The sequence below is a fragment of the Pseudomonas sp. RC3H12 genome (assembly GCF_018596375.1).
In the GTDB taxonomy this organism is placed as follows: Bacteria; Pseudomonadota; Gammaproteobacteria; order Pseudomonadales; family Pseudomonadaceae; genus Aquipseudomonas.
The window spans coordinates 2,041,531-2,152,370 of the sequence record NZ_CP075595.1 but is presented as its reverse complement, the minus strand read 5'-3'; the positions used below and the strand labels follow the sequence as shown (position 1 = coordinate 2,152,370).

The 110,840-nt window shown below is 65.3% G+C and carries 105 protein-coding genes and 4 pseudogenes (1 of these 109 running past the window's edge); 53 read left to right on the top strand and 56 right to left on the bottom strand.

What is annotated here, in order from left to right; genetic code table 11:
- Positions 1 to 108: 108 nt before the first annotated feature.
- The 5 genes from KHO27_RS09940 to fos all read left to right on the top strand — a co-directional run bounded on the left by KHO27_RS09940 (position 109) and on the right by fos (position 2,377).
- Positions 109 to 297: a hypothetical protein gene (locus KHO27_RS09940; RefSeq protein ID WP_111532807.1), complete on the top strand. Its 189-nt coding sequence runs from the start codon at positions 109 to 111 to the stop codon at positions 295 to 297.
- Between the two features lie 216 nt (positions 298 to 513).
- Positions 514 to 729: a hypothetical protein gene (locus KHO27_RS09935; protein ID WP_111532808.1), complete on the top strand. Its 216-nt coding sequence runs from the start codon at positions 514 to 516 to the stop codon at positions 727 to 729.
- Between the two features lie 142 nt (positions 730 to 871).
- Positions 872 to 1,420 (top strand): GNAT family N-acetyltransferase, encoded by a 549-nt coding sequence (locus tag KHO27_RS09930; protein WP_214501707.1) that lies wholly within the window; start codon positions 872 to 874, stop codon positions 1,418 to 1,420.
- A gap of 122 nt (positions 1,421 to 1,542) precedes the next feature.
- Positions 1,543 to 1,890: a hypothetical protein gene (locus KHO27_RS09925; RefSeq protein ID WP_250888436.1), complete on the top strand. Its 348-nt coding sequence runs from the start codon at positions 1,543 to 1,545 to the stop codon at positions 1,888 to 1,890.
- A 76-nt stretch (positions 1,891 to 1,966) separates the two neighbouring features.
- On the top strand, positions 1,967 to 2,377 hold the full coding sequence (gene fos, locus KHO27_RS09920; protein ID WP_111532809.1) for a fosfomycin resistance glutathione transferase: 411 nt from the start codon (positions 1,967 to 1,969) through the stop codon (positions 2,375 to 2,377).
- Here fos and KHO27_RS09915 read toward each other — a convergent pair.
- Positions 2,368 to 2,877, bottom strand: a complete 510-nt coding sequence (locus KHO27_RS09915; protein ID WP_111532810.1) for a GNAT family N-acetyltransferase — start codon at positions 2,875 to 2,877, stop codon at positions 2,368 to 2,370. The two genes, fos and KHO27_RS09915, sit on opposite strands and share 10 nt — an antisense overlap.
- Positions 2,878 to 3,027: 150 nt before the next feature.
- On the opposite strand from KHO27_RS09915, the gene KHO27_RS09910 reads away from it, so the two are divergent.
- Positions 3,028 to 3,528, top strand: a complete 501-nt coding sequence (locus KHO27_RS09910) for a methylated-DNA--[protein]-cysteine S-methyltransferase (RefSeq protein WP_110701461.1) — start codon at positions 3,028 to 3,030, stop codon at positions 3,526 to 3,528.
- 3 nt (positions 3,529 to 3,531) lie between these two features.
- Here the strand turns inward: KHO27_RS09910 and KHO27_RS09905 are convergent, their stop codons facing one another.
- Positions 3,532 to 3,774 carry a hypothetical protein gene (locus KHO27_RS09905; RefSeq protein ID WP_038706186.1) on the bottom strand — a complete coding sequence of 81 codons (243 nt, stop codon included), beginning with the start codon at positions 3,772 to 3,774 and terminating at the stop codon, positions 3,532 to 3,534.
- Entirely contained in the window at positions 3,771 to 4,511 is a 741-nt protein-coding gene (locus KHO27_RS09900; protein WP_214501706.1) for a carbon-nitrogen hydrolase family protein, read from the bottom strand. The genes KHO27_RS09905 and KHO27_RS09900 overlap by 4 nt, the downstream gene beginning before the upstream one ends.
- Positions 4,512 to 4,608: 97 nt before the next feature.
- Here KHO27_RS09900 and KHO27_RS09895 point away from each other — a divergent pair, with 97 nt between their 5' ends.
- Positions 4,609 to 5,118: a DUF2867 domain-containing protein gene (locus KHO27_RS09895; RefSeq protein ID WP_214501705.1), complete on the top strand. Its 510-nt coding sequence runs from the start codon at positions 4,609 to 4,611 to the stop codon at positions 5,116 to 5,118.
- Positions 5,119 to 5,121: 3 nt separating this feature from the next.
- On the opposite strand, the gene KHO27_RS09890 is transcribed toward KHO27_RS09895, so the two are convergent.
- On the bottom strand, positions 5,122 to 5,631 hold the full coding sequence (locus KHO27_RS09890; RefSeq protein WP_214501704.1) for a DUF3016 domain-containing protein: 510 nt from the start codon (positions 5,629 to 5,631) through the stop codon (positions 5,122 to 5,124).
- A gap of 74 nt (positions 5,632 to 5,705) precedes the next feature.
- On the opposite strand from KHO27_RS09890, the gene KHO27_RS09885 reads away from it, so the two are divergent.
- Complete coding sequence (locus tag KHO27_RS09885) at positions 5,706 to 6,401, top strand: metallophosphoesterase (protein WP_111532813.1); 696 nt, start codon at positions 5,706 to 5,708, stop codon at positions 6,399 to 6,401.
- Here KHO27_RS09885 and KHO27_RS09880 read toward each other — a convergent pair.
- Positions 6,379 to 6,999 (bottom strand): LysE family translocator, encoded by a 621-nt coding sequence (locus KHO27_RS09880; protein WP_214501703.1) that lies wholly within the window; start codon positions 6,997 to 6,999, stop codon positions 6,379 to 6,381. The genes KHO27_RS09885 and KHO27_RS09880 overlap by 23 nt on opposite strands.
- Before the next feature lie 92 nt (positions 7,000 to 7,091).
- Positions 7,092 to 7,910: an AraC family transcriptional regulator gene (locus KHO27_RS09875; protein WP_110701256.1), complete on the bottom strand. Its 819-nt coding sequence runs from the start codon at positions 7,908 to 7,910 to the stop codon at positions 7,092 to 7,094.
- A 135-nt stretch (positions 7,911 to 8,045) separates the two neighbouring features.
- On the opposite strand from KHO27_RS09875, the gene KHO27_RS09870 reads away from it, so the two are divergent.
- The 3 genes and pseudogenes from KHO27_RS09870 (at position 8,046) to KHO27_RS26545 (ending at position 9,927) form a co-directional block, all read left to right on the top strand.
- A complete protein-coding gene (locus tag KHO27_RS09870) occupies positions 8,046 to 8,669 on the top strand; it encodes a LysE family translocator (protein ID WP_111532816.1) in 624 nt (207 codons plus the stop codon).
- A 523-nt stretch (positions 8,670 to 9,192) separates the two neighbouring features.
- Positions 9,193 to 9,432, top strand: a pseudogene (locus tag KHO27_RS26550) (methyl-accepting chemotaxis protein); the annotation flags it as partial.
- Positions 9,433 to 9,468: 36 nt separating this feature from the next.
- Positions 9,469 to 9,927: a CZB domain-containing protein gene (locus KHO27_RS26545; RefSeq protein WP_373682093.1), complete on the top strand. Its 459-nt coding sequence runs from the start codon at positions 9,469 to 9,471 to the stop codon at positions 9,925 to 9,927.
- Here the strand turns inward: KHO27_RS26545 and KHO27_RS09860 are convergent.
- The 10 genes from KHO27_RS09860 to KHO27_RS09815 all read right to left on the bottom strand — a co-directional run bounded on the left by KHO27_RS09860 (position 9,915) and on the right by KHO27_RS09815 (position 21,618).
- A complete protein-coding gene (locus KHO27_RS09860; RefSeq protein ID WP_013972552.1) occupies positions 9,915 to 10,190 on the bottom strand; it encodes a peptidylprolyl isomerase in 276 nt (91 codons plus the stop codon). The two genes, KHO27_RS26545 and KHO27_RS09860, sit on opposite strands and share 13 nt — an antisense overlap.
- Positions 10,191 to 10,242: 52 nt before the next feature.
- Positions 10,243 to 12,192: an acetoacetate--CoA ligase gene (locus tag KHO27_RS09855; RefSeq protein WP_214501702.1), complete on the bottom strand. Its 1,950-nt coding sequence runs from the start codon at positions 12,190 to 12,192 to the stop codon at positions 10,243 to 10,245.
- An 89-nt stretch (positions 12,193 to 12,281) separates the two neighbouring features.
- Complete coding sequence (hbdH, locus tag KHO27_RS09850; protein ID WP_111532819.1) at positions 12,282 to 13,052, bottom strand: 3-hydroxybutyrate dehydrogenase; 771 nt, start codon at positions 13,050 to 13,052, stop codon at positions 12,282 to 12,284.
- Positions 13,053 to 13,063: 11 nt separating this feature from the next.
- On the bottom strand, positions 13,064 to 14,455 hold the full coding sequence (locus KHO27_RS09845) for a GntP family permease (protein ID WP_111532820.1): 1,392 nt from the start codon (positions 14,453 to 14,455) through the stop codon (positions 13,064 to 13,066).
- 263 nt (positions 14,456 to 14,718) lie between these two features.
- Positions 14,719 to 16,104 (bottom strand): sigma-54 interaction domain-containing protein, encoded by a 1,386-nt coding sequence (locus KHO27_RS09840; protein ID WP_110701240.1) that lies wholly within the window; start codon positions 16,102 to 16,104, stop codon positions 14,719 to 14,721.
- A gap of 40 nt (positions 16,105 to 16,144) precedes the next feature.
- Positions 16,145 to 17,161: an ABC transporter permease gene (locus KHO27_RS09835; RefSeq protein ID WP_214501701.1), complete on the bottom strand. Its 1,017-nt coding sequence runs from the start codon at positions 17,159 to 17,161 to the stop codon at positions 16,145 to 16,147.
- Positions 17,161 to 18,219: a microcin C ABC transporter permease YejB gene (locus tag KHO27_RS09830; protein WP_111532821.1), complete on the bottom strand. Its 1,059-nt coding sequence runs from the start codon at positions 18,217 to 18,219 to the stop codon at positions 17,161 to 17,163. Before KHO27_RS09830 ends, KHO27_RS09835 begins: the two co-directional genes overlap by 1 nt.
- On the bottom strand, positions 18,216 to 20,018 hold the full coding sequence (locus tag KHO27_RS09825; RefSeq protein WP_214501700.1) for an extracellular solute-binding protein: 1,803 nt from the start codon (positions 20,016 to 20,018) through the stop codon (positions 18,216 to 18,218). Before KHO27_RS09825 ends, KHO27_RS09830 begins: the two co-directional genes overlap by 4 nt.
- A gap of 177 nt (positions 20,019 to 20,195) precedes the next feature.
- Positions 20,196 to 20,477: a peptidylprolyl isomerase gene (locus KHO27_RS09820; protein ID WP_110604628.1), complete on the bottom strand. Its 282-nt coding sequence runs from the start codon at positions 20,475 to 20,477 to the stop codon at positions 20,196 to 20,198.
- 79 nt (positions 20,478 to 20,556) lie between these two features.
- Positions 20,557 to 21,618 carry a 3-deoxy-7-phosphoheptulonate synthase gene (locus KHO27_RS09815; RefSeq protein ID WP_111532822.1) on the bottom strand — a complete coding sequence of 354 codons (1,062 nt, stop codon included), beginning with the start codon at positions 21,616 to 21,618 and terminating at the stop codon, positions 20,557 to 20,559.
- Between the two features lie 699 nt (positions 21,619 to 22,317).
- Between KHO27_RS09815 and mnxG the strand changes: the two genes are divergently transcribed.
- The 3 genes from mnxG to KHO27_RS09800 all read left to right on the top strand — a co-directional run bounded on the left by mnxG (position 22,318) and on the right by KHO27_RS09800 (position 31,633).
- Positions 22,318 to 28,164 carry a manganese-oxidizing multicopper oxidase MnxG gene (gene mnxG / locus KHO27_RS09810; RefSeq protein ID WP_214501699.1) on the top strand — a complete coding sequence of 1,949 codons (5,847 nt, stop codon included), beginning with the start codon at positions 22,318 to 22,320 and terminating at the stop codon, positions 28,162 to 28,164.
- A 138-nt stretch (positions 28,165 to 28,302) separates the two neighbouring features.
- Positions 28,303 to 29,499, top strand: a complete 1,197-nt coding sequence (locus tag KHO27_RS09805) for a DUF3142 domain-containing protein (protein ID WP_214501698.1) — start codon at positions 28,303 to 28,305, stop codon at positions 29,497 to 29,499.
- A complete protein-coding gene (locus KHO27_RS09800) occupies positions 29,486 to 31,633 on the top strand; it encodes a hypothetical protein (protein WP_214501697.1) in 2,148 nt (715 codons plus the stop codon). The genes KHO27_RS09805 and KHO27_RS09800 overlap by 14 nt, the downstream gene beginning before the upstream one ends.
- A gap of 37 nt (positions 31,634 to 31,670) precedes the next feature.
- Here the strand turns inward: KHO27_RS09800 and KHO27_RS09795 are convergent, their stop codons facing one another.
- Genes KHO27_RS09795 through KHO27_RS09770 form a run of 6 tightly spaced genes read right to left on the bottom strand, consistent with a single transcriptional unit; the run spans position 31,671 to position 37,894 of the window.
- Positions 31,671 to 33,212: an ABC transporter substrate-binding protein gene (locus KHO27_RS09795; RefSeq protein WP_102681945.1), complete on the bottom strand. Its 1,542-nt coding sequence runs from the start codon at positions 33,210 to 33,212 to the stop codon at positions 31,671 to 31,673.
- Positions 33,213 to 33,259: 47 nt separating this feature from the next.
- Positions 33,260 to 34,222 (bottom strand): ABC transporter ATP-binding protein, encoded by a 963-nt coding sequence (locus KHO27_RS09790; RefSeq protein WP_214501696.1) that lies wholly within the window; start codon positions 34,220 to 34,222, stop codon positions 33,260 to 33,262.
- The gene (locus KHO27_RS09785) at positions 34,219 to 35,205 is read right to left on the bottom strand and encodes an ABC transporter ATP-binding protein (protein WP_111532827.1); all 987 of its coding nucleotides are present in this window, start codon (positions 35,203 to 35,205) and stop codon (positions 34,219 to 34,221) included. The genes KHO27_RS09790 and KHO27_RS09785 overlap by 4 nt, the downstream gene beginning before the upstream one ends.
- Entirely contained in the window at positions 35,202 to 36,056 is an 855-nt protein-coding gene (locus tag KHO27_RS09780; RefSeq protein WP_102681948.1) for an ABC transporter permease, read from the bottom strand. The genes KHO27_RS09785 and KHO27_RS09780 overlap by 4 nt, the downstream gene beginning before the upstream one ends.
- Complete coding sequence (locus tag KHO27_RS09775) at positions 36,053 to 37,000, bottom strand: ABC transporter permease (protein ID WP_111532829.1); 948 nt, start codon at positions 36,998 to 37,000, stop codon at positions 36,053 to 36,055. The genes KHO27_RS09780 and KHO27_RS09775 overlap by 4 nt, the downstream gene beginning before the upstream one ends.
- A 3-nt stretch (positions 37,001 to 37,003) precedes the next feature.
- Positions 37,004 to 37,894 carry a proline iminopeptidase-family hydrolase gene (locus tag KHO27_RS09770; RefSeq protein ID WP_023631947.1) on the bottom strand — a complete coding sequence of 297 codons (891 nt, stop codon included), beginning with the start codon at positions 37,892 to 37,894 and terminating at the stop codon, positions 37,004 to 37,006.
- A 171-nt stretch (positions 37,895 to 38,065) separates the two neighbouring features.
- Here KHO27_RS09770 and KHO27_RS09765 point away from each other — a divergent pair, with 171 nt between their 5' ends.
- The 4 genes from KHO27_RS09765 to KHO27_RS09750 all read left to right on the top strand — a co-directional run bounded on the left by KHO27_RS09765 (position 38,066) and on the right by KHO27_RS09750 (position 41,090).
- Positions 38,066 to 38,827 (top strand): LuxR family transcriptional regulator, encoded by a 762-nt coding sequence (locus KHO27_RS09765; protein ID WP_102681950.1) that lies wholly within the window; start codon positions 38,066 to 38,068, stop codon positions 38,825 to 38,827.
- Positions 38,828 to 38,926: 99 nt separating this feature from the next.
- Positions 38,927 to 39,826 (top strand): proline iminopeptidase-family hydrolase, encoded by a 900-nt coding sequence (locus KHO27_RS09760; protein ID WP_214501695.1) that lies wholly within the window; start codon positions 38,927 to 38,929, stop codon positions 39,824 to 39,826.
- Positions 39,827 to 40,003: 177 nt separating this feature from the next.
- Positions 40,004 to 40,426: a PA0061/PA0062 family lipoprotein gene (locus tag KHO27_RS09755; protein WP_111532831.1), complete on the top strand. Its 423-nt coding sequence runs from the start codon at positions 40,004 to 40,006 to the stop codon at positions 40,424 to 40,426.
- Positions 40,427 to 40,478: 52 nt separating this feature from the next.
- Complete coding sequence (locus KHO27_RS09750; protein WP_214501694.1) at positions 40,479 to 41,090, top strand: dTMP kinase; 612 nt, start codon at positions 40,479 to 40,481, stop codon at positions 41,088 to 41,090.
- On the opposite strand, the gene KHO27_RS09745 is transcribed toward KHO27_RS09750, so the two are convergent.
- A complete protein-coding gene (locus KHO27_RS09745) occupies positions 41,087 to 41,653 on the bottom strand; it encodes a GNAT family N-acetyltransferase (protein ID WP_046855560.1) in 567 nt (188 codons plus the stop codon). The genes KHO27_RS09750 and KHO27_RS09745 overlap by 4 nt on opposite strands.
- A gap of 156 nt (positions 41,654 to 41,809) precedes the next feature.
- Here KHO27_RS09745 and KHO27_RS09740 point away from each other — a divergent pair, with 156 nt between their 5' ends.
- On the top strand, positions 41,810 to 42,664 hold the full coding sequence (locus KHO27_RS09740) for a helix-turn-helix transcriptional regulator (protein WP_214501693.1): 855 nt from the start codon (positions 41,810 to 41,812) through the stop codon (positions 42,662 to 42,664).
- Positions 42,665 to 42,698: 34 nt separating this feature from the next.
- Here KHO27_RS09740 and KHO27_RS09735 read toward each other — a convergent pair whose 3' ends face one another.
- Positions 42,699 to 43,136: a GNAT family N-acetyltransferase gene (locus KHO27_RS09735; protein WP_102681956.1), complete on the bottom strand. Its 438-nt coding sequence runs from the start codon at positions 43,134 to 43,136 to the stop codon at positions 42,699 to 42,701.
- A 137-nt stretch (positions 43,137 to 43,273) separates the two neighbouring features.
- On the opposite strand from KHO27_RS09735, the pseudogene KHO27_RS09730 reads away from it, so the two are divergent.
- Positions 43,274 to 43,536: pseudogene (locus tag KHO27_RS09730) on the top strand (putative quinol monooxygenase).
- A gap of 12 nt (positions 43,537 to 43,548) precedes the next feature.
- Here the strand turns inward: KHO27_RS09730 and KHO27_RS09725 are convergent.
- Positions 43,549 to 44,319 (bottom strand): SDR family NAD(P)-dependent oxidoreductase, encoded by a 771-nt coding sequence (locus KHO27_RS09725; protein WP_214501692.1) that lies wholly within the window; start codon positions 44,317 to 44,319, stop codon positions 43,549 to 43,551.
- Positions 44,320 to 44,431: 112 nt separating this feature from the next.
- Between KHO27_RS09725 and KHO27_RS09720 the strand changes: the two genes are divergently transcribed.
- The 5 genes and pseudogenes from KHO27_RS09720 to KHO27_RS26380 form a co-directional block, all read left to right on the top strand.
- Positions 44,432 to 44,971: a chalcone isomerase family protein gene (locus KHO27_RS09720; RefSeq protein ID WP_214501691.1), complete on the top strand. Its 540-nt coding sequence runs from the start codon at positions 44,432 to 44,434 to the stop codon at positions 44,969 to 44,971.
- A 2-nt stretch (positions 44,972 to 44,973) separates the two neighbouring features.
- A complete protein-coding gene (locus KHO27_RS09715) occupies positions 44,974 to 45,510 on the top strand; it encodes a DUF3833 domain-containing protein (RefSeq protein WP_111532835.1) in 537 nt (178 codons plus the stop codon).
- A complete protein-coding gene (locus KHO27_RS09710; protein ID WP_110704336.1) occupies positions 45,507 to 45,812 on the top strand; it encodes a DUF6482 family protein in 306 nt (101 codons plus the stop codon). Before KHO27_RS09715 ends, KHO27_RS09710 begins: the two co-directional genes overlap by 4 nt.
- A gap of 8 nt (positions 45,813 to 45,820) precedes the next feature.
- On the top strand, positions 45,821 to 47,347 hold the full coding sequence (locus KHO27_RS09705; RefSeq protein ID WP_214501983.1) for a cryptochrome/photolyase family protein: 1,527 nt from the start codon (positions 45,821 to 45,823) through the stop codon (positions 47,345 to 47,347).
- A pseudogene (locus KHO27_RS26380) lies at positions 47,344 to 47,466 on the top strand (DUF2256 domain-containing protein); the annotation flags it as partial. The gene KHO27_RS09705 and the pseudogene KHO27_RS26380, both read left to right, overlap by 4 nt.
- Here KHO27_RS26380 and KHO27_RS09695 read toward each other — a convergent pair.
- The 7 genes from KHO27_RS09695 to KHO27_RS09665 form a co-directional block, all read right to left on the bottom strand.
- Positions 47,464 to 47,952, bottom strand: a complete 489-nt coding sequence (locus KHO27_RS09695; protein WP_214501690.1) for a DUF2878 domain-containing protein — start codon at positions 47,950 to 47,952, stop codon at positions 47,464 to 47,466. The pseudogene KHO27_RS26380 and the gene KHO27_RS09695 sit on opposite strands and share 3 nt — an antisense overlap.
- Positions 47,953 to 47,954: 2 nt before the next feature.
- Positions 47,955 to 49,214 (bottom strand): SAM-dependent methyltransferase, encoded by a 1,260-nt coding sequence (locus KHO27_RS09690; protein ID WP_110704345.1) that lies wholly within the window; start codon positions 49,212 to 49,214, stop codon positions 47,955 to 47,957.
- The gene (locus KHO27_RS09685) at positions 49,189 to 49,998 is read right to left on the bottom strand and encodes a DUF1365 domain-containing protein (RefSeq protein ID WP_214501689.1); all 810 of its coding nucleotides are present in this window, start codon (positions 49,996 to 49,998) and stop codon (positions 49,189 to 49,191) included. The genes KHO27_RS09690 and KHO27_RS09685 overlap by 26 nt, the downstream gene beginning before the upstream one ends.
- Positions 49,995 to 51,242 carry an NAD(P)/FAD-dependent oxidoreductase gene (locus tag KHO27_RS09680; RefSeq protein WP_214501688.1) on the bottom strand — a complete coding sequence of 416 codons (1,248 nt, stop codon included), beginning with the start codon at positions 51,240 to 51,242 and terminating at the stop codon, positions 49,995 to 49,997. The genes KHO27_RS09685 and KHO27_RS09680 overlap by 4 nt, the downstream gene beginning before the upstream one ends.
- Before the next feature lie 6 nt (positions 51,243 to 51,248).
- Positions 51,249 to 52,001 (bottom strand): SDR family NAD(P)-dependent oxidoreductase, encoded by a 753-nt coding sequence (locus KHO27_RS09675; RefSeq protein ID WP_102681966.1) that lies wholly within the window; start codon positions 51,999 to 52,001, stop codon positions 51,249 to 51,251.
- Positions 51,998 to 52,420, bottom strand: coding sequence for a nuclear transport factor 2 family protein (locus KHO27_RS09670; RefSeq protein ID WP_198754162.1), 423 nt, complete (start codon positions 52,418 to 52,420; stop codon positions 51,998 to 52,000). Before KHO27_RS09670 ends, KHO27_RS09675 begins: the two co-directional genes overlap by 4 nt.
- A 104-nt stretch (positions 52,421 to 52,524) precedes the next feature.
- Positions 52,525 to 52,971: a PAS domain-containing protein gene (locus KHO27_RS09665; RefSeq protein ID WP_214501687.1), complete on the bottom strand. Its 447-nt coding sequence runs from the start codon at positions 52,969 to 52,971 to the stop codon at positions 52,525 to 52,527.
- A 147-nt stretch (positions 52,972 to 53,118) separates the two neighbouring features.
- Here KHO27_RS09665 and KHO27_RS09660 point away from each other — a divergent pair, with 147 nt between their 5' ends.
- Together KHO27_RS09660 and KHO27_RS09655 are read left to right on the top strand one after the other, a co-directional pair.
- Positions 53,119 to 54,000: a MerR family transcriptional regulator gene (locus KHO27_RS09660; protein ID WP_214501686.1), complete on the top strand. Its 882-nt coding sequence runs from the start codon at positions 53,119 to 53,121 to the stop codon at positions 53,998 to 54,000.
- Between the two features lie 124 nt (positions 54,001 to 54,124).
- Positions 54,125 to 54,649 (top strand): hypothetical protein, encoded by a 525-nt coding sequence (locus KHO27_RS09655; protein WP_023630687.1) that lies wholly within the window; start codon positions 54,125 to 54,127, stop codon positions 54,647 to 54,649.
- A 61-nt stretch (positions 54,650 to 54,710) separates the two neighbouring features.
- On the opposite strand, the gene KHO27_RS09650 is transcribed toward KHO27_RS09655, so the two are convergent.
- Both KHO27_RS09650 and KHO27_RS09645 read right to left on the bottom strand, forming a co-directional pair.
- Positions 54,711 to 55,250, bottom strand: coding sequence for a type 1 glutamine amidotransferase domain-containing protein (locus tag KHO27_RS09650; protein WP_110704357.1), 540 nt, complete (start codon positions 55,248 to 55,250; stop codon positions 54,711 to 54,713).
- Between the two features lie 86 nt (positions 55,251 to 55,336).
- Positions 55,337 to 57,124 carry a thiamine pyrophosphate-requiring protein gene (locus KHO27_RS09645; protein ID WP_214501685.1) on the bottom strand — a complete coding sequence of 596 codons (1,788 nt, stop codon included), beginning with the start codon at positions 57,122 to 57,124 and terminating at the stop codon, positions 55,337 to 55,339.
- A gap of 145 nt (positions 57,125 to 57,269) precedes the next feature.
- Between KHO27_RS09645 and KHO27_RS09640 the strand changes: the two genes are divergently transcribed.
- Entirely contained in the window at positions 57,270 to 57,794 is a 525-nt protein-coding gene (locus KHO27_RS09640; RefSeq protein WP_214501982.1) for a cupin domain-containing protein, read from the top strand.
- A 17-nt stretch (positions 57,795 to 57,811) separates the two neighbouring features.
- Here the strand turns inward: KHO27_RS09640 and KHO27_RS09635 are convergent, their stop codons facing one another.
- The gene (locus KHO27_RS09635; RefSeq protein WP_214501684.1) at positions 57,812 to 58,912 is read right to left on the bottom strand and encodes a mechanosensitive ion channel family protein; all 1,101 of its coding nucleotides are present in this window, start codon (positions 58,910 to 58,912) and stop codon (positions 57,812 to 57,814) included.
- Positions 58,913 to 59,174: 262 nt separating this feature from the next.
- On the opposite strand from KHO27_RS09635, the gene KHO27_RS09630 reads away from it, so the two are divergent.
- Positions 59,175 to 59,396 carry a hypothetical protein gene (locus tag KHO27_RS09630; protein ID WP_110704363.1) on the top strand — a complete coding sequence of 74 codons (222 nt, stop codon included), beginning with the start codon at positions 59,175 to 59,177 and terminating at the stop codon, positions 59,394 to 59,396.
- A gap of 243 nt (positions 59,397 to 59,639) precedes the next feature.
- Here the strand turns inward: KHO27_RS09630 and KHO27_RS26205 are convergent.
- Positions 59,640 to 59,910, bottom strand: a pseudogene (locus tag KHO27_RS26205) (short chain dehydrogenase); the annotation flags it as partial.
- A gap of 295 nt (positions 59,911 to 60,205) precedes the next feature.
- On the opposite strand from KHO27_RS26205, the gene KHO27_RS09620 reads away from it, so the two are divergent.
- Positions 60,206 to 60,457: a hypothetical protein gene (locus KHO27_RS09620; protein ID WP_102681973.1), complete on the top strand. Its 252-nt coding sequence runs from the start codon at positions 60,206 to 60,208 to the stop codon at positions 60,455 to 60,457.
- Positions 60,458 to 60,551: 94 nt separating this feature from the next.
- Positions 60,552 to 60,932, top strand: coding sequence for a termination factor Rho (locus KHO27_RS09615; protein ID WP_110704365.1), 381 nt, complete (start codon positions 60,552 to 60,554; stop codon positions 60,930 to 60,932).
- 87 nt (positions 60,933 to 61,019) lie between these two features.
- Here KHO27_RS09615 and KHO27_RS09610 read toward each other — a convergent pair whose 3' ends face one another.
- A complete protein-coding gene (locus KHO27_RS09610; protein ID WP_050705559.1) occupies positions 61,020 to 61,238 on the bottom strand; it encodes a hypothetical protein in 219 nt (72 codons plus the stop codon).
- A 298-nt stretch (positions 61,239 to 61,536) separates the two neighbouring features.
- Between KHO27_RS09610 and KHO27_RS09605 the strand changes: the two genes are divergently transcribed.
- Complete coding sequence (locus KHO27_RS09605; protein ID WP_110704367.1) at positions 61,537 to 62,397, top strand: RNA ligase family protein; 861 nt, start codon at positions 61,537 to 61,539, stop codon at positions 62,395 to 62,397.
- A 14-nt stretch (positions 62,398 to 62,411) separates the two neighbouring features.
- The gene (locus KHO27_RS09600) at positions 62,412 to 63,557 is read left to right on the top strand and encodes an AAA family ATPase (RefSeq protein ID WP_214501682.1); all 1,146 of its coding nucleotides are present in this window, start codon (positions 62,412 to 62,414) and stop codon (positions 63,555 to 63,557) included.
- Between the two features lie 15 nt (positions 63,558 to 63,572).
- Here KHO27_RS09600 and KHO27_RS09595 read toward each other — a convergent pair whose 3' ends face one another.
- Positions 63,573 to 64,505 carry a cyclase family protein gene (locus tag KHO27_RS09595; RefSeq protein ID WP_110704371.1) on the bottom strand — a complete coding sequence of 311 codons (933 nt, stop codon included), beginning with the start codon at positions 64,503 to 64,505 and terminating at the stop codon, positions 63,573 to 63,575.
- A 315-nt stretch (positions 64,506 to 64,820) separates the two neighbouring features.
- Between KHO27_RS09595 and KHO27_RS09590 the strand changes: the two genes are divergently transcribed.
- A complete protein-coding gene (locus KHO27_RS09590; protein WP_110703462.1) occupies positions 64,821 to 65,954 on the top strand; it encodes a pyridoxal-phosphate-dependent aminotransferase family protein in 1,134 nt (377 codons plus the stop codon).
- A 54-nt stretch (positions 65,955 to 66,008) separates the two neighbouring features.
- Here KHO27_RS09590 and KHO27_RS26200 read toward each other — a convergent pair whose 3' ends face one another.
- Complete coding sequence (locus tag KHO27_RS26200; protein ID WP_250888435.1) at positions 66,009 to 66,236, bottom strand: response regulator; 228 nt, start codon at positions 66,234 to 66,236, stop codon at positions 66,009 to 66,011.
- 37 nt (positions 66,237 to 66,273) lie between these two features.
- Positions 66,274 to 67,182, bottom strand: a complete 909-nt coding sequence (locus KHO27_RS09580; RefSeq protein WP_214501681.1) for a LysR family transcriptional regulator — start codon at positions 67,180 to 67,182, stop codon at positions 66,274 to 66,276.
- Positions 67,183 to 67,360: 178 nt separating this feature from the next.
- On the opposite strand from KHO27_RS09580, the gene KHO27_RS09575 reads away from it, so the two are divergent.
- From KHO27_RS09575 to KHO27_RS09565, 3 genes are all read left to right on the top strand, one after another.
- A complete protein-coding gene (locus KHO27_RS09575) occupies positions 67,361 to 68,458 on the top strand; it encodes an alkene reductase (protein WP_214501680.1) in 1,098 nt (365 codons plus the stop codon).
- 208 nt (positions 68,459 to 68,666) lie between these two features.
- Entirely contained in the window at positions 68,667 to 69,143 is a 477-nt protein-coding gene (locus KHO27_RS09570) for a VOC family protein (RefSeq protein WP_214501679.1), read from the top strand.
- Positions 69,144 to 69,261: 118 nt separating this feature from the next.
- Positions 69,262 to 69,738 (top strand): Atu1372/SO_1960 family protein, encoded by a 477-nt coding sequence (locus KHO27_RS09565; RefSeq protein WP_214501678.1) that lies wholly within the window; start codon positions 69,262 to 69,264, stop codon positions 69,736 to 69,738.
- Positions 69,739 to 69,802: 64 nt separating this feature from the next.
- On the opposite strand, the gene KHO27_RS09560 is transcribed toward KHO27_RS09565, so the two are convergent.
- The gene (locus tag KHO27_RS09560; RefSeq protein WP_110703451.1) at positions 69,803 to 70,693 is read right to left on the bottom strand and encodes a LysR family transcriptional regulator; all 891 of its coding nucleotides are present in this window, start codon (positions 70,691 to 70,693) and stop codon (positions 69,803 to 69,805) included.
- Positions 70,694 to 70,799: 106 nt separating this feature from the next.
- On the opposite strand from KHO27_RS09560, the gene KHO27_RS09555 reads away from it, so the two are divergent.
- The 6 genes from KHO27_RS09555 (at position 70,800) to KHO27_RS09530 (ending at position 75,704) form a co-directional block, all read left to right on the top strand.
- Positions 70,800 to 71,807: a zinc-binding alcohol dehydrogenase family protein gene (locus KHO27_RS09555; RefSeq protein ID WP_214501677.1), complete on the top strand. Its 1,008-nt coding sequence runs from the start codon at positions 70,800 to 70,802 to the stop codon at positions 71,805 to 71,807.
- A gap of 54 nt (positions 71,808 to 71,861) precedes the next feature.
- On the top strand, positions 71,862 to 73,034 hold the full coding sequence (locus KHO27_RS09550) for an L-dopachrome tautomerase-related protein (protein WP_110703446.1): 1,173 nt from the start codon (positions 71,862 to 71,864) through the stop codon (positions 73,032 to 73,034).
- A gap of 209 nt (positions 73,035 to 73,243) precedes the next feature.
- A complete protein-coding gene (locus KHO27_RS09545) occupies positions 73,244 to 73,570 on the top strand; it encodes a putative quinol monooxygenase (RefSeq protein ID WP_110703443.1) in 327 nt (108 codons plus the stop codon).
- 11 nt (positions 73,571 to 73,581) lie between these two features.
- On the top strand, positions 73,582 to 74,487 hold the full coding sequence (locus KHO27_RS09540) for a glycine betaine ABC transporter substrate-binding protein (protein WP_110703440.1): 906 nt from the start codon (positions 73,582 to 73,584) through the stop codon (positions 74,485 to 74,487).
- A 245-nt stretch (positions 74,488 to 74,732) separates the two neighbouring features.
- Positions 74,733 to 75,296 (top strand): hypothetical protein, encoded by a 564-nt coding sequence (locus tag KHO27_RS09535; protein ID WP_214501675.1) that lies wholly within the window; start codon positions 74,733 to 74,735, stop codon positions 75,294 to 75,296.
- Between the two features lie 24 nt (positions 75,297 to 75,320).
- A complete protein-coding gene (locus tag KHO27_RS09530) occupies positions 75,321 to 75,704 on the top strand; it encodes a hypothetical protein (RefSeq protein ID WP_214501674.1) in 384 nt (127 codons plus the stop codon).
- A gap of 154 nt (positions 75,705 to 75,858) precedes the next feature.
- On the opposite strand, the gene KHO27_RS09525 is transcribed toward KHO27_RS09530, so the two are convergent.
- Positions 75,859 to 76,596 (bottom strand): PA3715 family protein, encoded by a 738-nt coding sequence (locus KHO27_RS09525; RefSeq protein ID WP_214501673.1) that lies wholly within the window; start codon positions 76,594 to 76,596, stop codon positions 75,859 to 75,861.
- A gap of 289 nt (positions 76,597 to 76,885) precedes the next feature.
- Here KHO27_RS09525 and KHO27_RS09520 point away from each other — a divergent pair, with 289 nt between their 5' ends.
- The gene (locus KHO27_RS09520; protein WP_110703433.1) at positions 76,886 to 78,493 is read left to right on the top strand and encodes a methyl-accepting chemotaxis protein; all 1,608 of its coding nucleotides are present in this window, start codon (positions 76,886 to 76,888) and stop codon (positions 78,491 to 78,493) included.
- A gap of 39 nt (positions 78,494 to 78,532) precedes the next feature.
- Here the strand turns inward: KHO27_RS09520 and KHO27_RS09515 are convergent, their stop codons facing one another.
- On the bottom strand, positions 78,533 to 79,864 hold the full coding sequence (locus KHO27_RS09515; protein ID WP_214501672.1) for a serine hydrolase domain-containing protein: 1,332 nt from the start codon (positions 79,862 to 79,864) through the stop codon (positions 78,533 to 78,535).
- A 121-nt stretch (positions 79,865 to 79,985) separates the two neighbouring features.
- Here KHO27_RS09515 and KHO27_RS09510 point away from each other — a divergent pair, with 121 nt between their 5' ends.
- Positions 79,986 to 80,882, top strand: coding sequence for a LysR substrate-binding domain-containing protein (locus tag KHO27_RS09510; RefSeq protein ID WP_111532852.1), 897 nt, complete (start codon positions 79,986 to 79,988; stop codon positions 80,880 to 80,882).
- 81 nt (positions 80,883 to 80,963) lie between these two features.
- On the opposite strand, the gene KHO27_RS09505 is transcribed toward KHO27_RS09510, so the two are convergent.
- The 8 genes from KHO27_RS09505 to KHO27_RS09470 all read right to left on the bottom strand — a co-directional run bounded on the left by KHO27_RS09505 (position 80,964) and on the right by KHO27_RS09470 (position 91,146).
- Complete coding sequence (locus KHO27_RS09505) at positions 80,964 to 83,201, bottom strand: TonB-dependent receptor (RefSeq protein WP_250888433.1); 2,238 nt, start codon at positions 83,199 to 83,201, stop codon at positions 80,964 to 80,966.
- 132 nt (positions 83,202 to 83,333) lie between these two features.
- Positions 83,334 to 84,296, bottom strand: a complete 963-nt coding sequence (locus KHO27_RS09500; RefSeq protein WP_214501671.1) for a siderophore ABC transporter substrate-binding protein — start codon at positions 84,294 to 84,296, stop codon at positions 83,334 to 83,336.
- Positions 84,293 to 85,075 carry an iron ABC transporter ATP-binding protein gene (locus tag KHO27_RS09495; protein ID WP_214501670.1) on the bottom strand — a complete coding sequence of 261 codons (783 nt, stop codon included), beginning with the start codon at positions 85,073 to 85,075 and terminating at the stop codon, positions 84,293 to 84,295. The genes KHO27_RS09500 and KHO27_RS09495 overlap by 4 nt, the downstream gene beginning before the upstream one ends.
- Complete coding sequence (locus KHO27_RS09490) at positions 85,072 to 86,007, bottom strand: iron chelate uptake ABC transporter family permease subunit (RefSeq protein WP_214501980.1); 936 nt, start codon at positions 86,005 to 86,007, stop codon at positions 85,072 to 85,074. Before KHO27_RS09490 ends, KHO27_RS09495 begins: the two co-directional genes overlap by 4 nt.
- Entirely contained in the window at positions 86,007 to 86,951 is a 945-nt protein-coding gene (locus tag KHO27_RS09485; protein WP_110703415.1) for an ABC transporter permease, read from the bottom strand. The genes KHO27_RS09490 and KHO27_RS09485 overlap by 1 nt, the downstream gene beginning before the upstream one ends.
- A complete protein-coding gene (locus KHO27_RS09480; protein WP_214501669.1) occupies positions 86,948 to 88,717 on the bottom strand; it encodes an ABC transporter ATP-binding protein in 1,770 nt (589 codons plus the stop codon). The genes KHO27_RS09485 and KHO27_RS09480 overlap by 4 nt, the downstream gene beginning before the upstream one ends.
- A 2-nt stretch (positions 88,718 to 88,719) precedes the next feature.
- On the bottom strand, positions 88,720 to 90,507 hold the full coding sequence (locus KHO27_RS09475; protein ID WP_110703409.1) for an ABC transporter ATP-binding protein: 1,788 nt from the start codon (positions 90,505 to 90,507) through the stop codon (positions 88,720 to 88,722).
- 120 nt (positions 90,508 to 90,627) lie between these two features.
- Positions 90,628 to 91,146, bottom strand: coding sequence for a sigma-70 family RNA polymerase sigma factor (locus KHO27_RS09470; RefSeq protein WP_110703406.1), 519 nt, complete (start codon positions 91,144 to 91,146; stop codon positions 90,628 to 90,630).
- Between the two features lie 218 nt (positions 91,147 to 91,364).
- Between KHO27_RS09470 and KHO27_RS09465 the strand changes: the two genes are divergently transcribed.
- On the top strand, positions 91,365 to 93,470 hold the full coding sequence (locus KHO27_RS09465; protein WP_214501668.1) for a condensation domain-containing protein: 2,106 nt from the start codon (positions 91,365 to 91,367) through the stop codon (positions 93,468 to 93,470).
- Positions 93,471 to 93,622: 152 nt separating this feature from the next.
- On the opposite strand, the gene basC is transcribed toward KHO27_RS09465, so the two are convergent.
- Together basC and KHO27_RS09455 are read right to left on the bottom strand one after the other, a co-directional pair.
- A complete protein-coding gene (gene basC / locus KHO27_RS09460; protein ID WP_110703400.1) occupies positions 93,623 to 94,942 on the bottom strand; it encodes a putative histamine N-monooxygenase in 1,320 nt (439 codons plus the stop codon).
- Between the two features lie 75 nt (positions 94,943 to 95,017).
- Entirely contained in the window at positions 95,018 to 99,310 is a 4,293-nt protein-coding gene (locus KHO27_RS09455; RefSeq protein WP_250888432.1) for an amino acid adenylation domain-containing protein, read from the bottom strand.
- A 128-nt stretch (positions 99,311 to 99,438) separates the two neighbouring features.
- Between KHO27_RS09455 and KHO27_RS09450 the strand changes: the two genes are divergently transcribed.
- The 7 genes from KHO27_RS09450 (at position 99,439) to KHO27_RS09420 (ending at position 107,758) form a co-directional block, all read left to right on the top strand.
- Positions 99,439 to 100,611, top strand: a complete 1,173-nt coding sequence (locus KHO27_RS09450; protein ID WP_110703394.1) for an isochorismate synthase — start codon at positions 99,439 to 99,441, stop codon at positions 100,609 to 100,611.
- 26 nt (positions 100,612 to 100,637) lie between these two features.
- Positions 100,638 to 102,239 carry a (2,3-dihydroxybenzoyl)adenylate synthase gene (locus tag KHO27_RS09445; protein WP_110703391.1) on the top strand — a complete coding sequence of 534 codons (1,602 nt, stop codon included), beginning with the start codon at positions 100,638 to 100,640 and terminating at the stop codon, positions 102,237 to 102,239.
- Positions 102,240 to 102,256: 17 nt separating this feature from the next.
- Positions 102,257 to 103,123, top strand: a complete 867-nt coding sequence (locus tag KHO27_RS09440; protein WP_214501666.1) for an isochorismatase — start codon at positions 102,257 to 102,259, stop codon at positions 103,121 to 103,123.
- Entirely contained in the window at positions 103,123 to 103,872 is a 750-nt protein-coding gene (dhbA, locus tag KHO27_RS09435) for a 2,3-dihydro-2,3-dihydroxybenzoate dehydrogenase (protein ID WP_214501665.1), read from the top strand. The genes KHO27_RS09440 and dhbA overlap by 1 nt, the downstream gene beginning before the upstream one ends.
- 81 nt (positions 103,873 to 103,953) lie before the next feature.
- Positions 103,954 to 105,249, top strand: coding sequence for a histidine decarboxylase (locus KHO27_RS09430; RefSeq protein WP_214501664.1), 1,296 nt, complete (start codon positions 103,954 to 103,956; stop codon positions 105,247 to 105,249).
- A 438-nt stretch (positions 105,250 to 105,687) separates the two neighbouring features.
- Complete coding sequence (locus tag KHO27_RS09425; protein WP_214501663.1) at positions 105,688 to 106,755, top strand: GNAT family N-acetyltransferase; 1,068 nt, start codon at positions 105,688 to 105,690, stop codon at positions 106,753 to 106,755.
- Positions 106,756 to 106,774: 19 nt separating this feature from the next.
- A complete protein-coding gene (locus tag KHO27_RS09420; RefSeq protein WP_094009906.1) occupies positions 106,775 to 107,758 on the top strand; it encodes a fatty acid desaturase family protein in 984 nt (327 codons plus the stop codon).
- A gap of 100 nt (positions 107,759 to 107,858) precedes the next feature.
- Here KHO27_RS09420 and KHO27_RS09415 read toward each other — a convergent pair whose 3' ends face one another.
- From KHO27_RS09415 to KHO27_RS09405, 3 genes are all read right to left on the bottom strand, one after another.
- Positions 107,859 to 109,199 (bottom strand): LLM class flavin-dependent oxidoreductase, encoded by a 1,341-nt coding sequence (locus KHO27_RS09415; RefSeq protein ID WP_214501662.1) that lies wholly within the window; start codon positions 109,197 to 109,199, stop codon positions 107,859 to 107,861.
- On the bottom strand, positions 109,186 to 110,730 hold the full coding sequence (locus KHO27_RS09410) for an MFS transporter (protein ID WP_110703378.1): 1,545 nt from the start codon (positions 110,728 to 110,730) through the stop codon (positions 109,186 to 109,188). Before KHO27_RS09410 ends, KHO27_RS09415 begins: the two co-directional genes overlap by 14 nt.
- A 70-nt stretch (positions 110,731 to 110,800) precedes the next feature.
- Positions 110,801 to 110,840: the 3' end of a tRNA-dependent cyclodipeptide synthase gene (locus KHO27_RS09405; RefSeq protein ID WP_102682019.1), read on the bottom strand. Its footprint extends 710 nt past the window's final position; 40 of the gene's 750 nt are visible here — the last part of the coding sequence; the start codon falls outside the window, past its right edge; it ends in the stop codon at positions 110,801 to 110,803.

Genomic DNA, 110,840 nt, shown 5'->3' with positions numbered 1-110,840 from the left:
GCCTGGTCGCCCGCTTCGCAAGGCAAGCGTTGAGAACCTCGCCCAGCGGGTGATCGCGATTTCAAGGAGAACATCATCAAGGCTTTGTCGATTTACTGGAGCGCGCTGATGGATCGCGTAAAGGCCATCAGTGAGCGTTTCACGGCCCGGCAACGCTGCATTGTCGGTGGGGCCTTCCTGGTTGCCTGGGGCGTTGGCATTGTCGTGTTCCCTGGCGTCGATCTCGTCTTGCTGTATATCGCTTCCATGCTCATGTTCTTCAGCGCGGTGACCGTACGGATCAACACACGGCGCTGAGAGACCTTGCGTTGCATGGCAGCGGCTTTGCCGACACCCGGCCAAATCCGCTTTTGCAGATCCCTGCTCATAGCTGAATCAGTTCATATTGCCGGATGAGTTCCTGATTTTGGCTGTCGCACTCATTTGCGTGCTCCGCTTGTCCGCCAGCAGTGCCGACTTGCCTGGCGCTTGTAGACTCACCAGTGCTGTACGCAAATCCTACTCATAAGGAGCATGAGTCATGACACTGCCGGCGCGGGCACCTTCATGGTTCGCCTGGACTATTCCGGTGGCAGCGACAAGAACCTGCAGTACGTCAGCATCGATGACAGCTACTCCACCCAGGAGACCTTCAACATTCGCAGCGTTTCGATGAGCAACCTGCGCGGTTTGTTCGCCGCGGGCAAGAGCTCGGCCAACCTGAGCTTCTATGTGTTCGGCAAAGCTTGATCGCGATTGATTGACCTGTCCGGGCTCCGGTCTATTGTGGGCCGGAGTTCCGCGATCATGCGCATGTGCTAGATTCCCATGCCTCGCAGGCATCGCAAGGCGATGTCGGTCCTGCCTGGTAGAAGGGAGTTGCGCCTAACCCATGTTCATCGACACGCCACGTCTTGTCCTGCGCCCCTGGGCGGAGCGGGACATCGAAGCCTTTGCCCTCGTCAACGCCGACCCCGAAGTCAGGCGCTACTACTACCCCGCAATACTGACGCCCGCTGAAACCCGCTCGATGCTTGCCGAGTGCGATCGGCACCTGCAAACGCACGGTTTCGGCTTTGTCGCGGTCGAGCGCAAGGCGGATGGCGCGTTGGTCGGTGGGCTTGGCCTGTCCTCGACCGGGGACGAGATACCGGGCGGCCCGCATGTCGAAATCGGCTGGATCCTCGGGCGCAGCCACTGGCGGCAAGGGTATGCATTCGAAGCGGCCAGTGCGTGCCTGGCCTACGCGTGGTCGACCCTTGGGTTGCGCCAAGTCATCGGCTACACCTCCAGCATCAACACACCGTCCAGGGCATTGATGCAGAGGCTGGGGATGCGTTCGGATCCGCAGGAGGACTTCCTAGACGTGACGGTGCCTGAAGGCAATCCGTTGCGCCCGCACGTGCTCTACCGGATCGACAGGCCCACCCAGGCGATATAGCGAACCGGCATACCGCGCCCGCCACCCTGGGGCTAGGCTTGTAGATCGTAAGCAGACTATTAAAAAGGGTGGTAGCTGTGTGACTCTGTCCAGGGCATCCTGCTGGGGTGGTTGGAGTCTGTATGAATCGCTTGATGATGGCATTGGCCGCCAGCCTGCTGCTGGCCGGTTGCGCGCATGATCCCGATATCCGGGCCGGGCGCGACAACACATTCGGCGTGACCGCGAAAGCGCCGCCGGATTACCTGAACTGCGTCAAGGCCGAGCTTCCCGCAAACGCGACGACCTTTATCGTGCAGAACCAGGACGTCGTCGAGCTGTTTGTCGCCAGCCTTGATCCGAACAAGGCCGACGGTCTGGTTAAGGTCCAGGGCTCCCCAGGGCGGCAACAATACTCCGCCTATCAACGCGATGCCTGGTATGACAAGGGGCGCCTGCTCGATGCCGCGCTGATGTGTTCGAGGGTATGATCGCCGCTTCGCGGGACGCTGCCGTTGGCCTCGCCCCGCGAAACGATCTTGTCCTACTTCACCTCGGACGATTCTCATGTTGAACGGATTCAACCATCTCACCCTGGCCGTCTCCAACCTCGCCGACAGCATCGTGTTCTACCAGCAGGTATTGGGTTTCAGACTCAGTGCACGGTGGGAGCGGGGTGCCTACCTGAGCCTGGGCGAGCTGTGGCTGTGCCTGTCGGTCGATCAGGTAGAGGCGGGCGACCTGCAGCGCACGTACACGCACTACGCGTTTTCCATTTGCCAGGGCGACTTCGCGGCCTTCGCCCAGCGCTTGCGCGAGCACGACGTGCGCTTGTGGAAGCAGGACAGCAGCGAAGGAGACTCGCTGTACTTCCTCGACCCGGATGGCCACCAGCTCGAAGCCCATGTCGGCGATCTGCAATCGCGGCTGGCGGCCTGCCGGGCAAAACCTTATGCGGGCATGGTTTTCTACGACTGACGCAACCGCGCCATGCACAGCGCGTCGACAAACATCCCATCGCGCACACCGTAGTCGCGCAACCGGCCTTCGACCTCGAAGCCGAACTTGCGGTACAGCGCCAGTGCCGGTTCGTTGTCGGCGTAGACGGTGAGCTGGACCCGGCGCAGGTTCATCCAGTTATCGGCAATGTCGAGGATGGCCGTCATCAGCCGTGAGCCGACGCCCTTGCCTTGCCAGGCCTGGGCAACGCCCATCAGCAGTTCGCCCAGGTGCGCCTGGCGGATGCGCGTGCTCTGGTCGAGGCCGATATTGCCGATCACCTGGCCTTGGTGCACCGCCACCAGACGGGTTTGTCGGTCATGGTAGGCGGCCAGGCGCTCGCGCCACACTTCGACGCCCTGGTAGGGCATCTGCAGCACCTGGCGGCACACCGCAGGTTCGTTGTAGAGCGCGGTGATACCGTGCAGGTGCTGCTCGGCAAAGCGTTCGATGATGATGTCGGGCGAGGCGTCGTTCACTGTGTTTCCATCCTTTGAAAAACGAGTGGCGCCTCAGTGTACGAGGTAGCGCTTCGGGCTGGCCAGTGGCGATGGCTGGGCAAGAAAGCGGATGCGTGGCCGCGCCGCGATGGTTACAGTGCAGCGATCGTCATCCTGCCGGAGCCTGCCATGTCTTGTGCCTTCACCCTCATGCAATCGCCTGTCGGCACCCTGACCCTGGTGGCGCGGGGCGAGCGGCTGGCCGCCGTGCTGTGGGAGCACGAGCGGGAGAACCGGGTGCGCCTGGGCGAGCTGCACCGCGACGACCAGCACGGCGTGCTGCGCGAGACCGCCCGCCAGCTGGGCGAGTATTTCGCCGGGCAACGCCAGCGCTTCGAGCTGGACCTGGACTTTGCCGGGACCGCGTTCCAGCGTGAGGTGTGGGCGGCGCTGTTGAGCATTCCCTTTGGTGAGACCCGCAGCTATGGCGAGATCGCCCGGCAAATCGGCAAGCCCGATGCGGTTCGGGCGGTGGGCGCGGCCAACGGCCGCAACCCAATCTCGATCATCGCGCCCTGCCACCGGGTGATCGGAGCCTCGGGCAGCCTCACCGGTTTCGCCGGTGGCCTGCCGGCCAAGCAGTACCTGCTCGCGCTGGAGGGACGCCAGAGCCTGGCGCTGGATTTCTAGGCGTCAGCTGAGCCAGGCACAAAACACCGTTAAGACCAGGGCCAGCACTGTGCCGGCAAACAGGCTGTAGTGGCGGTGGGCACGGCGGGCGTGGGCCTCGACTTCGCGCAGATACTGCCCCGCAGGCGGGGCGTCCGGGCGATGGCGCAGGCCTTCGGCGATATCGGCCAGGCGCCCGCGAATCAGGGTGCCCACCAGGTACCAGACACTGGCATAGCTGGCCAGGATCACTAGCGCATACTTCATGCGCACAGCTCCAGCGGCCCTGCCTGGGCAGTGCCGGTCGCCGTGTCGAGCAGCACCAGGCCTGGCGCTGCATCACCGAGGCAGGCCAGCAGGTTGCCTTCGGCATCCCAGGCTGCGGACTGCCCGGCCCCCACGTACTGGTCTGCGGGGCCGACGCAGTTGCTCATGATCACCGGCATGCGCAGCCGCCGGGCAACCTGCGGGTAGTGCGCAGCCCCTGCGCGGATGCCTTCCTCGGTCTTGACCACGCTGACCAGGTAAAGGTCGGCGCCCTGCGCCTGGGCGTGCGCGGCGTGCTCGAGGAACATCGATTCATAGCAGATGGCCGGCGCCACCTGGTGGCTGCCGGCGGCGAACACCAGCGAGGTGCTGCCGGGCACGAAGTAGTCCAGTTCGTCGTCATGCAGGCGCTGCTTGGCATACACCAGCGGCGCCAGCTTCGGGCGCAGTACCAGCATGCCGATGCGCACGCCGGCCATGATCGGCATCGGCAGGCCGACCGCCGCCGTCACGCCGAAGCGGTCGCACGCCGCTTGCAGCGGTGCCAGTTGCGGCGAGTCGGCGGGCATGGCCAGTTGCCGGGCCAGCGTTGGTTCGTAGCCGGTCAAGGACAGTTCGGGGAACACCAGCAGTTCGGCGCCCAGGGCCGCGGCCTGTTCGATGGCGCGCAGATGGAGCGCGATGTTGGCGGCCACATCGCCTTTGCTCAAAGCCAGCTGTACTGCGCAGATCTTCATGAAGCATCCGTCCTTGGCATGTCGTCGGCTGTCGAGGATACAATCGACGGCCGTTCCCTCCCAGTACCGATGTGTCGATTTCAAGGACGAAAACGCAATGACCCACGCCGCCGCCATACCCGCCGACTCGCTGATCGCCACGCATGCCGCGCAGGCGGGTTTTCGCCATTGTCGGGCAATTGAAATTGCGGACGACGGGCGGCCGGCCATGGCGCACTTCCTGCGCCTGATGACGAGCATGCCCGGCTGGATCGACACATTGATGGTGCTGCGCAACCGCCTGGTCGCGCTGCTCGGCCTCAAGGACCTGGGGCGCCTGACCGCCATCGACCCGGCCCGCGCCCCGGGCAGCTACCAGCCCGGAGAGCGGGTGGGGATTTTCACCCTGGTGGCCAATACCGAGGATGAGGTGCTGCTGGTTGACCGCGACCAGCACCTGGACGTGCACATCGCCCTGATGCGACGCCCGATGGCAGCGGGCCGTTGCGAGGTGCTGGTGAGCACCGTGGTGCGCACGCACAATCGGCTGGGCCGCCTGTACATGCTGCCGGTGGCGCCGTTCCATCGGCTGATCGCGCCCATCGCCCTGCGCCGCCTGGCGGGGTGACACTCAAGAGGGCGGCTGTGCGAAGCGCTGGCGGAACCAGTCGCCAAGCATGGCCTTCTCCGCATACAGCCGGTCGTTGTTGCCCAGGCGGCCGGGGCGGCTGAGGTACATCTTGTCGCTCAGGTGCTCCTGGGCCTTGAGCGCGGGCTGGCCGGGCTGTTGCAGGGTGTAGTCGAGTTCGATGCTGGGCCAGGTGACTTCGCGCATGAAGCGCACATCGTAGGCCTGGCTGTGCCAGGGTTCGAACTGGCCGGCCAGGTCGATGTCGCGGATGTCGATGACCAGTTGCTGGCCAGGCCGCAGGTAGCGCTGGCCGAGTTTCTGCAGGTGCTGGGTGAGGGCTTTCATCACCTGCGGGTCGGCGCCGCGGGTGTAGGCCCGGTTGTCGAGGCTGGCATCGCGGAATTTCTCGGGGTGGTCGAAACGCACCTCGACCTGCGCGGTCGAGGCGCCCTGTGCCATGCTGTCTAGTGCCAGCACCATCAGCAGGCAACTGGCCAGGGTGGTTCGCATGTTGCACCTCCGGGTTCGGGCGGTTTAGCCGCCTATTTTACGCCGGTGCCGGGCAGAAGCAGAGGAATGATGCAATGAGTGCGTTCAGGCGGATCGCCGCCAACAGCCGTGGCCGTGACTTGGCCGTGGGCGATATCCATGGGCATTTCGAGCGCCTGCGTGACTGTCTGGAGGCCGTTGGTTTCGATCCGGTGGTCGATCGGCTGTTCAGCGTCGGCGACCTGGTCGACCGCGGGCCGGGCAGCGCACAGGCGCTGCAATGGCTGGCCGAGCCCTGGTTCCATGCGGTGCAGGGCAACCATGAGTCGCTGGCGGTCAACCACCTGCGCGGTGGCCGGGTCGACCTGGACATGTACCGGGCTGCCGGCGGCGGATGGTTCCTCGATTTGCCAAAGGCCGAGCAGGTGCGTTTCGTCGAGGTGTTCGAACGCCTGCCGATCGCCTTGCAGGTCGACACGTCGGGCGGACCGGTCGGCTTGCTGCATGCCGACAGCCCATTCGACGACTGGCCCCAGCTGTGTGCGAGCCTGCTGGCCGGGGATGACCTGCAGGTGCGCGAGGTGTGCCAGTGGTCGCGCCGGCGCCTCAAGGAGGGCGACAGCCGCCCGGTCAAGGGCCTGCGCGCCTTGCTGGTCGGCCATACACCGGTGCTGGAGATCAAGGTGCTGGGCAACGTCTGGCACCTGGACACCGGCGGCTGGAGCCGCGGTCACTTCAGCCTGCTCGAACTGGACGGCCTTGAGCCGCTCAGCGCCAGGCCAGGTGCGTGAGAACAGCGCCGGCCAGCAGGATCAACATCAAGCCCGAGGCACGCTCGAGCCAGGGCAGTGCGCGGGCGAAGCGGCGCAGCACCCGCGGGTTGCCGATGGCCACGGCAACCACCAGATCCCAGGCCAGGACGATGCCGAACATCCAGATGCCATAGCCCAGCTTGGCCCAGGTGCCGCTGTTGGCGATCATGCTCGCGAGGCTTGCATAGAACAGTGCGTTCTTCGGGTTGAGGATGCCCGAGGCGAAGCCCATGCCCAAACTGTTCAGCCAGCCACGGGCAGACGATGCCGCGCCAGGTTCGCCGTGCGTCAGGGTGGCTTGCCCGGCATGGCGCAGGAACAGTTGGCCGAGATAGAGCAGGTAGCCACAGCCCGCCAGTTGCAGGGTTACGAACAGGGGGCTGCCATCGCGCAAAAAGGACACCCCGGTAAACGCCGCACAGATGAACACGCCGCTGGCCAGGGCGATCCCGGCACAGGCGCCACTGGCGAGCCGCCAGCCGGCGTTGGCCGAGGTGCGGGCGACCAGGAAAAAGTCCGGGCCGGGGGAGAGCAGGGCGAGGAAGTGGGCGGTGGCGACGAGCATGAACAATTGCATGGGGCGGGCTTCCTGGTGGAGGTAGCCGCAGTCTGTTGCTGGTGATGGGTGGAGTATTGAAGATTATTGCAGGGGGCCGCTGTGCGGTGATGTCAGTGCTTCAGTGCCGCCCGGTAGGCCCCGGGTGTCACCCCGACATGCGCCTTGAACACCCGCTGGAAGTGGCTCTGATCGGCAAAACCCAGGTTATAGGCCACCTCCGCCAGCGCCTGCCCCTGGCGCAACAGACTCCGGGCCTTGTTCACCCGCGCGTTGAGCAGGCAGGCGTGAGGGGTCATGCCGGTAGCGACGCTGAACGCCCGTATTAATTGGTAGCGCCCCATGTCGGCCTGGCGCGCCAGGCGCTCCAGGCTCAGTTCGGCCAGGTCCTGCTCCTGGGCGTGGTCCAACAGTTCGCGCAGTGTCGACGGTGGCAAGGGTGGCGCCGGCAGCAAGGCTGGGTGCATGGAGAAATCATGTTCGCCGATGAAGGCTACCAACGCCGCCTCTTTCTCGAAGGTTGCCGCCGGTGAGAACAGCAACCTGTTCAGCGCGCAGAACTGCTGGTACAGCGCTTGCGAGCGAGTGACCCGGGCCACGGCACCGGGCTCGCCTGCGGCAACGCCGGATTCGAGGCGTAGCTTACGCAGCCACTCGGCATCCAGGTGCAGCATCTGGTAGCTCCAGGCCTGTCCCGGTTGCGGGTTGCAGGCATGCACCCGCTGCGCCGGCACGAACACCAGGGTACCCGGCGTCAAGCGCTCCTCACCGCGGGCGGCGCCGGTGAAGCGGCTGCTGCCTGCATCCACTGCGCCGATGGAAAAGCTGGGGTGGCTGTGGGCCTTGTAGCAGGCGCGGCTATGGCAGGCGCGCCGGCTCTCGACGTACGGCAAGGCCGGGTCGTACCAGATTTCGCTGCTCGGGCGGGGCATGGCGAGGAACCTGAGGATGGGCGGAAGGCGCCAGTCTAGCGCCTGGCCGCTGTTCCGGCCATTTGCCGCGCCACTGTGCTTGACGGGCCTGCCCGTCAAGCGCGACGCTGCGCCGGTCCCTGCCGGAGAACCTTAATGGACCTGTCAAGCCTGCTGCTGTTCATCCCCGCCTGTTTCGCCCTGAACATGGCGCCGGGCCCCAACAACCTGCTGTCACTGCACAATGCCAGCCGCTACGGCCTGCGTACTGCCTGCGTGGCCGGTGCCGGGCGCCTGCTCGCCTTCAGCGGCATGATCGCCCTGGCCGCGATGGGCCTGGCCGCCGTGCTGCACACCAGCGAGTACCTGTTCCTGGCGATCAAGGTGCTGGGTGCGGGGTATCTGTTCTATATCGCCTGGCAGCTGTGGCGGGCACCGGTCGGCGAGGCGGTGGTGGCCGGCGAGCAGCCTCGCGGCACATGGAAGCTGGCGCGCCAGGAGTTCTGGGTGGCGGCGGGCAATCCCAAGGCCATCCTGATCTTCACCGCCTTCCTGCCGCAGTTCGTCACGGTTGGCAGCGCCACCCCGGTCAGCGAGCAGTTCCTGCGCTTGGGCGTGTTGTTCCTGTTGCTGGAGTGGGCGGCCATCGCCATCTATGCCGGACTTGGTGCCTACCTGCAGCGCTGGTTCGAACGGCCCGGGCCACGGCGCATGTTCAACCGGGTTAGCGCCTCGCTGCTGGGGTGCGCGGGGCTTGGCCTGCTGGCGGCCCGTCGCTGATCCGCTGTTTTCCCTCGCAGCTGAGTATTGCCGCGCTTTGCGCTTGCTGAGACCTTTCCATGTTTCTGCCCGGAGCTTTTTCGCCGGGTGACAAGCGGTGGGTCTATCCCGGGAGCGTGGTGTGAAGTGGTGGAGCAAGGCAGGTCGGCAAGACCCGCAGATCAAGGAGCTGAACGTCGCCCTGGAGCATTCCCGTTCACAGTTGGCGGCGTTGGAGCAGCGCGCCCGCGAGGCGGAATCGAGGGCTGAGGAACTGGCGCGAGAGAACCAGGTGCTCGGGCACCTGGCCGGCAACCTCTCGGCGTTCTCGCATTCCCTGGAAATGACCCAGACCTCGTTCGCCAGCCTCGCCCACAGCATGGAGCAGGAACGGCAGTACGCCATCCGCATCCAGGGTATCGCCAGCAGCAACCAGGCCAGTATCGACGCGATCGCGACCAATCTCGAGCAACTGGCCGATGCCTCCGGCGAAGCGTCGGAGAAGGTCGGCAGGCTCGATCATCAGGCCCAGCAGGTCGGCGGTGTGCTGGAGATCATCCGCGAGGTAGCGGACCAGACCAATTTGCTCGCGTTGAACGCGGCCATCGAGGCGGCGCGGGCGGGAGATGCCGGGCGCGGCTTTGCCGTGGTGGCCGATGAGGTCAGGACCCTGGCCAGGCGCACCGCAGACGCCACTGCCGAGATCGGCACGCTGGTCTCGGCGATTCGTGCCGACAGTGCGCAAAGCCGTGGGCATATCGCCAGCCTGGCCGAGCATTCGTCGTCATACAGCGGTGTTGGCCAGTCCGCGGCCAGTACCATGCGCCAGTTGCTCGACATGTCGACGGTGGCCGAAGGATCGGCATCGGTGTCGGCGCTGCGCAGCTTCTGCGAGCTGGCCAAGCTCGATCACCTGATCTACAAGTTCCGCGTCTACAAGGTGTTGTTCGGGGTCTCGCAGGAGCGCAGCTCGGACTTTACCGACCATACCCACTGCCGCCTGGGCAAGTGGTATCGCGAGGGAGACGGGGCCCTGCACTATGCGCACCTTGCCGGGTACAAGGAGATCGACGCGCCCCATGCCGCTGTGCACCGCTGCGCATTCGACGCCATCGATGCCCATGCCAGCGGCGATACGACAGCGATGCTCAAGGCTGTGGCCGAAATGGAGAGTGCCAGCCTTGCTGTGCAGGAGGGTTTGGAGCGCGTGGTCGCCAGTGGCGAGCAATCGCCTTCGTTGTTGCAGAGACGGCGCGAGAGCGAGGCTCAGTCGCGATAGAAAGTCTGCACAAGGTGATAGCCGAACTTGCTCTTGATCGGTCCGTGGACCACGCGCAGGGGCTTCTTGAAGATCACCTGGTCGATGGCGCCGACCATCTGGCCGGGACGTATTTCACCCAGGTCGCCGCCGCGCTTGCCGGACGGGCAGGTGGAAAATTTCTTCGCCAGCACGTCGAAAGCCTCGCCGTTGGCGATGCGCTGCTTGAGCTTTTCGGCTTCGTCAGCGGTCTTGACCAGGATGTGGCGGGCTTGGGCTTTCATGGGGTTACCTGTGCTTCGGGGTAAAAGGGCGACATTATGCCTGATGTCGCCATCAGCGTAACTCCGGGCGGTCACGGAACTGCTGCAGCGCCTCGGGGTTGGCCAGGGCGTCGGTGTTCTTCACCGGCCGGCCATGCACCACGTCGCGGATCGCCAGCTCCACCAGCTTGCCGCTGAGGGTGCGCGGGATGTCGCTGACCTGGACGATCACCGCCGGCACATGACGCGGCGTGGCGTACTGGCGAATCACCTGGCGGATACGCAGGCTGAGCGCTTCGTCGAGCTGCAGACCGTCGCGCAGGCGCACGAACAGCACCACGCGCACATCGTCATGCCAGTCCTGGCCGATGGCCACGCTTTCCAGTACCTCCCCGACCTTTTCCACCTGGCGGTAGATCTCGGCGGTGCCGATACGCACGCCGCCGGGATTGAGCACGGCGTCGGAGCGGCCATGGATGATCAGCCCGCTGCCAGGCACCTGCTCGGCGTAGTCGCCCTGGCACCAGACCCCTTCGAACTGGCTGAAGTACGCGTCGTGGTAGCGCTGGCCATCAGCGTCGCCCCAGAAACCGAGCGGCATGGAGGGGAAGGGATGCACGCAGACCAGCTCACCTTTCGCGCCGCTGATCGGCTGGCGCTGTCCGTCCCAGACTTCCACCGCCATGCCCAGGGCCTTGCCAGCGATCTCGCCACGGCGCACCGGCAGTAGCGGGTTACCGGCCACGAAGCAGGCGACGATATCGGTGCCACCGGACATCGAGGCCAGGCATACGTCGGCCTTTACCTTGGCGTAGACATAGTCGTAGCTGTGGGGCGACAGCGGCGAGCCGGTGCAAAGGATCAGGCGCAGGCTGCCCAGGCCATGGGATTTCGCAGGCTCCACAGCGGCCTGCTCCAGGGCGGCGAGGTACTTGGGGCTGGTGCCGAAGGCGCGGATGCCTTCTGCGTCGATCAGGTCGAGCAAACGCTCGGGCCCGGGGTGAAACGGCGAGCCGTCATACAGCACCAGGGTGGCGCCGACCGCCAGCCCGCTGGCCAGCCAGTTCCACATCATCCAGCCACAGGTGGTGTAGTAGAACAGCACATCGTCGGCCTTGAGGTCGTTGTGCAGGCCGTGCTCCTTGAGGTGCTGCAACAGTACGCCGCCAGCGCGGTGGACGATGCACTTGGGCACGCCGGTGGTGCCGCTGGAATACAGGATATAGAGCGGATGGTCGAAGGGCAGCGCGGCGAAGGTCGGCGTACCGCCGGGCGTGAAGTAGTCGGCCCACAGGGTCGTCGGCTTGCCGGTGAACTCATCGGCGCGGGTCTGCGGCCGGGTATGCGGCACCACCAGCAACTGCTCGACGCTCGGTAGCTGGGCCACGACCTGGTTGATCTTCTCGACCTGGTCGATGACCTTGCCGGCATATTGATAACCGGCGCAAACCACCAGCAGCCGGGGGGCGATCTGGCCAAAGCGATCGATGATGCCGTGGCTGCCAAAGTCCGGCGAGCAGCTGGACCAGACCGCGCCGAGGCTGGTGGCGGCGAGCATGGCTACCAGGGTTTCCCAGGAGTTGGGCATGACTGCGGCGATACGATCGCCCGGCGCGATCCCGGCCTGGCGAAAAGCCTGTTGCAAGCCGGCGACCTGCGCAGCCAGTTGATTGTGGGTGAGGCTGTGGCGGCTGCCGTCCTCGCGCACGGCCACCATGGCCGGGCGGTCGTCGCGGCGCTGCAGCAGATGTTCGGCGAAATTCAGGGTGGCGCCGCGGAACCAGCGTGCGTCGGCCATGTGTTCGCCTTCCTCGAGGATGCTTGAAGGCGGCGTGTGCCACTGCACATGGAAGTACTCGGCGAGTGTCTGCCAGAACTGCGGGCGCTGCTCGACGCTCCAGCGGTGCAGGGCGGCGTAGTCGTCGAGCTGAAGGTTGAAGCGCCGGTTGACGCGACGACGGAAGGCATCCATCCGGCTGGCTTCGATCTGGGTGGTGGTGGGGCGCCAGAGTACGTCGTTCATGCCGGGAGTCTCGGTCAGGGATGAGCGTCTTATCGCGGTGCGAGCCCGCTCCTGTACAGGAGCGGGTTTGTCTTGTTCCACTCTAGTCTTTACTGGGCGAGCCAGCCGCCATCGACGTTCCAGGCGGCGCCACGGACCTGGCTGCCGGCCTCGCTGCACAGGAACAGTACCAGTTCGCCCAGGTGCCGGGGCGTGACGAAGGCCAGGGAGGGCTGCTTCTCAGCCAGCAGGTCGTGTTGCGCCTGCTGTGCATCGCCATCGCTGGCGGCGCGGTCATCGATCTGTTTCTGCACCAGCGGTGTCAGTACCCACCCCGGGCAGATGGCGTTGCAGGTGACGTTGCTGGTGGCGGTCTCCAGGCCGATCACCTTGGTCAGGCCGACCACGCCATGCTTGGCGGCCACGTAGGCGGCCTTGCCGGTGGAGCCCACCAGGCCGTGCACCGAGGCGATATTGACGATCCGCCCCCAGCCGCGCGCTCGCATGCCTGGCAACACCAGGCGGCTGCCATGGAACACCGCCGAGAGGTTCAGGGCGATGATCTTGTCCCAGGCCTCCACCGGAAACTGCTCGACCGGCGCCACATGCTGGATGCCGGCATTGTTGACGAGGATGTCGACCGTGCCGAACTCGCGCTCGGCCAGGGCGAACATCTGCTCGATTTGCGCCACCTCGGACAAGTCGGCGGGATGATGGGCGACCTTGACCCCGAACCGCCTGATCTCGGCGATGGCCGCGGCCGGGTCGCCGAAACCGTTGAGCAGGATGTTAGCGCCGGCCTCGGCCAGCACCTGGGCTATTCCCAAGCCGATGCCGCTGGTGGAACCGGTGACCAGTGCGGTCTTGCCTTTGAGCGTCATGCCTTTCTCCTTCATACGATGCCGGTGGCGTAGAACGTGGCGATGACCACGAACACGGCCAGGGTCTTGATCAGGGTAATACCGAAAATGTCCTTGTAGGCTTCGCGGTGGGTCAGCCCGGTGACCGCCAGCAAGGTGATCACCGCGCCATTGTGCGGCAGGGTGTCCATGCCGCCGCTGGCCATGGCGGCGACCCGGTGCAGCACCTCCAGCGGGATGTTGGCGGCGTTGGCGGCGGCGATGAAACTGTCGCTCATGGCGGCCAGGGCGATGCTCATGCCGCCGGAGGCGGAGCCGGTGATGCCGGCCAGCAGGGTGACGGTGATGGCTTCGTTGACCAGCGGGTTGGGGATGCCGCGCAGGGCGTCGGCCAGCACCAGGAAGCCAGGCAGCGAAGCGATCACGGCGCCGAAGCCGTATTCCGACGCCGTGTTCATTGCCGCCAGCAGGGCGCCGCTGACCGCGCTCTTGGTGCCTTCGGCCAGGCGCTGGCGAATGGTGCCGAAGGCGCAGATCAGCACCATCAGGATGCCCACCAGCAATGCTGCCTGCACCGCCCAGATCGCCGTCAGCTTGGCCACGTCGCTCTGCACCGGCGCGGCCATGCCCGGCAGTTGCAGGGTGTGGCTGGTGCCGTACCACTGCGGGATCCAGTGGGTGAACAGCAGGTTCATCACGCCTACCAGAAGCAGCGGCGCCAAGGCCAGCCAGGGATTGGGCAGGGCGATGTCGTCGGCGGTCTCCGGTTCGTTGCGCAGGTTGCTGCCATAGCCTTCCCCCTTGCGCTGGGCCTTGTTGCGCTGGCGTTGCAGGTAGAGCATGCCGGTGCAGAACACGAACAATGTGCCGATCAGGCCCAGCCAGGGCGCGGCCCACGCGGTGGTGTTGAAGAAAGTGCTGGGGATGATGTTCTGGATCTGTGGAGTGCCGGGCAGGGCGTCCATGGTGAAGGAGAACGCGCCCAGGGCGATGGTCGCCGGGATCAGCCGCTTGGGGATGTCGCTCTGGCGGAACATCTCGGCGGCGAACGGGTACACCGCGAACACCACCACGAACAGCGACACGCCGCCGTAGGTGAGCAGGGCGCAGACCAACACGATCACCAGCATTGCCTGGCGGGTGCCGAGCAAGCGGATGGCGGCGGCGACGATCGAACGCGAAAAGCCCGACAGCTCGATCAGCTTGCCGAACACCGCGCCGAGCAGGAACACCGGGAAGTAGAGCTTGATGAAGCCGACCATTTTCTCCATGAACACTCCGGTGAAGGCCGGGGCCACGGCGGCGGGGTCGGTGAGCAGCACCGCGCCGAGGGCGGCGATGGGGGCGAAGAGGATCACGCTGTAGCCGCGGTAGGCAGCGAGCATCAGCAGGGCCAGGGCGGCCAGGGCGATGAGCACGGTCATCCTAAGGGGATCTCCAACTGTTGTTTTTATGGTTGGAATGCAGTTAGCGGAAATCGTGCCAAGTTCTTAAGTCATTGAAATTATGGGTTTTTCTTGTTGCCCTGAAATTCAGTGTCTCTGATTTGAGAAAGTGGGACCGCGCCGCGGCCATCGCCGGCAAGCCGGATCCCACAGTTGATCGCGGTATGCCCCTGTGGGACCCGCTTGCCGGCGATCAAGGGCGAAGCCATGGTGGCCATCTCATAAAAGAGATGAACGTCTCATTATTGAGACTCGATTTCCAGCGCCGCCATCTTCTTGTACAGCGTCGACCGTCCCAGGCCCAATGCCTGCGCCGCCTCCGGCACATTTCCGGCGCTGCGCGCCAAGGCATCGACAATCAATCCGCGCTCGAACTGGGCGCACGCCTGGCGGTAATCCAGCGCTGGTGCGGCCAATGCCACCGGGCTCAACGGCCCCAGCGCGTTCGCCAGGTCATGCACGCCCAGTCGCGGCTGGTCCGCCAGCAGGGTCGCCCGCTCCAGTACGTTGCGCAGCTCACGGATATTCCCCGGCCAGGCATGGCGCCCCAACAACGCCTGGGCCTCGGCCTCCAGCTCGTACTGGCTGCCCAGTTCGACGAGGATCGCCTCGCACAGCGCCGGCAGGTCCTCCAGGCGTTCGCGCAGCGGTGGCACCTGCACCGGCAGCACGTTCAGCCGGTAGTACAGGTCGGCGCGGAACGCCCCCCTGGCCATGGCCGCCTGCAGGTCGATGGAGGTGGCGGCGATGATCCGCACGTCGCTGCGCAGCATCTGGTTGCTGCCCACCGGCTCGTATTCCTTCTCCTGCAATACGCGCAGCAGTTTGCTTTGCAGGGTCAGCGGCATGTCGCCGATCTCGTCGAGAAACAGCGTGCCGCCCTCGGCCAGTTGCAGCTTGCCGTTGCGGCCCTTGCGGTCGGCGCCGGTGAAGGCGCCTGGGGCGGTGCCGAAGAACTCGGCCTCGAGCAGTGCCTCGGGGATCGCCGCGCTGTTGATGCTGACGAAGGCTTTGTGCGCGCGGGCCGAGGCGGCATGAATGGCGTGGGCCAGCAGTTCCTTGCCGGTGCCGGTCTCGCCCAGCAACAGCACCGGCGAGTCGCTGCCGGCCCCACGCCGGGCGCGGCGCTTGGCCTCGAGGCAGGCGGGGCTACTGCCGACGAACTGGGCGAAGCTGTAGCGGGCTTGGCGCGCGCGCAGCTGCGAGCGGGTCGAGGCCAGTTCCTGCTGCATGCTGGCGAAGCGCTTGAGCAGCGGCGACAGGCTGCGCAGCTCGTCGAACAGGGCGAAGCCAATGGCGCCGATCAGCGCGCCCTGGTCGTCGTGGATCGGCAGGCGCATCACCACCAGCGGTTCGTTCGGTGTGTCGAGCATGTCCAGCAGGATCGGCTTGCCGTTGCTCACCACCTCACGCATGAGGCTGCCGGGGATCACCGCCTCGCACGGTTTGCCGATGGCGCTGGCGGCGTCCTCCAGGCCGAAGCGGCGGGCATAGCGCTCGTTCATCCAGACGATGCGCGCCTGGCGGTCGACGATCACCGTGCCTTCGCTGGATTGCTCGATGATCTCGAACAGCGAGCGGATGGCCAGTTGGCGGACCTGGGGGTAGTCCTTGAGGTTGTCGTGCATGCATTGGTCCAGCGGTTGGATGTGAGGGCGCTACAGGCGATCACCTGCGAGGATCAAATGCCTCGCGCAGCGCATCGCCGATGAATACCAGCAACGACAGGATCAGCGCCAGGGCAAAGAACGCGGTGAAGCCCAACCATGGCGCCTCCAGGTGCTGCTTGCCCTGGGTCACCAGCTCGCCCAGCGAGGCGCTGCCGGCGGGCATGCCGAAGCCGAGGAAGTCCAGCGCGGTCAGGGTGGTGATCGCCCCGGTAAGCATGAACGGCACGTAGGTCAGGGTCGCGTTGAGGGCGTTGGGCAAGATATGCCGCAGCATCACCTGGGTGTCGGAAAGCCCCAGTGCCCGGGCGGCCTTGACGTATTCCAGGTTGCGCCCACGAAGGAACTCGGCGCGCACCACATCCACCAGGGTCAGCCAGGAGAACAGCGCCATGATCCCCAGCAACCACCAGAAATCCGGCTCGACGAACCCCGACAGGATGATCAGCAGGTACAGCACCGGCAACCCCGACCACACCTCCAGCAGGCGCTGGCCGAGCAGGTCGACCCAGCCGCCGTGGTAACCCTGCAAGGCGCCGGCCGTGACGCCGATCAGCACGCTGAGCAGGGTCAGGGCGAAGGCGAACAGCAGCGAGACCCGCGTGCCGTACAGCACCCGCGCCAGCACGTCGCGGCCTTGGTCGTCGGTGCCCAGCCAATTGCTCGTGCTGGGCGGGCTGGGGGTGGGCACCTGCAGGTCGTAGTTGGGGGTGTCGGCGCTGAACGGGATCGGCGCAAAGAGCATCCAGCCGCCCTGGCCCTCGATCAGCTGGCGCACGTACTGGCTGCGGTAGTCGGGTTGGAACGGCAGTTGCCCGCCGAACTGCTGCTCGGTGTAACGCTTGAGTGCCGGGGTGTACAGCTCGCCCTGGTAGCCGAGCAGCAAGGGCTTGTCATTGGCCACCAGCTCCGCGCCCAGGCTCAGCAGCAACAGCCCGGCGAACAGCCACAGCGAAACCCAGCCGCGGCGGTTGTCACGAAAGCGTCGCAGCCGGCGCCGGGCGATGGGCGAGAACATCAGTGGCCCCTCGCGTCGAAGTCGATGCGCGGGTCGAGCACCGTGTAGCACAGGTCACCCAGCAGGCGGATCAGCAGCCCGGCCAGGGTAAAGATGAACAGGGTGCCGAACACCACCGGGTAGTCCCGCGACACCGCCGCCTCGTAGCTCATGCGCCCCAGGCCATCGAGGGAGAAGATCACCTCGATCAGCAGGGAACCTGCGAAGAACACCGTGATCAGCGCCTGGGGCAGGCCGGCTACCACCAGCAACATGGCGTTGCGCAGCACATGGCCGTACAACACGCGCCGTTCGCTCAGGCCCTTGGCCCGGGCGGTGACCACGTACTGGCGGGCGATCTCGTCGAGGAAGGCGTTCTTGGTCAGCAGCGTCAGGGTGGCGAAGCCGCCGATCACCAGGGCGCCGACCGGCAGCACCAGGTGCCAGAAGTAGTCGGCGACCTTGCCCAGCAGGCTGAGCTGGTCGAAATCGTCGGAGACCAGGCCGCGCACCGGGAACCAGTTAAGCGAGGTGCCGCCGGCGAACAGCACGATCAGCAGCAGGGCGAACAGGAACGAGGGCAGGGCGTAGCCGATCACGATCAGCGCGCTGCTCCAGGCATCGAAGCGGCTGCCATGACGCACCGCCTTGCGGATGCCCAGCGGGATCGACACCAGGTAGGTGATCAGCGTGGCCCAAAAACCCAGCGACAGGGTCACCGGCAGTTTCTGCACGATCAGCTCGGTGACCTTGGCACCGCGGAAGAAGCTCTGGCCGAAGTCCAGCCGCGCATATTGGCCGAGCATCAGCCACAGCCGTTCGGGCGCGGACTTGTCGAAGCCGTACTGACGCTTGATTTCTTCGATCAGCTTGGGATCCAGGCCACGGGTGGCGCGGGATTCGCCCTGCACCGCCTCGACCCGTGCACCAGGCGCGCCACCGCCGATACCTTGCAGGCGCGCCACGGCCTGTTCCACTGGCCCGCCGGGCGCGGCCTGGACGATGGCGAAGTTCACCAGCAGGATCGCCAGCAGGGTGGGAATGATCAGCAGCAGGCGGCGCAGGATGTAGGTGGTCATGGCCCTTTCCCCAGTCGCTCGGCCATCTGTTGGGTGGTCAGCGCCCTTGGGCTGACTTCCCACCAGGTGTCCAGGCCTTCGTCATAGGCCGCCTGCACCTTGGGCAGGCCGAAGCGGTTCCACCACACCGTCGAGCTGCCAGGCGGGTAGTAGTTGGGGATCCAGTAGTAGTTCCATTGCAGCACCCGGTCCAGGGCGCGGGCGTGGCGCAGCATGTCGGCCTGGCTGTTGGCGCGTACCAGGCCGTCGAGCAGGCGGTCCACCGCCGGGTCCTTGAGCACCATCAGGTTGTTCGAGCCGGGGTCGTTGGCCGCTGCGGAACCGAAGTAGTTGTACTGCTCGCTGCCCGGCGACAGGGTCACCGGGTAGCCGGTGACGATCATGTCGTAGTCGCGGGCCATCACGCGGTTGACGTACTGGGCGGCGTCGACGTTGCGAATGTTCAGCTCGACGCCGATCTGCGCCAGGTTGCGCTTCCACGGCAGCAGCAGGCGCTCCAGGCCCGACTGGCCATTGAGGAAGGTGAAGCTCAGCGGCTGGCCCTGGGCGTTGACCAGGCGATCGCCCTGGGGATGCCAGCCGGCGTCCTGCAGCAAGGCCAGGGCCTGCAGCTGCTGCTGGCGGATGATGCCGGAGCCGTCGGTGACCGGCGCTCTGAACACCTGGCTGAACACTTCGTCCGGCACCTGGCCGCGCAACGGCTCGAGCAGCTTGAGCTCCTGGGCGTCGGGCAGGGCGCGGGCGGCCAGCGGTGTGTTGGCGTACAGGCTCTGCTGACGGATGTACAGGTTGCGCATCATCTGCCGGTTGCTCCACTCGAAATCCCAGAGCATGCCCAGGGCCTGGCGCACGTGGCGGTCCTTGAACTGCGGCTGGTCCAGGTTGAACACGAAGCCCTGGGCGATCTGCGGCTTGGCCGGGCCCAGGTGGGCGCGGCGCAGGCGCCCGTCATCCAGCGCCGCGCCGTTGTAGCCGAGGGTATAGGCGGTGGCGGAGTACTCGCGGTTGTAGTCGTAGCCACCGCCCTTGAGTACCTGGCGGGCCACTTCGGTATCGCCGAAGAATTCGACGCCAATGCGGGCGAAGTTGTACAGCCCGCGGGCGACCGGCAGGTCCCGCGCCCACCAGTTTGCATCGCGCTCGAAGGTGATACTGCGGCCGTTGTCGATCCGGCCGATGCGATAGGGGCCGCTACCCACGGGCTTGTCGAAGCCGGCGCCGTTGGCAAAGTCGCGCTGGCGCCAGTCATGCTCGGGCAGCACCGGCAGGCCGGCCAGCTCCAGCGGCAGGGTGCGGCCATGGGGCTGCTTGAAGTCGAAGCGCACCTGGCGCGGGCCTTCGACGGTGACCCCGGCGACATCGGCAAACTGGGTGCGGAACTTGAGGCTGCCCTGGCTCATCAGCAGGTCGTAGCTGAAGCGTACGTCTTCGGCGCGCACCGGCTTGCCGTCGGCGAAGGTGGCGCGCGGGTCGAGGTAGAAGCGCAACCAGGCGTCGTCGGGGCCACGCTCCAGGCGCTGGGCGATCAGGCCGTAGACGGTGTAGGGCTCGTCGAGCGAACGCACGGCCAGCGGCGCGTACAGCCAGCCATCGACCTGGCTGACGCCGATACCTTTGTCGATATAGGGCAGGATATGGTCGAACTGGCCGATCTCGATGGCCGAGCGGCGCAGGCTGCCGCCCTTGGGGGCGTCAGGGTTGACGTAGTCGAAGTGGGGGAAGTTCGCGGGGTAGCGGGGGGCTTCACCGTAGACGGTGAGGGCGTGGGTGGGGGCGGCGTGAGCTGACAAGGACAACATCAGGTACAAGCAACTTGTCAGCACACCGCCAAGTCTGACATGGGAGCGGGTATCGTGGGAGCGGGCTTGCCCCGCGATAGCGTTGCCTGGGCGGACACCATCGCGGGGCAAGCCCGCTCCCACGCAGCTTGCTTCCTGCAGACCTTCTCCTACGGGGAAGACCACGGCAATGCCGGATCAGTCCTGGCGGCTGGTCACTTCCAGCAAGTGGTAGCCGAACTGGGTCTTCACCGGGCCCTGGACGACGTTCAGCGGCGCGCTGAAGACCACGGTATCGAATTCCTTGACCATCTGGCCCGGGCCGAACGAGCCCAGGTCGCCGCCCTGTCGGCTGGATGGGCAGGTGGAGTTGGCTTTGGCGACTTCGGCGAAGTCGGCGCCGCCTTCGATCTGCGCTTTGAGTTCGTTGCACTTGTCTTCGCTGGCAACCAGGATGTGGCGGGCGGTGGCTCGGGCCATGGGTACTGCTCCTTGGGTTCGAAAAGGCAAGCCTAGCGCACTTGTTCGTGCCCTGTCTCGCCAGGCTTGCCGCAGAGACTCACAGGCGCGCGGCGGCGTCGCGTAGCAGCGCCTCGGTCGCGTCCCAGCCCAGGCAGCCGTCGGTGATCGACACGCCGTACTTCAGCGCACCCTTGCCCAGGGCCTGGCAGCCGTCGAACAAATGGCCCTCGAGCATCACCCCGACCAGCGAGCGGTCACCGCCCAGGCGCTGGGCCAGCACGTCCTCGAACACCGCCGGCTGGCGCGCCGGATCCTTGCCGCTGTTGGCGTGGCTGCAGTCGACCATGATGCGTGGCGCCAGACCTGCCTTGGCCAGGCCCTGGCGCGCCAGGGCGACGCTCTGGGCGTCGTAGTTCGGGCCCTTGTGCCCGCCGCGCAGCACCAGGTGGGTGTCGGGGTTGCCCAGGGTCTCGATGATCGCCGGATGCCCCTGCGTGTCCATGCCGAAGTGACGGTGCGGGTGGGCGGCGCTGCGCATGGCGTCGCAGGCGATGCCGATACCACCGTCGGTACCGTTCTTGAAGCCGACCGGCAGCTCCAGGCCACTGACCATCTCGCGGTGAATCTGCGACTCGGTGGTGCGCGCGCCGATGGCGGCCCAGCCCAGCAGGTCGTCGAAGTAGCCGGCGGCCATCGGCTGCAGCAGCTCGGTGGCGATCGGCAGGCCGCGTTCGAGCATGCCCAGCATCAGGCCACGGGACAGAGCAATGCCGGCGTGCATGTCATCGCTGCCATCGAGGTGCGGATCGTAGGCCAGGCCTTTCCAGCCCACGGTGGTGCGCGGTTTTTCCACGTAGGCGCGCATCACCAGCAGCAGCTTGTCGTCGACCTCGCGGCTGAGCGCGGCCAGGCGGTCGGCGTACTCAAGGGCCGAGCGCGGGTCATGGATCGAACAGGGGCCGACCACCACCAGCAGGCGTTCGTCGCGGCCTTCGAGAATGGCGCGGATCGCCTGGCGCTGGGCATGGACTTGCTGGGTGAGTTCGCTGGACAGCGGCATCTGCTGCTTGAGCAGGTGCGGGCTGGGCAGGCGCTGGCTGACGGTGGTGTTGGCAGCGTGCGGCTGGGTCAGGGGCAGGGCGAGATTCGAGGCTTGCATGGCGTTTTTTCCCTGGGCGGACGGCGGGTTCTGGCCCGCGCGGTCGGCCCTATCGAGGTGTTCGACTGATCGTCAAATGGGGTGTCTGTGCGGCATTGCCACCGGAAATCGACCGAACGGAGGCGGCAGGCTGGCCCGAACGGAACTGGCTAAATCGCCATGCATAGGTGCGGTAGTAGGTGGTGTGGTTCATGACGTTGTCCTCAAGGTAATCGGTATGTTTCGTGGGCCCGGAAAAGCAAAACCCCCGGTCGGGGAGCCGACCGGGGGTTTGAGTATTCTCATGTTCGGCGGCCCCTCGAAGGTGGGCGCCGGATGGGTAATCGGCGCCTAGTGGCTAAACCAATACCCAAAATAAAAGCTGGCAACGGCGTTACGACCGGCAACGGCCAGCACGCGGTGCGCGGAGCGACCGGTGTGGTTGGCGTGGTTGCAGGTTTGTTTCGACATGTTGCTCTCCAGTGATTGGGACCGAGCTTACTGCACCTTTGCGTTGGCGTTCAATCACTAAATGCTATCGAGGCGATTGACCCGGCTTCAGCCCTTCAGTCTGCGCTCCCATGCGGCCCCCCAATTAAGGGGGAAAACGCCCAGTTCATCCTTCGCCATCTTGCAAGCATCTGATTAACAACGACTAAATTCATGGCATAAGCCTTGCTCACCTCCTCCGCAGTATCCCTGTGTCCCCGGAGGTGCCCCATGTCGACCCCTCGCAAAGGCCCGGTCCTGTCTACCTTGCTGCTGGCCCTGCTGGGCTGGCAGGTCTCCAGCGAGGCCGCCGTGCAGTGCCAGCGCACGCTAGTGGCCAACGTGGTGGCGCTGGACCAGCCCCTGATGTTCAACCGCCTCGGCGCGCAGAACGCCAACGGCATGATGTTCGCCCTGCGCCAGGACGTGGTGGACGAGCACCACGTGCCCCTGAGCAAGGGCGGCGCTGCGGTGCCGGGCAAGGTCACCCTGCGCCCGGACAAGCGCCCGAGGCCGATCGTGCTGCGGGTGGCGGCGGGTGATTGCCTGACGGTCAACCTGAGCAACCTGCTGGCCTACCAGGCCAACCCCAACAAGCACGGCATTGATCACGACGAGAACGAAGTCGAAGGCGAGGAAGAAGAGGGCGCCGAGGTCGAGAACGAGGGCAACGAGCACTTCGTCGCTGACGAGCAGGTCACCGACCGCCATGTGGGCTTCCAGGTCAACGGCCTGCAGGCGGTCAACAGCATCGGCGACATCGCCGCCAACACCGGGCGCAACGGCAACTTCCTGGTCGCCCCGGGCGGTACCCGCAGCTATACCCTGTACGCGGAGCGCGAAGGCGCTTTCGCTGTCACTAGCCAGGGGGCGACCTTTGGCGGGCAGGGCGGCGGCGGTAATGTCGCCAACGGCCTGTTCGGCCAGGTGGTGGTGGTACCCAAGGCTGGGCGCACCTACCGCAACACCCTGACCGAGGAAGAGATGCGCCTGGCCACCACCGGCCGCACGGCCACCGGCCAGCCGGTGATCGACTACCAGGCACGCTACCCCAACGTCGAGCCGTGGATCGCCGAGGGCAAGGCCGGCAAGCCGATCATTGCCATGGTCGACGGCAACGAGATCCAGAGCAGCGAAACCGACGCCATCGTCATGGGCCCCAACCCTGACGGCAGCTTCCCCGCCAGCACCTATCCGCTGGAAAGCGTCGGCAAACGCAACCCGGCGCTGCCCAATCGCCTGGAAGCCTTCCGCGACTTCGCCTCGCAGTTCGCCGACGAGGTTGCCGCCACCCAGGCCTTCCCCGGCTACTGGGCTGACCCGGTCATGGGCCACGTGCTGGAGCCGACTCGCGACTCGTTCATGATCAACTACGGCTCCGGCGGCATGGGCGCCGAGGTGGTGGCCAATCGTCTCGGCGTGGGGCCGATGCACGACTGCCTGTCGTGTGCCTACGAGGAATTCTTCCTCAGTGCCCACACTGTCGGTGATATCGGCACCCTGGTGGATATCCCGGCCAACGTCGGGCTGGAGAACATCCGCCCGGGCGAAACGCCGCCGGCCAGCGCCACCGGGGTCAAGGCGACCATGGCCCTGTACCCGGCGGAACCGGCCAACGTGCACCACAGCTACATCGGTGACTTCACCAAGTTCCGCAACACCCACAATGGCCACGAGCAGCACATCTTCCACTTGCACGGGCACCAGTGGCTGTTCAACCCCAACGATGACAACTCCGACTATATCGACGCCCAGGGCATCGGCCCGGGCGTAGGCTACACCTACGAAATCGCCAACGGCGGCTCCGGCAACCGCAACCGGGTAGCGGGCGACGCCATCTACCATTGCCATTTCTATCCGCACTTTGCCCAGGGCATGTGGGCCATGTGGCGGGTACATGATGTGTTCGAGCCAGGCACCCGCCTGGCGGTCAGCGGCGAGGGCGAGAACGGCTTCCACACCACGCCGTTCGCCCTGCGCAATGGCAAGCCGGCCCCGGGTGCCCGGGCGCTGCCCGACGGCGAGATCATCGCCGGCACGCCGATCCCGGCCATCGTACCGTTGCCGGGCAAGGCCATGGCGCCGATGCCGGGCAAGGTCACGGTGGTGCCCAAGCTGGCCGAGACCCTGGTCGCCGAACATGACGATGACGGAGAAGAGGAGGGCGGCGATCACTCCGACGAGCCCGCCACGCCGCGTGCGGTTGGCTCCCTCGCGCTGGTCGACCGCAGCGAGACCAATCGCAACGCCGACGGCAGCCTGAAAAACCCCGGCTATCCGTTCTGGATCGGTGGCATGGAAAGCAGCGTCGGCCAGCGTCCGCCGACCCCGCCGCTGGACATGCTCGACCCGGCCCTGGCGCGGCAGCTCAAGGACAGCGGCAAGGCGCTGTGGGCCAACCTCGACCCCAACCAGGTCGACGGTTGGGACGGCGGCCTTGGCCGGCACACCCTCGACGGCGTGTCTGCCGGTGGCGACGCCGTGACCACCACCACCAAGCTGGACTTCTCCAAGGTGGTGCACAAGGCCAAGCCGATCTACCTGCCCGAAGAGGGCACCGAGGTCGAACAGGCGGCCATGCAGTTCCATGCCAAGGCCGAGCACCAAAGCTTCGCCCTGATCCCCGGCAGTGCGCCGGTGGCCAAGGCCTTCCGCACCAACGGCGCCTTGCCGACGGCGGGCGCGCCGTACTATGAGCCGTGCATGGACGATCGTGGCAAGCGCCTGACCCAATCTTCGGGCGTCGGCGAGTTCTTCAGCGGCGAAAACCTAACCGGCATGAGTTTCCGCGGTTCGTCTACCTTCACCGCCGACCGGCCGCGTATGTACAAGGCGGCCAACATCCAGTTCGACGCGGTGTACAACAAGGTCGGCTACCACTTCCCGCAGGCGCGCATCCTCGCCCTGTGGGAAGACGCCTGGCCGGTGATCACCAAGCAGCGCCCCCCAGAGCCCTTGGTGATGCGCATGAACACCTTCGACTGCACCCAGTACGTGCACACCAACCTGATCCCGTCGTTCTACGAGATGGACGACTACCAGGTACGCACCCCGACCGACGTGATCGGCCAGCATATCCACCTGCCCAAATGGGACCTGACCGCCGCCGACGGCTCGGCCAACGGCTGGAACTACGAGGACGGCATCCTCTCGCCCGGCAGCGTGGTCGAGCGCGTGCACGCCATTCGCAGCTTCAACAACTGCACCGAAGGCGATACCCGCGACGGCACCGCCGCCTGCCCGAAAGCCAAGCAGCATCCGTACTTCGGACGCTTCGGCCGGGCCGACTGGCTCGGCGCGCGCACTGCGATGCAACGCTGGTTCGCCGACCCCCTGGTGAACGTGCACAACGTCGACCGTGGCCTGGGCACCATCTTCACCCATGATCACCTCGGCCCATCGACCCACCAACAGCTCGGGCTGTATGCGACCGTGCTGGCCGAGCCCGCAGGCTCTACCTGGTACCACGCCGAAACCGGCGAACAGCTGTACAACCCGGCGACCCGCCAGGATGGCGGCCCGACCTCGTGGCAGGCGGTGATCCAGACCGGCGACCACGACGGCGATGGCAAGAACGACAGCTACCGCGAGTTCTTCCTCGAATACAGCGACTTCCAGCACGCCTATGAAGCCGGCGTGTATGTCGGCGCCGGCCCCAACGGCGTGCCGGACGGCCAGGCCTATCCGGCCACCGCCGACAGCTTCCGCTACGCCATCAACCCGCCCGTGCGGCAAAAGGCCTCGACGCTGCTCGAGTCGGTGGTCGAATCCCGTGGCGGGCTGAGCCCAGGCTGCCCAACCCGGCCGTGCCCGCAGGCGATCTCGGTGGACGACCCAGGCATGTTCGTCGTCAACTATCGCAACGAACCGCTGGCCCTGCGCGTGTTCGACCCGAACAAGGTCGGCCCGGACGGCAAGCGCGGCATGCAGGCTGATGGCCTCGGCGGCGACCTGGCCTACGCCATGCAGAGCCGCACCGACCGCGCCATCCCGGCGATGAACCTGGCGCCCTCGGCGATCACCCAGGCTACCGGCCCCACTGGTGGCACCACGCTGTTCCCGCCGCACGTCAACAAGGGCAGCGAGCCGGGTGACCCGTTCACACCGCTGCTGCGCACCTATTCCGGTGACAACGTGCGCCTGCGCATGCATGCCGGCGGCCATGAAGAGGAACACAACGTCACCCTGCACGGCGTGAAATGGCTGCAGAACGGCTCAGGCTTCGGCAACAGCTCCAACTCGGGGTGGAAGTCGTCGCAGATGGTGGGCATCTCCGAGCAGCTCGGCTTCATGGCACCGGTATCGATGATCTCCAGCTCCGCCGCCACCAACGGCGACTACCTGTACTCGCTGGACGCGGCGCTGGAAGGCTACTGGAACGGCATCTGGGGCATCATGCGCAACTACACCGCGCAACGCGCCGACCTGTTCGCCCTGCCGAACAATCCGCAGCCGGTGGCCATGCGCAACACCGTCAATTTCGACGGCATCTGTCCGAAGACCACGGCCAACGCCAACGGCATCGGTACCCGGCCGACGGTCAAGCGCAGCTACGAGATCGTCGCGGCCCTGGCCAACGACATTCTCGAGAACCGCCACGGGGTCAGCATCAATGACCCGGCTGGTATCGGCCAGCACGTCGGTGGCGCGCTCAAGGCCAATGGTGGCACCCTGGTGTTCAACAGCCGCAAGGTCGATATTCCCATGGCCACCGTCACCGACGAGGAGGACGGCGCGACCTTCACTGTGGGCGGGCACAGTTCGCCTTTGCATGACCCGACCGCAGTGCTCTACGTGCGCAAGGCCGACCTCGACGCGAGCACCGGCAAGCTCAAGGCCGGCGTGCCGGTCGAGCCACTGGTGCTGCGCGCCAACGCGGGTGACTGCATCAGCATCACCCTGGAGAACCGCCTGCCGCTGATGATGCCAGACCTGCCCAGCAGCGCGGTGATGCAGAACGTGGTCAAGCGCGACCGCGCCGGCGGCGAGGGCTCCACGGCGTTCAACAACAACCTGATGCGCCCGTCCAGCCATGTCGGCTTGCATGCGCAGCTGCTGGCCTACGACATCACCAAGTCGGACGGCGTCAACGTCGGCCTCAACCCGGTGCAGACCGTGCCGCCACGCACCGGCAACAGCGGCGCCTACCCGAACCGGGTGTACCAGTACTACGCCGGGCACCTGGAGCGTGAAGGCAAGCCGGTGCTGCAACTGGGCCGCACCGTGGACAACATCAACACCACGGCCATCGAGTTCGGCGGCCTCAACCTGACCCCGGCGGATGTCATCAAGCAGCCGCAGAAAGGCCTGGTGGGCGCCATGAGCGTGTTGCCGCAAAGCGCGACCTGGACCGAGGACACCGCCAGCCGCGCCCAGGCCACGGTGAAGGTCAGCGGCCAGCCCGACTACCGCGACTTCGTCACCGTGTGGCAGCGCTCGCTGAACATGCGCTGGGCCGATGGCCGGCCGGTGGAGGGCATCGCCACCGAGGGCAACGGCGTGCCCGGCGATCCGAAGGACAACGGCAACATGGCGATGAACTACAAGACCGAGCCGCTGTGGCTGCGCTTCGGCCTGGCGCCGGACGCGCCGTTCGGCCATGCCGATGGCTTTGGCTTCGCCGATGTGCCCAATGCCCACATGGCCTACAGCAATGCCCTGGTCGGCGGTGATCCGCAGACCCCGGTGCTCTGGGCCAAGCCCGGCCAGCCGGCGCGCAGCCACGTACTGATGCCCAGCGGTGGCAGCCGCGGCATCACCTACCAGCTCGACGGGCACCTGTGGCCGCTGCACAACTACCAGGCGGAGAAGAGCGATGTGCAGGGCTACCCCATGGGCCTGCCGGGCATCGGCTCGGTGCGCTACGGCTACAACCCGATGGCGATGTATGTGGGCGCGCAGGAAAGCGTGCTGCCGGCGGCGCACTTCAGCTTCATGCTGCCCAGTGCCGGGGGCGCCAACGCCGTGCCGGGGGACTACCTGTTCCGCGACTATGCGGCGTACGGCAATGCCTCGGGGCTGTGGGGGATCCTGCGGGTGACCAACGAGCCACCGCCGGCGGTGGCGCCTGCGCAGTGAAAGGGGCCTGGCGGCCTGACCGGGAAGTGGAGAGGCCGCCAGGTGTCTGCCGACAGGATTGGAGCGTGATAGCGTGCCGGATTGAGGTAATATCGCCCCCTCGCCAACGGCAGCCCAACGCGCCAGACAAAGGATTGCATGCCCGCCAACCTGTCCCTGCTGTTTTTCTGTGTCGTGCTCGCTGCGCTCGCCGGCTGCCGGCCTGAGCCCGCACCGCCCCTCGACCAGCAGCTCTATATCTGGCAACGCCAATGGCAACCCGCCCACGAGCAGGCCCTGGCGGACAGCCGCGCCGACTTTTCGACCTTGCGCGTGCTGGCCTTGCAAGCGCAGCCCAAGGCCGGGTGGGCCAGGGCGCTGGTCGACCTGCCACGGCTCAAGGCCGATGGGCGGCCGGTGATCGCGGTGGTACGCCTGGACGGCCAGCTGCCGGCGCTCGACCTGCAGGAGGCAGGCCCACAGGTGGCGCGCCTGCTGGCGGACTGGCAGGCCGTGGGTGTGCCCCTGGATGGGTTGGAGATCGACCATGACAGTGGCAGCGCTCGCCTTGCAGACTATGGCGAATTTCTCCTGCAGCTGCGCGAACAACTGCCACCGGGCCTGAAGCTGAGCATTACCGCATTGCCCGCCTGGCTCGGCAGCCCGCACCTGCCGGCGCTATTGCAGGCGGTGGATAGCAGTGTGTTGCAGGTGCACGCAGTGAGCGACCCGCGTCGCGGCCTGTTCGATCCGGCACAGGCCAGGCAATGGGCCGAACGCTGGAGTCGCGTCGGCGACAAACCGTTCTACCTGGCCTTGCCAGCCTACGGCGTCGCGTTGCTGCCCGACACCGGCGGCGCGCCCGTTGTGGAAAGCGAAACGCCCTTGAACCGTGGTGGCGAACGCCGCGAACTGCTGGCCGATCCACAGCAATTGGCGGACCTGGGCAGACAACTGCGCAACCAGCCACCTGCGCACCTGGCCGGGCTGATCTGGTTCCGCCTGCCGTTGCCCGGCGACCGCCGCGCCTGGAGCCTGACCACCTTGAGCGCGGTGGCGCGGGGCGATGCGCTCGCCAGCCAATGGCGGGTCGAGCTGTCCGGGCAGGCGGGGCTGCGCGACATCACGCTGGTCAACGTCGGCAATCTCGACCTGCCGATGCCTGCGCGGGTAGAGCTGGACGTCGCCTCCTGTGACGCCGCCGACGGGCTCAACGGCTACCGCTTGCAGCAATCCCCGCGACACCTCACTTTCAACCGCCAGTCCAGCGCGCGTCTCGCCGCTGGCGGCCGGCGCATCCTCGGCTGGGCGCGCTGCCATGGAATCGATAAAGGAGCATGGAATGTCTACCCGTAACTGGCCCCGGCGCCTGCTGTGCCTGTCCCTGAGCGTGCCGGCCGTTCCGGCGCTGGCCTGTGGCCCGGACTTCCCGATGCAGTTGCTCGGCGACCGAGCGCACACCCTGGCCGAGTTGCCGGAGGGCAATTTCGGCTTCGAGGTGAATCGCCTCGGCGAGCAGATCGCAGGCCTCAAGCCCGCCACCGATGCGACCCTGACGCCTTACTGGGACAGTGACGACAACGACCGACCTTACCGTGAGCAGCGCAGCCGTATCGAGGCAAGCGAGCTACCGCAATCGCTGCGCGAGAAGGTCGCGCAACTGCGTGCCCTGCCAGATCCGCAACAAGTGCTGGAGCAGGGCGCCGAACTGCCGGATGAACTGCGTCTGTACATTGCCGGCGCAGTGGCTTTCGACACAGGCGACCACGCCCTGGCGGCGGATTATTTCGCCAAGGTGCTGGCCCTGCCAGCTGAACAACGCAAGCTGCGCAGCACCTGGGCGGCCTACTCGCTGGGGCGGGCCTTGATGGCCCGGAGCTTCGAGGCCAGTGATGATCCGCAACAGACCCCGCAGGCCCTGCAAGCCCAGGCGCGCGAGGCTTTCCACCAGGCCCGCGCGCTCAGCGCCGAAGGCTTCAGCGACCCATTGGAACTGGGGGTTGCCAGCCTTGGCGAGGAGGCCCGCCTGGCCAAGCTCGCTGGCGACTGGAACAGCGCCATCCGCTTGTATGCCAGCCAGAGCCGTCTGGGCTCGGGCAGCGGCTACAGCTCGCTCAGGCAGCTTGCCAACGAACTGGTGAGCCTGCCGGATGAACAGCTGAAGACGCAGTTGGCACAACCGATGCCACGCAAGCTGCTCACCGCCTATCTGCTCAGCCATGTCGGTTGGGACTACGACGGCCAGCCGCCAACCCAGGCCCGGCGCCTGCCCGCGTTGCTGCAGGCCAGTGTCGGCGACCAGCTGGAAGACGCCGACCGCTTGGCTGCGTTGACCTATCAGCAAGGCAACTATGCCGCGACCAGGAGCTATCTGCAGCAGGCTGGCGATACCGGCCTTGCCTGGTGGCTGCGCGCCAAGCTGGCCTTGCGCGACGGTGACAAGGCCCAGGCCGCCGCTGCCTATGCCAAGGCCGCCGCCGCGTTCCCCCGCGAAGAGTCGTGGGGCTCGAGACAGACGCCCGATTGGGACTACGAAAGCGTGAAGCCCGGCTGCCGGGTCGAAGGCGAGGGCGCGATACTGGCACTGGAGCGCGGCGACTACCTGCAGGCCTTCGACTTGCTGTACCGCAGCCAGGACATCTACTGGCAGGATACGGCCAACGTGGCCGACCGCGTGCTGACCCTGGACGAGCTCAAGGGCTATGTCGACGCCCATGTGCCGGCGCCACCAGCGCCCAAGGTGGAAGAGGGCGGCTATGCACCGCGGCCGGCGGCGACGCAGCTGCGTGAGTTGCTGGGCCGCCGCCTACTGCGCGAAGGCCGTTACGATGAGGCGCCCGGTTACTTCGCCACGGCCCAGTTGCAGGCCGACGCCAAGGCCTACGGCCAGCACCGCCAGGAGGCCGTCTCGCGCTGGACGCCCACGGGCCGCGCCGAGGCGCTGTTTGCCGCGGCCACCTTGGCACGCGGCGCCGGCATGGAGATCCTCGGCTACGAAATGGCGCCGGACTATGCCTGGCTGGGCGGCAGCTTCAGCCTGGGCAGTGCCACCCTGCAGCCCGGGCCGTTCATCAGTGCCGGCGAGGTGCAGCGCCAGTTGGCGACCGAGGCCAAGCCAGACCAACGCTACCACTATCGTTATGTCGCCGCCGACCTGGCCAACCAGGCTGCGGACCAGTTGCCGCGCAGCAGCCAGGCCTTCGCCGCGGTGCTGTGCACGGCGGCGGGCTGGGTGCCGGGCACCGAACAGGAAAGCGCGCTGTACAAGCGTTACGTCCAGCAGGGGCCGTTTGTGCAGTGGGCAGAGGATTTCGGCAACCAGTGCGAAGCGCCCCGCTTCGACCAGGCCAACAAACGCTACGTGGCAGAGAAGCTGGATGCCGCGCGGGCGGCATTGCGGCCGTACAAGGCGCAGGTGCTACCGGTGGGGTTGGTGGTATTGGCGGGGGTTGCCTGGATGTGGTTGCGGCGGCGCAGGGCCAAGGTGTGAAACGAAAAGGGGGCGGCCATCAGCCGCCCCCTGACCTTCACTTCTGTGCAGTCTTCACCCCTGCATCCTGCTTCACCGTTTCCTCAAGCGTGAAACGGCCCAACGGGTTCTGCAGGAAATTCTGGATATTGCTGCGCGAAATATTGATGTAAGGGCTGTAGTACAGGTCGATCCAGTGCACGTCCTGCTTGGCCAGCTTCTGCAGGTCCTGGTACATCTGCTTGCGCTTGACCGGGTCGGTTTCCACCCGGGCCGCGGCCACCAGCTCCTTGACCTTGTCGTTGTGGTAGCGGGTCATGTAGTTCTGGTTGGTGTCGTGGCCAAGCACGAAGGTGGTCTTCTGGTCCGGGTCGAGCACGTCGTTGGTCCAGTACATCACCGACAGGTCGTAGTCGCCGTCGACCAGCATCTGCCAGCTCTGGGTCGGGTCTACTTTCTGCAGGTTGGCGGTAATGCCGACATCGGCCAGCTGCTTTTGCACCAGCACGGCAATCTGCTCGTCGGCCTCGTTGCCGGCGTTGACCACGTAGTTGACCTTGAGCCCCTCGGCACCAGCCTTCTTCAGCAGTTCACGGGCCTTGGCCGGGTCGAACGGGCGTTGCGGGTTGTTGGCATTGTGGTACAGCGCGCCTTTTGGAATGTACGAGTAGGCCGCCTCGCCATGGCCGAAGGTCACGGTTTCCACCAGCGCCTTCTTGTCGATCGCCAGGTCGATGGCCTCGCGCACCTCGACCTTGCCCAGCAGGCCTTTCTCATGGTTGATGAGCAGGTGGTCCTCGCGGGTCGACGGGTCGATGTGGATGGTCAGGCTCTTGTCTTTCTGCAGCGCGTCGACGCGGGAGAACGGTACGAAGATCGCCGAGTCCAGCTCGCCGGCCTGGACCTTGAGCATGCGCGTGTTGTCATCGGGGATGGAGATCCATTCCACGCCGTCCAGGCTGACCTTGTCGGCTTCCCAGAAGTAGGGGTTCTTTTCCAGGATCACACGGTCGCCGCGCAGCCATTCCTTGACCTTGAACGCGCCGGAGGTCACCGGTTCCTGGGCATAGGCTTCTTCGCCGATGGCGTCCATGGCCTTTTTCGACAGGATCGACACGTTGGCGGTGGCCAGTTGCGCGAGGAACGGCACCGACTTGTTCTTCAGGGTCACCACCAGGGTGCGGTCATCCGGCGCCTCGGCCTTGTCGATGATCTTGTAGGAGTCGGCCCACAGCGAGCCGGGGTTGTCGCGGATGCGCAGCAGGGAGAACGCCGCATCGCTGGCAGTCAGCGGCGAGCCGTCGGAGAACTTGGCGTCGCGAACCTTGAAGGTGTAGGTCAGGCCGTCGTCGGAGACCTTCCAGCTTTCGGCCAGGCCCGGCAGCAGCTTGGTGCCGCTGTTATCGACACGCACCAGCACGTCGTAGACGTTGGCGAAGACCCAACTGTCGCGGTTCTGCGCGCTCTTGATCGGGTCGAAGGTGGTGCTCTCCTCGCGGCAGCCGATGGTCAGCACGCCGGCGGCCTGGGCCATGCCGCCGGCCAGGGTGCTGGCGGCCAGCACGGCGGCGGTGAGTAACTTCAATGCGGTGGGTTTCATGCTCAAGCTCCGTTTGATGGTCATGTGGGGTGGGTCAGCACGGCAAGTCACGGGTGGACGCAGGCATGGTAGCGGCCACCTTCTGCGTGGCTGGGGGGTATGTCTGCGCCGCACTGGGGCAACGCGTGGCGGCAACGTGGGTGAAAGGCGCAGCCGGACGGCGGCTGCAGTGGGCTCGGCGGCTCGCCGGCCAGCGGGTGCTGCGGCAGGCGCCGGGCCGGGTCGATGTCGGCGATGGACTGTACCAGCGCGGCGGTGTAGGGATGGCGCGGGTCGTCGAAGACCTCGGTCACCGGGCCTTCCTCGACGATCCGCCCCAGGTACATCACCGCCACCCGGTCGCACAGGTGGCGTACCACGCCCAGGTCGTGGGTGATGAACAGCAGGGCCAGGCCCATGCGCTGGCGCAGGTCCAGCAGCAGGTTGATGATCTGCCCCTGGATCGACACGTCGAGCGCGGCAACGCACTCGTCGGCGACGATCAGCCTGGGCTCGACGGCCAGCGCCCGGGCAATGCCGACCCGCTGGCACTGGCCGCCACTGAGCGAGCCGGGCTTGCGCTCGGCGAGTTCCGCGCGCAGGCCGACCAGGCCGAGCAGTTCGGCGACCCGGGCCGGGATCTGTGCGGTGGGCACTCTGCGCTGCACGTGCAGCACCTCGGCGAGGATCTGGCCGATGCGCTGGCGTGGATTGAGCGCGCTGTACGGGTCCTGGAAGATCATCGCGGTCTCGCGGCGCAGGCGCTCGATATCCAGGCGGTTGCCCTGGCGCATGTCGCTGCCGTCGAACAGCACCTGGCCGCTGCTGGCCGGGGTCAGCTGCAGGATGGCCCGGGCCAGGGTGCTCTTGCCGCAGCCCGACTCGCCCACCAGGCCCAGGGCCTGGCCGGCGGCGAGGCTCAGTGAAGCGCCGTTGACGGCGTTGATCTTGCGTGGACGCAGGTTCAACAGGCCGCCGCCCGGGGCGGGGAACTGCACATGCAGGTCGTTGACCTGCAACAGCGTGGTCATGACAGGCCTCCGGCCAGCAGCGGGGTATGGCAGGCCAGACGATGCCCGGGGCCGATCACGCGCAGTTCCGGCAATTGTGCCCGGCAGTCAGGCGTGGCCTGGAGGCAGCGCGGCTCGAATCGGCACCCTGCGGGCAGGGCGTCGAGCAGCGGCGGTTGCCCGGCAATGGTGTTCATCAGCCCTGTGTGCCGCCGCGCCGCGGGGTGGCAGGCCAGCAGGCCGGCGCTGTAGGGGTGGCGCGGCTGGCTCAGCAGGGCCTGCTTGGCGCCGTGTTCACACAGGCGCCCGGCGTACATCACGGCGATACTGTCGCAGGTCTGCGCGACCACGCCGAGGTCGTGGCTGATCAGGATCATCGACAGGCCGCGGCGGTCGCGCAGCTCCAGCAGCAGGCGCAGGATCTGCGCCTGCACGGTGACGTCCAGCGCCGTGGTCGGCTCGTCGGCGATCAGCACCTTCGGATTGCAGCCCAGGGCCACGGCGATCATCGCCCGTTGCCGCATGCCGCCGGAGAACTCGTGGGGATAGCTGTCGACCCGGGTTTTCGGGTCGGGGATGCCGACCTGGCGCAGCACCTCGATGGCCTCGGCCCGTGCCTCGCGACGCGAGGCGCCCTGGTGCAGGCGGATGCCTTCGGCGATCTGCGCGCCGATGCGCATGAGTGGGTCGAGGTGGCTGCTGGGGTTCTGGAAGATCATGCCCAGCTCGCGGCCGCGCATACGGCGCATGCCGGCTTCGTCCAGGCGCAGCAGGTCGTTGCTGGCCAGGCGCACGGCCTGGCCTTCGAGGCGCAGGTTCGGTGACGGCAGCAGGCGCATCAGGGCACGACAGGCCAGGGTCTTGCCCGAACCGCTTTCGCCCACCAGGCCGAGGATCTCGCCCTCGCCGAGGTCGAAGGACAGGCGATCGACCAGGGTGATATCGCGTTGGCCGGCGCGGGCGATGACGCTCAGTTCGCGAACCTGAAGCAGGGCAGGGCTCATGTGCGGTCTCCCAGAAGCTCGGCGACGCCGTCGGCCAGCAGGCTGAAGCCCATGGCCAGGGTCACCACCGCCAGGCCCGGGAAGGTGCAGATCCACCAGGCGCTGGTGATGAAACTCTGCCCCTCGGCCACCATGGTGCCCCACTCCGGGGTGGGCGGCTGCACGCCAAGGCCCAGGTAGCTGACGGCCGCGCCATTGAGCAGCACCAGCACGGCGTCCGACATGCAGAACACCACCGAGCCGAACAGGGCGTTGGGCAGCAGGTGGCCGAACAGCACACGTCGGTGACTGAACCCCAGGCTCCTGGCGGCCAGGGCGAAATCGCCTTGCTTGAGCACCAGGATCTGCGAGCGGATCAACCGCGCATAGGACACCCAGCCGACCAGGGCCATGGCGATGTAGAAGCTGCCCAGACCCGGGCCGAGGATGGCCATGATCGCCAGCATCAGCACCAGGAACGGGAAAGCCAGGACGATATCGACCAGGCGCATGCAGACGTTGTCCAACAACCCGCCGACATAGCCGGAGACCGCGCCGATGCAGGTGCCGAGCAGGAACGGGAAGATCACCCCGATCAGCGCCATCTGCAGGTCGATGCGCGCGCCCCAGATCACTCGCGAGAGGATGTCGCGACCAAAGTTGTCGGTGCCGAACGGGTGGGCCAGGCTGGGCGCGGCCAGGCGCAGGTCGGCATCCTGTGCCAGCGGGTCGAAGGGTGCTATCCACGGCGCGCACAGGGCCAGCAGGCACCAGCCGAGGACGATCGCCAGGCCGCAGTACAGCGTCAGGCGGCCATTGCCCAAGTGCCAGGCCAGGCGCCAGCGCAGCGCCAGTGCGGGGCTCTGGCTCATTGGATGTTCACCCGTGGGTCGAGGGCGGTGGTCACCACGTCGGCGATGAAGTTCACCGCCACCGTGGCGCAGGCCAGTACCATGGCCACGCCCTGGACCACCATATAGTCGCGGGTGAAGATGCCGCGCACCAGCAGCTGGCCGACGCCGGGCAGCGAGAACAGGCTCTCGATCACCACGGTGCCGCTGATCAGCCAGCCGATGTTGACCGCCAGCAGGTTGATGGTGGGCAGCATGGCGTTGGGCAGAACGTGTCGGCGCAGAATCGCGCCTTCGCCCAGGCCGCGGGCGCGTGCGGCAGTGACGTGGTCGGCCTGCAGCTCAAGGAGAATGCTCGCGCGCAGGTTGCGCACCAGCACCGCCGAGAGCGCCAGGGCGATGGTCAGGCACGGCAGCACCAGGTGGTGCAGTTTGTCTGGCCAGGTGCGGCCATAGCCGGACACCGGGAACAGTCCCCAGTGCACGCTGAACAGCAGGATCAGCATCAGCCCCAGCCAGAAGGCCGGCAGGCCGAGCCCGGCGGTGGTGAACAGACGGATCAGGTTGTCGGTCCAGCCGCCCTTGTGGCGGGCGGCGAGGGTGGCCAGCGGCACGGCGATCAGCAACGCCAGCAGCACGCTGCCCAGCACCAGCAACAAGGTGGGCTCGATGCGCCCGGCGATCAGGGGCAGGGCATCGACCTTGTACAGCAATGACTTGCCCAGGTCGCCGTTGAGCAGGTTCTTCAGGAAGTACAGGTACTGCACCCAGATCGGCTCATCGAGGCCGAACTGGGCGCGAATCTTCGCGATCGCGTCCGGCGTGCTGCGCGCGCCGAGCAGCACCCGCGCCGGGTCGCCGGGGATCGAGCGCACCAGCACGAAGGTGATGATGCTGATGCCCAGCAGCACCGGCAGCAACTGCAACGGGCGAACAAGGACGAACCGGTAACGTGCCAGGTTCATCGATCAACCCCGGTTGCGCTGCAGGAAGTCCAGCAACACCGGGAAATAGGCCTGGGGTTCTTCGTAGAACGGCATGTGGCTGCTATTAGGGAACACGTGCAGCTCGGCGCGGCCGTGCAGGGCCAGGTTCATGCGCATGGCGCAGGCGGGGGTCAATTCGTCGTGCTGGCCGGTGGTGATCAGCACCGGCATGCGGAACTCGCCCATCTGCTCGAGGCGGTTCCAGTCCTTGAGGTTGCCGATATAAAGGAACTCGTTGGGACCCTGCATGGTGCTGTACGGGCCCATGTTCCAGTCGCCCAGCGAGCGCTGGATCGGCGCCGGCCACTGCTCGAGGCGGCAGACATGGCGGTAGTTGAGCAGGGTGATGGCCGCCTGGTACTGGGGATGGTCGAGGGTGCCCAGGGCCTCGTGGCGCTGCATCATCGCCACGGTCTCGCTGCCCAGCGCGCCGCGCAGGCGTTCAAGCTCGGTGATCAGGTGCGGGATATCGCCGACGGTGTTCTCGAGAATCAGACTTTTCAGCGACTGCGGGTGATGAATGGCGTACTCGATTGCCAGCCAGCCGCCCCAGGAGTGCCCCAGCATGTGCACGCGACCCAGGTCCAGGGCCTGGCGCACGCGTTCGACCTCGGCCACGTAGCGGGTGATGTTCCACAGGCTGTCGTCATCCGGGCGGTCGGAGGCGCCGGTGCCCAGCTGGTCGAAGGCAACCACGCGGATACCCTTGTCCTTGAGCCAGGCATGGGCGTCGCGCAGGTAGTCGCAGGGCAGCCCCGGCCCGCCATTGAGGCACAGCAGCACCTCGTCCCCTTCGCCAAAGCTGTACACCACGACGTTGTGGCCATCGACCTCTACATCGAACCGCTGGTCAGGTTGCATCTCACGCCACATCGCTACTCTCCTGTTGGCCATGGCTTGGGGCTATAACTAGCGCAGGAGAATTCGTCGCCTACAAGCTAGTGTTTCCTATAGGTTTTGTATGGCAGTCCCGCGCCAAGCCGTGGCATTCTACGTGCCGGACTTCAAGTTGGAAATCCACAAGGAACACAGGGAGTGTCAGGTATGCAGGCCAAGGTGGCTGAACTTAATTCGCGTCTGGCGTCAGGCAGCAGCCTGGATGAACAGATGGACAGCGTCGCCGACCTGGCGGCGCAACTGGGCTTCGACGCCCTGGTGTATGACTACAGCCCGGTACCGCTGGACCACACCGGCGAGCTGATCACCCCGTCCGTGGTCAGGCTGCGCCAGACCCCGAAGGACTGGCAGGACCTGTGGTGCTCCGAAGGCTTCTACCAGATCGACCCGGTGCAGCAGGTGGCCGTGTCCTCCATCGCCCCCTTCGTCTGGTCGTACCTGCCCAAGGGCGAGACCGTCCTGCAGCGCTTGATCGACAGGCGCCATGCCCCGGTGGTCGGCTATTTGCACGATGCGCAACTGACCTGCGGGGTTACCGTACCCATCCACCTGCCGCGCGGCGGCCTGGCGACCCTGACCGGCCTGCGCCCACAGGCCAGCCAGCGCGACCTGGACGACGCCCGGGAACACCTTGCCGATTTCAGCCTGATCGCCCATGCCCTGCAGGAAGCCGCCTATCCCTTGCTGGCCAAGGAATCCGCCACCCGCGCCATCCGCCTGACCCGTCGCGAGGCCGAGTGCCTGCGCTGGGCCGCCGAGGGCCTGACAGCGGGGGAGATCGCCGACAAGCTCAACCGCTCGCTGGCGACGATTTCCCTGCACCTGACCTCGGCCATGCACAAGCTGGGGGCGAAGAACCGCGTCCAGGCGGTCGCCCGGGCGGTGCATTACCGCCTGCTCGACCCGTGAAAGGTGCAAAAAAAACCGAAAACCTAGTGAACTCTCTAGTTATGCCGCGTTGCGCGCAGGGTTATCGTGTGTTCCATGATTCACATGGAGCCGGATGAAATGGAACTCACCCAATCGCGTGAAGGTTTTGCCCCCTTTGGCGACTACCAGACCTGGTACCGCGTCACCGGCGACCTGGCCTGTGGCCGCACCCCGCTGGTCATCCTGCACGGCGGCCCGGGCTGCACCTACGACTACGTCGATGCCTACAAGGATGTCGCCGCTGGTGGCTACCCGGTCATCCACTACGACCAACTGGGCAACGGCCGTTCGACCCACCTGCCGCAGATGCCGCTGTCGTTCTGGACGGTGAAGCTGTTCCTGGATGAGCTCGACAACCTGCTCGAGCACCTGGGCATCAGCGAGCGCTACGCACTGCTGGGCCAGTCCTGGGGCGGCATGCTTGCCAGCGAACACGCGGTGCGTCAGCCCAGGGGCCTGCGCTGCCTGGTGATCGCCAACTCGCCCGCCGACATGCGCACCTGGGTGCGCGAGGCCAACCGCCTGCGCGAGGAACTGCCCGAGGACGTCCAGGAAACCCTGCTGCGCCACGAAGCCGTGGGCGACTACACCGCGGCCGACTACATCGCCGCCACCCAGGTGTTCTACGACCGCCACGTGTGCCGGCTCAAGCCCTGGCCGGAAGAGGTGGCACGCACCTTCGCCCAAGTGGAGGCCGATCCGACCGTGTACCACGCGATGACCGGGCCTAACGAATTTCACATCATCGGCAGCACCAAGGACTGGACCATCGTCGACCGCCTGCCGCGGATCAACGTGCCGAGCCTGCTGATCTCCGGGCGCTACGACGAGGCGACGCCGCTGGTGGTCAAGCCGTACCTGGACCTGATCCCCGGTATCCGCTGGGCGTTGTTCGAGAACTCCAGCCACATGCCGCATGTGGAAGAACGGGTGGCGTGCATGGGCACGGTGGTCAAGTTCCTCGACGAGAGTCTGTAGCCTTCAACGGCCGCCTGCCGGCCGACAGTTTCCCTTCCTCAGGCCTGTCCGGGTTCAACCTGGCGGGCCTGAGTTTTATCTCCTCCCAGGTTACGAGCACCAGCACGTTCCCACGCGGTGATTAACAACCCAACGCCCCAGCGCTATCCTTAACCCAGTTCCCCAAGGAACCTCACCATGCGCCGGCTGCTACTGCTGTTACTGATCACCGTCATCCCAGGCTGCCAAACCCCACTGCCAGCCGCCAACCCACAGATGGCCTGGGTCGACCTGTCGCTGCCATTCCCCAATGACCGCGTCCTGCTGGCCGAACGCCTGGACAAGCAACGCCTGGATGAAGGCCGTTTCTTCCAGGTCAGCCCCGGCAGCCACGAACTGGTCGTGCGCTTCGACTATGAAACGAACGGTGGGGGCGGCATGAGCATGCTGGGTGGCACCACCGTCCGCCAATGCTACCTCACCCTCGAATACGCCCATTTCCAGGCTGGTCAGCGCTATGTGCTGGAAGCCCGCTCCATGGCCCTGACACCCGAGGCGAGGCTGTACAATGCCGCCCGGGAAATCGTCGCAGAGGTCAGTGAGTTCTACTGCCTGATGTGACCGAGCCCGGTTCATTGACTGTTCGTGAAGGAATTCAACCGTTGTGTGAAGCATGAGTCGTTCGCTGTTCATTTCCCTGGATGGCCCCAAGGGCACCGGCAAGACCACGCTCCTGGAAGCCGTCACGCAAGCGCTGAGGGCGGAAAACAGGAAGGTGATCCGCATCAGCGAGAAGAAAAGCGATCCCTACCGGGGCGAAACCATGGTCCTGGTCAACCAGTTCGTCAGGAAACCCTGCCGGGACCTGGAAATGAAGGTTTGTGAGCGCCTTGCGGACAGCCGTGCCTGGATTTCCCGGCACGTGCTGGCCAAGCAGCCGACGGACAGCATCATCCTGATCGATCGCTGGTACCCGTCCGATGCGGCGTTTCGCCGGTTGGTGCCGTTTGCCGAGATCCTGCGGTTGAACATCGAACGCAACGTGCGGGTGCCGGACTTGCATGTGGGCGTTGTCACCGACCCTGAGATTTCGTGGAGGAGGGCAGCGGCGCGGTCACGCGGCTTGAGCAGTACCGTGATGCACGCACTGGAAGAGCATGTCGCGTGCACCCAAGCGTTCGAGCAAGTGGTTGCCGATCAAGGTTGGGTTTTATGTCGTAACGAAGGAACGCTTGAAGAGGCAACGCAGGCGTTGGTATCAGAGATCCGTAGCCTGTTTGATTAACCTGCTCGAAAAGTGCCTTCTTTCGTATGCTCGAGCCACTGCTCATAGGTAATGCGGCTGATGTGTTCTGTCCGGTAGTCCTGGAGGAACGGGTTGTACTTGTTCTCTTCAGTATGGTGATGGCGGAAACCACACTTCGACTGCGCGACAAAGGACTGACTGTTGTTGGCAAAGTAACCACACCACAGCGCTTTGAGCTTCAGGGTTTCGAAGGCGTGTCGCATCACTTCCCGCACAGCTTCGGGAATCAGGCCCTGGCCCCAGTACGGTACTCCGATCCAGTAGGCGATTTCGCCTTCCTGCGCACTGATTTCGAAGTTGCTATCGCCACCGATAAGGATACCGACGCACCCTACCGCACGGCGATTTTCCCTCAACTCGACGGCATAGACCTCAGGGTGATTGAAGACCGTGCGTATGATCTCGGCACTGTTTTCCACACTGGTGTGCTGGGGCCAACCGGCGATGGGACCGACTCGCTGGTCCTTGGCGAATTCGTACAGATCCGCAGCGTCGGTGTCCCGCCAAGGGCGCAGCAGCAGTCGGGTTGTTTCCAGGCTCATCTCATGTCCTCAGTTGGCTGATCAGGTGGGGAACAGGGTAGGGAGGAAGGCAGGTTCGGTACACATCAGTACCTCGGTGATTTCGGTACTTTTCGAAACTAGAAGGCCAATGGGTGATAAGATTCATCCCGTTTCAGGTCCTGGCATCTAGAGGTTATGCAGCATATTCCGCAACTTTTTACTGCTGACGACCCACCGCGCATGGGTGATACCACCCTGGCCGAAGGGCTGGGAGTGCCACTCTCCTTCGGCCACGCCTATCTGACGCTGCTGGTCTGCCTGTCCGGGAGCGCCCGCTTCACGCTCAACTTCAAGGAACATGTGGTCCGGCGCGGTGATGTGCTGCTGCTGGCCGAAGACACCATTGCCTTGCTCAAACGTCGCTCACGCGGATTCAAGGTGTTTTTTTGCCTGATGCCAAAGGGTTTCGCTGCGGAGGTCGCCTACCAACTGCCCAACCCCCTGTTCATCTTCTTGCATGAACATCCACATTGCGTCCCGGACAGTGACGACAGGCCGTTGATAGAAGGATGGCTGGCGCAGATGCGGGATATCGTGAAGTGCTGCCCGACTTACCGGCACGTCATGCTGCGCAACCAACTGCAGAATCTTTTCCTGAAAATTGCCGAGCAGCTTCCAGCTACATACAAAGGCAGCAGGGCGTTCAGCCGCAAGGAAATGCTCAGTTGGCAATTTTGGGACTTGATCGGCAAGCACTGCACCAGGCACCGGGATGTGAAGTTCTATGCCGACGCGCTGAGCATCACGCCGTTCTACCTGTCACAGCTGACCAAAGCGTTTTTCAACGACACCGCCAAAGGCCTGATAGATCGCCAGGTGACCCAGGAAATCAAGGCGCTGCTTTCCTACAGCAATCTGGCGATCGGCCAGATCGCCGACGAGCTGAACTTTGTCGATGCCTCCTACCTGTGCCGCTACTTCAAGCGGCAAACCGGTGTTTCGCTTTCTCGCTATCGCCTCCAAGGGCAGCAGGAAGCGGGGCAGGCTTGAACCGCTTTTCGATAAACAAAGGCGTCTCGGTAGATTAAAGCCTGATGAGCGCCAGCATGTCTTCGCCGTCTGGGGCCATGCCGACCTCTTCGAAGCCAAAGCTGGAATAAAATCTTTTCGCCACGGGATTACCAGGGTTGTAGCAGATTTCAATTTCTTCCAGGCCAGGGGCTCGCTTGATTTCTTGAAGTGCCAGGCCTAGTGCTATCCTGCCGATGGATTTTTGTTGGTGCTTCTTGTCAACCATAAACCGCCAGATGGATATTTTATGGGGTGACGCCTGAACCCACATGAAAAAGCCAACAGGCTCATCGTTGGCGTAAATGGCCCGTACGGAGTATTCAGGGTTGTACGCAGCCTCCACCAGTGACCAGGTATTGCTGGCCACATAGTCTTCTTGCTCGTCTGTGACTTCCAATTCGCAAGCGGCTTCATAGTTGTGCTTTGTTATTGTGGCGAGTGATATTTTCACAAAGGCTCTCTGGATCTCAATGGTTTTGAAGGTACTGAGATACTGCTAACTTCCTGATTAGAGTATTGGAGGTTAACTGGCCGCTACCCTCAAGAACTTGTTTGTAAAAGATTGTCCGGTCCGGATATACCGCTGCCATACGCAAGGCCAAGCCAGGCCAGCCGCCGGCACTTTAAAGAGGCCTGGCGAACCGACCCGGACCGAGGACGGCAACCGAAACTACATGTTGTTCGAGCGCAACAATTAGCCCGGGACGTTTTACATGCGTGAAGCGTTCGACCCTCGACAGGTGCTGGACAGCCACCTGGCCACCGAACACTTTCTTCGTTTTGCCGAGCAGGCTGACGCGTTGTTGGTGGAGCCGTTGCAACTGATCTTCCTTGACCCGCTCCACCGCTGACAAGCCTGCGAGTCACCAGGGAATTGGCCTGCCGTCCCAGGCCCAGAAGGTACCGGTCTGTAACGGTCCATGCCGGCCGACGAGTTCGAGGATGCAACGGGCGGCAAACGCTGGCGAGAACAGTTTGTCGATTGGCACATTGCCCTGGAAGGGGCGCGAGAGCTGGGTGTCGGTGGTCCCGGGGTGCAGGGCAAGGACTGTTGAAGCGGGATTGAGCCGCTTGAGTTCGATGCTGGCCGTGCGCAACAGCTGGTTGAGCGCGGCCTTGCTGGCCCGATAGCTGTACCAGCCGCCAAGGTGGTTGTCGCTGATCGAGCCGACCCGGGCGGACAGCGCGGCGAAGGTGACCGGTTGCTGGCGCAGCAATGGCAGCAGGTGCTTGAGCAGCAGGAGAGGGGCAAAGCAGTTGCTGACGAAGCTGGCCTGCAACCCCGCCATGTCCAGTTGCGCCAGCGACTTTTCGGCGCGTGCCGGAGGCTGGTGGAGCACGCCGAGGGTACTGATGACCAGGTTCAACTGCGCACAGCTGGCCTGGACCTGCACCGCCAGTGCTTGCAACGCCTGTTCATCCCGAGCATCGCAGTCGATGCGCATCAACCTGCGGCCATGGATCAGGGCCAGAGCATCGAGCGGCGTGCTGCAATTTGCCTGGCGCGACACGGCGATTAGCAGGCCCACGTCTTCGCGTGCCAGCAGTTGTTCGCACAGGGCAAGGCCGATGCCTTGGCTGGCGCCGCAGACCAGCACGTTTGCGGGACTGTGGAGGTTGGTGATGAGGCTCATTCGAGGTGCTCCCCAGGCATGAATCGAGCTGCCCTAATTTCTATACAGAACTGGAATTTATCTGTACAAAAATCTAATCTTGTACAGAATTTGTTTTCTGTACAGGTTTATCATGGCCTTCGCTCTACGATTAGCCTGCTTCTGTCTGCTGTTGACCTCGCTCGCCTCGATCGGCGCGGATTGGCGAGCCACGCTGCCGGCGGCTCAACGGCTGGGTGAAGGCGAGTTCACCTGGTTCGGCCTGCGCCTGTACAGCGCCCGCTTGTGGGCAGAAGGCCCGCTGCTGGACTGGGGCCGACCGTTCGCCCTGGAGCTTGCTTACCACCGGTCGTTGTCCCGGGACACCCTGGTCAAGGCCAGCATTGAGGAGATGCGTCGCCTTGGCGCCGGCAGCGTCACGGCGCAACAACTCGACGCCTGGACCGGGGAAATGCAGGCGGCGTTCGTGGATGTGCGTCCCGGTATGCGCATCACGGGGGTGTACCTCCCGCAAGCAGGTTGCCGCTTCTACGTCGATGGCCGACTGCGCCGTGAAGTGGCCGATGCGGCCTTTGCCAAGGCCTTCTTCGCCATCTGGCTGGATCCGCGCGCCCGGGATCCACAACTGCGCCAGCGCCTGCTCGGCCTGGCCGGCAACGATCGAGGACCCTGAACATGTACAAAGCATTGTTGTTGGTAGGGTGCCTGCTGCTGGGCAGCTGTGGCAATGTCGGCGTCGAGCACTATGCCGACGAGCAACCCAAGCTGGACCTGGCGGCCTTCTTTTCGCGTCCGGTGCAGGCTTGGGGCATGTTCCAGAAGCGTTCCGGCGAGGTAGTGAAGCGTTTCCACGTGCGTATCGACAGCCGCCGCGATGGCGAGCGGTTGATCCTCGACGAGCAGTTTCTCTACAGCGACGGTACCCGACAGCGGCGCACCTGGACGCTGGTGCCCGATGGCCCTGGTCGCTGGCGTGGCACCGCCGGCGACGTGATCGGCGAGGCCCGTGGCGAAGTGGCTGGCAATGCGCTGCGCTGGCGTTACCAGCTGGACCTGCCAGTAGACGGGCGGCACTGGCAGGTAGACCTGGACGACTGGATGTACCTGATGGACGACGACACCCTGATCAACCGCTCGCGCATGAGCAAGCTGGGTGTGGAGATCGGCCAGATCACCCTGTTCTTCCGCCGCCTGCCGGAGGGCACGCGATGAATCTCAATACACTCTTCGAGCAGGTCGGCGCCGGCAAGGTCCGGGCGCTGGAGCTGCTGTCGCTGGAAGGCGGTTTCTACCTGCTGCGGGCCATGGCCGACGCAGGGCCGGTCACGCTGAGCGACGATCACGGGCAGGCCGTTCGCTTTCGCTCCATCACGCAGTTGCGTCAGGTACTGGCCGGGCTGCCGCCGGTGCCGTGCATGCTGGTCCAGCACGTGGTACACGATGAAATGTGCGGGCAAGGCGACGGCCCCGTCGCGCCGCTGCGGGTGCCGGTGACGCTGGACGAGCAGTGGTAGCCTCGGCGATGCGCCTGGGCCTGGTGCTGGGCGACCAGCTGTCGTTCGAATTGGCGAGTCTCGCCGCGCTGGACCCTGCCCGCGATGCGATTCTGATGGCCGAAGTGGAGGGCGAGGCACGCTACGTGCCGCATCATCCGCAGAAGATCGTGCTTATCTTCAGCGCCATGCGTCATTTCGCCCAGGCGCTGAGGGCGCGTGGCTGGCATGTGCACTACGTCAAACTGGACGCCGACGGCAACAGTGCCAGCATTGCCGGCGAACTGCGTCGCTGGCAGCAGGCCCTGGGCGCCAGCGAGATCCACCTGACCGAGTGCGGTGAGTGGCGCCTGGAACAGACGCTACGGGAGGCTGGGCTACCGTTGGTGTGGCACCGCGACACCCGTTTCCTGTGCTCGCGAGAGGCTTTCGCACGCTGGGCCCAGGGCCGCACCCAGCTGCGCATGGAGCATTTCTACCGCGGCATGCGCAAGCGTTGCGGCCTGCTCCTGGAGCCCGACGGCAGCCCGGCGGGGGGCGCATGGAATTTCGATGACGAAAATCGCAAGCCGTTGGCGCGAGGTCTGCGAGGCCCGTTTCCGGCGCATTTCGAACAGGATGCCATCACCCGGGGCGTGGTGGCCTTGGTTCGCCAGCGTTTCAGCGACCATTACGGCGAACTGGATGGTTTCGACTATCCCGTGACTCATGCCGAGGCTCAACAGCTATGGCGTCATTTTCTCGATTTCGGCCTGGCGGCGTTTGGCGACTATCAGGACGCCATGGCTGAAGGCGAGCCCTACCTGTTCCATGCGCGCATCAGCGCGGCGCTGAACATCGGGCTGCTGGACGTGCGCTGCCTGTGCGAGGACGTGGAAGACGCCTGGCGCCAGGGCCGGGTGCCGCTCAACGCCGCAGAGGGCTTCATTCGCCAGTTGATTGGCTGGCGCGAGTATGTGCGCGGTATCTACTGGCTGCGCATGCCCGAATACGCCGGGCTCAACCGCCTGGGCAACACTCGCGACCTGCCGGACTTTTACTGGACCGGGCAGACGCGTATGCGCTGCATGGCGCAGGCCATCGGACAGACCTTGCGCCTCGGTTACGCGCATCACATCCAGCGGCTGATGGTCACCGGCAACTTCGCCCTGCTGGCCGGAATCGTGCCCGCCGCGATCTGCCAATGGTACCTGGCCGTGTACATCGACGCGTTCGACTGGGTAGAACTGCCCAACACCCTGGGGATGGTGATGCACGCCGATGGCGGTTACCTGGGTTCCAAGCCCTATTGCGCCAGCGGTCGCTACATTCAGCGGATGTCCGATCACTGCAAGGCCTGCAGCTTCAGGGTGGACAAGGCGGTCGGTGAAGACGCTTGCCCATTCAATGCGTTGTACTGGCATTTTCTCATTCGCCACCGCGCCCAGCTTTCAGGCAATCCTCGTCTGGCCTTGGTGTATCGCAGCCTGGACGGCATGGCGCCTGCCCGTCGCGAGGGCGTGTGGCAACGCGGCCAGGCGCTGCTGGCGCGGCTCGATGCCGGCCAGGACCTATGAAGAAGCAGCATCTTCCAAGCAAGGTATGCGCGGCATGCGGCCGCCCTTTCACCTGGCGCAAGCGCTGGGCGCGGTGCTGGGCGCAGGTGCGCTACTGTTCCGAACGCTGCCGCCGCTCAGCGCCGCGCGGCGAGGCGCACCAGCAAGGGCAGGGCCAGGGCCCAGACCGGCACCAGCAGCACGCCCGTGACCACGGGTCCCAGGGGCAAGGCGACATCGGCCAGCCCGGCACCGCTCAGGTACGCCAACGGGCCACCCAGCGCGCCGACTGACGCACCGCGCCAAAACGGCCAACCCGCCCAGGCCAGGCTGTGGCGCAAGCCGCTGGCCAGCACCAGCCACAGCAGCGCCAGCCACAATGGCAGTGGCCATGCCTCGAAACGAAAAATCCCAATTGCCCCCAGCAGACCGTCCAGCATGCAACCGGCCAAGGTCACGCGTAACAGTGCGCCGACTTCGGTGCTGCGGGCCGGGCACAGTTTAAGGTGCACGGCCAGCCCCAGCGGCAGCAGGAGCAATAGCCAGGGAACCTTGGCGCCCAGCACGCAGGCCCACCAGCCCACCTGCAGCCATAGCGCATTGGCGATCAGCCAGGCGCGGGGCATCGTCATTGCCCGGGCAACGGCGCCCGCCGCGCCAGGGGCGCCGCCCACAGCAGCTGGGCCACGCCGATGGCCCGTTCCTCGAAGCCGCCTTGGCAGTAGCACAGGTAGAACTCCCACAGGCGCTGAAAGGTCTCGTCGTAGCCCAGTGCCGCCAATGTGCCGCGCGCCTGGCGCAGGTTGTCGCGCCAATGCCCCAGGGTGAGTGCGTAGTCGACGCCGAAATCCTCCAGGTGCACGAGGTTGAGCGCGGTGCGACGGCTGGCGGTGTCCAGCAGCACGCTCAGCGAGGGCAGGGCGCCGCCGGGGAAGATGTAGCGCTGGATGAAATCCACCGAGCGCCGCGCCTGGGCGTAGCGCTGGTCACGGATGGTGATGGCCTGCAGCAACATCAGCCCGTCGGGCTTGAGCAGTGACGCGCACTGACGGAAGTACACCGGCAAGTACCGGTGGCCTACCGCTTCGATCATCTCGATGGAGACCAGTTTGTCGAAAGTCCCCGTCAAGTCGCGGTAGTCGTCGCACAACACGGTCACCCGCTGCTCCAGCCCAAGGTCCTTCACCCGTTGCAGGGTATAGGTGTACTGCGCGTGCGACAGGGTCGTGGTGGTCACCCGGCAGCCGTGGCGGGTGGCGGCGTGGATCGCCAGGCTGCCCCAGCCGCAGCCGATTTCCAGCAGGTGATCCTGCGGGCTCAGCTCGAGCTTCTGGCAGATGCGCTCCAACTTGCGCCGCTGAGCCTGCTCCAGGGATTGTGCGGGGTGCTCGAACTGCGCGGCCGAATACATCATGGTCGGGTCCAGCAGTTGCTCGAACAGGGTATTGCCCAGGTCGTAATGGGCCAGGATGTTGCGACGGGCGCCTTGGCGGTTGTTGCGGTTGAGCCGGTGCAGCAGCCGCAGGGCAGGGCGGCCGAGGCGTGCCAGGCCGCCCTCGAGGGCGTCGAGCACATCGAGGTTGGCCACGAACAGGCGGGTGACCAACGCCAGGTCCGGGCTGCGCCAGTAACCATGGATATAGGCTTCGCCCGCGCCGATCGAGCCATTGCCGGCTATCAGGCTCCAGGCGGTGTCGTCGAGTATCTCTACCTCGGCCTGCAGCGCGCTGCCGGGGTCGCCGAACGTCCACTGGCGACCATGGCAGAGTAGGCGCAGATGGCCATGACGCAGCTTGCCCAGCTGGGCGAGCACGGCCTTGCGCGCCAAGCCGCCGAGCAGTGGCGCCAGGCCCGCGGACTTGCTAACGCTCAGGGTCGGATTGGACATGATCGGGGTCCTCGCAGGAGTGGCCGAGTGCCAGGTTGCCCCGGCTGGCGGTGTGGTCGTGGATGGGCGTGCGCTTGATGAACAGGCGCAGGGCTTGCCAGTAGATGGCCGAGACGGTGCGCAGGCTGATCCAGGGGAAGGCCAGGATGTAGTCGCGCACAGCCTTGCGATTCAGCGGCCGGCGCTTCAGGGCCAGGTCGGCCTCGAACACTTTCTGGCTGCCTTGCCAGTTCTCCATGTGGATGCGCATCTGTGCCTGGTCCAGGTGAAAGCGCACCCGATAGTCCATGTCCAAGGGCATGAACGGCGACACATGAAAGCGCTTGGCCATGGCGAAGGTTTTCGCCGGGTCGCCTTGCACCGGCAGCACATAGTGGAAACGCTGCCGCCACGGGGTGTTGCGCACCTCCAGCAGGATCGCCGCCAGGTGCCCGTCGCGGTCATGGCAGAAATAGAAGCTCACCGGATTGAACGACAGCCCCCAGCAACGCAGCTGGGTCAGCAGGCACACTGGCCCGTCGGGCATTTGCCCCGTGGCTTGGCTCACCAGCAGTCGTGCGGCCTGGGCCAGGGGCTGACCTTGGCGGGTGAGGCTCGGCAGGTAGTCGGTTTCCCGCCAGCACAGCGGGGCCAGGCGCCAACGCCCCAGCCAGCGCGACAGGGCCATCAGCCAGGCTTGTTCGTCCAGGTCCAGGTAGAACAGGCCGATCCGGTAACGGAAGGCATGGGGCCGCGGACTCAGGCGCCGATGACTGAGCCAGCCCAGGTACAGGCCACTGTTCACAGCTGCTCTCCGAAGTGCCTGGCCACCTGCAACGCACTGACCACGCCATCCTCGTGGAAGCCGTTGCCCCAGTAGGCGCCGCAGAAATAGCTGTGCTGTTGGCCTTGCAGTTGTGTTTGCCGGGCCTGAGCGGCAGATGCCGCCAGGCTGTACTGCGGGTGGGCATAGCTGAAGCGGGCGAGGATCTGCGCGGGGTCGATCAGCGCGGTCTGATTCAGGCTGACGCAGAAGGTCGTCGGTGCCTGGATGCCCTGCAGGATGTTCATGTTGTAGGTCACCGCGGCCGGCGCCTGCTCGGGGCCGCCCAGGCGGTAGTTCCAGCTGGCCCAGGCGTTGCGGCGGCGCGGCAGCAGGCGGGTGTCGGTGTGCAGCACCACGTCGTTGTCGGCGTAGCCGATGGCACCCAGCACGGCACGCTCGTGCACGCTCGGCGCCTCCAGCAGCGCCAGGGCCTGGTCGCTGTGGCAGGCGAATACCACGTTGTCGAAGCGCTCGGTGCCGGCGTCGCTGACCAGGGTGACACCGCCTTCGTCGCGGCCGACCCGGTGCACCTTGCAGTCAAGGCGGATGCGTTCGGCGAAGGGTCGGCACAGCGGGGCGACATAACTGCGCGAACCGCCCGCGACGACACGCCACTGCGGGCGCTGGTTCACCGACAGCAAACCGTGGTTGCGACAGAAGCGCACGAAGAACGCCAGCGGGAAGCCGAGCATATCGGCACGGGACATGGACCAGATGGCCGAGCCCATGGGCACGATGTAATGCTCAATGAAACGCGGGCCGTAACCGCGTTCATGAAGATAAGCGCCCAAGGTGGTGGTGGCGTCGATACGCTGGTGCTCGAGGTCGGCGAGAGCCTGCCGGTTGAAGCGCAGGATATCGCGCAGCATGCCCCAGAAGCCCGGCGACAGCAGGTTGCGGCGCTGGGCAAACAACGTGTTCAGGTCGTGCCCGTTGTATTCCAGACCGCAGAGTGGATCATGCACGGAGAAACTCATCTGCGTCGGCTGCGAAGCGACTCCGAGCTGTTCAAGCAAACGGATGAAATGGGGATAGGTCCAGTCGTTGAAGACGATGAACCCCGTGTCGATGGCATGGCGCTCACCCCGCCACAGCACGTCGACAGTGTGGGTGTGGCCACCGACCCAGCCGGCGGCTTCGAATACCGTTACTTCGTGTTTGCGCGACAGCAGGTAGGCGCAGGTCAGGCCCGCGATGCCGCTGCCAATGATGGCTATACGCATGGTTGCTCAGTCCGTTTCTTGACGTGCCAGGCGCCGGCCCAATGCCAGGCGCGCCCGCGCCGGCAGCGCTCCGAGCAGGCGCAATCCCCAGGTGAACAGGCGCGGGAAGTTTATTTCCAGGGGGCGACGCGGCAGCCGTCTGGCGATGTGCTGGGCGGCGCGCTGGGCCGACCACAGCTGCGGCATCGGGAAATCGTTGCGCCGGGTCAGTGGCGTGTCGACGAAGCCCGGGTTGACCAGCGTGACGTCGATGCCGGCTTGCGTCAGATCGATGCGCTGCGACTCCACCAGGTAGCGCACGGCGGCCTTGGACGCGCCATAGGCACCGGCCCGGGGCAAGGCCAGCCAGGTCACCGAGCTGCCCATCACCACCAGGTGAGGACGTGCGCCGGCCCGCAGCAGGGGCAGGGCGGCCGCCAGGCAATGGCTGAGGCTCAGCAGGTTGGTGCGCATCACGCGCTCGACCAGCGCCGGATCGAACCGGCCGGGCTCCAGGTATTCGCAGGTCCCGGCGTTGAAAATCGCCAGGTCCAGTGCGCCCCAGGCCTGGCGAATGCGGGCTGCTATCTGCGTGACCTGCTCCGGATCGTCCAGATCACCGTTGGCCAGCAGCACCTGCCCGGGAAAGCGCTCGGCAAAAGGCACCAGTTGCTCGATCCGGCGACCGCCCAGGGCTACCTGATGGCCTTGCTCCAGCAGGCACTGCGCGAGCGCCGCGCCGATGCCGCTGCTGGCACCGGTCAACCAGCAGCGGCTCATGCCAACCGCCCCTTGAGCCAGCGAATCGCCCCGCCCATCAGCGGAACATGCTCGTAGAGCAGGGCGCCTGCGTCGAAGAAATCCTGGTGGAGATGCACCCGATCATGCCATTGCAGGTAGCTGCAGCCTTGCAGGGAAACCGGGCGACCGCCGGCCAGCCGGGGGTGACGAAACTGCAGGGTCCAACGCAGGTACCCTTGCCCGGTCTTCACCTCGTCGACACCAGAGAAGACATAACGGATGTCATGGGCGTTGGCGTACAGCTGGGCGAAATAGGCCCGCAGGTCGCTTAGCCCATCAATCTGATGCAGCGGGTCGCGGAAAGTGACGTTCTCGCTGTACAGGTTTTCCAGCGCTTCGAGGTGCTCTCCATCGAGCTGGGCGAAGCGCTCGGCGAAATTCTGCAGGTACGTTGACATGCTCGGCTCCGGGAAATCCTGTACAACCCGGTATTTTTGTACAGGTATAAACGAAGCCTACGTTTAAATCTGTACAAGTCAACGTTCTTGTACAGATATTTTGCTCAGAGACCGGCCGCCGCCAGTTGGCGACGCAGGTCGGCGACCTCGGCTTCCAGCTCGCGCACCCGCTCCTCGGCGGCGATCTGCGCCGAGACATCGTGTTGAATGCCGATGTAATAAGTCAGCTGGTCCGCCTCGTTACGCACCGGGGTGATGGACAATTCGTTCCAGAACAGGCTGCCGTCCTGGCGATAGTTGCGCAGCACCTGGCGGCAGGGCTGGCCCTTGCGGATCGCCTCGCGGATCGCGGCGATGCCCGACTGTTGCCGATCCTGGCCCTGAAGAAAGCGGCAGTCCTGGTAGAGAATATCGTCCGCGCAGTAGCCGGTGAGGCGCTCGAAGGCAGGATTGGCGTAGATCAGGATGCTTTCTGGGCCCTCCTGCTCGGCGACGACGATGCCATCGTTGGAGTGCTCGACCATCAGTTGCAGGAGTTTTGCGTTGATCATTGGGGACACCCATGGAAAGCCTAAGCGGTATGGCGGGCGCAACGGTACAAAGCGCCGGCGCGATTCGCTACATAATGGCCTACCTGAGCTCGCCGCAGAAAGAGCGTATGGGTTTAGAATGTGCCATCTTTCCGACGATCCCTCCTGATGACCGAAGCCATCTCACCCGATTTATTGCCCATGCGCGACGTGGTCAGCCTGACCGGCATCAATCCGGTGACCTTGCGCGCCTGGGAGCGCCGCCACGGGCTGATCCGCCCGCAGCGCACCGACGGTGGCCATCGCCTGTACACGCCCGGCGACGTGCAGCGCATCCGCGACATCCTGCACTGGACTGCCAACGGCCTGCCGATCAGCAAGGTCGGCGAAATGCTCGCCGCCCAGCGCCAGGCGCCCGTGCAGCAGGACTCGGCCTTCCACGACTGGCGCGCCAATGTGAAACGGGCGGCGATGGCATTCGATGCACGGGCGCTGGAAGGTGTCCATGGCCAGCTGTTCACGCTCCTGCCCAAGGCTACCGTGCTGCGTGAGGTGCTGCTGCCGGTGTGGCAGGAAATGGCGGCAGGCAGGGCCTTCGGGGAACGCAGCCAATGGTTGTTCCTCGACACCTTCCTGCGCGCCCGCCTGCTGCTGCGCCTGCAGATGAACCAGGCCGATGCGCCAAGGGTGCTGCTGGCCGGTACCGAGGGGCATGCCGAACTACCGTTGCTGTGTACCGGCCTGCTGCTGAGCGCCGAGCAACAGCGCGTCGACGTGCTCGGCTGCGGACAGCCGTTGGAGGAACTTCCGCTGGTGTGCGCGGCAACCCTGCCGGCAGCGCTGGTGATCGCGGTGCAAGGGCCGGTGAACGCCGGCCTGGCCAGGCGGCTGCGCGCATTGCAGATGGAGATTGCCTGCCCGATGGCCCTGACCGGGGTGGCGGGTTCGCAAGCGGTGTTGCAGGGGATTCCGCTGCGTGTGCTGGACGAGCAGGGGGATGATGTGGCGGGGATGCTCAACGCCTTGCTCAGGGGCGCCCTGGATCTCTGAAAGCAGGGCGGCGGTGCCGATTCGGTCAACGCCAAACAGAATTGAATTTTGCCCTGCATGAGCGGTTCTACCACAGCGAGCTCCTCGATTCTTCTTGCCCGGAGCCTAACCGCAGGAGAACCGAGTGCCTAGAATCATCACCCCATCGACCCCCGAACACGAAATCACCGAACATAACGCCAGGATGTTCGGCTCGCCCAAGGAGCGCCTGGACTTCTACCGGCGTGAGATCCAGTACGAAACCAGCATCCTGGCCAACCGCACGGACGCCTATCTGGCAGCCCAGTCGTTTCTGGTCATCGCGTTCGTCTCATCCATGGGCAACCTCAATCAAGGGTGGGGCGAGATGTTCACCCTGATCGTGCCCGCGTTCCTTGCCCTGCTCGGGGTACTGAGTTCGCTCAATGCCTGGCCAGGCATTCGCGCGGCTTACAACATCATCGATCACTGGCAACTCAAGCAGAGCCACTTGCTGCGCAGCGAGCCCTTGATGGGGCTGGCCTACGACGAGTCCCCCCTGTTCTGCGAGGCCGAAACCTCACGTGCGGGGCATCGCAAGTCATTGCTCTTTTCACTGCGTACCCCGTGGATCTTCCTGGTGTTCTGGGTGCTGCTGGGTAGTTATTCGGTGTATATCCAGCTGGCGTGAACAACCCAAAGCATGGCCCCGGCTCGATGCAGGCGTGGGACGAGGGGGCCATGCGCCAATGTCAGCGGCCCAACGCTGCGATCAACTGCTCGTTGAAGGCCGGGATATCGTCCGGTTGGCGACTGGTGATCAGGTTGCCGTCCACCACCACCGGTTCATCGACCCAGGTGCCGCCGGCGTTGCGGATGTCATCCTGCAACGTCTTGTAGCTGGTCATCCGCTTGCCCTTGGCCAGGCCGGTTGAGACCAGCAACCACCCACCGTGGCAGATAACCGCCAGCGGCTTGCCCGCAGCATCATGGCTTTTCACCAGTTTCTGCGCGCCGGGTATCAGCCGGATGGTGTCGGAGTTCTGCACGCCGCCAGGCAACACGAGGGCATCGTACAAATCGAGTTGGGCAGCCTCGAATGTTGCATCCACGGCAAATTCGTCGGCGGGCTTGTCGTGATTCCAGCCGCGCACAGACCCTTCTTTTTCGCTCAGGATGTCGACCACCGCGCCATGCTTTTCCAGGGCGTTACGAGGGCCAGTCAACTCCACCTGTTCGAACCCGTCGGTGACCAGAAAGGCCACGCGCTTGCCGTTCAGTTGTGCACTCATCGTCGTGTCTCCTTTTTTGATAGGTCTGAAAGGGCAGGCCTCGGGCCTGCGGCGAAGTTCCAACGGATTGTCGTAAGGCCGGAACATCAATGCTTGCCAGGCAGAATCGTCCCCAGCACCTGCTTGGCCGTCTGCACGATCACCCCAACCTCGTCAGGGTCGCCCTTGAGCAGGGTGCTGGCGAATTTCTTCGCCTGCTCCAGCTTGATGTGCGGCGGTAGCGGGGGCACGTTGGGGTCGGTCTTGAATTCGATCAGCACCGGACGGTCAGCGGCCAGGGCCCGTTCCCAGGCGCTGGCGACTTCGTCCTCGCGCTCGACGAAGATGCCCTGCAGCCCGATGGAAATGGCAAACAGGTGGTAGGGCACGTCGGGTATGGACTGGGAGGCCTCGAACTTCGGGTCACCTTCCATGACACGTTGCTCCCAGGTGACCTGGTTGAGATCCTCGTTGTTGAACACCGCGCAGATCCACTTGGGGTTTTCCCATTGCTGCCAGTACTTGGCCACGGTAATCAGCTCGGCCAGGTTGTTCATCTGCATGGCACCGTCGCCCACCAGGGCAATCACCGGGCGTTGCGGGTAGGCGAACTTGGCGGCGATCGCATAGGGCACGGCGGCGCCCATGCACGCCAGGCCACCGGACAACGAACACTGCATGCCTTGGCGGATCATCAGGTCACGCGCGAACCAGTTGGCGCAGGAACCGGAGTCGCTGGTGACGATGGCCGTATCCGGCAGGCGCGGGGAAAGTTCGTGCACCACCCGCTGCGGGTTGATCGGGTCGGCCTTGGCCAGGGCGCGTTTTTCCAGGGTCTTGTCCCAGCGCGCGCGCCAGCCTTCGATCTTCTTGCGCCAGCGCCTGTCGGGCTTGTGTTCGAGCAATGGCAGCAGCGCCTGCAGGGTTTCGCCGGCGTCACCGACCAGGTTCACCTCCATCGGGTAGCGCAGGCCGAGCATGTCGGGCTGCAGGTCGATCTGCACGCCGCGGGCCTGGCCTTCCTTGGGCAGGAACTCAGAATAGGGAAAGCCGGATCCGATCATCAGCAAGGTGTCGCATTCAGTCATCAGCTTGTAGCTGGGCTCGGTGCCAAGCAGGCCGATGGAACCGGTGACCCAGGGCAGGGTGTCCGGCAGCACGGCCTTGCCCAGCAGCGCCTTGGCCACGCCCGCCCCAAGCTTTTCGGCCGCCGCCTCCACCTGTTCGCTCGCCTGCAGGGCGCCGGCACCGACCAGGATGGCCACCTTGCGCCCGGCATTGAGTACGTCGGCGGCCTGCTGCAGGTCAGCCGTGTAGGGCAGTACCCTCGGCTTGCTGTAGCCGACGCCGGAGTGCACGGTGCCATGGGCCCTGGCGGGCGCTTCATAGGGCAGGTCCTGCAGGTCATTGGGCAGAATGATCGCGGTTACCCGGCGCTCGCCCACGGCCGTGCGCACCGCGCGGTCGAGCAGGTGGCGTACCTGGGCAGGGGTGGACGCCTGCTGCACGAACGCCCCGGCCACATCCTTGAACATCGACAGCAAGTCCAACTCCTGCTGATAGTGCCCGCCCAGCGCCGCCCGTGCCTGCTGGCCGACAATGGCCAGCACCGGCTGGTGGTCCATGCGCGCATCGTACAGCCCGGTGAGCAGGTGCGAGGCACCGGGGCCCGAGGTGGCGATACATACGCCCAACTCACCGGTGAACTTGGCGTGGGCGCTGGCCATGAACGCGGCCATTTCCTCATGGCGGGCCTGAATGAACGCGATCTTGCCGTTGGCCCGGTTCAACGCGCCGAACACACCGTTGATGCCGTCGCCCGGGTAACCGTAGATACGCCGCACGCCCCACTGGTACAAACGCTCGACCAGGAAGTCACCTACCGTCGTTGTCATCGTCGTGTCCCTGTCAGTGATGGATAGGGTCTGGACTGGGCCGCGAAGGGGAAAGTTTCACTGGATGTACCTGGTCGCCCGGCAGGAACCTCGACGCTGGCAGCGGATTCTCAAGGGTATCGCCCAACCTCATCGCGAGGCCCTCATGCTTGCCCTCGACAGCACCACCCAGCCGCAGAAGACGCTGCATTTCGCCGATGACGGCGCGACGCCGAACAGCCGCTTCGCCGTGTTGCTCTACCGCCTGCGCCTTGCACCGGCCGAGGACAACGCCGGCGCCTTCGAGGCGTTGTTCGCCGCTCACCAATGGACGCCGTTGTGGCGCGACGGCATTTTCGACTACCAGCATTTCCACCCCAATGCCCATGAGGTGCTGGGTGTCGCCTGCGGGCAGGCGCGGGTGACACTGGGCGGCGCGGGCGGCCAGACGTTGACCGTGAAAGCAGGCAATGTCCTGGTCCTGCCGGCCGGCACCGGCCATTGCTGTGTCGAGCACAGCGAGGACTTCCTGGTGGTGGGGGCTTATCCGCTTGGGCAGGAGAAGTACGATATTCAGCGGCCCGAGGACGGCGCGCACGACCAGGCGCTGGCGCGCATCGCCGCCGTGCCCCGGCCAGCGCAAGATCCGGTGACCGGCGCACGAGGCGCCCTGATGACGCTATGGCGCTGATCACCGGCCAAAGGCGTTCAGGCCTCTTTGAAGCGCAGCATGTCTTCCTGGGGTAAAGCGGTGACCTTGATCGCCCGCACCGGCACGGCAAACTTGGCGCCGATCCTGGAGAAACGCTCCAGCAGGTGGAAATTGATGGCCTGCTGGATATCCATGTACAGGTTGTAGCCGGGGTCCTTGACGATATACACGCACTCGAATTCCAGCGCCTCCTTGCCGAAGCCACGCAGGTGCGCGCGGTCGAAGCGCGCCTGGCCCTGCGCCTTGATCGCTTCCTCGATGATGACAGGAGCCTTTTTCACCGCATCGGTGGGGGTGTCATAGGACAAACCGAACTCGAAGACGATGCGTCGCTCCTGCAAGCGTTTGTAGTTCTGGATGGTGCTGCTGATCATGCTGGCATTGGCCATGACGATCTGCTCGCCACCCAGGCTGCGGATCCGCGTCGTCTTCAGCCCGACATGCTCTACCGTGCCGGCCAGGGGGCCGACGACGATGAAGTCGCCCACCTCGAAGGGCTTGTCCACGGCGATCGACAGCGAGGCGAACAGGTCGCCGAGGATGTTCTGCACCGCCAGCGCCACGGCGATGCCACCCACGCCAAGGCTGGCGACGAAGGCAGTGATGTTCACCCCCAGGTTGGACAGCATGGCCAGCACCACCACCGACCACAGCAGTACCCGCGCGCCCCAGGCCGAAAGGGTGGCCAGCGCGCTGCCTTGGTTCAGCCCCTCGTTGCCGTGCCGGGCGAAATAGCGGCGCAGGCCCAGGGCGATGGCGCGGTTGGCCCATAGACCGATCTGCAGCGCCGCCACCACGAACCACAGGCTGCCCACCCGGGCCAGCCAGCGCTCCGGCAGGTCGAGCATACCCAGGCCCACCAGCAGGGAGGCGAGCAACAGCAGGGCATTGCTGGTGCCGCCGAGCACCTTGGCCAGCACCTGGCTGAACGCGCCGTCGTGTTCGGACCAGCGGCGCACCCGCCGCTGCACGAAGCTGATCGCCGCCCGCGCCGCGACAAAGGTCAGGGTGGCGACACCCAACGCCAGCAGCAAGTTGAGGATGGAGATACCGAATAGCGTGGTATCGGTGAACAGTTCAATGATGCGGTCATTCATGAGTGGCTCGCCTCCTGGTTGCCCTCGGGGATGTGCAGCGTCCTTTCATGGGACGTCGAGGTGCGGCCAGAGGTCGATCGGATTTTCACGGCTGGGTTTATGGAACGTCTTGACCCTGCCAGCGCTCCACCGCGTTACAGCAGCTGCCATTCGTCCGACACTTGCGACTTGGCCTGAACGCCCGGGGGGTAAAGCGCCCTTATTCAAGTCGAACACGCGCTGTTTACCTTCCAATAAAAATTTTGCCCGAGGCCTTTGTAAAATGGTGACCACCCCGACCGATCTGGAAGTGGCAATGGAAATCGGCATCAGCGAAACCGAGGTCAAGCGCTATCGGGGCGATACCTTCCTGTTGGGTGACGGCGCATGGCTTGTCCACTTCGGATACACCATGCCCAAGGAATTGCGTGCGCGCCTGACCGGCAGCTTTACGCTGATCTTCAAGCCTCACATGGCAGTGAGTGACAGACGCAGACCAGGGTAGGGCGCACGCGTGCCTGGTCCGCCTACTGGCGCTTGCGTTCAAGTGCCGCCAGCACCCAGCCCGCCACGAATCCCAGGGCCAAGGCGGTTGCCAGGATGGCTGCGGGGTGGCGTTGCAGGCGCTCGACACCCGCCAGCAGACGCCGCCCCTGCACCGCTGCGAAGGCTGGGGCTTCAGGTGTCGATGGCCGCTGCCCGGGCTGTTCGACTTCACCGGCCCCCTCGTCAGGGGGCCAATGCTTGAGGCGCGACACTGCCAGGGGAGTGCCGTCCGCCAGGGTCAATACCAGGTCCTTGATCTCGCCGGCGATGCGGTTCGCGAACACCGGCTCGCCCGTGGCATCTAGGTTGTCAAAGATGAATCGCCGCCCCTCCAGCCACCCCACGGCGGTCAGCAGTTCCGGCCCCAGGTAGTACTTGCCGTCGAGGAAGAAGCCGGTGAACGGATGCACTCGCTCGAGGTTGTCCACGGCATAGCGTTCTCCCGGCTTCATGCCGGTGGCGGGATCGATCATGGCTGCACCCTCCGTGTGGCTGTAGCGCGAAAAACACGGCCGTCCTTATCCAGGTCGACCGGATCCGGAAGCCTATCGATACGGACATCGCGGGTACCGCGACAGATCAAAGCTCTCATGGGTTGGATCTCCTGCGCACTGTGGTGACGGGTCTATGCAGGGGAATCCAGGGAGCGCGGTAAAGTTCAGGCGCAGATCACCAGTGGCATTGCGTTGTGGTGACCATCCAGGCGGCTGGACGGAACCTCGTACGGCGCGCAGCCATCTTCCGTAAAAGAAAGCAGGGCGGCCCGCGATGAATGCCTTCAGCGACCCGATGACCCCGGCGCAATGCCGGCTGGCAGCAGTCAACCGCTGGTTCGACACCTACGACAACCACGCCCTGCGTCGGCATTGTCCAAGCACCTACCACGACGAACTGTTGCGCCAGGCCGATGAGATGGATCGGCAGCGGTTGATCGACTGGACCGAGTGGCGCGACCTGCGCCGGCTTGCCGATCGTGCGTTCGTGAAGGCGGTGGCAGGTGCGGACTATCACGTTGAATAGAACCTGCTGTGGCCGACCATTCGTCCTGTCGATCGCACTTCGGGCGTGGCAATCATTTCAACCGTTCAGCCAAACTCACTCAGGAGTGAACGACATGCCCCGTGGAGACAAAGGCAAGTACACCGAGAAACAGAAGCGCAAGGCCGAACACATCGAGCAAAGCTACGAGCACAAGGGCCTGTCCAAGGACGAGGCCGAGGCTCGCGCCTGGGCTACCGTCAACAAGCAGTCCGGCGGCGGTGACAAGGCCGGTGGGTCGGGCAGCAAGACATCGCCGAGCGAAAAGAAGACAGCACGCGCCGATTCGGCCAAGCGGGCGGCGCAAACGCGTCAGGGCCATGCGCGTGAGTCAGGTGCGTCGCTGGGTACGCAAACCAAGGAAAGCCTCATGAAAGAGGCGCGAAGCAAAGATATCAAGGGGCGTTCGAGCATGACCAAGGCGCAACTGGTCGAGGCACTGCGCAATAAAGGCTGAGGCGGTACTGATCGGCCGATAACGGTTCCAGGCTTGGAGGAGGGCGGCCATGCGCTGCGAGGCGAGGTGCCTAGCCGCCCGGATGCTTCAGTCCTTGCTGGCGTTGAGCTTGCGCAGCTCTTCGTAAGTGGCGGACTGGACGAACCAGAAGCCGGAGACGATGCACCATCCGAGGCTGCCGGCCACGAAGACACCCAGGGCTGGCAGGAATCCGCCGGTGAACAGGGTGATGAGCGCGAACAGCCAGATAACGGCCAGGGAGATGTAGAGAACGATGTTGTTGACGCTGATGACGAAGTCTTTCACGAAGCGTATTCCTTGCGGGATATCAAAAAATTGCCCCTCCAGGGGCGCGCAGATGCTATCACATTGCTGCTATTGAGGGCTTGACCCGCGACTGATACCTGCTGTTGAATATGCGCCCTCGAATCCCCGCAACCTTTCCCCAAAGTGGTGAAGCCAGTGCCCTGCGCCATCAAACACGCCTGATACCGACGACGGTCCATCGTGCCTGATGGCTGCCCGTGCCTGCGCGCGGCGGCGCTTCACTCTCGTACCTGCCTGATCCTGTCGTCGGTTTTTCCCTGTTTCCAAGGAGAAACCCATGACTATGGATTTTCGTGCCGACGCACATTCCCTCGAACTGCTCAAATACCCCCGCACAGCGCATCTGCAAGGCTCGCGTCTGCAGGACGGCGACAGCGATACCGGCCAGGTGGCCTATGGCTCGTTGGTTGGCCAATGGCTGGTGGTGGAAGAGAAACTCGACGGCGCCAACGCCGGCATCAGCTTTACCAACGGCGGTGAGCTACGCCTGCAATCGCGTGGCCATTACCTCAGCGGCGGAGGCCGCGAGCGCCAGTTCAACCTGTTCAAGCAATGGGCCGTGGCCCACGAGCACTGGTTGCTGGAGCGTCTTGAAGACCGCTTCGTGCTGTATGGCGAGTGGCTGCACAAGAAGCACTCGGTGTTCTACGACCACCTGCCGCATTTCTTCTGCGAGTTCGACGTGTGGGACCGCGCCACAGGCCAGTTCCTGTCCACCGCGGCGCGCCGACATCTGCTCGCGGACGGCCCGGTGCTGTCGGTACCGGTACTGTACGAAGGCCCGGCACCGCGCCGCTACGCCGAGCTGATGGCATTGCTCGGCGACTCGCTGGCCAAGACCGCGCGCTGGCGCGATGTGTTCGAGCAGGTGGTACGCCGCGAAGGCCTCGACCTGGCCCGCGCCTGGCGCCAATGCGACCGCTCGAGCCGCATGGAGGGGCTGTACCTGAAGCTCGAAGACGAGCGCCAGACCCTGGGCCGGCTCAAGTGGGTGCGCCAGGACTTTGTCCAGGCCATCCTCGACGCCGACCAGCACCATGCCAACCAACCGTTCATACCCAATCAACTGGCCGCAGGCGTCGATCTCTACGCACCGCGCCTGTCCCTGGACTGGCACGGCGAACGCCGCGGCTACTGAAGGAGCTTCCCGAAATGGATATTCGCCAACTGCAACAACTGGTGCCCGACCCCGGGCACGACATGGACTGCGCCGCTTGCCTTGCGGCCATCCCGGCCCTGGCACGCCTGGCCGACACTCCGCAGGATCCGACCTATCATGCCGAGGGCGATGTGTGGGTCCATACCCGCCTGGTGGTCGAGGCGTTGCTGGCGCAGAGCGCCTACCGCGACGCCAGCGCCGAGCAGCGCTTCGTGCTGTTCTTTGCAGCCCTGTTGCATGATATCGCCAAGCCCGACACCACGGTGATCGACCCGCAGACCGGGCGCATCGGCCAACCCGGCCACTCGCGCCGGGGCACGGTGGATGCACGCCTGCTGCTGTGGCGTGCTGGCGTGCCGTTCGCGCTGCGCGAACAGATCTGCCGGATCATCAGCGTGCATCAACTGCCGTTCTTCGCCCTGCAGGGCGACCGCAGCGGACGCAGCGCGGAGTTTCTGCTGCACAAGCTGTCGTGGGAGCTGCCGGTGTGGATGCTCTGCGCCATGGCCGAGGCCGACATGCAGGGCCGCCACTATGCTGGCAAGGCCGATGTGCTGACCGCCATCGAACTGTGGCGCGAACTGGCGGCAGAGGAGGGGTGTTTGTACGGCCCACGGCCGTTTGCCGACGACTACACGCGCATTCAGTACCTGCGTGGCGCCCGCGTGCACCCGGACTACGCGCTGCACGAACCCCAGGGCTCCCCGGTGGTGATGCTCTCCGGGCTGCCGGCCAGCGGCAAGGACACCTGGACTGCCCGACACCACCCGGACCTGCCGGTGGTGTCGTTCGACGACGCGCGCCAGGCCCTGGGCCTGCGCCACGGCCAGAACGAAGGCGCCGCCGCGCACTACGCCATCGACCGGGCCAAGGCGCTGCTGCGCGAGCGCAGGCCCTTCGTGTGGAACTCGACGCACTTGTCGGCGCAAATGCGCAGCCGGACGCTGGACTTGCTGTACGGCTACGGGGCGCAGGTGGAGATCGTCTACCTGGAGTGGCCGGAGGAGGAGATCATGCAGCGTAACCAGCGCCGGGATACATCGCTGCGCAATGACGATATACGGCGGATGATGTTCAAGTGGGAGGTGCCGTTGCCGACGGAGGCGCATCGGGTGAGGTATGAGGTGGTGACGGGGTGAGTGGCACCCGATCGATCAGTAGATGGCCACCGGGTTGATGTTGACCTGGGTCGAGCCCTTGTAAAGCGGCTGGCCCAGCACGAACAGGAACTCGAAGGCCTTGTCGCGTACCAGTGCGCGGGTGTCGATCAGCTCCAGGTTGTAGATGCCGCGCTTGGCGAGCATGAACTGATTGACTGGGAACTCCTCGCCAGTGGGGTTCGGGTAGACCTCCGAAGCCCAGGTGTCGCCGCCGAAGGCGACGATGCCCTGGTCGGCCAGCCACTCGGCCGCCGGTAGGTCGATACCTGGTTCGGTCGCGAGAAACTGCTGGTTGTCCTTACCGATCAGCTCCAGCCAGCCCGTGTTGAACAGCACCACGTCGCCCTTGCGCAGGGTGATGCCTTGCCGTTTCAGCACCGTCTTGATGTCGTTGACGGTGAACGACGTACCGCCCGGCACGATGGCCTTGCCGTAATACGCGGTCATGTCCAGTACCACGCCACGGGTGACCATCGGCGGCACTTTTTCGACACCGAGCTTGGTCACGCCTTCGACGGTTACGAAGTCGGCGGCCTTGTTGCCGTTGTAGTAGACGTTGTCGATGCCGATATGGCCGATGCCGTTGAGCTGGGTGCCGACGCCGGTCCAGCCGTTGACCAACTCGTCGTTGAAGCTGAACGTGTTCTTGCCCAGGGTCTGGCCGGCCTGTTCGCCGGGCTGGATGTTGTAGAGGTGGAAGCTGCGGTGGCGGAAAGCGGGCAGGTCCTTGCTGACGGGGACGGCGAGGGGGTAGGCCTTGCCGGTTTTGACCAGGCTGATGGCTTGCTTGACCACCTCGGGGGTGAGGAGGTTGGCGGCGCCGATTTCGTCGTTTGGACCGTAGGGGGAGGATTGCCAGTTGGCGGCCAGGGTGGATTGGGTGGTGGCCAAGGCTAGGGTGAGTACCAGGGGTTTGAAATAGTGCAATTTGTGGGCTCCTGAACGGGGAATGGTGTCAGGGGCGGATTTTGGGTGGAGGTGGGGGCGAGAAAAAGTGGTGGGTGGGACAAGGAGTTTTGCGTGTGGGGCAAGGAAGTGGACATTGCTGGAAGCCGTTGCCACTCCAACCAGTGGACGCTTGATGTAAATGTGGCTCATTCGATGGCGGGGCGTGATTGTCGCCAAGATGAAGAGGTCGGCCAGGGGCAACGCTGGCGATTGCGGTGGGCCTGATCCCTTGTCATTTGCAATAGCTTAGGGCAGGGTCGATGCCAAGGACAACTCTGCCAAAGGAGCCACACCATGTCGAAGATATATCCCGCTATCGATCCCGAGGGGCTGGTCGAGTATTCGGTGGTCTACACGGACCGCTCGCTCAACCACATGTCCCAGTCGTTTCAGGGGGTGATGAAGAACATTTCAACCACCCTGAAACAGGTCTACAACGCCCAGGCGGTTGCGGTGATCCCGGGCAGTGGCACGTTCGGCATGGAAGCGGTAGCCCGGCAGTTTGCCACCGGCCAGCAATGCCTGGTGCTACGTAACGGCTGGTTCAGCTATCGCTGGAGCCAGATCCTTGAGATGGGCAATATCCCGGCGGCCACAACGGTGCTCAAAGCCCGGCCGGTTGAAACGGGGCGCCAGGCTGCCTACGCCCCGGCCCCTCTGGAAGAAGTGTTGGCGGCCATTGAGTCGCAGAAACCGCAGATTGTCTTCGCCCCCCACGTTGAAACCTCATCAGGGATCATCCTGCCCGATGAGTACCTGCGGGCCGTGGGCGACGCCGTGCATGCGGTGGGTGGCCTGTTCGTGCTGGACTGTATCGCCTCTGGCGCGATTTGGGTTGATATGGACAAATGCGCGGTCGACCTGCTGATCAGCGCACCGCAGAAAGGCTGGAGCGCCTCACCTTGCTGCGCCCTGGTGATGCTCAGCGCTTTGGCCCTCGAGCGCATTGAATCGACGCAAAGCACCAGCTTTGCCTGCGACTTGAAGAAGTGGCTTCAGATCATGCAGGCCTATGAGCAGGGCGGCCACGCCTACCATGCGACCATGCCCAGCGATGCCCTGGCGCGATTCAACGAAGTGATGAAAGAGATGCAGGCCTACGGTTTCGACAAGGTCTGCGACGAACAGCAGGCCCTGGGTGATCGGGTACGCGCGATGATGACCCGCAAAGGCATCAAGAGCGTGGCCGCAGCAGGCTTTCAGGCCCCTGGCGTGGTGGTGAGCTACACCGATGACGCCGATATCAAGAGTGGTAAGAAGTTTGCCAGCCACGGCCTGCAGATTGCCGCCGGCGTGCCGTTGCAATGCGACGAGCCGGCCGACTTCCAGACCTTCCGCATCGGCCTGTTCGGGCTCGAAAAGCTGCACAATCTCGAGCGCACGGTCAGCACCCTTGAGCAGACGCTGGACGAGGTGATGGTTAACTAAGCGCACGGTTGGAGAACCTGCCATGACAACTCTTTCAGGCAGTCATGGACAACGTCATGGTCCATCGTGCGCTGGCAACGTTGGATGTGCTGGTACTCGCGCTGGTACTGGTCGGTGTTCGGTGCTCAAGGGGCTGCGGAAGTACCTTTCAGCTGACTTGCGCAGTTCACCGAGCACCTGGAAACCATCCATCTCCGGCATGGTGATATCGAGGATGATCAGGTCGGGCAGGCTGCTCCTGGCCAGCAGGGTATATGGCTTGGCAGTGTGCGCGGTGGACATGGTGACGACGCCTGTTCGGACTTGAGCGGCAGGCAGCCTACCCCTGCGTCCCGGCCAACGACGTGCAGCGTTCGCGTAGAAAGGCCTGAAGGACCCTGACCCGTTCACTGACCTGAACCCTGTGCGGGCACATCAGGTAGACCGGCGCAGGCTCTCCCTGCCAGTCGGCGAACAAGACGCGCAACCTCCCGGCACGCACATCCGTGACGACATCGAGCCATGCCTTGTACACGATCCCATGCCCGGCAAGCGCCCAGCGCCTGGCAACTTCGCCATCATCGCTGCGATAGTCGCCGCGGACCTTGACCTCGCAGACCTCGTCACCATGGCTGAAACGCCAGACATCGTAGGGACGCCCATGACGCTGGTAGATGATCGCCGAGTGGGCGGCCAGCGTCTGAGGTGATGCAGGCTCCCCCTGACGGGCAAGGTAGGCGGGGCTGGCGCAGGCGACCCGATGATGCGCCTCCAGCACCGGCAAGGCCACCAGGCTTGAATCGACCGGGACGCCGAACCGCAGGGCGACATCCACCGGTTCGCCGAACAGGTTGTTGGGGCGGTCATTGAGCAACAGATGCATCTGCAGGTGTGGGTGCGAGACGCGCAACTCATCCAACCAACCCAGCAGTACACTGCGGCCGAAGTCTGAAGGTGCCGCCAGTTGCAATACTCCGGCCAGACCCTGCTGCCCCCCGCGAATCGCCCGTTCTCCTTCGTCCAATGCTGCCAGGGCAAGCCGCGCAGCCTCCAGATAGCGCTCACCCTCCACAGTCAGGCGCTGCTGGCGCGTCGAGCGGGCGAACAGGCGAACCCCCAGGCGCGACTCCAGGCGCTTGAGCGTGAGGCTGGCTGCCGCAGGGCTGATGTCCAGCTCACGCGCCGCGGCCGAGAGGCTACCGGCTTCGGCGGTTCTGACCAGCACTTTCAACTCAGCCAGCCCATGCATTTGTAAGCATCCCTTAAAAGTCATGTGCCAAAAGCCATATTTATCGCACATTTCCAATAAATGATCATGCAGACACCGACAGAGCGCGACGATGTCGCCCCATGTCTCTCGCTTTCAAGTTCGACCACATATGACTACCAGCACCCCAGCCAAGCCCCCATCTGACCAGGAGCCTCCCATGTCCAGCCCGCAGCAACTCTTCACCCCATACGAACTCGGCGCCCTCACGCTGCCCAACCGCATCGTCATGGCGCCGATGACCCGCTCACGCAGCACCCAGCCTGGAGACGTGGCCAATGCGATGATGGCGGATTATTACGCCCAACGCGCCAGCGCCGGGCTGATCATCAGCGAGGCGACGCAGATCAGCCCCCAGGGCAAGGGTTACAGCTTCACCCCTGGTATCTACAGCGTCGAGCAAGTGGCAGGCTGGCGACAAGTCACCGATGCCGTGCATGCCAAGGGTGGGCGCATGTTCCTGCAGTTGTGGCATGTAGGACGGATGTCCCACGCCAGCTTCCACGACGATGGCCAGCCGGTGGCACCCTCCGCGCTGCGTGCCGATGCGCAGGTATGGGTGGTCGGTGACGATGGGGTAGGGCGGATGGTCGATGTCAGCGAGCCACGCGCCTTGAACCAGGAGGATATCCAGGCGGTGATCGAAGATTATCGCCTCGCCGCCCGGCATGCGCGCGAAGCCGGGTTCGATGGGGTCGAGATCCACGCCGGCAACGGCTATCTGATCGACCAGTTTTTGCGCACCACCTCGAACCTGCGCAATGACGCGTATGGCGGCAGCCGCGAGAACCGTATCCGTTTCCTGATCGACGTCACCCGTGCCGTCGCCGGGGAGATCGGCGCGCAATGTACCGGTGTACGCCTGGCCCCCTTTATCACCGCCCGTGGCATGAACTGCCCGGACGTGATCCCTACCATTCTTCAGGCTGCCCAGACGCTCGACACCTTGGGTATCGCCTATTTGCACCTGGCTGAAGCGGATTGGGACGACGCACCGCAGATTCCGCAACCCTTCCGCCATCAACTGCGCCGCGAATTCAGCGGTGCGATCATCGTGGCCGGGCGCTATACCCTGACGCGCGGCCAGGCGCTGCTCGATGCCGGTCTGGTGGACCTGGTTGCCTTCGGCCGTCCCTTCGTCGCCAACCCTGACTTCCCCGCGCGGCTGCAACATGACTGGCCGCTGGCCGAGTTCGAGGGCAGCCGCCTGTTCGGCGGGGACGAAGTGGGTTACAGCGACTATCCCGCCTATCAGTGACGTGGCGAACGAAGATAAGCGGTGCGTCGAGCCGGATGATTGTCGCTTGTGCAATGAAAGTGTTCATGGGCAGGGCTGATTAATCCCGGGCACTGAGCACGCCAGACTCGACACGCGCAATGCCGGTCTCCAACACGATGTACCGGTGCGATGAGCCGCGTGTTCCAACGGCTCGCTTATTGGCATTACCCCCAATCCGGAGGATTTCATGGGCATCCTTAAACTCGACCATTTCACCATCCGCACCCCGCTCTGGGTAGAAACCGCAGCGTTCTTCGAGCACGTGATCGGCCTGGTGCCAGGGCCCCGGCCGGGGTTTCTTTTCCCGGGTTACTGGATGTATGCCGGTGACCAGCCGCTGTTGCACATCGCCAGTGTCCAGGGCGACCCAAAGGAACTGCAGATGTACCTGGGCGACAAGCCAGGCGGGTATGGATCGGGTTCGCTCGATCATGTGTCGCTGCGTTGCGAGGGACTGGTGCAAGTCCAGGCACGATTGCAATCCCTGGGTATTGCGTTTCGTGAACGCGTCATACCACAAATCGGCGAACACCAACTGTTTCTCGAGGACCCTAACGGCATAACCATCGAGATGATCTTCGACTACGTGCCGGGTAGCCGAATCGTTGGCCAGAGCATGCCGCACCTTGAGATTGAAGCGCCTCACACCGTCAGCCCAGATTGAACGCCGTTGGTTCGACAAGGATCTGCGGCGACCTGCCTCCTGCTTGAGTTTTCCTCGGCATGGCGTCCAGGCGCGCCTTGCGCGTGCTTGACAATAACAACAGCACAAGGACCTCACCATGAACATGCTCGACACGCCCGAATCACGCCTGCAAGCTGCCGGCCTGACTTTGCCCAGCCCGGCACCGGCACTGGGCAACTATGTACCCTGGAGCATTGTCGGCAATACGCTGATGACGTCTGGGCAGTTTCCCTGGGTCGATGGGCAACTGCAGTACCGAGGCCGCCTGGGGCGCGATCTCGACCTCGGCCAAGGCTATGCGGCCTGCCGCTTGGCGGCGTTGAACGCGATCGCACAGCTCAAGGATGCGGTGGGTGAATTGAGCCGGATCCGTCAGATTTACAGGCTCGAAGGCGTGCTCAATGTGGCCGAGGACTTCTACGATCATCCCAAGGCGCTGGATGGTGCTTCGGACCTGTTGGTGGAGGTCTTCAACGAGCGAGCCCGTCACACACGCATGATCTGGTCCAACCCCGTGATGCCCATGGACGGCTTCTGCCTGGTGTACCTGTTCGCTGAAATCGATGCCCAGTGAACGGGAGCCCTGATCATGATCCAGGCCAACAAACTGTTCTTCGCCAGTTGCCTGTTCCCGTTGATCAGTCGCGCTCGAGCCCGGCGAAGCGGCACGACAACCAGGCGTGCAACTGCCTCACCGCAGGCGACAACTGCTTGCGGTGCGGGCACACCAGGCTCAGCGGCATGATCGGCCCGGGGTGATCCTGCAACAGTACGACGAGTCGTCCGGCCAGCACGTCGTCGCTCACATCCAGCCAGGATTTGTAGGTGATCCCTTCGCCGGCCACGGCCCAGCGCCGGGCGATATCGGCATCGTCGCAGAGCAGGGCGCCACGCACCTGGACGGTCTGTGCCCCCAGTTGCCACTTGTCGTAGATCCGGCCCTGCTGCATGTACAGCAGGCACTGGTGTTCGCGCAGGTCTTCGGGGGCCTGCACCGCACCTTGCCGCGCCAGGTACTCGGGTGAGGCCACTAGCACCTTGCGGTTCCAAGGCGCCAGTGGCAGGGCGATATAGTTGGCGTCGGCGTTAAGGCCGTAGCGGATGGCGATATCCACCGGGTCACGGAACAGATCGGCGATCTGGTCGGAGAGAAAGAAGCGCAGGTTCAGCTGCGGGTGTTCGCGACGAAACGCCGTGAGCCAGGGCAGCAGCACGTTACGCCCCAGATCGGAGGGCGCGGCCACCTGCAATGTTCCGCTCAACTGGGCGCTTTCCCGATTCAGGTTGTCCCGCCCGTGTCGGAGGGCTTCCAGGGCCGCCAGGGCAGAAGGCAGGTACTGCTCGCCCTCGGCCGTCAGGCGCAGGCTGCGCGTAGTTCGGGCGAACAGCCGCACATCCAGCTCACGCTCCAGGCGCTTGACCGCCTCGGCCGCCTGGCCGGGCAACAAATCGGCCTCGTGAGCCGCCGCGGTAAAACTGCCCAGCGCGGCGCTGCGAACGAAGATGCCCAGGTCGTCGAGACGGATCATTATCACTCCTGCAATGAAAGTGTTCACGGGCAGGGCCCGTTTTTCCCAAGGACCGGACACGCCAGACTGGATTCACGAATCAAACCATATCCAGTAGCGAGTGCCTATGAAAGCGATCAGTTTCATCCACAACGGCTTGCCTATTGAAGACCCTGCGTCTCTTCAAGACATCTTTATGCCCAGGCCGAACCCTGGGCCAAGGGACCTTCTGGTCGAGGTCAAGGCCGTGTCGGTCAACCCCGTCGACACCAAGGTGCGCGCTGGCACTTTCACCCGTGAGCCGAAAATACTTGGCTGGGACGCGGCCGGGATCGTCCGTGAAGTCGGGCCGCAGGTGACCCTGTTCAAGCCAGGTGACCAGGTGTACTACGCAGGTTCCATCGCCAGGCCCGGCAGCTACAGCGAATATCACCTGGTCGACGAACGTATCGTTGGGCATCAACCACGCAGTCTGGGTGCAGCGCAGGCAGCTGCGCTGCCGCTGACAGCCATCACCGCCTGGGAACTGTTGTTCGATCGCCTGGGTATCGTGGAGAGCGGCGGAGAGGGCGATGCCCTGCTGATCGTCGGCGCCGCCGGCGGCGTCGGTTCGATGCTGGTGCAGTTGGCCCGGCAACTGACCCGCCTCACGGTTATCGGCACGGCCTCCCGCGCCGAGACCGCAGACTGGGTGCGCGAACTGGGCGCCCATCACGTCATCGACCACAGTGCGCCGCTGCAAGGGCAACTGCGTGCCCTGGGGATCGAGTCGGTCAGCCATGTCGCCAGCCTCACCCATACCGATCAGCACTTCGCGCAACTGGTTGAAGTGCTGCGGCCGCAAGGCCGCCTGGGTGTGATCGACGACCCGCAGACCCTCGATGTCATGCCGCTCAAGCGCAAGTCGCTGTCATTGCACTGGGAGTTGATGTTCACCCGCTCGCTGTACGAGACCGACGACATGGTGTGCCAGCACGCGCTGCTTGAGCGCGTGGCCGGGCTGATCGACCAGGGCATCCTGCGCACCACTCTGGGCGAGCATTTCGGAGCCATCAACGCCGCCAACATGCGCCGTGCCCATGCGTTGGTCGAGAGTGGCAAGGCGCGCGGCAAGATAGTTCTGGAAGGCTTCTGAAACCTATTTGACAGACAACGGCGGACCGGCCGATCCGGTCCGCCAGGAGCAAGCATGCTTAAACAAACCGTGTTTCTCTGCGCCGCACTGACGGCAGGTATGTCCTCTGCGCAGGTTATCGATGCCAATGCGCTTTCTGCGCATGCGCCCGCAGAGCGGGCATTCGGCAAGCTCGAGCAGGTCCATGCATTCCATGACGCCATGCCGACAGGCGTCACCGTCGCCGAAACCGGGCGCATCTTCGTCAACTATCCGCGCTGGGGCGACAAGGTCCCTTTCACCGTTGGCGAGCTTCGTGACGGCGAGGTCCGGCCTTTTCCGGACCTGTCGTTGAATCAGGAGGACCCGAAGGACCCCGCAAAGGGATTGATAAGCGTGCAGAGCGTGGTGGCCGATGGCCGGGGCCGCGTCTGGCTGCTGGACACTGCGGCACCGGGGTTTCAGACGCCGCGCCCTGGTGGCGCGAAGCTGATCGCGGTCGACCTGGCGAGCAATCGAATCGTCAAGCGGCTGGTGTTCCCGGAAAACGTGATGTTGCCCAGCACCTACGTCAATGACATGCGCTTTGATTTTCGCCATGGCGCCGAAGGCACGGTCTATGTGACCGACTCCTCGCTGCGCGGTCCAGGGGCGATCATCGTGATGGACATCGCCAGCGGGCGCGCCGAGCGCCGTCTCAGTGGTGCCCTCTCGACCTCCGTGGCACCAGGCTTTGTTCCGGTAGTCGAGGGGACACCGCTGATGGCGAGCCAGCCGGACGGCACATCGAAACCATTGTCGGTGGCGTCCGATGGTATCGCCTTGTCAGCCGATGGTCAGACGCTCTACTTCACGCCGCTGTCGAGCCGGCACTTGTATGCCGTGTCCACCGCCTTGTTGCGCGACCCTGCCATCAGCGAGCAACGGCTTGCCGCAGCCGTGGAGGACCTCGGTGAAAAGGGCGCTTCCGATGGGATGGAGGCCGACGCCGAGGGCGCTGTCTATGCCGGCGATTACGAGCATAACGCCATCCGCAAGCGCTGGCCGGACGGGCGCTGGCAGACGCTGGTGCATGATCCGCGACTGCTTTGGCCCGATACCCTGTCGATCGGGCCGGATGGCTACCTGTACTTCATCGCCAACCAACTGCACCGCCAGGCGTTGTTCCAAGGCGGGCGGGACCTGCGGCAGAAACCCTATGCCTTGATGCGCCTGAAGATCAATGCGGCGCCGGCACCGACCCATTGAGCACTTGTTGATCGTCAGTGAACCCAACTTGCTCTACCGCTATACCAGCAAGCCACGGGCGACACAGATGTGATCGGTATTTTCACTGCAGCCGTGAAAGTGTTGACGCGCAGTCCAGGTTACTCCGGGCGAGCTGCCCGCAGACACTGACACACACCTCAAGGCAGGCCTTACCGCGCCTGCCTTGGACAACCGACCAGGAGCACGATATGAACCGACAGGATCACCCCCTTGTTTCCCTTGCCATCCTCAAGGCCAGGCAGGGCCAGGCACCGGCACTGAAAGCGGCCTTGCTGGCCTTGATCGAGCCAACCCGAGCGGAGCCCGGCAACCGCGACTACATGCTGTTCGAACGCAGCGACGAGCCCGGGACGTTCTACATGCGCGAGGCGTTCGACCACCAGCAGGCCCTGGACACGCACCTGGCCACCGCACACTTCCAGCGTTTTGCCGAGCAGGCCGACCAGCTGTTGGCGGAGCCCTTGCAACTGATTTTTCTTGACCCGGTTTCATCTGCCGTTGCGCCCCATCCCTGAGGGGGCAGGCAATGCGACCGGTCAAGCGCAGACAATTCATCCAGGCCCTGGCCACTGTGGCTTTGCTGCCAGCGGCATTGGCGCGTGGGCATATGCAAGAGAGAAGGGCAAACATGGTCAGGCTCGGCGTCACCGACTTGTCTTTTCACCATGCCACAGCAGCGGTCGTGGCCCTGGTGTTGCAACGCATGGGCTTCGTGGTGGAGCGCTCCAGCGCGCCTCACGAGCGCAACTTCGAGCGGCTGCGCGAGGGCGCGATCGACATGCTCGCGTCGGCGTGGATACCTTCAAGCCATGGACTTTACAAGGCACAGGTGGAGGAACAGATAGCAACCCGTGAGCTGGGGCTGCATTACACGCCCTATGCATTATGGGGGGTTCCCGATTATGTACCGGAATCGATGGTCGCGTCGGTGGAGGACCTGCTTGACCCCAGCGTCAGCGCACGCATGCACAAACAGATTCAAGGTATAGGGGCGGGCGCCGGCATTACCCGCTTCTCCCTGAAAATGATGGTCGACTATGACCTGGTGAGTGCCGGGTACAGTTTCCGTACCGGGACCCAGGAGCAATGCGTCGCCGCCTATGAGCAACTGGTGCGTGAGGGCAAGTGGGGAATAGTGCCGCTCTGGCACCCGCAGTTCCTGCATCACAGCTATCGGATCCGCGAGCTCAAGGACCCCAAGGGTTTGCTGGGCAGTGTTGACCGGGCCGTATTGCTCGCACGGGACGACCGGCTATCGGGTTTCAGTGCCGCACAGCTGCAGGTGCTCGACAACATCCGCCTGGACAACACCATCGTGGCCGAGCTCGACCACGCCATCAACCGCTGCGGCGCGAGCCCTGACGAAGCAGCGCGCGCCTGGTTCGAGAAGCACCCGCAGGTGCTGGCTTCGTGGTTACGGCCAGTGTCCTGAATCCAGGGGCGTTGCACGGCTCCTAATCGACGACACGGTTTTGACAGATCGTCCCCTGATTACACGGATCATGCGCAACTGGCGTCGGGCCTTTCGGCGAGGCTGCAGAGGAGGGCGCTCAAGACCCGGAATGGGGTGGCCGCTGCGCTATCAGCGGTGCATAGGACGGATGTACTAGATAGCCCTTTGCCTTATGTTCAGGCGAGAAACTATCGCCTCGAAGAATAGGCAAAGGACTGTCCCCCATGATCGTGTTCAAGAAGCAGCTCCTGCCTGTCGCCTTTGTATGCAATGTCCTCGCTGCCCAGGCGAGCGATGTACTGATGGGCGACTTTTGGGTAGTCCACTACCAAGGTGGCTTGGGCAAGAACCAGGTGTTCGTCGCAGACGGCGACCCCAATAACATCTTCAATCGCTCAGGTGGCGCGAAATCATTGGGCGTTTATCAGCTTTACGAAGAGCCCGGCAAACCCAACTTTACGGCGTACGATGTCGAAATCGACTGTGCAAAGAACCGTGTACGCATTATGGGTGCGCAGGATTTTCGCAGTGTTTTCAATGAATTGCACAACGCCAAGTATTCCAGTCAATGGCAGAGCAAACCTGACACCTGGTTGGCGCAAAGCCGCGACTTCCTGTGCAAACCGGCTGACCGCCAGGCCCGGAAAATGGAGCGCCTGGGTGTGATGCCGGCATCGCAAATAGCCAAGGCAGGGCCGCAGCTGTTCCAGATATTGAACCGCGAGGCTGCCAAGGCAGCCATCATGCAGAAGATCGACGAAGGGTTCGCACAGATGTCCGCCAAGTAAAGCGGCCTTCAGGGAGAAGACCTTATGAACCGATTGTTAGCATTCGGCCTGTTGGCCGCATGGCTCAGTGGCTGTGCATCGCTGGAAGCCAGCAGAGCCTGGAAAGATCGCCCGGTGGGCGAGCTGATCGATTTCTTCGGGGTGCCACGGCAGGTCATGGTGGTGCCGGAGGAGGATCTGGTCGTGCTCAGGTATGTGCGCGACAGCAGCTATGTCACACGTGAAGCCGCGGGTACTTACACGGGGCCGCAGAACGGACAGATTGTGCATACGGAATACTGGGAAGACGTGCAGCACTCAGGCAGCTGTCAGATCGATGTGTTCATCAACAGAGCGCGACTGGTGCAGAAGGTACGCACGAAAGGACGCTGTGCAGTTGTCGAGATGGCGCCGGCAGCTCGAGCGTGATCGGCAGGCAAAACCACAGGTGATCGACTCAGGAGGTCACCTCTAGTAATACGTCATTTAACATAATATACATTATGCGTAGGTTCGTATTGAGCACCATGCCCAGAGGGAGGCCAGATTTCAGCCTCCATCAAAGCCCCATTGCCAGTCCAGCTCACTGGTACGTCAATTCCTTCGGTACTCCATACCGACCGCCGTCATAATCCAGGCTGAACGTCTTCGTCCTCGACTTGACCTCCATTTCTTCACAGTCATCCTCGCCCTTGAGAACGGCCTGCCTGCCAGTCGAAACCTCGGTAACCCGCAATCGGCTGAATCCATCCTTGCCAGGTTTGCCAATCGCCAGGGTCCGCTTCGTCTCGCCGAATTCACCGGCGCAGACACCGTCCCATTCGCCATTGCTCTCGCTTACCACCAACTGCCCCATGATCTGCCGCAACTGCGAACCGTCGGTTACGTAGAGATTCAGGGTTTCGCTGCCGAACGGATTGGCCCGTGACGAGCCTGTATGACTGATGCGCACGCCAAATGCCCGCAGTCCGGGCGCGACCTGGTAACGTGCGGTGTCCAGCGTCAGGCCTGAAAACCGCACCGCGTCGGAAGCGATCGCAGCCTCCTGGTAACTGTGGGCTATGACCTTGCCGCTGGCGGCATCGGCCACCAGCACATCCAGGCCGTAATCGCCTTGCCCGTATTCATCGACGTTCACCATCAAAGGCAAGACTGCCAGCACCTGACTGGCGTCTGCGGGATTGACCTTGCAGACCACAAACTCGGTGGCGAGCTCCAAGGTTGGATGCAGGTCTTGGGCCCAGGTTTGCAGGTGCTGCGTGCAATCGCCCCAGGCGATCATGGGGGCAAGCAACAGCGGTAACACGGCGAATCGACGCATGAAGATGTCTCATTCCTTTGATGTTTTTGCCAAGGTAAGCGAGTTGGGCGAAAACTTCACACGCTTGATAGATTCCAGCAACACGTCCCTGCGCCCTGTTCAGTTTTTAATAACCGTAAAGTATAACTCAACTAAATAAACATTTAGTTGAGTTATATGCATAAACCAGGAAATTCTGAAGCCGTGACATGAGCCTACTGCCTACCCTCCTCCACAGACCTGTTCCGGCCAGCGAAATACCTCCAACCATCTATGCTCACCAAACCCACCCCACGGAGCCTGTTCGAAAATGGACATTCGCCAGAAAACCATCGGGTTCGGTCTGGTCAGCATCCTCGCCGCCCTGTTGCTCGGCGGTAGCGGCCTGCTCGCCGAGCATGACCAGAACCAGGCGTTGCAACGTAGCGAGGCCAGCATGGCGGCCCTGCGCAATCATATGGAAGGCGACATGATGCACGATGCGCTGCGCGCCGATGTGCTGGCCGCCCTGCTGGTCAAGCCGGGCGATACAGACACCGCCAACCAGGTGCTGGCCGACCTCGACGAGCACGCCAAGTGGTTCCGCAGCGTCGTGCAAAGCAACCTGGAACTGCCTCTGGACACTGACCTGCACCAGGCCATCAACGACCTGGGCCCCCTCCTCGACCACTACATCGCCAGCGCCACCTCGATCATTCAGTTGGCATTGCAGTCGCCTGAACAGGCCCAGGCGCAGCTACCTGCCTTCGTCGCCGCCTTCAAGGAGCTGGAGCAGCGCAACAGCACCCTCAGCGACTTGATCGCCGGCAATGCCGACAAGAGCCGCGAACAGAGCACCGCCACCCTGCATCAGGGCATCAGCGTGCTGGTGGCCGGTATGATCCTGGCGACCCTGGCGTTGGTGCTGTGCACCTTCCTGCTGCTGCGCTCGATCCTGCGGCCATTGAGCCAGACCATGGCGGTTGCCGAGCGTATCGCCCAGGGCGACCTCACCACCGCGATCGAGGTCCACGACCGTGATGAAACCGGGCATCTGTTGCGTTCGCTGGCGGACATGCGTGACAGCCTGGGCAACATGATCAAGGCCATCCATGAAGAGAACCTGCTGCTGCGCGAAGTGGCCGACGAGCTGGGCCAGGCCTCCAGTAGCCTGGTGCAGCGTACCAGCCAGCAGTCCGACAGCGCCGTGAGCATGGCCTCGGCCACCGAGCAGATGATCGCCAGCCTGGCGCGGATCGCCGACCACGCCCGCGATGCGCAGGCCATTTCCGGGCAGTCCGAGCGCCTGGCCAGCGACGGCGGCGAGGTCATCCTCAACGTGGTTGGCGGTATGCAGGGGATCGACGAAGCGGTCAACCGTTCCTCTGAAACCATTACCGTGCTGGGGCAAAGCTCGGAAGAGATCCACTCGATCATCCAGGTGATCAACACCATCGCCGAGCAGACCAACCTGCTGGCCTTGAACGCGGCCATCGAAGCCGCCCGTGCCGGCGAGGCCGGGCGCGGGTTTGCCGTGGTCGCCGACGAAGTGCGGGGCCTGGCCGGGCGCACGGCGCAGTCGACCCGGGAGATCACCGGCATGATCGAACGTATCCGGCAAAGCACGGGCAACGCCGTCGACAGCATGCAGACTGGTGTCACTCGGGTGCGCGCCGGCGTGGAGCTGGCCACTCAGGCCGGGGCGTCGATCCAGCAGATTCGTGAAGGCGCCCGCCGCGCCGCGTCGGTGGTCGAAGAAATCTCGCAGACCATCGGTGAGCAGACCCGGGCCAGCCAGGATGTCGCCCAGCAGGTCGAGCTGATCGCCCGCATGTCGCGGGACAGCACCGACACCACGCGGCAGCTGGCCTCGGCGGCTCAGCGCCTGGGCGAGATTGCCCAGGGCATGCAGGCGAGCGTGTCGCGGTTTCGCGTGTGATTGGGCAGGCGCTTTCCAGCGCCCTGCCCTCGCCCGGCGCTACAGGCTCAACGCCTTGCCCACCGCGTTGACGAATACCGCCTGCTCGTCATACAGCGAGCCGGGGCTCTCGGCGTTCTTCCAGGTCGACCACTGCACCACTACCAGACGCTCCGCCGGGTTGATGGCGATGCTCTGGCCGAAGATGCCCAGCGCCCAGAACGTCTGGCCGCTGGTGGCGGTGCGCTTGGGTTCGGCATCGCTGTCTGGGGCCGGCGCGTTGTACCACCACTGGTAGCCGTACTGACCCTTGGCTGCGGCGGCTGTCACTGAGCCCTTGGCCTGGGTCCAGTGGGTGGAGCGCGCGATCCAGTCGTCCGGGAGCAGCTTGTCGCCCGTTGGCAATTGTCCGCCACTCAGCACGAACTGGCCGAACCGCCCCCAGTCACGCAACGTGGCATTGAAGCCGTGGCCGCCCATGTCCACCTTGCCGGGCACCAGCGCATGCCAGACCCCGGCCTGTTGCATGCCGTAGCGGCTCCACACGCGGCTCTGCAGGTACTTGGCAATGGTCATGCCGGTGGCATTCTCCAGCACCCGACCGACCAGCCAGGCGCCACCGGTGTTGTACGACCAGACCTCGCCCGGCTTGACCCCGGGCTTGCGCTTGACCGACCTCACCAGTTCGAGCACGCAGTGATAGGGATCGGCGGTGGCCTCGCACTGGGTCATGTGCGAAAAGTCCGAATCCTTGGAGGCGTAGTTCTCGTCCCAGATTACGCCCGAGGTGTGTTGCAACAGCTGGTGCAAGGTTACGTCCTGCCATTCGGAACCCTCCAGTTCCGGAACATAGCGGCTGATTCTGTCGTCCAGCGACTGGATCTTGCCTTCCTTGACAGCGATGCCGACCAGCACGCTGACCACCGACTTGGCCACCGAGCGGGACGTCCACAAGGTCTGCGGCGTGTTGCCCTTGCCGTAGTACTCGTAGGCGATCTTGCCGTCCTTGAGCACCAGCAGGCCGGTCACGCTCTGGTTGGCCAGGTATTGCGCCAGGTTGTGCGTCTTGCCGCCCAACTGATACTGCACGTCAGTCAGTGTGTGGCTGGCCGGCGGCAAGGGAAATGGCGTGGCGCCGTTCCGGGCGAAGACATCGCCACCGTAGAGGCGGTAGGTGTTGCGAAAGCCCACGACCCGGGTGTCCTGGTCCCAGGTGAGCATATCCCTGGCAGCCGGGAGCACCTTGTCGAAGGGCTGCGGGCAGGGTTCAAGCTCTGGCACGCCGCAGGCCCCCTTGTTGTCGGCCGCCTGCGCCGCGCCAGCCAGGGTGGCGAGCGTCAGGGCCAGGATGGAAAGACCGTTGAACGACTTTTTTATTGTTGTTGGCCGCATCGGAGGGCTCCTCGTAAAGCGCGGAAATACGCCGTCCCGAGTGTCGACAACTTGAACGGGCGGGAAAAGCACAATAAATTTGCCTTCACTATTAAAAAAACTAACAGCCAGGAGCGTGCCCATGGCCGAAGACCGACTGCCCCCGCTCAACGCCGTGCGTGCTTTCGAGGCCGCCGCTCGCCTGGGTAGTTATGTCGCGGCCTCCCAGGCGTTGCACGTGACCCAGCCGGCGATCGGTCGGCATGTGAAGAACCTCGAGGCCTGGCTGGGCGTGCGCCTGCTCGAGCGCTCCCCTCGCGGCGTGACCCTCACCCTGCCCGGCGCCCATTACTACAAGGCCGCAGCCGAAGCACTGCAGATCCTTGCCGATGCCGGTGCACGCCTGGCGCAACGGGGAGACGAGCGCTGGCTACGGATCCTCTGCGTGCCGGCGTTCGCCTCACGCTGGCTGACACCGCGCATCGACACCTTGCGCAGCCTGCGCCCGGACCTGAGGATCGCCATCGAGCCCAATGCCACGTTCACCAGCGTGGATGCCCGCCAGGCGGACCTGGGCATCGCCTTCGGCCTGCCGGGTGAGCTGAACGGTGTACGCGAGGTGTTGATCCGCCCGAAGGTGTTCGCGGTATGCGCGCCGAGCTACCTGGCGCAGTTGCCCGCAGGGCTGAGCGCTGCCGACCTGCCCGCCTTGCGGCTGATCCATGTCGATGACGGCACCTGGTGGAACAGCTGGTTCGCGGCCAATGGCCTCAGGGTGCGGGTCAAGGCCGATACCTCGCATATCAGCAACGATATCGTGCTGAACCTGGCCCAGCGCGGCCACGGCATCGCCCTGGCCACCGAGGTGCTGGTCGGACGTGAACTGCGCGAAGGCAGCCTGGTGCGTTGCGTGGAACAGGCCGTGGCGCTGGAGAGCTACCAGTTGCTGACGCCGACTCAGCCGCCGAGTGCCGATGCGTTGTGGTTCATGGATTGGCTGGGTGGCAGCCTGCGCGAGGAGTTTCCGGATGCGCTGTGAGTCTGGCATCGGCTGCGCTGGTGGTCGCGGGGCAAGTCGCATCGGCTCGCCGCCGCTCTCACGCAGCCAGTGTGGGGTTGGCTAGAAATCCACCGAGGTAGAGAACAACAACGACCGCGGCGTGCCCAGCCCTCCGGACAGGCCGCTGCCGTCGCCGCCGTTCCACGAGCCGATCCAGTAGGCCTTGTTGGTCACGTTCTGCACGGTGGCACGCAAGGTGACCGGCTTGTCCGAGACCTTCAGGGTATACCGGGCCCCGAGATCGAAAATCGTGTAGGACGGCAGCGACAGGTTGTTGGCATCGGTGGCGTAGCGCCGGCCGGCATAGTTGGCGTTGCCGGTCAGGGTCAGCCCGGGCATCTCGCGCAGGTCGTACTCGACGCCGAGCTTGGCCAGCACCTTGGGCACGCCGGTGGCCTGGTTGCCTTCGTTTTCCTTGCGTATCGATTGGGTCAGCTCGGCCTTGGTGTAGGACGCACCGCCCAGCAGGCGCAGGCCCGGCTCGAGCTCGCCGAAGAACGACCATTCCAGACCACGGTTGCGCTGCTCGCCGTACACGCCGTAGATCTGCGTGAGCGGATCGGTATAGGCGCTGGGCTTTTTCACCTGGTAGACACTGACCGTGTGCGCGAAGGTGCCCAGGTCGAGCTTGGCGCCCAGTTCGTACTGCTTGGTCTGGTACGGCGCCATGATCGCGCCGGCGTTGCGCGCGTTGTCCGGGGCGATGCCACCCTGGCTCAGGCCTTCGATGTAGTTGCCGTACAGCGACAGCTCGTCGGTGACCTTTACCAGCAAGGCCGTGGCCGGCGAAACCCGGCTTTCATCGTAGGGCTTGGAAGTACGCTGGTGGTTGCCGTCGTAGTTCGACGCGCGCACGTTCTGGTGGCGTGCACCGACGGTCCACTGCACCTTGTCATCGAGGAACGACATCGTGTCGAGCAAGGCTTCGCTGCTCAGCCGGGCGCGCATGCGCGAGGTGACGTTGCCGTACTCGCCGATCTCCGGGCGCGGGCCATAGTCCAGGTTGTAGTAGTTGGTGAGGATGCGTGTCGGCAGGCGCTTGTCCTTGAAACTGTTCTCGGAGTCGTAGCGGGTGGCCGCCAGCGACCAGGCGTGGTCGGCCGGGCCGGTGGCGAAGCGCCCGCGCAGGCCGACCTCGCCGGACTTCTGCTCACCATCTCGAGCCGAGCGGATCGGTGTGGCGGAGATGTCGCCGGCATCATTGAGCAGCATGCCGCTGGTCATCAGCGCGTTGTAGCCCCCTTCCCGATGGCCCCAGCCGGCGAATGCGGTGAGCGAGTCGTTGAGGTCGTACTCGCCGCGCAGCACCACGGTGTCGGTGTCGTTGACGGTGTAGCCCCACTCCGGGGCCAGCGAGTGATCGCCCTTCTTGGCCTTGGGCAGGTGGGTCACGCCGGGGCTGATCGAGGCGATGCCGAAATAGTTGACCCCGTCCATGCGTTCGCGCTGGTGGTAGTAGTCCAGCGACGCCCTCGCCCGCTCGCCGCGCCAGTCCAGGGCCAGGGACGACAGCTGCATGCGGTGCTGCTGGTCGTCCACCGGGGTGTCGCCGTCGCGGTAGACGCCATTGAAGCGCACGCCGAACTGCTTCTGGTCGCCGAAGCGGCGGCCGATATCGGCATGCATGCCAGCCAGGCCATCGGACTCGTAGGAGGCGGTCAACCGGGCCAGGGGGTCGTCGCCGGCACGCTTGGGCACGATATTGATGCTGCCGCCAACGCTGCCGTCTGGCGGCATGCCGTTGAGCAGCGCCGACGGGCCCTTGAGCACTTCGATGCGCTCGGCAAGCTCGGTGGAACCGCGCATGTTCGGCGCCATGCTCGGCAGGCCGTTGAAGGTGATGTCGTTGCCGGTGCTGTATAGGCCACGAATGAAGAAGGTCTCGAAGATGCCGCGCTTGCTCGGCACGTAGACCGACGGATCGGTGGCACCGATCACCGCGCCGATGTCCTGGGCCTGGCGGTTCTCGATGTATTCCTTGGTGTAGCTGATGGCGTTGAACGGGGTTTCGCTGAAGTCCTTGTTGCCCATCAGCCCTACCCGGCTGCCCGAGCCAACCTGGCCTCCGGCATATTCCGGTGGCGGGGCGCCAAGGGCGTCACGGGTTTCCTGCACCAGGGTTTCCGGCAGGGTCAGGCCCTCTTCCTTTACATCGGGGGTCTGCTGCTGCGCCGAGGTGGTGCTGCGTGGCGGTTGCGCGAAGGCATTGCCGGCGATGGCGGCCATGCCCAGCAGCACGGCCATGCGCAAGGCCCTGCGGGGTAGTTTCGGTGCCTGGGGATGTTGCAGTGGAGGCATGAGGGATTCCTTTCGGGGCAGAATGGTAATGTTTCTCATTAGTCATTCCGTACGAGTCGGCGAATCCCTCAACAGAAATTACAGTCACTTGGCCACTATCGGCTTAACCACCACAGGGACCAAAGCGTGGGCTCAGCCCTGATATCCCTTCACCACCTCGTCCGCCACCCGCTCCAGGCAAGTCACGCTGGCGGTGCACAGGTACCAGGTCTGCGGATCGACGAACACCACATGGCCGTTCTTCCACGCCTTGGTCTGGCGCAGCAGTGGGTTGTCCAGGGTCTCGCGGTCCAGCGCGGCGCGGCGCTCCATCACGGCGGTGCGGTCGATCACATAGAGGATGTCCGGGTCGGCCTGGTGGATGAACTCATTGGAGATAGGCTGACCGTGCAGGCCGGCCTGCATGTCGTCGCTGGCCGGCTTGACCCCGAGGGTGTCGAAGATGAAGCCGTAGCGTGAACGCACGCCGTAGGTGGTGAACGCGCCGTTGTTGTGCAGCACCACCAGCGCCTTCTCCGGGCGGCCGTCGGTCACCTTGCGCACCTGGGCGACCTTGGCATCGATGCGCGCTGCGGTTTCCCGGGCCAAGTCTTCCTTGCCGAGAATTTGCCCGACGGTCAGCAGGTGCTGCTTGGCGGTGTCGATGACATTGCCCTGGCGGTTGTCCATGTCGATGTCGTAGTGCACCGTCGGGGCGATCTGGCTCAGTTCCTGGTAGCTCTGCGCCTGCAGCGGCGAGATCAGGATCAGGTCGGGCTTGAGCGCATGCAGGCGCTCGAGGTTGGGCTGGATGGTGGTGCCGACGTCCGCCACCTTGGGGTCATCGCGGTATTTGGCCAGGAAACCCGCCACATAGTCCTTGGCGATGCCGACCACCGGCGCGCCGAGCTGGTCAAGGGTGTCCAGCTCGCTCATGTCGAAGGCCACCACGCGCTGCGGCTGGTGTTCGACCAGCGTGGTACCCAGGGCGTGTTCGACCTTCACCGGGGCGTAGTCGGCGCTGGCGGCGCGCGCCTGCTCCGGCGGGGCCTGGTCGCAGCCCGGCAACGCGGCCGCCACGGCGGCGGCCAGCAGTATCTTGCAGATTCCGTTCATACCAGCTCTCTCGATAGTGATGGGTTGAAGTAGTTGCAGACGAAACCGTGTGCGCTCGGCAGGATCTCGAACGCCAGGCCGAACAGCGCGCGCAGGTTGGCCTCGGTGACCACCTCGGCGACCGGCCCATGGCTGTGCACCGCGCCCTGTTTCATGGCGACGATGTGGTCGGAATAGTTGGCGGCAAAGTTGATGTCGTGCACCACCAGGATCACTGTGCGCCCCTGCTCGTCGCAGAGCCTGCGGATCGCCTGCATGATCTGCACCGCGTGCTTCATGTCGAGGTTGTTCAGCGGCTCGTCGAGCAGCAACAGGTCGGTGCGCTGGGCGATGGTCATGGCCAGGAAGGCCATCTGCCGCTGGCCGCCGCTGAGTTCGTCGAGGTAGGCGCGGCGCAGCGCTTGCAGCCCCAGGAAATCCAGCGATTCGTCGATTACCTGGTGGTCGTCGGCGGTCAGCAGCCCGCGGCTGTAGGGAAAGCGGCCGAAGGCGACCAGTTCCTCGACGGTCAGGCGCAGGTTGAAGTCCAGTACCTGGCGCAGGGTGGCCACGCGGCGGGCGTAGTCGGCGATGGCGATGCGGCCGATGTCCTGGCCGTCGAGCAGGATGCGCCCGCGGCTGGCCGGCAGCAGCCGGGCCATGCACATCAGCAAGGTGCTCTTGCCGGCGCCGTTGGGGCCGATCAGCGAGGTAACCTGGCCGGCCGGGAACGTCAGGCTCACGTCTTCGAGCACGGTCTTGTCGCCATAAGCTTTGTGCAGGTGTTCGAGGGTGATCATGGGGTGCCTCGGGTACGGACCATCAGCGCGAGGAAGTACGCGCCGCATACCAGGTTGACGAGGATGCTCACGCTGGTCCTGTAGTTGAACAGATGCTCGACCAGCAGTTGGGCGAACAGGAACATGCCGATGGCCACGGCGCAGGCCAGTGGCAGGGTCACCTGGTGCCGGGCGCTGCGCGCCAGGGCATAGGCGATGTTGGCGACGAACACACCCATGAATGCGGTCGGCCCCACCAGGCTGGTGGACACCGCCACCAGCACGGCGATCAGCGCCATCTGCAGGCGCAGGCAGCGGCCATGGTCCAGGCCCAGGGCAATGGCTTGGTCGCGACCCAGCGCCAGCACGTCAAGCACCCGCGTGCCGCGCGCCACCAGCACTGCCACTGCCGCCACCAGCAGACCCGAGTACAGCACCTGGGCCGGCTGGGCGCGGTTGAACGAGGTATAACCCAAGCCTTGCAGGATGGAGAATTCCCCCGGGCTGGTCTTGAGCTGGATGAACTGGGTGAAGGTGCCCAGTACCATGGTCAGCACCAACCCCAGCAGTAGCAGGCGGTAGACATCCCCGCGCCCTTCGCGCAGCAGCCAGCGCTGCAGCAGCCACGAGTAACCGAGCATCAACGCGATCGACAGCAACGCGTTGCCCTGCGCGCCGAGCAGCGCCACGCTGCCGGTGCCCAGCCACAGCACCAGCACGGCCTGGAACAACAGGTAGATGCCTTCGTAGCCCATGATCGCCGGGGTCAGCACCCGGTTGCCGGCCAGGGTCTGGAAGATCACCGAGGACAAGGCGATGCACACCCCGGCCACCACGATCGCGCCCAGGCGCACCAGGCGCTTGGGGATCACGTAGCTGAAGTCCAGGCCCGAGCCCAGCAACAGGAACGCCAGCGCCAGGGCCGGCAGCAACAACCAGGCGGCGCGGCGCATCATTTGCACTTCCACAGGATCAGCACCAGGAACAGCACACCGCCGACACTGCCGGCGGTCAGGCCGATGGGCACTTCGTAGGGGTGGATCAACAACCGGCCAAGTATGTCGCAGGCCAGCAGCAACGCCGCGCCGCACATGGCGACGATGGGCAAGGTGCGCTTGAGGTTCTCGCCGTAGCGCAGCGCCACCAGGTTCGGCACCACCAGGCCGACGAAGGGGATCGCGCCCACGGTGATCACCGTGGCCGACACGGTCACCGCTACCAGCACCAGACCGAGGATCGCGGTGGCCGCGTAGTTAAGGCCGAGGCTGGTAGCCATGCCCTCGCCCATGCCCAGCACGGTAAAGCGCTGGGCGTAGAGGTAGGTGAGCACGACGATCGGCAGGATCAGGTAGATGATCTCGTAGTTGCCCTCGATCACCCGCGAGAAGTCACCCAGCAGCCAGCCCTGCATGCTCTGCAGGATGTTGTGGCGATAGGCATAGAACTCGGCAACGGCGCTGAGCACGCTGCCGTACATCAGGCCGATCACTGGCACCAGCACCAGGTTGGTGAAGCGGATGCGGCGGATGATCGCCACGTACACCAGGCTCGCCAGCAGGCAGAACACCAGGGCGAACAGCATGCGCCCGGTAGCCCCGGCTCCCGGCAGCACGGTCAGGGCCACCAGGATGCCCAGCTTGGCCGCATCCAGCCCGCCACAGGTGGCGGGTTCGACGAAACGATTACGCACGATCTGCTGCAGGATCACCCCGCAGATCGATAGGCCGACACCCGTCAGCACCAGTGCCGCCAGGCGTGGCAAGCGGCTGGCGGTGAGGGTCAGCCAGGCATCATCGGAGGCCGACAGCAAGGCCGACCAGGACATCTGGCTGGCCCCGACCATCAATGAAGCACCACACAAGAGCAACAACAGCGTTGGCAGCAGCACCCGACTCAAGCGGTCACTCCATCGCCTGCGGCCTCACCGATGCGCCAGCCTTTGGCGGCCCGGCGCTGCTCGAGGAAGTGCGCGTACAAGCCACCCTCGGCAGCCAGCTGGGCATGGGCGCCCTGTTCGCGGATACGCCCTTCGTCCAGCACCACGATCTGGTCGGCCATGGCCACCGTCGACAGCTGGTGGGCAATGACGATCAGCGTGCGCTTGCCGCGCAACCGCGCCAGCGCTTCGGCGATGGCCGCCTGGTTCTCGGCGTCCAGCGCCGCAGTGGCCTCGTCGATCAGCAGGATCGGCGCGTCCTTGATCAGCGCCCGCGCAATCGAGATGCGCTGGCGTTCGCCGCCGGACAGACGCGCACCGCCCTCGCCCACCGGCGTGTGCAAGCCTTCGGGCAGGCGTTCGAGGATCTCCTGCACCCCGGCCAGTCGCACCGCTTCGAGCACTTCGGCCTCGCTGGCGTCGGGTTTGCCCAGGCGGATGTTGTCGGCGATGCTGCCCTGGAACAGGTAGGCGTCCTGGAAGATCTGGCTGATCTGCCCGGCCAGCTGTTCGGCGGACATCTGCCGCACATCCACCCCGCCGACCTTGACCCGGCCGTGGGTAACGTCGAAGAAACGGGCGATCAGGCGCACCAGGGTAGTCTTGCCCGACCCCGACGCGCCGACCAGCGCTGTCATGCTACCGGGCGCGATATCCAGGCTGACCTCGCGCAGCACCTCGGGCTGGTCGTCGCCGTAGCGGAATCCGACCTGCTCCAGCTGCACCGAACCGTCGACCGGTGCCTGCGGTGCGGCGGGCTCGGGCAGCGGCTTGACGGCCAGCAGCTCGGCCACCGCCTGCAGCTGGCCCCGGGTGCCGCGCAGCACCTCGCTGTAGCCGGCCACGTCCAGCAGCGGGTCGATGAAGCGGGTCGCCAGCACCAGCGCAACCAGGGTGCCGATCACCGTTGCGTTGTCGAAGCCTGCGCCGGCCTGCTCGCCAAGCCACAGCGTGGCGACCACCAGCAAGGCGGCGAAGCTGGCCTGCACCGCCCAGACGTTGAGCACCGATGACAACGCCGACAGCTGGATCAGCTTGCGCGCCGCCTGCTGTTGCTGGGCCACGGCCTGCTCCAGGAAGCGCGTTCCGCCCTGCTCGCCATTGAACGCGCGCAGCACCGACTGCGCCTGGGCGAACTCGACCATGCGCTGGCTGGTCTGCGCGGTGTCGCGCTGGTAGCGCTGGTCGGCGCGCTGGCCAAGGCGCATCGTCGCCAGCATCACCAGCGCCAGCAGCGGCAGGCTGAGCAGGGCCACCAGGCCCAGGCGCAGGTCGACCAGCAACAGCGCAACGAGGATCACCAACGGCGTCACCACCCCGGTGAACAGCGGCGTGAACACATGGGCCGGCAATTGCGCGATCTCCATCATGCCCTGGGTGGTGACATGGCTCAGGCGCGCGGTGTTGGCGGCATTGAACCAGCCCACCGGCAACGTGCCGACATGCTCGCCCAGGCGCTGGCGGCCACCGCGCAACACGGCAATGCCCACCGCGATGCCGGCCTTCTCCACCCGGCGCCGCAGGTACCAGCACACCACCACGCCCAGGGCCAGCAGTGCCAGCCACTGGCTGGCGGCCACCAGCTGGTTGCCCAGCAGGTGACGCAGGATCGGCACCAGGGTGACGATGGTCAGCCCACACAGCACGCCATACACCAGCGCCAGGCGGATGTAGCGGCGCAGGAACACGGCGTCGTCGCCGAGCAGTCGAACGAAAATCCCCAACATGATCAGTGCTCCTCCACCTGCGCGGTCGCCCGCGTCTTCGCATAGCCGCCGGCGGCCCACAAGCGGGCATACAGCCCGCGACGGGCCAGCAGTTCGTCGTGATTGCCGCGCTCGGCGACGGTGCCCTGGTCCAGCACCAGGATCTGGTCAGCGTGCATCACCGTGTCCAGGCGATGGGCGATCACCAGCAGCGTGCGCCCCCGGGCGAAGCGCGACAGCGCCTGTTGGAGCTTGACTTCGTTCTCGGCGTCGGCCGCCGCGGTGGCCTCGTCGAGCACCAGCACCGGCGGGTCGAGCAGCACCGCGCGGGCAATGCTCAGCCGTTGCAGTTCGCCGCCGGAGAACTGCACGTCTTCGCCGATCACCGCGTCGTAGCCGCGCGGCTGGGCGAGGATGCGCTCGTGGATATTGGCGATGCGCGCTGCCGCCTCGATCTGCTCCTGGCTCGCCGAAGGCCGGCCCAGGGCAATGTTCTCGCGCACGCTGGCATGGATCAGGCGCACGTCCTGCAGGACGAAGCCGATGCGTCGGTACAGTTGCGCGCTGTCGATCTGCCGCAGGTCGACGCCGCCCAAGGTGATACGCCCGGCACTGGGGTCGAAGAAGCGCAGCAGCAGGCGCGCCAGGGTCGACTTGCCAGCGCCCGAGGCGCCGACCACCGCTGTTACCGTGCCCGGTTCCAGGGTGAACGACACCTCGCTCAGCACCGGATTGCGCGGGTCGTAGTGATAGCCCAGGCCCTGCACCTCGATGCGTGCATCGGCCGGCAGCTTGCCAGCACCCTGGCCCTCGGTCTCCAGCACCGGTGTATTCAGCAGCGCCTGCACGCGCTGGGCGGCACCGGTTGCGTTGTTCAGGTCGTGGGTGATATAGGCCAGCAACAGCAGCGGCGCACAGATGCCCGGCGCCACCAGGGCGAACGGCAGCACCTGCACCGGGGTGATCCAGCCCAGGCCGACGAACAGCGTGCCGAACGCCAGCACCACGCCCAGTACCGATACCGGCGCGATCATCGCGTTGGCATTGGCCATGGCGCTGACCAGCGGCCGGGTGAAGTCGGTGAAGGCCGCGGCGAAGGCGTCCACCGCCTCGCGGTAGCTGCCATGGGCCTTGCGCTGGCCACCGAAGGCCTTGACCACCGGGATGCCGTTGACGAACTCGACCACTGCCTGGTTGATCCGCCCCATGCCGGCGCCGAAGGCCTGCATGTTGCGGGCGCTGGCCTGGTGGGCACGGGCGAAGAACAGGAAGAACAGCGGGAACGGCAGCATCGACACCAGCGCCATGCGCCAGTCCATGGCGAACAGGTAGACGATTGATGCCAGCACTGCCCCGGCGCTGCGTCCGAGGGTGGTGTAGAAGTGCGCGGTGAGGCTGTGCAGGATGCCGATATCGTCCTGCATGGCCTGCTTCACCTCGCCGGAGGCGCGGCTGGTGAACCAGCCCAGCGGCACCCGTGCCAGGCGGCGGATGATCGCCAGGCGCAGCGTGCCGGTGATGTGGTTGTCGGCCAGGTGGGCCACCAGGTCGCCCAGCGAAATCAGGGCCATGCCGACGAACAGGCAGCCCAGCCCCAGCACGATCACCGGCCAGGCCTGCGCGACGCCCTGCCCTTCGGCGAGCGCCAGCCGGGCGACCTCGGCGATCGCGGCCAGGGGCGCCAGGCTGAGCATGGCGCCCAGCGCGGCGAGCAACCCGGCGACGATCAAGCGCCCGCGAATCGGTGCCAGCACTGCGGCGACCGGCCCCTTGGCGGGCTGCTGCACCGCCACCCCTTGTTCAACACTCATGAATGCTCCTTTTCAGCACGAAGAGCAGGCCGGGCAGCCACTTGGGCGCCCAGCCCGCCAATCCTTCTCAACCTGTATTCCGCACGAGGCGGGCAAACCCGCAAAAAAGAATGCCCACGCTCAGGCGCCACTGCCGATGCGGTAGCGCCTGCAGGTGCGCACGCCGGCGGCGATGTACTTCTCGACCGAGGACACCGATACCCGCAACTCGGCGGCGATGGCGCGATGGGCCATACCGTCGAGCCGGCACAGCAGCAGGGCCTGGCGGGCCTTGGGCGAATGCCGTTGCAGGGCGCTGTCGATCGCACCCAGGGCTTCGATCGCCAGTGCCCGCGCCTCTTCCGACGGCACCCGCGGCTCGGGCTGCAGGCCATGGTCCTCGAGGTAGCGGCTTTCACGTTGGCGGCGGCGATACAGGTCGATGACCTTGCCGTTGGCGATCTGCGTCAGGTGGCAGCGCGATTGTTCCGCCGTCGGTACCTGGCCCCTGTTCATCAGGTGCAGGTAGATATCGTGGGCCAGGTCCGCCGCATCCACCGCGTTGCCCAGCTTGCGGCGCAGCAGGTCGCACAACCAGCCGTGATGATCCTGATACAGCTGTTGCAGCTGTTGACGAAGCGCGAACGTTCCGTTGTCCACGGTACCTCTCCCTGAGCGTGGTGCATTCCAGACGGCTTCCTTTGACGTGCGCCAATCTAGATGATAATTATTTGCATCATTCTCACCATAACGAATCCTCGGGATTCACGCAATGCACCCCGGTGGTGCGACCCCTCTGCGCGGCCACTCACCGCGATCCACGGATGGCAGTGAAGGCCGACGCGGGCCTTGATCGATCGAACAGCAGGAAGCTAACCATGTTGGAACGCAACACCACCCCACCCTTGCCCCAGGCCCTGGATGAACACGAAGAACTCGCCTGGTTCGCCCAGCAGCAGCAACCCGAGCAGCTGCACCGGCAACTGGGCGCCTGGCGCCTTGGCCCCCAGGCCGACCTGTCGCTGCTGGCCCTGGCCGTGCAGGCGGTGGTCGAGGCCACGCCGGGCCTGAACAGCCGCTACCACTTCAGCGACGACGGCGACCTGTACAAGGCCCAGGAGCCCGGCTGGTACCCGTGCCTGCGTATCGAACGGAGCACGGCCGAGGGCATGGACGCCCTGCTGCGGGCGCGCCAGGCTGCGCCCTGGGATTCCACCACGCAGCCGCCATTCGAGGCCCTGCTGCTGGCCGGTGATCACCAGGCCGCACTCGGTCTGCTCTGCCATGCGGTGCTGCGTCAGTCGCCGCAAGCCCTGCTCGATCGCATCCGCGCCGCATACGACGCCCAGGCCGGCGACCAGCCACTGGTGCTCGACCCGTTGTCGCAGGCGCCTTCGACGGACATCGCGCAACGCATCCTCGATGCGTTCCGCCAGGCATTGGCGGAGCCTGGCATGACCCTGGACGATGACTTCTTCGACATGGGCGGCCACTCGCTGCTGGCCACCCGGATCATCGGGCGCTTGCAGGGCGAGCATGGCATCGAACTGCGCTTCAGCGACTTCTTCGCCTCGCCCAGCGCCTCGGCGCTGGCCACACGGGCCAAGCTGAGCCAGGGGCAAGCCAGCCAGGGCAGCGATCAGGCCGGGGATATCCAGCAGGCGCCGATGGCCCTGGCCCAGGCGTCGTTGTGGCGCGCCTGCGCGGCCTTCGACTACGGCACTATCTTCAACCTGCCCTTTGCCCTGGACTTCCACGACCCGGTGGACGAGGCGCTGCTGCAGCAGGCCTTCACCGACCTGCTGGAGCGCCATGCCAGCCTGCGCACCACCTACCATGGCGAGGGCGACGACGCCTGCCAGCGCATCGTGCCGCTGACCGAGCTGGACCGTTTCAAGTGGTTCTGGAACAGCGCCGAAAGCGCTGGCGCGAGCCTGGCCAGCGAGGCGAAGCACCGCTTCGACCTGGCCCGCGAACTGCCACTCAGGCTGCGCATGCTGCGTGACCCGCACAGTGGCCACCAGGTGCTGTCGTTCCTGGTCCACCACATGGCCATCGACGAGTGGTCGCTGAACGTGATCATGGCCGAACTGGCCGAGGCCTACCTGGCCCGCGCCCGGGACCGGGCGCCGCAATGGCCCGCGGCGGCGCGCACCTTCCACGAATTCGCCCTGGCCCAGAGTGCCCAGGGCCCGAACCCGCGCCACCTGGCGTACTGGACCGAACTGCTGCGCGACGCCACCCGCGGTCTCGCCCTGCCCGCCTGCGATGACGCCACGCTGCTGCCCGCCGACCAGGCGACCACGCGTGCGCGCTGGCTGGAGCTGCGTCCCGAACCCGGCATGCTGGAGCAACTGGGCGCCAGTGCCCGGCTGCATCAGTCATCGCTGTTCAGCGTGATCTACACCGCCATCGCCCTGTCGCTGCACAAGCTCGGCAACCTCTCGGACCTGGTGATCGGCACCTCGGCGTCCGGGCGCACTGATCCTGCGTATTTCGACACCGTCGGCTACTTCACCACCATGGTCGCCCACCGCGTGCAGTTCGCCCCCGAACAGTCGCTGGCCGGGTTGCTGGGCGAGGTGACGCGGATGATCAACGACTCGATGGCCTATGCCGACGTGCCCATGGAGACCATCCAGCAGGCGCTGGGCATGACTCCCGCCGAGGGCCTGATGTTCGATGTGTATGTGCAGATCCACGCCAACAACGCCCTCAATGGCGCGCTGCAGGCACCCGATGGCCGGGCTATCCGCTACAAGCAGATCGACCCGGACAAGAGCGAGTCGATGTTCGGCCTGCAGTTCGAGATCATGGAAGATGTGTTCGATGGCCAGCGCTCGCTGCGCCTGGTGATAACCTACCGCAGCGATCGCTACAGCGGTGCTCAGGTCGAGCGCCTGTGCGCGATGATTTCGGCGGCGTTCGGTGTGTTGGCCGAGGTGGATGGCGGCCGGCGGGCGCTGGGCGACGTGGAGTTGTAGCAACCAGGGGCGCTTTGCGCCCCTTTTCCCGATACAGGGAACTGTGCATCCGTGGGAGCGGGCTTGCCCCGCGATCACCGGCGAAGCCGGTGCCATGCATGGCATCGCGGGGCAAGCCCGCTCCCACGCCGTTCTGGTTAAAGCCCCATCGTTCAGTCCTCCGGCAACCCATAGCGCTGGAACGATGAGCGTTGCGGCACCCGGTACTGCGCCCGGCCCAGCAACTGGTTGACGATCACCGCATTGCGCACCGGCCCCAGCCCCAGGTCCGGCGAGCCGACGCCATGCTGGAAGATCTCGGCGTTCTGCACGAACACGCGGCCACTGCCGCCATCGCAACGCTGCGCGGTGAAGTCCTCGCCGACGATGCAGTCACCGTGCGCGTCGGTGGCCAGCACCGTGCCTTTGAGCTGCTCGAACCACTGCGGCCAGGCATGGGCATAGCCGGTCGCCGCGACGACCGCGTCGGCTTCCAGCGTTGCCCGTTGCTCCAGCTGGCTGTGCCGGAAGGTCATGCGCAGCCCCGCCGAGCCGAGCTCCTCGACCGTCTCCACGTCACAGCTGGACAGCAGCGTCAGCCCAGGTTCGCGCCCGCCGATGGAGCGTTCGTAGATCAGGTCGTAGATCGCGCCGATGGTCGAGAAGCTGATGCCTTTGTACAACAGGCCCTGCTGGGCGACGATCTCCCGGCGTTTGTCCCGCGCCAGGGTGTGGAAGTAGTTCATGTACGCCGGCGTGAAACACTCCTGGCCGAGCTTGGAGTACTCCATGGGGTGGAAGCCTCCCGAGCGGGTGATCCAGTGGATCGACGCCCCCGCCTCCACCTGCTCCGGGGTCAGTGCGTTGAACAGCGCCAGCACGCACTCCGCGGCGCTCTGTCCGGAGCCGACCACCACCACGCGCCTGCACTGCTCCAGCTCGCCCTGACGCTTGCCGAACTCTGCCGAGTGCAGCAACGGCGCCTGGGTGCGGGTGCGCGCCCAGGCCGGCAACCATGGCCGGGTACCGAGGCCGATGGCCAGGTCGCGGCTGCTGTAGCGCCGCTCCAGGCCCGACACCGACACGCTGTCGATGACGAAGCGTTCGCTGGCGTTGTCGTAGCGCACGCCCGTGACCTCCTCGCCGAAATGGCAGCCCGGCAATTGGCCCGCCGCCCAGCGGCAATAGTGGTCGTACTCGCGCCGGGGCACCTGGAAGTGGTCGTAGTAGTAGAACTGGAACAGGCGGTCGTGCTGGTGCAGGTAATTGAGGTAGCTCAGCGGGTGACACGGGTCGGCCAGGGTCACCAGGTCGGCCAGGAATGGCACCTGCAAGGTGGTGCCGGGCAGCAGCAGGCCCTCGTGCCAGCGGAACTGCGCCTTGCGCTCGAGGAACGCGCAGCTCAGGTGCGGGTGGCGCGACAGCAGCGCGGCCAGGCCCAGGTTGAACGGTCCGATGCCGATGCCGGCGATATCCAGGTGTGCGATGTCCATATGCTCGATGATTTCCCAAGAACGATGATTGGCGCCCCGGGCCAGGCCCAGGGCGATTGATTCAGGCCGGTGGTTTCACATGGGGGCGCTGACGAGCAGGCGCTCGACCTCTTCCACCGTGCGGCACGGCAGCAACTGCGCGGGCGACAGGCGCACCGCGAAGGCTTCGCCCAGGCGCGCCGCCAGCGGTTTGAGGTGCTGCGGCCGCAGGCCCATGGCCAGGAAATCCCTGGCCGGCTGGGTGGCACCGAGCACCTGCTGGTAGATCGCCAGCACCTGGGCATGACGCTGCGGATCGCTGGGCACAGCCGCCGGTATCGGCGCCTGCTCGGTGTCACCTTCAAGCAAGGCGCGGGCGAGCCTGCGGTCCGGCTTGCCGTTGGCGGTCAACGGCAAGGCGTCGACCTCGACGAACCGTGTGGGCACGTGGGACTGCGGCAGCAGGGCCCGGGCATGCTCGCGCAACGCCAGGGCGCCGGGCGGCGCACCGTTGCGCCTTACATACAGCGCGCCGATGCAGGCCTCGCCCTGTTGCGTGTCGCCATAGTCCACCACCAGCACCTGCTGCACCGCCGGATAGCGGATCAGCTCGATCTCGATGTCCGGTAGCGACACGCGCACGCCACGCACCTTCACATAGCCATTGACCCGGCTGTCGAACAGCAGCACCCCGTCCTCGCGGTAGCGGCCCCGGTCACCGGTACGGAAGGCACGCACTGGCGCGCCGTGCTCGTCGAGCACATTGACGAAGTCGTTCTGCACCAGTTTGCCGTCCTCCAGGTAGCCCAAGGCCAAGCCCACCCCACTGGTGTGGATACGCCCGGCGACACCCTGCGGGCAATGCGCGCCGTGCTCGTCCAGCAGCCAGTAGCGGTTGCCTGGCAGTGGCCGGCCATAGGGCACCCTGGCGCGGTCCTGTTCACCGATTTCGTGCCAGATGCTCCAGATGGTGGTCTCGGTCGGGCCACCCAGGGACACCAGCCGCGCCTCGGGCAGTAGCTCGCGTAGTTCGGCGATCACCGCCGGCTTGATGTAGTCGCCGCCCTGGGCCAGCAGGCGCAGGCTGCGCAGACCATCACCCTGACGGCAGGCCAGGAGCATTTCGAGGATGGCCGGCACCGAGCACCAAAGGCTCACACCGTGCTGCCTGACCAACTGGTTCCAGCGCAGCGCATCCTTTTCCTCGCCGGGCTCGGGCAGCACCAGCGCCGCCCCGGCGCACAGGCTGCCGAATACGTCGAACAGCGACATGTCGTGGTGCAGCGGGGTCACCGAGATGAACACATCGTCGCGGCTGACCTGCCACTGCGCCAATGTGCTGCCGATGACATTGGCGGTGGCGCGGTTGTTCAGCACCACGCACTTGGGCTTGCCGGTGGTGCCGGAGGTGTACAGGTAGTAGGCCGGCGCGGTGCTCGCCGACAAGGCCGCCAGCCCCGTCAGGTCCAGGGCTGCCGGAGGGCTGGCCAGCAGTGGCGCGACGGCGTCGACCACCAGCGCCGGCTGGCAGTTGTCCAGCAGATAGCGCAGGCGCTCCTCGGGCGCCGCCGCGTCGATCGGTACCCAGACCAGCCCGCTCAGGGCGCAGGCCAGGGTCGTCATGGTGTGCTCAGGACCGCGTGGCAGGCAAATGGCGACCACCTGGCCGGGGCGCAGCCCGCGGGCCTGGAATGCCCCGGCAATGCGCTTCACACCCTCCCCCAGTTCGGCATAGCTGATGCGCCGTTCGCCATGCAGCAAGGCGATGCGTCCATTGTCCGGGCCGAACAGGTTGTGGGCGATGCGCCCAAGGAAATCGACCGGCTCGGCCTGCGCCTCGCTGCTGTTCAGGCGGTAGTGGCCAAGGTCGATGAACTGCCGTGCGTGGACTTCGAATGCAGCCTGCCCGGCCAAATGCGCCACCGCCTGGTTCAAGGCTGCGAGCAACTGCCCGACCCAGCGACCATCGACCGCTTCACGGGCATAGTCGATCTCGAACGCCAGCCCGCCCTCGGCGGTGTTGCAGAATCGGATGTCCATGGCCACCTGCGGCGTCTGGGTCAGGCCCGCGCTGAGGGTCATCGGGCCATCGACCGCGCCCACTGGCCAGGACAGGCCGTTGGTCAGCACCACCGGTAGCGCCGGGCCTGGGCCGTTGCTGTCGTACAGCAGGCGGGCCAGGTCCACGCCGGAGAACGCCAGATGCTGCAAGCCCTCCAGCACATCGGCCTGCAGGCGCTTGGCGCGCTCGGCCAGGCTGGGCAGGCCGCGCTGCCAATCGACGGCGATGAAGCTGGAGCGGTTGGCAAATGCGCCGTCCTGGGGCGGCGCCACCGGCACCGCCACGCACAGACTGCCTTCGTCCAGCCAGTGGCCGAGCACTTCCAGCACCACGGCCATGATCGTCGAGTTCTTGAACAGCCCCTCACGCGCACCGGCGCGGCTCAATGCCTTGAACGCTTGGGCGGAGATTATCTGACGCTGGCGGGCGTACCGGGCCACGCCGACCTTGTCCAAGGCTTGGCGCCACGGCAGCCTTGGTGCGCCGTCGACCTCGGCCAGCTTTGCTTTCCAATACTCGGCATCCGCCTTGCGCACCTCGCTCTGGTCGATGACAGCTGTCGTCGGCTCGCTGGCCGTCAGCGGCTGGCAGTGACCGTCGAACAACTCGACCATCAAGGTAGCGATGGAGCGTCCATCGAGAATCAGCGCATCGAAGCGCACGAACACCACCAACTCGCCTTGTGGCAACTGGAAGGCGGTCACATTCCAGGGCGGCCCGGCCAGGTCGAACAGCGCATGGGCATAGTCCTCGCGACGGACCTCAAGCTGCGCCTGGGCCTGCTCGGCCGTCAACCCGTGCAGGTCGATCACCTCCAGGTTGACCTGCACCTGGTCGCTTATCGACTGGGTCAATGCCTGGGCATCGATACGGGTGCGCAGGCTGTCGTGGCGGCGCACCATGTCCGTGAGGCGGCTGCGCAGCAGCGCCAGGTCCAGGCGCCCGCGATACTCGCGAAACTCCTGCATGGCCACGCCGCCCAGCGGCAGGTGCTCGCCACGCCCCAGTAGGTAGGCCTGTTGCAGAGCGTTCAGTGGTCGATCCCGGCTCGCCGCGATCGCCAATGGCTGGTGCAGCGCGCCCATGTCGGTAGCCACCGCCACAGCCAGGGCGATGAAGCGTTCGAACAGTGCCTGGACCCAGTCAGCGGGCAATGCGTCCAGGCGCACGTCCCAATTGATCAGCAGGCCGCCGTCGGCCCGCGCCACCTGCGCGTCCAGGGCCACCTGCGGGCCCTGGGAGATCACCCAGCCCATCGGCCCGAACACCCGGCTCACCCGCTCGGAGAACAGCTCGCCGCCAGGCAAGTCCAGCCCTGCGGTGAACACCACCGGTGCCAGTTGCGGCGTACCGTGATGGCGCGACAGGTCGCGCATCAGGTCCACGCCCGGATAGGCGCTGTGTGCCAGACGCTCCACCAGTTGCCGATGCAGGTCCCGGCACAGCGCGGCAAGGTTGGCGACTCCGCTGAAGTCGACATCCACCAGCACCAGGTTGGCGAACTCGCCAACGATGCGCTGCACAGGCTCCAGCAGCGGTTCGCGCCAGAACACTGGGACGTTCAGGCGCAAGCGCCGATCGCCGGTGTGCTCACCCAGGGCGGTGGCGAACAGCCCGAGCATCAACGCCGACGAGGTGATCCGCTGTGCCCGCGCCGCGTGCTGCAAGGCACGATACTGCGCAGGTTCAAGGCGAGCGGCAAAGCGCTCGCTGCGTGCCGGCCCCGCAGGGAGCAAGGGCAACGAGGGCGCCGGGGCGATCTGCGCCAGGCGTGCTCGCCACCAGGCGCGGTCGTGGCCGCGGGCGGCACGCAGGTCGGCATCGGCACGCACCTGGTCCAGCCAGTCGAAGTAGCTCGGCGTGCTCGGCAGAATGCTTTCAGGCGACTCGTACAGCCGGGCCAGGTCTTCCATCAGCACCCGGAAGCTCGACGGGTCCACCGCGATCATGTCGGTGTCCACATGCAACCGGCAGGCATTGCCCGGCAGCAGGCTCACGCCGAAGCGCGCACCCTGGCCAGCACCCAGGTCCAGGCGTTGGTGGCTCCATTGGCGACGTTTCTCCAACAGGCGCCGCTCCACAGCTGGACCATCCAGATCGCTGAAATCCTCCAACTCCAGGTGGGCACGTGGCGCCTCGTCGACGGTCTGCCGCCCCTGCCCGTCGATGCGCAGGCTCAGCATCGGATGCGCCCGGTACAGCCCCTCAAGTGCGCCGGCAAGGCGCGCCACATCGATGGCCCGGCCATCGAACTCGGCGTACAGGTGCGCGCTGACGCCACCCAGTGCCGCATGTGCATCCCGCCCGATCCAACAGGCGGCCTGCATCGAAGTTAACTCTCTCATCGCTTACCCGCGTAGTTGACAAATCCATGTGTTTCGCGTCCTCATATTTACTAACGAGAATGATTATATTTCAAGGCTTTCTTTCTCACCCATCGCCAAGGAGGCAACCCATGAAGACAGGCACCCTGCGTTTGCAAGACAGGGACACCGTGCCGCTCAGCCAAGAGGACTCGAGCTTTTCATTCACATCCGGCGAGCGCGAGCTGAGCGTCAGCGGCCTGCGCGAACGCATCGACACCCCGGCTCACGGTAGCCATTTGGCCGGCGGCGCACTGCGGCGCAGTATCGACCAGGCCTTCGAACGCGCCCGCCAGGCCGGGCAGGAAAATCCCATCGTCGTCGGCGCGATTCCCTTCGACACCACCCAGGCTTCCAGCCTGTACGTTCCCGAAGCCTATACCTGGCAGGCGCGCACCGCGGCTCCTGTACAGCCCGGCTCGCTGCCTGCTCTGCTCAGCCAGGCCAACATCCCCGACGAACAGGGTTTCAAGCGCGCCGTGCGCCACGCCATCGTCAACTTCCAGCACAGCGATGTGCGCAAGGCCGTGCTCTCGGTGCAGCGCGAACTGCACTTTGCCGCGCCCGTGGACACGGCCCAGGTGCAGGCCAACCTCAAGGCACTGAACCGCGAGGGCTACCACTTCCGCGTGCCCCTGGTCGACGGTTCCACCCTGCTGGGGGTGAGCCCGGAACTGCTGGTGCACAAGCAAGGCACCGCCTTCGTCAGCAATCCTCTGGCCGGCTCCGTGCGACGTATGACCGCCCCAGAGGCCGACCGCGCCAACGCGCAATGGCTGGCGGCGTCGGAGAAGGACCACTACGAGCACCGCCTGGTCACCGAGGACATCGCCCAGCGCGTCGGCGAGCTGTGCAGCCGCCTGCAGGTCCCCGAACGACCCTCGCTGATCAGCACTGCGGCGCTGTGGCACCTGTCCACGCGTATCGAGGGTGAACTGGCCTCGGCCGATATCGACGCCCTGCAACTGGCCTGCCGCCTGCACCCGACCCCCGCCGTCTGCGGTTACCCCACCGAGCGCGCCCGCCAGCTGATCCGCTTTGTCGAGCCCTTCGAGCGTGGCCTGTTCACCGGCATGGTCGGTTGGTGCGACGCCCAGGGCAACGGCGAGTGGGTGGTGACCATCCGCTGCGGCACCTTCAACGGCCAGCGCGTGCGCCTGTTCGCCGGCGCCGGCATCGTCGAGGCCTCCAGCCCCGACAGCGAATGGAACGAAGTACAGACCAAGCTCGGCACCATGCTGCGCGCCTGTGGCCTGGACCATTGACCTCAAACCCGCTTTCCGAGACTCCCATGACCATCGAATTCACCCCCTGGCCCGCGGACCGGGCGCAGCGCTATCGCGCCGCCGGCTACTGGAACGACCAGCCGCTCAGCCAGTTGCTGATCGCCCGCGCCGCCGTGCAGCCGCAAGCTCCGGCGATCCTCTGCGGCGAGCGCCGCATCAGCTATGGCGAACTGGACCGCCGTGCCTCCAACCTGGCTTCGCGCCTGGCCGCCCATGGCCTGGGCCAGGGCGACACGGCGCTGGTGCAGTTGCCCAACGTCGCCGAGTTCTACATCGTGCTGTTCGCCCTGCTCAAGGCCGGCATCGCCCCGGTCAACGCGCTGTACAGCCACCGCCAGCACGAGCTGGGCGCCTTTGCCCGGCAGATCCAGCCGGCCCTGCTGATCGCCTCGGCAGAACATGAGGTATTCCGCAACGACGCGTTCCTCGACGACTTGGCCAAGGAAGGCCTGCGCCCGAAGTTGACGCTGATGCTCGATGCCCTAGACGACTGGAGCGCCAGCGCCGATGTGCGCGGCACCCACTACGCACCCAGTCCGCCCGGCGAGGTGGCGTTGTTCCAGCTGTCCGGCGGCAGCACCGGGACCCCCAAACTGATCCCGCGCACCCACAACGACTACGCCTACAGCGTGCGGGCCAGCGCGCAGATCTGCGCCCTCGACAGCGACACGCGCTTCCTCTGTGCGCTGCCGGCGGCGCACAACTACACCCTCAGTTCCCCCGGTGGCCTGGGCGTGCTGCACGCCGGCGGCTGCATCGTCATGGCGGCCAACCCGGAGCCGTTGCACTGCTTCGCCCTGATCGAACGCCACGCCGTGACCATGGCCGCCCTGGTGCCCAGCGCCGTGGCCCTGTGGCTGCAGGCCGCCCCCGGGCACGCCGCCAAGCTGCGCAGCCTGCGCCTGCTGCAGGTCGGTGGCGCCAGTTTCGCCGAGGCCTTGGCGCGCCAGGTTCCCGAGGTGCTGGGCTGCAAGCTGCAGCAGGTATTCGGCATGGCCGAGGGCCTGGTCAACTACACCCGCCTGGACGACAGCGACGAGCAGGTGTTCACCACCCAGGGCCGGCCGATCAGCGAGCTGGACGAGGTGCGCATCCTCGACGAACAGGGCCAGCCGGTCACCGACGGCGAGCCCGGCATGCTCGCCACCCGTGGCCCCTATACCTTCTGCGGCTACTACAAAAGCCCCGAGCACAACGCCCAGGTGTTCGACCAGGACGGTTTCTACCACTCCGGCGACATCGTCCAGCGCAGCGCCGACGGCAACCTGCGGGTCGTCGGGCGGGTCAAGGACCAGATCAACCGCGGCGGCGAGAAGGTCGCCTCGGAGGAGATCGAGAACCTGATCGTCATGCACCCCGATGTGACCCACGCCGCCCTGGTGGCACTGCCCGATGAACTGCTCGGCGAAAAGAGCTGCGCCTTCATCGTCTCGCGCAACCCGCAACTCAAGCCGATCGCCCTGCGCCGCCACCTGATGGGCCTGGGCATCGCCGAATACAAGCTCCCGGACCGCATCCGGCTGATCGACGCCATGCCGCTGACCGCGGTGGGCAAGATCGACAAGAAGCAACTGCGCGCGCTGCTCGCCGTCGCCCCGACCGCCTGACCGTCCAAGGACCCGACATGACCATTCCAACCATCCACGACTATCCCATGCCGCAACCGGCCAGCTACCCGGCCAACAAGACCACCTGGCAACCCGACCCGGCCCGCGCCGTGCTGCTGATCCACGATATGCAGCGCTACTTCCTGCGCTTCTACCAGCCGGACGGTGCCTTGCTCACCGCGCTGGTGGACAACCTGTCGCGGCTGATCCAGTGGGCTCGCGCGCAGGACATCCCGGTGGTCTACACCGCCCAGCCCCATGAACAGCCGCCGGAAGACCGCGCCCTGCTCAACGCCATGTGGGGCCCGGGCCTGCCGGCGGCGAGCCCCGAGCAGCAACCGATCATCGACGCGCTTTCGCCACAGCCGGGCGATACCGTGCTGACCAAGTGGCGCTACAGCGCTTTCCAGCGCTCCGACCTGCTCGAACGCATGCGTGGCTGGCAGCGTGACCAACTGCTGATCGGCGGCGTGTACGCCCATATCGGCTGCATGATCACCGCCGCCGACGCCTTCATGAACGATATCCAGGCCTTCCTGGTGGGCGACGCGGTGGCTGATTTCTCCGAGGAAGAGCACCGCCTGGCCCTGAAGTACGTGGCCACCCGCTGCGGCCATGTCACCGACACCGCCACCCTGCTGACCCAGCCGGCGGGCGTGACCACCCGTGACTGGCTGCACGGTCGAGTGCGCCAGATGATCGAGGACGACAGCGAGCTCGACCCTCAGGAAAGCCTGATCTTCTACGGCCTCGACTCGCTGCAGGTGATGAAACTGGCCGCTGAGCTCAAGCAGCGCGGCATCGCCGTCAGCTTCGAGGAGCTGGCCAACGCGCCGACCCTGGACGGCTGGTGGTCGCTGGTACAAGCGCGGGGGGCTGCCTGATGGCCATGGCCCGCTTCACTGGGCGGCGCGTGCTGGTCACCGGCACCGCCAGCGGCATCGGCCGCTGCGTGGCGCAGCGCTTTGTCGAGGAAGGCGCCGAGGTCATCGGCCTGGATTGCGAGGAGGCCGACGTGCCGTTCCCGCTGCTGCATGTCGACCTGACCGACCCGGCCGACGTGCAACGGGTCTGCGACCGGCTCAAGGAACAGGCGCAGTATCTCGATGTGCTGGTCAACGTCGCCGGCGTGCTGCGGCTCGGGCTCAGCGACGAGGTGTCCTGCGAGGACTGGCAGCGTTGCCTCGACGTCAACGCCAGCGCGCCGTTCTACCTGATGCGCCAATGGACCCCGGTGTTCCGCCGCCAGCGCCGCGGCGCCATCGTCAACGTCGCCTCCAACGCCGCCCATGTGCCGCGCCTGAACATGGCCGCCTACTGCGCCTCCAAGGCCGCGCTGGTCAGCCTCAGCCACTGCGTGGGCCTGGAGCTTGCGCCCTACGGCGTGCGCTGCAACGTGGTCTCGCCAGGCTCGACACGCACGCCGATGCTGGCCGGCATGCTGGGCGATCCGGCGGCAGAACGGCAGTTGATCGACGGCCTGCCACAGCAGTTCAAGCTCGGCGTGCCCCTGGGCAAGATCGCCACGCCCGAAGACATCGCCCATGTGGTGCTGTTCCTCGCGTCCGAGCAGGCCGGCCACGTGACCCTGCAGGACATCGTGGTCGACGGCGGCGCCACCCTGGCCGCCTGAGCCCGACACGACCACCTACAAGGACTTTCACCCGCAACGCGCCCGGCCCAGGTCGGCCGGGCGCGCTCCATGGAGCTGGACATGACATTCTCACCTGCCGACCACGCACGTCTCGAGGGGTTCTGGCGCTACTGCCTCACCCACCAGTACTTCAATGTCGGCTACCCCGAATCCGCCGATTTCGACTACAGCCTGCTGCACCGTTTCATGCGGTTCTCCATCAACAACTGCGGCGACTGGAACGAGTACAGCAACTACCTGCTCAACTCCTTCGACTTCGAGCGCGAGGTGATGCGCTTCTTCGCCGAACTGTTCCACATCCCCTTCGAGGACAGCTGGGGCTATGTCACCAATGGCGGCACCGAAGGCAACATGTTCGGCTGCTACCTGGCCCGCGAGCTATTCCCCGACGCCACGCTCTACTACTCCCAGGACACCCACTACTCGGTGGCCAAGATCGTCCGCCTGCTGCGCATCAAGGCCCAGGTGGTGGCGTCCCAGGCCAGTGGCGAGATGGACTATGACGACCTGGTCGCACGGATCGCGGCCGACGGCGAGCGCCACCCGATCATCTTCGCCAACATCGGCACCACCTTGCGCGGCGCCACCGACAATATCGCCGTCATCCAGCAGCGCCTGGCCCAGGCCGGCATCCGCCGGGAGGACTACTACCTGCACGCCGACGCGGCCCTGAGCGGCATGATCCTGCCCTTCGTCGACGCCCCCGAGCCTTACTCGTTCGCCGACGGCATCGACTCGATCTGCGTCTCGGGGCACAAGATGATCGGCTCGCCGATGCCCTGCGGCATCGTCGTGGCCCGGCGCGCCAACGTCGAGCGCATCTCGGTGGAGGTCGACTACATCAGCGCCCGCGACCAGACCATCAGCGGCTCGCGCAACGGCCATACGCCGCTGATGATGTGGGCCGCCCTGCGCAGCCGCTCCATGGACGACTGGCGTGAGCGCATCCAGCGCTGCCTGGACCTGGCCCAGCATGCGGTAGACCGGCTGCGGGCAGCCGGCATCGAGGCCTGGCGCAACCCTAACTCGATCACCGTGGTGTTCCCCTGCCCCTCGGCCAGCGTGTGGAAGCGGCATTGCCTGGCCACCTCGGGGGATACCGCGCACCTGATCACCACCGCCCACCACCGGGACAGCACGCAGATAGATGCCCTGGTCGACGAGGTGATCGCCGATCTCAAGGCCCTTGGCAAGCCGCCGGCCAGGCAACCGTTGCAAGGCGCCCTGGTCGACGGGCTGGCCACTCGCACCCAGGTCTACAGCACTGCCAGCCAGCCTCTGCGCGTGCCTGCACCGGGCCTGGGGAAACCTGAACCGCAACGCATCATCGCCCATCCCAAGGGCAGCGATAGCTGAACGCCGAGTCGTCATTACGGGTGTAAGCATGTAAGCCTATGCCTACAACACATGACCCTGGAACCTGGCGTGCCGAAAAACCGGGGGCGGGCTGATCCGCCCCTTGCCCGCCCCACACAGGCCACCGCGCAGGCGACCCTCCGTGCGCGTTTGACAGCCCATGGCATGGCTCTATAGTCGGTTTCCTGGCAACGGGAAGGATTTCTGTTTGCCTCGGACAAGAACCCCGCCATGTACAGGAGTTGCGTAATGGCCACGCTCACGGATGACGCTCCGTTCAAACCCGCCCTGCCTCGCCTTTTGCTCGCCCCCGCCAGCCCCGCCGTCAACCGACGACATCCTCGCCACTGACCGCAGCGCCAAAACCGACACGTACCCGTGACCTGCCCTGGGCGGTCACTGCCTTCGTTCGCCTTCAATAAAGACAATAGGTGCGTCATGACTGCAACCCGTTCACCGCAAACGGCCGTTGCGCCGTTGCCGGAAACCGAAACACTGCGCTATCGCCCAGCCAACCCCGCCGATATCGAAGCCCTCGCCGCGCTGTTCCAGCAGGTCTACGGGCAGACCACCCACCCCTGCCAGAGCGCGTCCTACATCCGCTACTCGATGAGCAGCGGGCAACAGCAGTGGTTCGTCGCCGAGGCCGAGGGTAACCTGGTCGGCTGCTGCTGCATCGCCCGCCGCCCGTGGAACCAGTCGTGGGAGGTGTGCCACGGTGTGATTCACCCTGACGCGCGCAGGACCGGCGCCATCTCCAGCCTGGTCCGCCTCGGTTTCGAGACGCACCGGCCAGCACCCATGGAACTGGGCTTCTACATTACCCGCAACATCGCCAGCCACGGCGTCATGAAGAAGATCCGCCCCGCCGTGCTGGTGGGCCATGACGGTGGCCCGGACAAGGTCGATGGCCTGCGCGAGTATCACCTGACCGCCATCCACCCCGTACCCCAGGCCCGCTTTGCGCACGTCGCCCCCTGGTACGTGACCACCCGCGCCGCCGACTATATCCGCAGGCTGCTCTACCCCGCCCTGCAGCTTGCCGTTGCCCCCGGCAGCTACCCGGACACCTACCTCAGCGGCCCGAGCGGCGCCGAACGCCATGGCCAGCTCAGCTACAGCCACGACCCGCAGGCTGCCGCGCTGATGCTGTCGGGCCAATGCGGCCACTATGCCTCGACCCATGTCGTGCTGACCGAGCTGGGCGCGCTGCTGCGTCAGTATTCCCAGGCCGAGTACGTCGGCCTGGTGATCCTGGCCGACAAGCTGGAGCTGCTGGCCAGCCTGCGCCGCCTGGGCTTTGCGATCACCGCCTACCTGCCGGCCTGGCACCTGGAGAACGGCAGCCGCTACGACTGCATCCAGCTGGTGTTCCAGGACTTCGCCGTGGCGCCGCGCAGCCACGGTTTCGATGATGACATCGCCCGCTTCGACCTGGCCTACGCGCACCTGGCCAACAACCTCTGCAGCCTTCCCGCGGCCCCGGCTTCCCGGGCCGCCAGCTAACCGATCGGAGTTTCAGCAAGTGACCAAGGACCAATGGCTTAGTGTAAGAAAACAGATCCCCGACGGCGCCCGGGAACCCTGGACCGTGATGTTGTGGGTCGCCGACCTGCTGCTGCTGGCGGTGGCCTGGAACCTCTGGCTCGCCGACTCCACTGCCCTGCAGTTGCTGGGCCTGGCGCTGGCAGGTCTGGCCACCGTGCAGCTCTACCTGATCATGCACGAGGCGACCCACGGCGCCGCCTCGGCCAACCGCCGGTTCAACGACTTCATCGGCCACTGCAACGGCTGGCTGATCGCCCTGCCGTTCCTGGTCCGCCGGCGCTTCCACATGGCCCACCACACCTGGACCGCGCACCCGCTGAATGATCCGGAGAACCGCGGCATGATCGAGCGCTTCTCGGTGATGACCAAGAAGCAGGAGCGCACCCTGGAGTTCGTCTGGAAGCACTGGATCCCGATGATCGCCGCCAACCACTTCCTGCTCAACTGGCGCGCGCCCTTCATCGCCAAGGCCAAGGGCGACAGCTCGCCGCGGATCCTCAAGGAGATCCGCTTCGCCCGCCTGTACCTGGCCGGCTACCTGGCGGCGGCGGTGCTGGCCTGGAGCCTGGGGCACCTGCTGGACCTGGTGCTGTTCTACCTGATCACCTGGGTGTTCCTGTTCTTCATGGTCGAGCTGCTCAACCTGCCGCACCACGCCGAGGCCCCGCTGCTCGCCCGCGATGCCGATCGCCTGCAGTTCTGGGAGCAGGACGGCGTGTCCCACGACTGCAAGAGCCTGCCGCTGTGGTCGCGCTTCGTGATCCTCAACTTCAACCTGCACATCGTCCACCATGCCTTCCCCTCGGTGCCCTGGTACCGCCTGGCCAAGGTGCAGAAGCTGCTGGGCGAGCATGAGCTCGGCCATGCGCCGTCGCAGACGCATGAATGGGAGTTCGCGGTGAAGAACCGACGCCGGCCGTTGTTGCAGCTGATGGGGCATTTCTTCGATCAGCGGGGTTGAGCTGCCTCCTCTGAAGTAGCACGGGGCTGCGTGGGAGCGGGCTTGCCCGCGATGGCGCTAAAGCTATCGCGGGGCAAGCCCGCTCCCACAGGTGCCATGCTCAGTTGGAAAAATGCCGGTTCGGCACATACCGCAACCCCAGGTTCTCCCGCAACGTACGCCCCTCATACTCGCGCCGGAACAAGCCCACCCGCTGCAACTCTGGCACCACCTGCCCGACAAAATCATCCAGCCCGCCCGGCAGATGGGTAAACAGCAGGTTGAAGCCATCCGCCGCCCCTTCCTCGAACCAACAGGCCATCTCCTCGACGATCTGCCCGGGTGTGCCCACAAGCAACCGGTGTCCGCCTGCGCCGAGCCTGGCCAGCAGTTGTCTGGCGGTGGGCCGTTCGCGGCGGATCAGGTCCACCACCAGCTGCTGGCGGCTCTTGTGCCGTTCGGTCACTGGCAACGGGGCCGGCAGCACAACCGGGGCATCGGGTGGCAGCCGCTCCAGGTCGATGCCGATATCCAGCAGGAACGACAGTGCCTTGAGCGCCGCCTCCGGATCCACCAGCGCCTGCAGTTGCTCGTGCTTCTCCTGCGCTTCGCTGGCCGTGCGCCCCACCACGGGCGCCAGGCCCGGCAACACCACCAATGATTGCGGCGGCCGACCGGCCAGGGCCAGGCGCTGGTGGATGTCCGCATAGAATGCCCGGCCTTCGGTCAAGGTCTGCTGGGCGGTGAACACCAGCTCGGCGCTGCGCGCCGCCAACGCTCTTCCGGCTTCAGAGGAGCCGGCCTGGGCGATCACCGGCCAACCCTGCAACGGCCGTGGCGCATTCAACGGGCCACGCACGCGAAAATGCTCGCCCTGGTGGTCGAGCACCCGCATCCGCGCGGGCTCCAGCCAGGTGCCGGAGGCCTTGTCTAGCGGGAAGGCATCGTCCGCCCAGCTGTCCCAAAGCCCGGTGACCACGTCGAAGAATTCCCCAGCACGGGCATAGCGATCGGCATGGGACACGTGCGCCGCGTGGTTGAAGTTCTCGCCGCCGATCAATCCGGTGACCAGGTTCCAGCCGGCACGACCAGCGGACAGGTGATCGAGGGACGCGAAGGTGCGAGCAATGTTGTACGGTTCGTTGAAGCTGGTGTTGGCAGTGGCGATCAATCCAAGGTGGCGGGTCACCACCGCCAGTGCCGGCAGCAGGGTCAGCGGGTCCCAGCGCAGGCTGTAGGCGCTGCTGCGCAGCACCCGTGGATCCAGCTCGCCGACGGCGACGTTATCGTTGAGGAACAGCGCGTCGAAACAGCCGCGCTCGAGGGTCTGGGCGTACTGTCGATAGCGCTCGAAGTTGATCGAGGCATCGGCGTCGGCCTGCGGGTGTCGCCAACTGCCGGCGTGGGCGCCGGCGCCGGAGAGAAAAGCCCCCAGTCGCAGGCGGCCGTCACGCCTTGCCATGGCTGGGCTCCTGGGCAGGCACCGGCGCTTTTGTCGTGCGCAGCAGCAGGGTCACCGCGCCCCAGACCAGCAACAGACTGACGGCGAGGAACACCATCAACGCCTGGTAGCCGTCGAGAAACGCGGCATGCACCCAGCCCTGCAGGACGTCGCCGCCCTGCCCCAGGTGCTCGCCCAGCAGGGCCGCGCCCTGCTCCGGCGCCGCCGCCGCCCTGGCCAGCCAAGCGGTCTGCGCAGGTACGCCCGTGGCGCCGGACAAGGTATCGGCCGCCACCGCCCGGTACAGCCCCACCCCGACCGCCAGGCCGAGCCCACCGCCGACATTGTGCAGGGTCATCAGCGAACCCATGGCCACCGAGCTCACCTGCTGCGGTACCGAAGAGATCCCCAGCACCGTCGAAGGCCCGAGGATGCACGCCCAGCCCAGCCCCATCACCGCGAAGGCGCCGAGCAGGTGCAGCAACGAAGTCTGCTCACCGAATGCCGCCTGCAGCACGGCGGACAGCACGAACAGCAACAGCCCCACCTGCACCAGCAATGCCGGGCCCTTGCGGTCCACCAGGCGCCCCACCCACGGCGACAGCAACGCCACGCCGAGGGTGGTCGGCAGCAACAGCAGGCCGCTGGCCTGCACGCTCTCACCACGGATCAACGCCAGGTACAACGGCATCACGAAAAATGCCACGCAATAGAACACTGCCAGGCCGAAGCTGGCGGTGACCGCCGCGACGAAGCGGCGGTTGGCGAACAGGCGCAAGTCGATGATCGGCGCCTCGACCCGCAACTCGACCGCGACGAAGGCCAGCAGGGCAAGCAGCGCCACCCCCAGCAGGCCCAGGGTATTGGCCGAGGTCCAGCCCCAGTCGGCGCCCTGGACGATGGCCAGCACCAGGCTCGGCAAACCCAGCAGCAGCAACGCCGCCCCCAGCCAGTCGAGCCGCGCGCCGTCCTCGCCGGCCCGCGACTCGTCCGCCGCCACGGCGATGATCGCCAGGCTGAGCAACACGAACGGCACGTTGACCAGAAAGATCCACTGCCAGCCGAAGGCGCTGGTAATCAGCCCGCCCAACACCGGCCCCGCCGCGAGGCCGATGCCATTGACGCCAAACAGCACGCCGAATGCCTTGCCTTGTTCCTCGCTGGCGAAGGTGGCCGCGACGATCGCCCCCGACGCGGTGTACAACACCGCGCAGGCCAGGCCCTGGGCAATCCGCGCGGCCACCAGCGTATCGATGGTGGTGGCCAGCCCTGCCGCCAGCGAGGCCAGCCCGAAGACCGTGAGCCCCAGGTTGAGCACCCGCCGGCGGCCTTTCAGGTCGGCCAGCCTGCCCACCAGCACCATGCTGCTGGACAACGCCAGGATGAAGCCGTTGATCACCCATTGCAGGCTGCCCACCGAGGCGCCGAGGTCGGCCTGCAACGCCGGCAGCGCGGTGTTGACGATGGTGAAGTCGACGCAGCCGAGAAAACTGGCGATGCTCACACCGAGCAAAGCCCACCATTTGCGTTGCTGTTGCGCAAAAACGCCCATGGAAACTCCTGTTCCGGATTTCAGTGTGAAGGCCATCGTCCGTGTGGCGTGGGGCCTGCGTGGCTTAAGGTCAGATGGCGATGGCGCTGGCGGCCCAGGCCGGATGCACC

What these genes read in the sequence shown, in the direction of transcription:
- KHO27_RS09940 (WP_111532807.1), top strand. Translation starts at nt 109, where the DNA reads ATGGATCGCGTAAAGGCCATCAGTGAGCGTTTCACGGCCCGGCAACGC.
- KHO27_RS09935 (WP_111532808.1), top strand. Translation starts at nt 514, where the DNA reads ATGAGTCATGACACTGCCGGCGCGGGCACCTTCATGGTTCGCCTGGAC.
- KHO27_RS09930 (WP_214501707.1), top strand. Translation starts at nt 872, where the DNA reads ATGTTCATCGACACGCCACGTCTTGTCCTGCGCCCCTGGGCGGAGCGG.
- KHO27_RS09925 (WP_250888436.1), top strand. Translation starts at nt 1,543, where the DNA reads ATGAATCGCTTGATGATGGCATTGGCCGCCAGCCTGCTGCTGGCCGGT.
- fos (WP_111532809.1), top strand. Translation starts at nt 1,967, where the DNA reads ATGTTGAACGGATTCAACCATCTCACCCTGGCCGTCTCCAACCTCGCC.
- KHO27_RS09910 (WP_110701461.1), top strand. Translation starts at nt 3,028, where the DNA reads ATGTCTTGTGCCTTCACCCTCATGCAATCGCCTGTCGGCACCCTGACC.
- KHO27_RS09905 (WP_038706186.1), bottom strand. Translation starts at nt 3,774, where the DNA reads ATGAAGTATGCGCTAGTGATCCTGGCCAGCTATGCCAGTGTCTGGTAC.
- KHO27_RS09900 (WP_214501706.1), bottom strand. Translation starts at nt 4,511, where the DNA reads ATGAAGATCTGCGCAGTACAGCTGGCTTTGAGCAAAGGCGATGTGGCC.
- KHO27_RS09895 (WP_214501705.1), top strand. Translation starts at nt 4,609, where the DNA reads ATGACCCACGCCGCCGCCATACCCGCCGACTCGCTGATCGCCACGCAT.
- KHO27_RS09890 (WP_214501704.1), bottom strand. Translation starts at nt 5,631, where the DNA reads ATGCGAACCACCCTGGCCAGTTGCCTGCTGATGGTGCTGGCACTAGAC.
- KHO27_RS09885 (WP_111532813.1), top strand. Translation starts at nt 5,706, where the DNA reads ATGAGTGCGTTCAGGCGGATCGCCGCCAACAGCCGTGGCCGTGACTTG.
- KHO27_RS09880 (WP_214501703.1), bottom strand. Translation starts at nt 6,999, where the DNA reads ATGCAATTGTTCATGCTCGTCGCCACCGCCCACTTCCTCGCCCTGCTC.
- KHO27_RS09875 (WP_110701256.1), bottom strand. Translation starts at nt 7,910, where the DNA reads ATGCCCCGCCCGAGCAGCGAAATCTGGTACGACCCGGCCTTGCCGTAC.
- KHO27_RS09870 (WP_111532816.1), top strand. Translation starts at nt 8,046, where the DNA reads ATGGACCTGTCAAGCCTGCTGCTGTTCATCCCCGCCTGTTTCGCCCTG.
- KHO27_RS26545 (WP_373682093.1), top strand. Translation starts at nt 9,469, where the DNA reads ATGCGCCAGTTGCTCGACATGTCGACGGTGGCCGAAGGATCGGCATCG.
- KHO27_RS09860 (WP_013972552.1), bottom strand. Translation starts at nt 10,190, where the DNA reads ATGAAAGCCCAAGCCCGCCACATCCTGGTCAAGACCGCTGACGAAGCC.
- KHO27_RS09855 (WP_214501702.1), bottom strand. Translation starts at nt 12,192, where the DNA reads ATGAACGACGTACTCTGGCGCCCCACCACCACCCAGATCGAAGCCAGC.
- hbdH (WP_111532819.1), bottom strand. Translation starts at nt 13,052, where the DNA reads ATGACGCTCAAAGGCAAGACCGCACTGGTCACCGGTTCCACCAGCGGC.
- KHO27_RS09845 (WP_111532820.1), bottom strand. Translation starts at nt 14,455, where the DNA reads ATGACCGTGCTCATCGCCCTGGCCGCCCTGGCCCTGCTGATGCTCGCT.
- KHO27_RS09840 (WP_110701240.1), bottom strand. Translation starts at nt 16,104, where the DNA reads ATGCACGACAACCTCAAGGACTACCCCCAGGTCCGCCAACTGGCCATC.
- KHO27_RS09835 (WP_214501701.1), bottom strand. Translation starts at nt 17,161, where the DNA reads ATGTTCTCGCCCATCGCCCGGCGCCGGCTGCGACGCTTTCGTGACAAC.
- KHO27_RS09830 (WP_111532821.1), bottom strand. Translation starts at nt 18,219, where the DNA reads ATGACCACCTACATCCTGCGCCGCCTGCTGCTGATCATTCCCACCCTG.
- KHO27_RS09825 (WP_214501700.1), bottom strand. Translation starts at nt 20,018, where the DNA reads ATGTTGTCCTTGTCAGCTCACGCCGCCCCCACCCACGCCCTCACCGTC.
- KHO27_RS09820 (WP_110604628.1), bottom strand. Translation starts at nt 20,477, where the DNA reads ATGGCCCGAGCCACCGCCCGCCACATCCTGGTTGCCAGCGAAGACAAG.
- KHO27_RS09815 (WP_111532822.1), bottom strand. Translation starts at nt 21,618, where the DNA reads ATGCAAGCCTCGAATCTCGCCCTGCCCCTGACCCAGCCGCACGCTGCC.
- mnxG (WP_214501699.1), top strand. Translation starts at nt 22,318, where the DNA reads ATGTCGACCCCTCGCAAAGGCCCGGTCCTGTCTACCTTGCTGCTGGCC.
- KHO27_RS09805 (WP_214501698.1), top strand. Translation starts at nt 28,303, where the DNA reads ATGCCCGCCAACCTGTCCCTGCTGTTTTTCTGTGTCGTGCTCGCTGCG.
- KHO27_RS09800 (WP_214501697.1), top strand. Translation starts at nt 29,486, where the DNA reads ATGTCTACCCGTAACTGGCCCCGGCGCCTGCTGTGCCTGTCCCTGAGC.
- KHO27_RS09795 (WP_102681945.1), bottom strand. Translation starts at nt 33,212, where the DNA reads ATGAAACCCACCGCATTGAAGTTACTCACCGCCGCCGTGCTGGCCGCC.
- KHO27_RS09790 (WP_214501696.1), bottom strand. Translation starts at nt 34,222, where the DNA reads ATGACCACGCTGTTGCAGGTCAACGACCTGCATGTGCAGTTCCCCGCC.
- KHO27_RS09785 (WP_111532827.1), bottom strand. Translation starts at nt 35,205, where the DNA reads ATGAGCCCTGCCCTGCTTCAGGTTCGCGAACTGAGCGTCATCGCCCGC.
- KHO27_RS09780 (WP_102681948.1), bottom strand. Translation starts at nt 36,056, where the DNA reads ATGAGCCAGAGCCCCGCACTGGCGCTGCGCTGGCGCCTGGCCTGGCAC.
- KHO27_RS09775 (WP_111532829.1), bottom strand. Translation starts at nt 37,000, where the DNA reads ATGAACCTGGCACGTTACCGGTTCGTCCTTGTTCGCCCGTTGCAGTTG.
- KHO27_RS09770 (WP_023631947.1), bottom strand. Translation starts at nt 37,894, where the DNA reads ATGTGGCGTGAGATGCAACCTGACCAGCGGTTCGATGTAGAGGTCGAT.
- KHO27_RS09765 (WP_102681950.1), top strand. Translation starts at nt 38,066, where the DNA reads ATGCAGGCCAAGGTGGCTGAACTTAATTCGCGTCTGGCGTCAGGCAGC.
- KHO27_RS09760 (WP_214501695.1), top strand. Translation starts at nt 38,927, where the DNA reads ATGGAACTCACCCAATCGCGTGAAGGTTTTGCCCCCTTTGGCGACTAC.
- KHO27_RS09755 (WP_111532831.1), top strand. Translation starts at nt 40,004, where the DNA reads ATGCGCCGGCTGCTACTGCTGTTACTGATCACCGTCATCCCAGGCTGC.
- KHO27_RS09750 (WP_214501694.1), top strand. Translation starts at nt 40,479, where the DNA reads ATGAGTCGTTCGCTGTTCATTTCCCTGGATGGCCCCAAGGGCACCGGC.
- KHO27_RS09745 (WP_046855560.1), bottom strand. Translation starts at nt 41,653, where the DNA reads ATGAGCCTGGAAACAACCCGACTGCTGCTGCGCCCTTGGCGGGACACC.
- KHO27_RS09740 (WP_214501693.1), top strand. Translation starts at nt 41,810, where the DNA reads ATGCAGCATATTCCGCAACTTTTTACTGCTGACGACCCACCGCGCATG.
- KHO27_RS09725 (WP_214501692.1), bottom strand. Translation starts at nt 44,319, where the DNA reads ATGAGCCTCATCACCAACCTCCACAGTCCCGCAAACGTGCTGGTCTGC.
- KHO27_RS09720 (WP_214501691.1), top strand. Translation starts at nt 44,432, where the DNA reads ATGGCCTTCGCTCTACGATTAGCCTGCTTCTGTCTGCTGTTGACCTCG.
- KHO27_RS09715 (WP_111532835.1), top strand. Translation starts at nt 44,974, where the DNA reads ATGTACAAAGCATTGTTGTTGGTAGGGTGCCTGCTGCTGGGCAGCTGT.
- KHO27_RS09710 (WP_110704336.1), top strand. Translation starts at nt 45,507, where the DNA reads ATGAATCTCAATACACTCTTCGAGCAGGTCGGCGCCGGCAAGGTCCGG.
- KHO27_RS09705 (WP_214501983.1), top strand. Translation starts at nt 45,821, where the DNA reads ATGCGCCTGGGCCTGGTGCTGGGCGACCAGCTGTCGTTCGAATTGGCG.
- KHO27_RS09695 (WP_214501690.1), bottom strand. Translation starts at nt 47,952, where the DNA reads ATGCCCCGCGCCTGGCTGATCGCCAATGCGCTATGGCTGCAGGTGGGC.
- KHO27_RS09690 (WP_110704345.1), bottom strand. Translation starts at nt 49,214, where the DNA reads ATGTCCAATCCGACCCTGAGCGTTAGCAAGTCCGCGGGCCTGGCGCCA.
- KHO27_RS09680 (WP_214501688.1), bottom strand. Translation starts at nt 51,242, where the DNA reads ATGCGTATAGCCATCATTGGCAGCGGCATCGCGGGCCTGACCTGCGCC.
- KHO27_RS09675 (WP_102681966.1), bottom strand. Translation starts at nt 52,001, where the DNA reads ATGAGCCGCTGCTGGTTGACCGGTGCCAGCAGCGGCATCGGCGCGGCG.
- KHO27_RS09670 (WP_198754162.1), bottom strand. Translation starts at nt 52,420, where the DNA reads ATGTCAACGTACCTGCAGAATTTCGCCGAGCGCTTCGCCCAGCTCGAT.
- KHO27_RS09665 (WP_214501687.1), bottom strand. Translation starts at nt 52,971, where the DNA reads ATGATCAACGCAAAACTCCTGCAACTGATGGTCGAGCACTCCAACGAT.
- KHO27_RS09660 (WP_214501686.1), top strand. Translation starts at nt 53,119, where the DNA reads ATGACCGAAGCCATCTCACCCGATTTATTGCCCATGCGCGACGTGGTC.
- KHO27_RS09650 (WP_110704357.1), bottom strand. Translation starts at nt 55,250, where the DNA reads ATGAGTGCACAACTGAACGGCAAGCGCGTGGCCTTTCTGGTCACCGAC.
- KHO27_RS09645 (WP_214501685.1), bottom strand. Translation starts at nt 57,124, where the DNA reads ATGACAACGACGGTAGGTGACTTCCTGGTCGAGCGTTTGTACCAGTGG.
- KHO27_RS09640 (WP_214501982.1), top strand. Translation starts at nt 57,270, where the DNA reads ATGCTTGCCCTCGACAGCACCACCCAGCCGCAGAAGACGCTGCATTTC.
- KHO27_RS09635 (WP_214501684.1), bottom strand. Translation starts at nt 58,912, where the DNA reads ATGAATGACCGCATCATTGAACTGTTCACCGATACCACGCTATTCGGT.
- KHO27_RS09630 (WP_110704363.1), top strand. Translation starts at nt 59,175, where the DNA reads ATGGTGACCACCCCGACCGATCTGGAAGTGGCAATGGAAATCGGCATC.
- KHO27_RS09620 (WP_102681973.1), top strand. Translation starts at nt 60,206, where the DNA reads ATGAATGCCTTCAGCGACCCGATGACCCCGGCGCAATGCCGGCTGGCA.
- KHO27_RS09615 (WP_110704365.1), top strand. Translation starts at nt 60,552, where the DNA reads ATGCCCCGTGGAGACAAAGGCAAGTACACCGAGAAACAGAAGCGCAAG.
- KHO27_RS09605 (WP_110704367.1), top strand. Translation starts at nt 61,537, where the DNA reads ATGACTATGGATTTTCGTGCCGACGCACATTCCCTCGAACTGCTCAAA.
- KHO27_RS09600 (WP_214501682.1), top strand. Translation starts at nt 62,412, where the DNA reads ATGGATATTCGCCAACTGCAACAACTGGTGCCCGACCCCGGGCACGAC.
- KHO27_RS09590 (WP_110703462.1), top strand. Translation starts at nt 64,821, where the DNA reads ATGTCGAAGATATATCCCGCTATCGATCCCGAGGGGCTGGTCGAGTAT.
- KHO27_RS26200 (WP_250888435.1), bottom strand. Translation starts at nt 66,236, where the DNA reads ATGTCCACCGCGCACACTGCCAAGCCATATACCCTGCTGGCCAGGAGC.
- KHO27_RS09580 (WP_214501681.1), bottom strand. Translation starts at nt 67,182, where the DNA reads ATGCATGGGCTGGCTGAGTTGAAAGTGCTGGTCAGAACCGCCGAAGCC.
- KHO27_RS09575 (WP_214501680.1), top strand. Translation starts at nt 67,361, where the DNA reads ATGTCCAGCCCGCAGCAACTCTTCACCCCATACGAACTCGGCGCCCTC.
- KHO27_RS09570 (WP_214501679.1), top strand. Translation starts at nt 68,667, where the DNA reads ATGGGCATCCTTAAACTCGACCATTTCACCATCCGCACCCCGCTCTGG.
- KHO27_RS09565 (WP_214501678.1), top strand. Translation starts at nt 69,262, where the DNA reads ATGAACATGCTCGACACGCCCGAATCACGCCTGCAAGCTGCCGGCCTG.
- KHO27_RS09560 (WP_110703451.1), bottom strand. Translation starts at nt 70,693, where the DNA reads ATGATCCGTCTCGACGACCTGGGCATCTTCGTTCGCAGCGCCGCGCTG.
- KHO27_RS09555 (WP_214501677.1), top strand. Translation starts at nt 70,800, where the DNA reads ATGAAAGCGATCAGTTTCATCCACAACGGCTTGCCTATTGAAGACCCT.
- KHO27_RS09550 (WP_110703446.1), top strand. Translation starts at nt 71,862, where the DNA reads ATGCTTAAACAAACCGTGTTTCTCTGCGCCGCACTGACGGCAGGTATG.
- KHO27_RS09545 (WP_110703443.1), top strand. Translation starts at nt 73,244, where the DNA reads ATGAACCGACAGGATCACCCCCTTGTTTCCCTTGCCATCCTCAAGGCC.
- KHO27_RS09540 (WP_110703440.1), top strand. Translation starts at nt 73,582, where the DNA reads ATGCGACCGGTCAAGCGCAGACAATTCATCCAGGCCCTGGCCACTGTG.
- KHO27_RS09535 (WP_214501675.1), top strand. Translation starts at nt 74,733, where the DNA reads ATGATCGTGTTCAAGAAGCAGCTCCTGCCTGTCGCCTTTGTATGCAAT.
- KHO27_RS09530 (WP_214501674.1), top strand. Translation starts at nt 75,321, where the DNA reads ATGAACCGATTGTTAGCATTCGGCCTGTTGGCCGCATGGCTCAGTGGC.
- KHO27_RS09525 (WP_214501673.1), bottom strand. Translation starts at nt 76,596, where the DNA reads ATGCGTCGATTCGCCGTGTTACCGCTGTTGCTTGCCCCCATGATCGCC.
- KHO27_RS09520 (WP_110703433.1), top strand. Translation starts at nt 76,886, where the DNA reads ATGGACATTCGCCAGAAAACCATCGGGTTCGGTCTGGTCAGCATCCTC.
- KHO27_RS09515 (WP_214501672.1), bottom strand. Translation starts at nt 79,864, where the DNA reads ATGCGGCCAACAACAATAAAAAAGTCGTTCAACGGTCTTTCCATCCTG.
- KHO27_RS09510 (WP_111532852.1), top strand. Translation starts at nt 79,986, where the DNA reads ATGGCCGAAGACCGACTGCCCCCGCTCAACGCCGTGCGTGCTTTCGAG.
- KHO27_RS09505 (WP_250888433.1), bottom strand. Translation starts at nt 83,201, where the DNA reads ATGCCTCCACTGCAACATCCCCAGGCACCGAAACTACCCCGCAGGGCC.
- KHO27_RS09500 (WP_214501671.1), bottom strand. Translation starts at nt 84,296, where the DNA reads ATGAACGGAATCTGCAAGATACTGCTGGCCGCCGCCGTGGCGGCCGCG.
- KHO27_RS09495 (WP_214501670.1), bottom strand. Translation starts at nt 85,075, where the DNA reads ATGATCACCCTCGAACACCTGCACAAAGCTTATGGCGACAAGACCGTG.
- KHO27_RS09490 (WP_214501980.1), bottom strand. Translation starts at nt 86,007, where the DNA reads ATGCGCCGCGCCGCCTGGTTGTTGCTGCCGGCCCTGGCGCTGGCGTTC.
- KHO27_RS09480 (WP_214501669.1), bottom strand. Translation starts at nt 88,717, where the DNA reads ATGTTGGGGATTTTCGTTCGACTGCTCGGCGACGACGCCGTGTTCCTG.
- KHO27_RS09475 (WP_110703409.1), bottom strand. Translation starts at nt 90,507, where the DNA reads ATGAGTGTTGAACAAGGGGTGGCGGTGCAGCAGCCCGCCAAGGGGCCG.
- KHO27_RS09465 (WP_214501668.1), top strand. Translation starts at nt 91,365, where the DNA reads ATGTTGGAACGCAACACCACCCCACCCTTGCCCCAGGCCCTGGATGAA.
- basC (WP_110703400.1), bottom strand. Translation starts at nt 94,942, where the DNA reads ATGGACATCGCACACCTGGATATCGCCGGCATCGGCATCGGACCGTTC.
- KHO27_RS09455 (WP_250888432.1), bottom strand. Translation starts at nt 99,310, where the DNA reads ATGCAGGCCGCCTGTTGGATCGGGCGGGATGCACATGCGGCACTGGGT.
- KHO27_RS09450 (WP_110703394.1), top strand. Translation starts at nt 99,439, where the DNA reads ATGAAGACAGGCACCCTGCGTTTGCAAGACAGGGACACCGTGCCGCTC.
- KHO27_RS09445 (WP_110703391.1), top strand. Translation starts at nt 100,638, where the DNA reads ATGACCATCGAATTCACCCCCTGGCCCGCGGACCGGGCGCAGCGCTAT.
- KHO27_RS09440 (WP_214501666.1), top strand. Translation starts at nt 102,257, where the DNA reads ATGACCATTCCAACCATCCACGACTATCCCATGCCGCAACCGGCCAGC.
- dhbA (WP_214501665.1), top strand. Translation starts at nt 103,123, where the DNA reads ATGGCCATGGCCCGCTTCACTGGGCGGCGCGTGCTGGTCACCGGCACC.
- KHO27_RS09430 (WP_214501664.1), top strand. Translation starts at nt 103,954, where the DNA reads ATGACATTCTCACCTGCCGACCACGCACGTCTCGAGGGGTTCTGGCGC.
- KHO27_RS09425 (WP_214501663.1), top strand. Translation starts at nt 105,688, where the DNA reads ATGACTGCAACCCGTTCACCGCAAACGGCCGTTGCGCCGTTGCCGGAA.
- KHO27_RS09415 (WP_214501662.1), bottom strand. Translation starts at nt 109,199, where the DNA reads ATGGCAAGGCGTGACGGCCGCCTGCGACTGGGGGCTTTTCTCTCCGGC.
- KHO27_RS09410 (WP_110703378.1), bottom strand. Translation starts at nt 110,730, where the DNA reads ATGGGCGTTTTTGCGCAACAGCAACGCAAATGGTGGGCTTTGCTCGGT.